The organism is Niastella yeongjuensis (assembly GCF_900110245.1).
Lineage (GTDB): Bacteria > Bacteroidota > Bacteroidia > Chitinophagales > Chitinophagaceae > Niastella > Niastella yeongjuensis.
Genome location: NZ_FOCZ01000003.1, coordinates 403700 through 519042 on the forward strand (window position 1 = coordinate 403700; position 115343 = coordinate 519042).

A 115343-nucleotide genomic window follows, 5' to 3' on the forward strand; every position below is an offset into this window, starting at 1 on the left:
GTGAGCATTTTGATATTACCAAACTGCGGTTCGATGACCAGTATGTTAATGGGGCTTATAGGATGGCAAATGCCACCCGGCAGCAATTCAGTAATACCGGTTTTACTTATTGGGATACTTCGGCAGGTATTAGTGAAAAAAGCGGAACTCACGTTGTTTGCTCAATTAGGGGCAGCGAATACAAACACTGGAACGATGGGGTGGACGTGGAGATAAAGTGACCACTCACAAGAAAAATCCTCTCGACTGATCGGGAGGATTTTTTATAATTTAACCGGTATATTAAGGAGGCCTACAGTAATTTGGTAGAGAATTTCCAAAGTTCTTCGGTATATCCGCTGATCAGCACCAGTTGGGTAGGGCTGATACTTTTAATATTCCAGATCCGTTGTTGGTTTTCGATGGTTACAATAATTGACTTATTGTCGGGACCAAACGCCCATTTACCGCTTTCTGTAACTTTTAAACTTTGTGCTTCATATACGCCGTTGCTTTTAAAATAAGCATAGGCACCTCTTATGAGGGTACTCGCCATTTTTAACTGGGCTTCTGAGCGGCCCGGTACTTCACGACGCGTTAAAAACCATTTTTTGCTGATCTGGCTTTTGGTAACGGAAACAGTCTTGATATCGGGTAGAGGTTGTTCAACATTATCGGATTCGGTTACATTTGTTCTGGCCATGATAAAAGAGCCCTCACCCAGGGTAAGGATCAATTTGTCTGCACTCAGGCCTATGATCTGAGATTCGTTTGAATTTCCTTTGTATGATGTTATTCTAACTTTGCTTGTAGCTTCGTTCAGGCTCCAGACACCTTCGTCGATGTTATTCATCACAAAAGCCTTGTAGTGATTGTTGGCTTTGAAGTAAAAAGTCATGTTTCCGAAATACTCATTAGCGATTCTCAGTGTGGCAGTATCGTATCTGTGTTTATTGTAAACGTCAACATATTTCCATTTACCAACCAGGGAGTCAGTTTTTTGGGCTTGAACGGATAGTGATAAACCAATAGGAATTAGGAATAGGAATCTAAGTCTAGTCATGTTTGTGGTTTGTACGGTAGTTCCTGGCGCTTTGCCCATTACTGGGCTAATACCATAACGCAAATCAGGGCCGGGTAATTGCACCTTTAGGGTAAATTTTGCGGGGGAAGGTAATAACTTTATGGCATCAGTGCAAAGGAATTAGTAAACAGCCGCTGTTCTCCCTGCAGGATCAGCCATGGTATTGGGTTTCTATAAGAGGGAATTGCGTGAATAATTTTTTTCCGGTGTTTACACAATAAAATTAATGCTGTTCCTTTGTGTGTGATTATCTGATCAATACAGTGGTGCCGCGTTTAAAAACCTTTTCACCGGTATCTATCAAAGTATACCTCAGCAACCATACAAACACCCCGGTTGGTTGCTGCTGTCCATTGAAACGGCCATCCCATTTATTCGTCCAGTTGTTGGTGCGGAAAACAATTTGTCCATACCGGTTATAGATGATAAACTCCAGGTTGGAGGCTTTCCAGGCATTGAGGGGATACAAAAAGTCGTTATGGCCATCGCCATTTGGGGTAAACCCATTAGGAACGGTAATATAGCAGCTGTATACTACTTTCATTTGCTTTACGGTCGTATCAAAGCAATGCAGATCATTTTCAACAATAAGCCTTACCGGGTAGATCCTTTCCCTGCCGCCGGTTACCTGGGGATAGGTTTCCGGCAGGGGATTTTGTAATAAGCTGGTATTTCCATTCCCGAAATTCCAGTTCCATCCTATGATCTTGCCGATGCTGCTGTCGGTGAATACCGCTTTGTCTTCCGGGCATAATACTGCCGGTAAACCAAAGTGTGCTTCCAGGGTATTATCGAGTAGTATTGTAGCCGTTGAAGTATCGGCGCACACATCATTCGAGACGATCAGTTGCACCTGTTTGGGACCAAATACGCTCCAGGTGAAACTTGGGTTTTGATCGTTGCTTTTGCCATCGCCATCAAAGTTCCATTTCCATCTGTTTACATCGTTGTCGCCATCATGCGAGAACTTAACAGAATCAATCTTACAAGCCAGGTATAATTTGTAGGTAAAGTCGGCGTTCACGGTGTCAGCGGTTGAAAAAGTTTCGTAAGCGCCGGGAAGTGTCTGCTGACCGCAATCATCTATGATGGTATTGCCATCAGTACCTGTTTTCAGGGTTATGCGATAATTACCTGCAGATTGGATGGGGGCTGATAATTGTACAAAAATGGAAGTGGCAACACCTCCTACGCATTTACCGGCAGCACCGGTTACTTTAACGGGAGTAGAGCCTGATATAGTAAAATCACTGCCATCGGCGGCAATAGAGTTACAATTTATGGGCCGGCGAAAAACAAGTTCTACTTTGTTAGGTGCACAGCCAACGGGTCTAATACTGTCTAATGGTGTTGGCTGTACAGGGTCAACAACAAAGTTGATGTGGTTACCGGCCGTCATCATTTGGTCACAGTTGTCCAACAGGGTATTGCCATCCGTGCCAGTTTGAACAGTGATCCGATAAGTGTTAGGGGGCAATGCGTTGCTCATGGTAAGTACCACGGTATCCATATCGAAGCTGTTGCTGCAGCCAACAGCGGTGGCAGAGACGATTCTTGCCCGTGCCGGTGATAATCTGAATTCGCTGCCATCGGCCGACAGGCTGCTGCATTTTATTTTTTTGTTCATGATCAGCGTTACCGTAACTCCGCCACAGCTGGCCCAGCTCCCCGCAAGGTCTGGTTCCAGGGGATCTGTGATAGAACCGGTTCCACCGCCAAAGGATAATTTGTACCCGCTTTGTGAATCGGTAAAATGACTGATCAGTAACAGGTAGGTATGCCCTTCCTGTATGGCAGGCATGGTACTGAATGAGTTTTTATTATTAGCGGGATCTGAAGAGCATTGAATATAAGGCACGCCTGAATTGGAAGCACCCGTTACCCCAAAGGTTCCGGCCCAGTTACCGGTAACAATCAGTGAGGTGTTGGTAAAGACTTCATCCGCTTCGCGACCGGTTATATCGAATAACATCCAATCGTAATCGTCGCCCAGGTCGTTTGGTGTAATGAGGAAACCTAAAGTACCCGTTTTATAGCAGGTGAAACGATACCAGAATGGGTTTTTATCGCCGTAAGCGGCGCCATCATCACAACCAGGAACGTAAAGATTGTGATAGCCGCAAATGGGTACAGTTTGTTGTGAAAAAGTATCAGCACCGCATACCGGAAAGGCCGTTGAAGGGGTTTGGCCAAGGGTAGTACAGTCCTGTGCACACAGGGTATTACATATTAGCAAAACCACAACCAACCCAATTAATCTCATATGCATATTTCGATAGACCTAAAAAATTGTGCTAACGTTGCAACATACGGAAATAATGAATACTGCCTTGTTAATAGATGACGATTGTCAATAGTTTGCCGGTTATTTTACCACAATGGCGGAGCCTTGAAAAAATCATGTGGGGTTTGTCCTGTAAATGCTCTGAAGTCTTTTATAAAGTGTGCCTGATCGTAATATCCTGCCGAATAGGCAGCTTCGGTAAAACTTATAGCATCGGTATAGTTTTCGATCAGGCTTTTCAATCGAACAATAGCAGCAAAATGTTTAGGCGACGTACCGGTGATCTTCCTGAATCTCTTTTCAAAGGGATCACGACTAATGGGCAGCCCCGCCACCAGTTCCTTTATTTTAATATCGCCTTTTAAGCGTTTGATCTTTTGTATGGCTTCGCTCACCAGCGCATCTGATTGCGTTATTTTCAGTTCAGATAATAAGAACCGTTCTACAATGAGTATACGCTGGTTGTTGTTATCGGCTGCGGCCAGTTCTTCTTCAATAGCACATACCTTCGATCGTTGAATGAGGTGATCTAGCGATACACTGATGCTGCCCAGTTCATACAGGGGGGCTGAAAAAAATGCTGCAGCTCCGCCTTCCTTAAAGATCACTAACAGGTTGGTGGTCTCTTTTGCATAATCTACAAGCCGGCTCGAATCCCGGATACCCGAAATAACCGTCTGGGGAAAGCTATGTGTAGCGCCGCCATTATCTGACCAGGAAACCTGTCCGCGAAGCCGGAATGCAATTACTATGGAAGTATCGGGTAAAATACGGTTCACCATTCCCTGTTCACAGTCAATGATCAGGAAATTTTTAATATAGGGCTGCAAAGCAGGTGAGGGAAGGAATTGTGCCATATGCTATTCGCCTTGAGAAACAAATCTACAAACTGGGGTTACGCTGACACAACCTTCCAACAAATAAAAAGGTTCAAAAATAGTTTTGAGTAACCGGATGGTTACGTATATATTTGCAACCGGGTGGTTACATAACCGGTGTGTGGCCATCGGCCCGTACGTACTGGCAAAAAATTGAAGTTTACCAAAAAAATACATTATGAAAAATGAACCATTGATCGTGGAGCGCACCTACAATGCGCCAGCCGACAGGGTATGGCATGCAATTACTGATTTAGATCAGATGCGCCAATGGTATTTTAAACTGGTTGCATTCAAGGCTGAAGTTGGTTTCGAATTTCAGTTTGAAGGCGGTCCCAAAGGCGGACCAATGTACTTACATAAATGCCGGATTACGGAAGTAGTACCGGGTGAAAAATTACAGTATAGCTGGCGGTACGATGGGTATGAAGGCAATTCTTTTGTGACGTTTGAACTGTTTGCAGAAGGTGATAAAACCAGGGTGAAATTGACCCATGTAGGTTTGGAAACCCTGGCAGCAGCCAACCCGGAATTTGCAAGGACCAATTTCGAGCAGGGCTGGACATCTATCATTGGTACCAACCTGAAAAACTTTGTAGAACAGGTAAGCGTTTAAATAGCGCCGCCATTTTTGATATCGCCCTTCAGGATAAACCCGCAGGGTTTCATGCCGGCTTTTATTAAAGTGGCCTTGGATGCATTGTTGCTGATATTACAGCGGGCAGCAGGAACCCGCCCCTGGCGATAAATTTCTTTTTTTAGTTCCTGTACGAGTAAACTGCCGAGCCCACGCTGCCGGCAGTTTTCTTTTACGTCCATATAAATATCGGCATAAGGGAAATTGTAATTGAGCATGAATCCGCCATTGGCCACTACTTCGCTATGTTGTACAAGATAGTAACCGCCTGCATCAGCCCCTGTGTTTTCTTCTTTATGGTTTCTGCCAAAATGCACGCCGGTCATGTGGAAATCTGTTTGAACATAGTCTTCAAAAAGAATAGCTTCGGCATAGATATTCTTGGCAAATTCGTAGAGCATGCCTGTTAACAACAAGTCGTTACTCTGGCATTCGATCTTTTTTGTGCCGGAAGTGGAAATAAAATCATGGAAAATGGAACTGACGTATTTTCTATAAGGAGGCAGCAGGTAGAATTCGAAGATGGTATCGCGGTCTTCTCTTTTATCTGACCCCCACACGGCCCCATAGCCAATGCATGCTTCATTAGAGATGATCACATACACATCGGCCCAGCCGTAATAATGGCATTTATCATAGATGAACTGAAAATTATTTTCCTGCAGGAATATCTGACGAAAATCTTTTATGTCTGCCGACTGTGTTTTTTCGATCTTTAACCGCATGGGCATAAGTTAACTATTTTACCCAATAAAAAAAACGAGCCCCAGATGGCAGCTCGTTTTTTAATACTTCGCCCGCCGAAGCTTTAGCGTAGGAGGGTGAGCAATTTGGTTAACACTTGGGAATCGTCACTTTTAACCGGCAGCCGCACCCTGGCGATGATTGCAGGTCAACTGCTCCGTTATACAGGTTGGTTCTGTCGTAAATATTCCGCAAACCGATGCCCTTGGTTTTTTTCAATGGACAAAATCCAACCCCATCATCCTGAATGATAAGTTCAACTGCGTTGTTGTTACTTACCAATTGTACAATTACATGGCTGGCCTTACTGTACTGGATGGTATTCTTCAATTGTTCCTGAACAATTCGGTACAGGGCAATCTTTTTTCCTTCAGAAATATCATCGGTCCATTGCTTATGGCACTGGAATTTGATCTTGAACGGACAGGTTTTTTTAACGTCTTTAACCAGTTCATTGATACTGTCGGCCAGGGTCTTTTCTTTTAATTTGGGCAATACCATTTCTCTTGAAATGGTTTGTATATCGGCAATGGCCATATCAAGCGACTCTACTACTTTACCGGCTATTTCCCTGTTGGCTGCCTCAGCTGGTTTTAAAAGCCCCATATACAGCTTGGCTACCAGCAGCAGCTGGTTGATGTTGTCGTGCAATTCCTGTCCGATGCGGGTGCGCTCTTTCTCCTGTGTATCGATGATGCTTTTGGCAATTTCCTTCTGGTGTTTGAGCTTTTCCTGCAACAACAGGTTTTCCAGTTCTTTTATCTCAGTAAGGTCGAGCAGGGAACCGATGAGCTTCACCGGTTTTTCATGTTCAAACACTACAATACCGCGGTCACGCACCGTTCTGTAAGCGCCATTGAGTTGTTTGAGCCGGTATTCCCACTGCCAGCTGGAAACTTTACTATGCAACAGGTTGGCTACATTTAATTCAACCCGCTCTTTGTCATCGGGGTGAATGCGGTTGTACCACCAGTTATTGGCAATTATTTCTTTATCGGGCGAGCCCAGCAATTCAATCAGGGGTTTGCTTCGAAAAACCTGGTTCGATTTCAGGTCCCACTCCCAGATAGCATCAGTGGTAACCTGGGTTAAACGGATCAGCCGTTCATTGGCCCGGGCAATTTCTTCATGCACATTGTACCCGAAAGTAATGTCCATGGCTTCGCCACCCAGCATTCGTTTTGTTTTATGAGGAACCGGGAAAATGTTTACCAGGAAATAGCTGGTTGTTCCATCGGCCAGGGGATGCTTATAGATCTTTTTATGTGCAGTACCCGTTGCCAGCACATTGCGGTGTGCTTTTTCAAAAATAGCTGTAAAGAATGGCGGTATTACATCAATCGCATTTTGATTGAGAACGTTTTCATTCAGACTTAAAAATCGAAGAAAGGACGGGTTGGCAAAAACAAGCCGCTCCTTGTCATCGATCAGCCAGGTCATGGCTGAAGTAAGATTTAAAAATTCCTTCCGGAATAATTCTTTTTCGCAGGCATACGGTTCTTTATGCCAGGGCAGTTCATTAATAAGCGCAACAAATGAAAAGGGTGCGGTGGCATTGTCATCAAAAAGTGGATAGAAAGAAAATTGTAACCATTTACTGTCTGGGCTGTCAGCACGCATTTCAATTACCTGCTCGTAAGGCTTGCCCGCCAGTAACGTTTTCATCAACGGAGAGCTTTCAAAAGAGATGGGATCAGTAAATATTTTAAAGGAACTACAAAAGCCGGCCAGCTGCGGATTATTCAGCAGGCTTTCAGGTTTGGTGTTTAAAAAATCGGCGGCTTTCTCATTGGCATCCAATACATGGCCATTACTATCCAGGATCAGGATACCAGGGGTGGGTGTATGAGTTGGTTTTTCGATATTTGTTTTATACCCCAGGCATATAAAAAGTTCCGGCTTGTTTTCAATTGACTTTAACCGGGCAACTCGCCAGTTAGCTTTGTGAACCATACTATTTAAAAGATTCATTTTTAAATAGGAGGGGTTCGCTGCAAAACCTGCTTTTTGCAAAGCGTCTTTTAATAGTTCAACGCCAACAGGTGAAAGAAAATTATAAAAGAGGTTTTTTGAAGGAGTGCTTTTTTCAATATACAGGCATTGCACCAATTGTTCATTGGCATATTGAATAACACCATCTTCGTTAATGATGGCAAAATAATAGTCTTCACAGGTATCGGCAATCGTTACTTTATCTTCTTCAGTCATACAGGCTACGGGTTTGGTTCTCACGTGATATTAATGGTTGATTATTCTGCTATTTCTGTTTTTTGAATGTCATTTCCAATGGTTGTCAGTCTATACTCGACCTCTTCAAAATCGAGTGATTTGTCGAAAAAGTGATCAGCGCCGCTTGCGATACAGATCTTTTTATAATGATCATCGGCATGGTTACTGATGATCCAGACTTTGATAGCCGGATACCTGTTTTTGATCAGTTTCAACAGTTGAATGCCGCTTTTACCCGGCATGCTGATATCGAGCAACACCAGATCGATGGTTGCATTTTGTAACCAGCTGATTGCTTCCTCATAATTACGAGCCTGTAAAACAGGGTGAAGGTGCTGCTCGTTGAGCAGGCGAATGATCCTTTGCCTGAAAAGAGCCGCATCATCAACAACCAGCACAGTTAGGTTTCTATCAGGCATGGTGAAAGCTTTGTATCAAAATTAACATATCATACAAGTTATAATAAATAGTCGTTTTTATGTTTGTTTTGTAGTATAAAGTCTACAATTACGCAAACGATTGACTAATTAAATCAATTTATTTTCGAGTGCATACCGGATAAGGTCAGCGTTTGTTTTAAAGTTCATTTTCACCAATATGCGCGCCCGGTAAGTACTGATGGTGGTAGTACTTAATGAAAGATTATCGGCAATTTCAGAAACCGATTTGCCGGCTGACAGCAGTTTGAATACATCAAATTCCCTGTCGGAAAGCCGTTTATAGGGTTCCGGTTGTTTTTCTTCTTCCAGTTGGGTGGCCAGGCTTTCAGCCAGTGTAGGGGTAATGTATTTTTTCCCTGTCAATACCCGCCTTACAGCGTTTACCAGTTCTTCGTGAGCAAGGTCTTTGCTGCAGTAACCCGAGGCGCCGGCTTTTAATGCACGAATGGCGTATTGTTCTTCAGGGTGCATGCTTAAAATAAGCACCGGCAGGCGGGGGTGAGATAAACGGATCTGGTGCAACGCTTCCAGGCCACTTCGCCCCGGCATTGAAATATCACTTATAATCACATCCCACTTGCCATTATTAGCTTTTTGTAATAATTCTTCGGCATTGGCACATTCTTCAATTTCGCCAAACGGGTATTCATCCAATAAGATCTGTTTTAGTCCTTTGCGCACAATTGCATGATCATCGGCCACCAGTACTTTCATGGTCAGGTTATTTATCAATCAGTTTGTCTGTTCAGCCCGCATAACGAGGCTGTTTAATTATTTAAAGTATCTAATAATATGGTACATCATAAACGGATTAATGGTTGCTTTATTGATCCGCTTTTGAGGTAGCCATTTCGTCGTGCAGGGGAGTGATCACTATAATCGTAGTGCCTTCGCCTGGTTTGCTGTTTATTTCAAAACGTCCGCCCAGCATGAGCGTGCGTTCTTTCATGCCCAGTAATCCCAATGTTTTTTTAATGGCAAGTGTTTGCATATCAAAGCCTGCCCCATCATCTATGATGGTTAATATCACCTGTTCGTTCTGTACCAGTAGTTTGCTAAAGACAGTTTTAGCATTAGCATGACGCGCGATATTGGTCAGCGCTTCCTGGTAGATCCTGAACAGGGAAGTGGCGATATTATTGTTAACCGGTAAATGGGCCAGTCCAGGTTCAAAGATGATTTTGATGCCTGATCTTTTCTCAAATTCCTTGCTTTGCCATTCCATGGCTTCTATAAGCCCCAGATCGTCTAACATACTGGGGCGTAACTCGGTAGCAATGCGGCGAACCGATCGGATGGTTTCATTCAACACTTTCAATGCATCGCCCGTTTTTTGTAAAAGACTGGGATCCTCACATTTGTGCAACTTTTGATTGAGCCACGAGAGGTCCATTTTCAGAATTGTAAGCTGCTGCCCCAGTTCATCATGAATTTCGCGGGCGATATTGGTGCGTTCGGTTTCCCTGATATTTATAAGATAATCGCTCAGTTCACGGAGTTGGGTGAATGGTCCCGTGGAAGGATGTTCTGCTTCGAGTGGCTTGTAAATGAACAGATAACCCCCATTGGGTAAGCCAGGTGAAATGGCATGCCGTGTCGTTTGCAGTGTTAATATTTGGCCCGTACCGGTTGTATACGCAATAATGCCCCCGGTAAATGTAGTATTTGAAGCGGCGACCAACAGAAAAGAGAGGGATTGCCCGAGCATATCCTTTTGATTGTAAAGGAACAACGCCAAAGCTGCCGGGTTGCAGGCAGTAATGACAAAATCGGGACCAGTAAATAGGGCAGCTTCACTGATATGCTGTATCAGCAGCTGTTGGGTTGTTGGGTTTGGGGTATCGTTTTCCATTTGCTTATGGGGTGCATAAACACTCAGTTCACACAATTACTTTTTCATAGAAAACGATTCAGCGCAAGATTAGCTCATAATTTTTAATTGACAACATGTGGCAGCCGGGTTGTGGGTAACTGGCCCTGGTTTCTGAATAACTTACAAGTGTAGGCATGACATTAATGGCGCTGGGTAAATGAAAACATTTATTTTGACGGAGTGATTGTATTGGTTTGGCCGTTTATGCGTGCTGTATATTTTTGCCGGCCTGTAAAGGGGTTTACATTTGCTCTGCAAAACAATCCTACCATTAATCCGATTAAGGGACTTCCTTCCTCAATACCTTGATAAACCCTTTTAAACCTGGCGCCTGTATGTAGCATTCGTACGCTAGTAAGACGACAACCATTCTAATTTATGTAATTATGAACAGTTTAGGAACTAAGGTAGCATTGGTAGACGATTCCCCGGTTTTCAGAAACGGGATAAAGGAAATCCTTTCTTTGTGGGGGTATGAAGTGGTACTCACCGCCATTCATGGCAAAGACCTGTTGCGACAACTAACTACAGCCAACAGCCCCGATATTTGTATTACCGACCTTAACATGCCTGTTATGAATGGTTACGAAACCATTGCCGCTCTAAGAGAAAAATGGCCTGGAATAAAAGTTATTGCATTTTCCATTACCAATAGTAGTTGCGAAGAACTGCGGGCCCTGCAGACAGGCGCTCATGCTTTCGTTTCAAAAACTGGCTCCATCATTGAATTGCAAAAGGTTTTGCACGATATGCAACAACCTGCAGGCATCTGATTAAAATAAAATGTGGGAAAATATCTTCTAAGGAGCGTGTTGTCTTTTTAAACTTTCACAAAAAGAAGCCTTCTATTACGTTTATCCCTGTTTGAATCTGTGTAAGGTTCGGCGCTTGTATGCTTTTGTTAGAAGTAGCGGCGTCCGGGGGGCTGCAATCTGGTATTGTAGTTACCTATCACCATGGTAAAAATCGCAGCTCCCCGTGCGCAAATTTGCTACTTTCTTTACTTGCTGAAAGATAAATGTTGCATTCTAATTGTATCTAACTAATAGATGAAAGGAAGGAATCTATCGGGGAAGCGCCTGTTTTTTTCTTTCAATGAAGTTGAATTTCTAAAAATATTCTTAATTCAGATTGGCGTGCAAATAAATCATAGTACAGCGCGTTTCGTAAAAAAGGCATAGTATTTGAAATTATTACGGGTTCGCCTCACTTTCTATTCTAATATCCTGTGCCGGTTTAGGCTGTACATCGTCCCAATATATTTATTCTTTTATACTATATATACCAATATATGTTACAAGCGCTTCCATATCATTTGAAGGTTCGGGATCATTTTGCTCAACAAACGAAGACCTGGAATTTTTTTGCTTCTGTTAATACAAAAGAAGAGCAACTGGCCCAGTATAAAACTGAATTGTTAAAGAATACTTACAAATTTGATGTGAATGCCGATGCGGCCATTTACGAAAAGGTAGAAAAGGCCAAAGAAAAATTGGGACTGGAACAACTACCCGTTACAGTTTACCAGGCGCAATACACCGATGAAATGAATGCGAGTATTGTTTTCCTTAACAACGAAGCACATATTGTTTTCAGCGGCCGTATTACACAGTTATTAGATGACAATGAACTGCTGGCTATACTGGCACATGAATTGACCCATGTAAAATTATACAGTACACTACAGGGTGAGTTGGAAATTGCAGAGCGCATTATAATGGCCATTGCCGGTAATTATCACAGTGAGCCTGCTTATTATGAAACAGCCCGTTTATACAGGCTATACACTGAAATTTATTGCGACCGGGGTGCCTATACTGTAGTAGGCGATACCAGTCCCGTGATCACTTCGCTGGTGAAAATAGCAACTGGGTTGGATAAGGTAAGTGCCGGGAGTTATGCAAAACAGGCAGAAGAAATATTCTCCACTGCCAGTGGAGTAAAAGCAGCCACTATTTCACACCCCGAAAATTTCATCAGGGCAAGGGCCATTCAGCTTTGGCATGAGAAAAAAGAAGATGCCGAAGCGGAGATTATAAAAATGATAGAGGGCAGTACCGACCTGGACCAGCTGGATGTATTTAAACAAAATGAGTTGTTGCTGTTCACGCGTACCTTCATGCAACTGTTATTAAAACCTAACTGGTTCCGCAGTGCCCTGGTTGGCAGTTTGGCCAAACAGTATTTTGCCGATTTCTCCTATGATGAAGAAATAACACCCGATGAACAATTTGTAGAAATAATAAACGGGTCGCATACCAGCATAAAAGATTACCTGGGGTATATTATGCTTGATTTTGCCCTGGTTGATGGCGCCCTGGAACAGATCCCCTTTGGCTGGGCATTTCAATTTGCCGAAACCATTCAGTTAAAAGATGTTTTTGAAGCCATCGTTAAAAAAGAATTACAACTAAGCGATAAAAAGCTGCAGCAGCATAAGCAAAAAACTATGGCCGCCTGGTATAAGTTAAAAGAAGGCGGGAAGGAACAGGTGGTGCTGGAAGGCGACGCCTCCGCTTAATCAAATCCCATTAATACCATTTAGATCTCAATTTATTGATTATGTCAATACAGGTTCAATCATTCAGACAATTCCTGAAATCAGCATTCGATAATGGCGATTATGCAACAGACGATGTAATTGCCTTTGTGCTGCCCTTATGTAAGGAGGTGATCGGTTTTCATGAAGCCGGACTGGTAGCACCATTTGAAAATGAAAATGCCTTGTTTATTACCGATAACCGCATGGACATCGATGAACGGGCTGCCCATAAACCTATGAACGCAATAGGGAAAGTAATAGCCCTGTTTGAAAAGCATAAATCCCGCCATTTTGATCCGGGTGGTGCCACAAAACCAGACATTGACTTCGACGACAGTGCCGTGTCAGTGGAAAATGTACAGGTGCACCTGAATGGCAATGAAACGTTGTCATTCCCGGCCTATATACCCGGTTACCGCTGCTTTGAAATGAATCTCGGACACCACGATGAGCTCACCGATATCTTTTGTTTGGGCTGTGTACTGGGCAGTATGGCATTGGGGTTGAACCTGTATGAAGAAAAAGACCTGGCGTTGTTTGCAAAATACCGCAGCAATCCCATTCTGTACAACCACCGCATACACCCAACCATCAGCGCGCTGATTGCTGAAATGACGGAACTAAGCCGCCAAAAACGCGTGCAGGACCTGTATGATATCGTAAACAGGTTACAACATTACCGGGATTACGATCCGGAAAAAGAAACCGACCTGAGCAATATAGCAGGCTGGATCAATAAATCATTGACTAACCGCAACCAGCTTATCTTAAACAAGCTGCGTAATCGGTTATTCGATACCAGCAGGAGGAACCGCTTATTGTATTACAAACCTAATATGCGGTTTGTAAACCTTACCGTAAGCAGCGTGCCTATGGTGCTGCATTACCAAAGCATTCGCCCGGAATTGTTGTTTACCTGGAACAAAGACATTGCTGACCGCGTAACCGGCATGAAAGAAATCGTGCTGAATAAATACCTGCGGTTTGAAGACCACTTGTATTTACCTTCTTCACTCGATAAAATACGCATAGAAGCGCAACGCGATATTCAGGAATATGGTTTCAGCCAGTTGAAGCTGGTAATTGTGTATTTGAACTGGCACAACCTGAAAGAAGACGCAGAAGAACGGATACAAAGCCCTTTATTATTGGTGCCGGCAGAGCTGAAGAAGAACAAGAAATTAAAGGAGGATCATTATGTATTAAAGATCACCGATAATGTGGCAGAGGTAAATCCGGTGCTGGCCAGTTACCTGAAAGAGTTGTATGGCATTCAACTACCCGATTATGTAGACCTGGATGAAATGACGCCGGAGCAGTTCTATCAATTACTAAAAGGACAAATAGACGCCGCCAACCAGGGGATCGTTTTGAATTATATCCAAAAGCCACGCATCAGGCTGGTGCATAATGTGGCCAAGCAAACAGTGACCAATTTCAAAAAACGGTTACAACGTTCAGGCAAACAGTTAAGCAATTATAAAGATGTTGGGTACAGCTACCAGCAGGGACAATACAAGCCACTGGGGCTGGAAATATTCCGGCAAAGAGTGGAGCCCAAACAAGGCTTCCTGGAATCGCTGGGGCATGAAGAAGCCCGCATTGTACCCTCGCAATTAACCGAAAGCATAGCCGACAAGCGTCGCCCTTCCTTTGAATTGTCAGAAAGCGAAGGCAATCCCTACAGCTGGGATTTTGATATGTGTAACATTGTGCTGGGGAATTTCAACTATAAAAAAATGAGCCTGGTACGCGATTACAATTTTGTGATCGATAACCAGGTACCCAATGAAGTATTTGAACAATTGTTCAGCAGCAAACCCAAACCTACCAGTGATACCACACAAAACTGGAACAGTACGGACGACTGGTACCATGTAATTACGGCCGATCCTACCCAAACGAGGGCCATCCTGAAGAGCAGGGAAAAAGAAAGCTACATAATTCAGGGCCCGCCCGGAACGGGTAAAAGCCAAACGATCACCAATCTGATCGCTGATTTTGCTGCCCGTGGCCATAGTATTTTGTTTGTGTGTGAAAAACGCGCTGCATTGGATGTGGTGTACCATCGCCTGAAACAACAGGGCCTCGATGAATTGTGCTGTTACATCCACGACAGCCTGGGTGATAAAAAGGAATTTATCAGGAATCTGAAAGAAACGTACGAGGACTTCACCAAAAATAAAATGGACCTGGAAAGGATCCAGTCGAGCCGGGATGCCTTACTAAAACAAACCAATGAACAGCTGGAACTGTTGAAACAGTTTCATGCTACCCATACTGCGGTGCCTGAACAGGCCGGTATTGAATTTAGGAAACTGCTCGAAAGGGTAGTGGAATTGAAAGAGCACCTGATCGCCCGGCCGGCAAAAGAAGCAGATGCATTACCGCATTATAAAGAATGGCTGGAATTTGGCAGTGTTATTCAGCAATTGAGTAATGCGCTGGAAGAAACGGGTGCAGAACCCACGTTTGCAGAGCACCCGTTCAGTAAGATCAATGAAAATATCTTCAGCAATGAGAACCCGCAAACCGTGCTGGAAAACCTGTTGCAGCATTCCCGCAATTTGCTCACAGATATTACCACAGTAGTAAAGGATAACCATATTCCACCTGAACATACCAACCGCCTGGAACAGATCAGGAATTTGGTGCAGGTAGCCATTGTATTAAATCCCCTGGCAGAAACGGATAGTCTTGCACTGGTTGATGAAGGCAATGAACAGGCACGGAAGTTTGATAAGGGTGTTCATTTGTATAAACAGCAGCAACAACAATATGAACAGATAAAGGCCCGGAACAAGAACTGGAAAGAAAAACTAAGCGAACAGGATATGCTGGCAGCAATACCATTAGCCGCCAAATTCGAAGAGTCGTTTTTGAAATTCCTGAACAGCAAATGGAACCGGCTGAAGAACAAGATCGATGAATGTTATGATTTCAGCCAGCATGCAGTGCACCCGGGTTATGGTGCCGTATTGCAACAATTGAAAGAAGAATACGATGCTGCCAATATGGTGGCCATGGAACGGCATTTTCTGCAACAGCAATATAAGGTTGATAATGTTGACCTCACCCATTTAAGCATAGACCGCATCAGGGCCAGAAAGGGTGATAAAGAAATAGATTATTTATTGCACCATGCCGAGGCCAATCAACTGGTAACGAAATTGAGCAAGCTCAATAACAGCATGCAAAAGCTGCAAACCCAGTTACAGCAATGTTTGAATGAGTATGATACCAAGCCGGTAAGCGATATTTACGACGAGCTGGAAAGCATCAGCATGAATGCTGAAAGCCTGCAGGACCTGTTACCCGCGTTGCGTGAATACGCTGAATTGCCCGATTCAGTAAAAGAAGTGCTCAGGAAGGTCCCCGTTACCCCCTTACAGGCAGAAGCGGGGATGGCCAATAAAACACTGTCGCATATTTATCACCAGAATAAAGTATTTGCCAATACCGATATGCATGCCATTGAAAAGGCAGTACGGCAAATACAACATTGCTACAAGCAATTACTTAAAGTAAATGCCGATTACATCAGGGCCACTGTACGCCAGCGCTTTTTGCACAATGTTGAATTGAGCAATATCGCCAGCAGTCAGCTGACGCCTGAACAACGGGAGTTTAAAAAGAATTATACCGAAGGACGTAAAATACTGGAAAACGAATTCAACAAAAGCATCCGCTTCAAGAGTATCAGGGAATTGTCTGGCAAGGAAAGCGGCCTGGTGTTGAAAGACCTTAAATCGGTATGGCTGATGAGCCCGTTAAGTGTGAGCGACAGCTTACCGGTCGATATCGATTTCTTTGATGTGGTGATCTTTGATGAAGCCAGTCAGATCACGCTGGAAGAAGGCATCCCGGCTTTGTATCGCGCCAAACAAACCATTATTGTCGGCGATGACAAACAAATGCCGCCTACCAACTTCTTTGCGGTGCGTACTGAAGATCCGGACGATTTGGAAGTGTTTACCGATGATGACGATGAGGAATTGTTAAGCAATGATGCGGACAGTCTGTTGGTACAGGGCGCCAGAAAACTGGGTAATGTAATGTTGGGCTGGCACTACCGAAGCCGGTTTGAGACGTTGATCAGTTTCAGTAACCACGCTTTTTATGAAGCAAACCTGCTTACCATACCCGATAAGACCATTCATCATACGGAAAAGAAGTCCATCGAAATAAACAAACCGCAGGAAGCTACCCAACATGTGGATGCATTATTTGACCGCAGCATCAGTTTTCATTTTCTGCCAAATAGTGTTTATGAAAAACGCATTAATACCGATGAGGCAGATTATATAGCCTATATGGTGAAAACCCTGTTACAAAAGAAAGTACGGGAAAGCATCGGGATAGTTGCCTTTAGCCAGGAGCAACAGGAGGCCATCGAAAATGCCCTGACGAACCTGGCATCGAAAGACAAAGCTTTTGAACAGGCGCTGGAAGATGCCTGGAGCCGTACTGAAGAAGACCAGTTCACCGGTTTGTTTGTAAAAAACCTGGAGAATGTGCAGGGCGACGAACGCGACATCATCATCATGAGTGTCTGTTATGGTTTTGATTCCCGCAAAAAGATGATCATGAACTTCGGGCCTATTAATAAGAAAGGCGGTGAAAAGCGATTGAATGTGATCTTCAGCCGGGCAAAGAAACATATGGCAGTGGTGAGCAGTATCCGTCACCATCACATTACCAACGAGTATAATGAAGGGGCCAATTACTTTAAACGCTTTTTGCAGTATTCAGAGTTAGTGAGCTGTGGTGACATGCGGTCGGCCCGTACTATTCTTGACAGCCTGGTGCTGCATAAAAAAGACAGATCGAAGATCAAGGCAGATAATATCATTCTGAACCAGATCAGGGAACAGCTGGAAAAGAGAGGATATGAAGTGGCAGAACAGGTGGGGCAGTCTGATTTCAAATGTTCACTGGCGGTAAAAGCCAAACCTACCGACACCACCTATAGCCTGAGTATATTGCTGGATGATGACCGGCATTATAAAAACGAAAACCTGCTGGAACAATATTATCAGCGGCCGGCGATTCTGCAAACATTCAACTGGCGTACCATTAATGTGTTTGCGAAAGACTGGTTAAGTCAGCCCGATAAAGTACTGGAGCTGATCATCAAACGGCTGCACCAGGAAGCGGGACAGGAAGAGGAAAAAGCAGTCGATGCGCATGAAGAGCTGGGTGGAGACATCATCAAAGAGTCAGCAGAGGAGGTAACAACATTGGCAACTGTTTCAACTGAACCAGCAGCACCGGCAACACCGTATGATCATTTAACCTTTCACCGGCTTATTAATTCAGAAGGGGAGAACAGCCGTTTCTGGGAAGCAGCGCTGGATGGTTGTAAACTGATCGTTCGTTACGGAAGAGTGGGCACCAAAGGGCAGGTGCAGGTAAAGACCTTTGCCAAAGAAAGCACCGCGCAGCTGGAAAAGGATAAACTGATCAAAGAAAAAGCAAATAAAGGTTATAAGGCCACCTGGCTGTGATGCCTTTATTTTAACGGAATGGCTACGTCTACCCTGCATCCTTTACCAGGAGCAGCGGTAATCGTAGCTTTTCCATTATATGTCTCAACCCTGTTTAAAATATTGGTGATACCAACGCCATTGCGGCATTGACTGGTGTTGAAACCAATGCCGTCATCTTCAATGCAAAGGAATACTCTGGCAGTTGTGTTGTGTATTTTTATTATTGCCTTTTGGGCCCTCGAGTGCCGGATGATGTTCGTTAACTGTTCCTGTATGATCCGGTAAATGGTTTCCTTGATATCATCGGGTATCAGTGCTTCGTTTAAACCATGCAGATCGAGGTATACGGGTTGTTGCTGTAGTATATTGTCAATTGTTTTTTGTAATTCTGCCTGCAAGGTTGTTTCGGCAAAACGCGGCAATACCAGGCGGTGCGATAAATTTCGAATTTCCCGGATAACAGTATCTATATTGTTTTTACATTTTTCGATAGTGCCTTTTTCTTCGTCGTAATTCTCAAGGCTGTACTCCAGTTGCAGTTTTACCGCAGCCAGTATCTGGTTAATATTATCGTGTAATTCCCTGCCCAGTTCATTTCGTTCGTTTTCCTGGGTTTTTATCATTAACTGGTTAATGGCCTTTTGCTGCGCTATGTTGGTAAAGATTACTGCATTGCTGATTTGATCGGGCAAGGCATTTTTTGGAATGTGTTTGGTACGGCTATTGGTTGGTGATTTAACAGGGCGTAATTGAACGGCCGGAGCCGGTTTTTCTGTACAGTAGTAGTGTACGTGTAAGCGATTAGTTTGGTGCATAGGGATTTTGAGATTTTAAGTGAGCATATTGCAGGATGAGGTAAGCGTGAACATGTATGTAAACCTAACGCAGGAATGCACGTTATTAATATGATTTTAATGAGGTATCGTACTTCTTTTATCAGAAGTTGTTTTAGATCAATTAACACGTAATGATGGCTGTTATTTTTATTGTAATACAGGTAAATATAAACGTAGTGTTGGTTGTAAGGTAATTTGAAAAAAGGATAAGGGTTTGCCTGTACGCTTTGCTGTATCAAGATTAGTAACCAATAGCTGCAAAAGCCAAAGCTGACCCTGTTTCGTATTCCTGATACCCGCCACAGGTTCGTAGCCCATTTCAATATGATTGAGGTAAGGTATGGACATTATAACTACACCAATAATGTAAGCCCGAACATTGTTTCAATGAATTGGCGATTTAAATAGTTAAACACTAATGCGTTTACATTTGATTAACAAATCATAAGGGGCGTGGCATGGAATTTTTGAATGTACTCCTAAAGTATAATTTATGAAAAAGTACATATTGATGTTGTGCGTAGCTTCTGCGCTTACGTTGACTACAACTACAACTTTTGCGCAGGATAAAAAGAAAACAGAAACAGCTGATTCAAAAACAAAAGTAAAACCGAATACAACAGCAGGGGATAAGGTGCATAACGCCATACACCCTAAGGATAAAAGATCACATGGAACAAAGGCAAAACATAAAAACGATGCAGGTAAAACAAAAACAGAAACACAACCTGCCCAATAAAAATCATTGAATCTTATAAAAAACAAAAGCTCCATATGGAGCTTTTGTTTTTTTGTATGTCGACGTTAAGGCTGGTTCAATTGTGTAATTATCTCTTTGTAGTAACATACCCATTGAATGAAATGGGCTGGCGGTTATTACTGTTAACAACCATCGAGGCAGAACCGTTTTCAAAGATGGTCATTAGCAGTTCCCGCGGATCTGTGCGGTCCTTGGGTGCAATACTAACATTCCAGCCGCCCTTTTTGTTTGTATTTACGGTGTATTGAAAATCGGTTGAAGTAAACTGCAAGGGGCCTTCGCTGGGGTTTAACGGAGCGGTGTAAGCCCGGCCAAAATAGGGGAGGTCGCTTACGATCGTATCTTTCGATACCCGAAAGTCATAATCCGATGTCAATTGCCGGGTGGCGCCTGCAGTAGGTAAAGCTGTCTGGGCTTTAAAAACATAATTCTGCGCTTCTACAATTCTTTTTATTTCGGCTTTCCTGTCTTTTTTCTGTGCCCAACCCAAAGCTGGCAGGCATATAAAGGCAATGATCGCCAACCAAACATGATTTTTCATACAACACACTGTTTAGTTCTATATAATGAACGACAGTGGGCTATAAATTGTTTGTTAAAAGATACAACAGGCTGTAGATCAAATAAAACTTTTAACGATCAGGCCAACCAGTATACTTAACGAGAAACTCATCAGCGTGCCGATTAAAATATATTCAGCTTCTTTACGGGCTTCGGCGCCTTTAATATCGTTAAAGCGCAGGATTGATTTGGCGGTAATTAAAAAGCCAACCCCTTCAAAATGACCGGTTATAACAAAAGTAAAGACCAGTAAACGTTCAAAAATGCCGATCCATTTACCGGCTTCGTTCAGGCTAACCGAGGAACGGATGTTTTGTTCTTCGGCTTCCCGGCGCCAGCGTTGGGTAGCGCTGGCCAGTAGTAATGATAAGGGAAAGGTAACTATCAGGTAACCGGTAGCGATGGCCCAGGCAGACTGGCTATGCAATACCCATGTCCAGTTCTTAGGTAACCAGCCACCAGGAGCAACAAACAGGCACCATAAAATAAACAGGGTAAGTATATGAAGGAACTGATCTATAATAAAATAAACGATCCCCTCTTTTTGGTTCAGTTTCCAAAGATCAATAATGTAGTGGGTGAACATAACCAGCACCGGCAGTTGCCACAGGCCCCAGCCGGGAGCAAACAGGTAAACTAAAATGCCATGGATGGCACAATGCAGGTAAAGCATCCAGGAGCGGGCTTTTAACCGTTGTTTGTGGCGTACCATGGTACGCGATTGCAGGATAAAGTCGCCTAAGAGGTGAGCGAATATCCATTGAAATAAGGTTACCATGCTTTCGAAGATAACTTAAACAGTTGGTATAACCGATTCAAACCGGTTAAGAATTTTTTGCACAACGGGCCAGCCTGCTGCCTGCAGACGCTGGTGTACCGAGGGTTGTTTAATTTTTAATTTCTTAGCAATGGAAGACTGGGTATGGTCCTGTAATTGCAGGTAAACCGCTTCGGCCTGTTGTTGGGTTAACCGTTCCAGAATGAAATTGAGGGAAGTGCTGTGCACCTGCCATTCGCTGGTGAATTCTTCATCGAAGCCGGCGATGCTGATAATATCCCCGCTTTTGGTCAATGCATCGAGATAGGGGCCCGATGCCTGAAAGGCAGATCCGTCGGAGGTGACTACCTGACCGCTTTTAAAGCTTATATCGCCAACTCCAATGGCCAGGCGGATTTTATAATTGTCCTTTATAAGACAGGTTTGTAATAACAGGGCTATTCGTAATGCGGCCAGGCGGTTGCTGGTGAGTGTTATTTGAATGCTATCGCCGCGATATTGCTGCGCCTGCATATCGGACCACTCTGCTGTGGTGTTTTTTAAGAAGTCATCCAGTAGTTGTTGTAACTTTTTTCTTGAGGCTTGTTTCAGTTGCGATGAGCCAATGATATCGCCGCTGATAACCGATGCCTTTGATATATTAGCCATAACCATCCCCGGCTTTTCACAAATATACCTCTTTTTCCCCGTTTTACATTATAGTGCTATAATACTATAATTTTAAAATATAGTACTGTAAGGCTATAATGATAAGATATAGTATATCAGTACTATACGATTACTACAAAAAAATAACCCTCCCGACATGTCGAGAGGGTTATCATATATAACTTCCTGCTGTTTTTAGTAGCGGTAGTGTTCAGGTTTGAAAGGCCCTTCTTTGGGTAAACCCAGGTAAGAAGCCTGCTCGTTGGTCAGTTCATCCAGTTCAACACCGATCTTTTTCAGGTGCAAACGGGCAACTTTTTCATCGAGGTGTTTAGGCAGAACGTACACTTTGTTTTCGTAGTTCTTGTTGTTTGTCCACAGCTCTAATTGGGCCAGCGTTTGGTTGGTAAATGAATTACTCATTACAAAGCTGGGGTGGCCGGTGGCGCAACCAAGGTTTACTAAGCGGCCTTCAGCCAGCAAAATAACATCCTTTCCATCGATGCTGTATAGGTCTACCTGAGGTTTAATGGTGTCTTTGGTATTTCCGAAGTTATTATTCAACCAGGCTACGTCAATTTCAATATCAAAGTGGCCAATGTTACAAACGATGGCTTTATCCTTCATAGCACGGAAGTGCTTTTCTGTGATCAGGTCGCGGCAGCCTGAAGCGGTAACAATGATATCAGCTTCTTTAACAGCATCGATCATCTTTTTAACTTCAAAACCATCCATAGCAGCCTGTAAAGCGCAAATAGGATCAATTTCGGTAACAATTACGCGGCAACCTGAACCAGCCAGGGAAGCAGCAGAACCTTTACCTACGTCGCCATAACCACCTACAACAGCTACTTTACCAGCCAGCATAACATCGGTAGCGCGGCGGATAGCATCTACCAGGCTTTCTTTACAACCGTATTTGTTGTCGAATTTAGACTTGGTAACAGAGTCGTTTACGTTGATGGCAGGAATTGGTAATGTGCCTTTTGCCATTCTTTCGTACAGGCGGTGAACACCGGTAGTGGTTTCTTCACTCAAGCCTTTGATGTGCTGAACCAGCTCAGGGTATTTATCGAACACGATGTTGGTAAGGTCACCACCATCATCGAGGATCATATTCAATGGACGATCGGCGCCACCAAAGAACAATGTTTGCTCAATACACCAGTCAGCTTCTTCCAGCGTTTGGCCTTTCCAGGCATATACGCCAATACCGGCAGCAGCAATAGCAGCAGCGGCATGGTCCTGGGTAGAGAAGATATTACAAGAGCTCCATTTCACCTCTGCGCCTAAGGCGATCAGGGTTTCAATAAGCACCGCCGTTTGAATGGTCATGTGTAAGCAACCTGCAATGCGGGCACCTTTCAATGGTTGTGAGGCACCATATTCAGCACGTAACGCCATCAAACCCGGCATTTCTGCTTCTGCAAGGCGAATTTCTTTACGACCCCATTCTGCAAGGCTGATATCTTTTACCTTATAGGGAAGAGAAAAATCAATGTTTTTGGTGATAGTAGACATATCTGATTGAATGTTTATTTCGGCCGCAAAACTACAATTAAAGTATGAAACTCAATACAAATCCCCAATATTAAGGAAAGGTTGCGGGTTTGGGCCGTCTGTTATAACTAAGTATTTTAAACCATCTTTTTGGTGAGATCGGCTACGGTTTTCTTTTCCAGAATGCGCAAATTGGCATCCCGTACCAGCACCATCATGTCGTGCAATCCGCACTGCTTTTCATCGCAGTTTTTACATCGTTCATAGAAGTAAAGACTTACGCAGGGCAGCATGGCTATGGGCCCGTCTATTAGTCGAACAATTTTAGCCAGGGGAATATCCTTGGGCGATACTTTGAAGAAATATCCGCCGCCTTTTCCCTTCTTGCTTTCGAGAACACCGGCTTTTTTCAGTTCCAACAATATGTTTTCCAGAAACTTGAGGGGGATCCGCTTCTTCTTTGATATTTCGGCGATAAGAATGGGTTCGTTATCTTTTTTATCAGCCATATACATCAAGGCCTTAAAGGCATACTGGGCTTTCTTGGATAGCATGTATTTTCTTATTTAACACGTAAAGTCGCCTGGTGTTTAAACCAGGTTTATAAGGCCGTAAGATAAAATAATTTATTTATCCTCCACTATCTTAAATGGGGCGGTGTATAAGTCCCTGTTAATCCCGCAGGACAGGCCCAAAACCGGCCCCGGGTGCCCTTATCTTATTATCACCAGTTTGTGGTTGTAAGCATACTTTATAAGCCCTATTACGCTGTTTGTTTTGGTTTTACGGAAGATGTTCTTGCGATGGGTTTCCACTGTTCGTTCGCTTATGAACAGCCTTTCGGCTATCTGCTTATTGCTGTATTCCTGTTCTATCAGGCGAATGACTTCCAGCTCCCGGCCGGTAAGGTGGGAAGGCTCGGGGGCAATTTTTCTGAGGCGGACAGTAGGATTAGGCATTTCTTTCAGCGTTTTATCGGTTGAGTAAATTTTCTCTATCATGCTTTCCAATGCTTTGGTTATGCTGTGTTTATCATTGCTTTTTAATATAAATCCCGCTATGGATCCTTCTTCTATCATTGTGCTCACTATGTTATTCTGCCCTTTTTCAAACAAGGCCACCATTTTTATCCTGGGAAACAACTCTTTCACTTTATGGGTCAGCTCGTACCCCGTGCGGTATAACATGGTTATATCGGCAAACAGAATGTCAACAGGCGTACAGGCCATTTGTCGAAGCAACTCACTGGGATTGGTGGTAATGATAACAGCTTTAAAATATTCATGTTTATGTAACAGGGATAACAATCCGTCGATAACCGTCTGGTGATCTTCTGCAATAGCCATGCGAATTTTTTTTCGTTTCATGTCTGGCAGGTTAAACATTCAGATACTCGCACGCAGGCATCCCTACCTCAGGCCCTGATAGACAGTTGTATCAAATCTTCTGCCACTGCCTGTAAAAAAAGCGACCTGGCTGCAAAAGAGGCTAAAAACAAAATGGGTGAAGGTGGACCGGATGTATTTCCAGATCCGGAGTGTGGGAAGGCAGGACAGGTATAACAAGGATCAATCGGTTTGAGACAGTTCATGAAGCAGTAGTTTTGTAAATCTTACCATAATTTACTTAATTACCCTACAGAAATGTTCAATCTCAATAAATATTGAGCAATATCAAATTTTGTATTGGACAGATAGTGATAAAGATGGGTTGTAATGAAATGTTATCCTGGTTGTTTTTTATGATCATTCCGGTCTTAACAAACTTTCATAAGGAACAATGGCAGTAAAAAGATGGCTTTATCGGTATAAAAGCAAATAACCCCATAGGAGTGGGGTTATTTATGTATATGATATATTTCAATTATTTGTGTGTTCTTACAATCCTAACACATCGCTCATGGTATAAATGCCTTTTTTATTTTGAAGGAATTCTGCAGCCAGTACGGCGCCGGAAGCAAAGCCCTTGCGGTTATGAGCGGTATGTTTTATTTCAATATCGTCAATGTCGGATTTATAAACGATTGTATGTGTGCCGGGGGCCGGATCTTGCCGTTCGCTGATGATCTCCAGTTCAGCCTGGTTATTGGTAGTCTCATTCACCCATTTTTTCTTTTGTTTGAATGAACTCATAATGCCTTCGGCCAGTGTAATAGCGGTACCGCTGGGCGCATCTTTCTTTTGGGTGTGGTGAAGCTCGGTAATAGAAACCTGGTATTCAGGATGAGGAGCTACCAGCTCTGCCAGCTTTTTATTGATGGCGAAGAAAATGTTTACGCCTACACTGAAGTTGCTGGAATATAACAGGGCTCCATTATTTTGGGTGCAATGTGTTTTAGCTTCATTAAATCGTTGTAACCAGCCTGTAGAACCACTTACAACCGGTACACCTGCATCCAGGCATTTGATCACATTGTCAAAAGCTACTTCCGGACCGGTAAATTCAATAGCAACATCAGCCTTCTTTATATTTTCGATGGTATTATCCCCGATGTTTTCAAAGCCTACTTTTAGAACTATTTCATGGCCACGTTGCACAGCGATTTCCTCAATGGCATGGCCCATTTTACCGTATCCGATTAAAGCTATTTTCATCTCTTTGAAGTTAGTTGAATGCGAAACATTTACAGGGGTGCAAAGTTATCGCTTTTCGGCGATTATCTATCGGCAAACTTGAAAACCAGCGCTATACCAATGCTTTGGGGCGATGTAATGGCCGGTTTTATTTGCATGGTGAGGTTGTCGTTTACATTGAATCCTTTCAGGTGGGCGTCAACCGTGGCATCCACAACATTCAACCCCCATAACAGCAGGGTGAATAAAATGGAATAATCCATGTCTTTCCGGTATTCGTTCCGATAGTTGGTAAGTGAGTTTATTGACTGGTGGTCGACAAGGTATTGCAATTTGGGATCAACCTGGTCATACGCTGCCTGGTAACCGGGGTCATTTTTATCAAGCTCGGCAACTGTTATCGCATATTGGATATCGCGATAAATGCCTCTGTTATAGAAGTAGGAATAAATTGGAATACCTACAGCAGCCCACGCCAGCGGAATTTTCCAGTATTTTTTGTTGTAAGCCTGGCCAAGACCGGGAACAACGGCCGACAAAATAGCCGCCTTACGTGGTTCGTAAACGCGCTTACCAGTTGAATCGTATTTATACACCCAGTTGCTCTTCTTCACCTTTGTACTGGTTACCACGTTTCCCGCGGTATCTTTTACAATAAGGGTGTCTTTATGCTGAGACAATGCCAGCATGGGTATACATAGGATAAGCGCAATAACGAAGAAAATAGGTTTCATGCAGGCGAACTTAAGCCGAGACACCGATTTGATCTAATATCTTATTCAGTTCCTGGATAGAATAGTATTCGATCGAAATAGCTCCGTGTCCGTTTTTATTATGATTTAATCTAACCTTGGTACTGAAATGCGTTGCTAAGTTATCCTCTATTTTTTTATAAGCTGGAGGGAGTGAGCTTTTTACCGATTCTTTAACGCCGGCAGCAGTACCACTCTTGTACATTTTTCTAACCAGGTCTTCTGTTTGTCTTACAGACAAACTACGGCTTCTGATCTCGTTGTAAATGAATAATTGTTTATCTACTGTGTCTACATTGATCAATGCGCGGGCATGGCCCATGCTGATCTCGTTTTTGCGCACAGCTACCTGAATATCCGGGGGTAATTTAAGGAGGCGAATGTAGTTGGCAACGGTACTTCTTTCCTTACCCATACGTTCTGCTACCTGTTCCTGGGTATGGTTCAGTTCTTCCATCATGCGTTTGTAGCTCAAAGCTATTTCAACGGCATTCAGGTCTTCACGTTGCAGGTTTTCGAGCAGGGCCAGTTCCAGCAGCTCCTGGTCATTAGCCTGACGAATATAGGCCGGTACATCAACCAACCCGGCAATTTTAGAAGCGCGCCACCGGCGTTCACCCGAAATAAGGCGGTATTTGCCGCTGGCCATTTGGGAAACGGTGATGGGTTGCACAATGTCGTGCAGCTTTATTGAAGAAGCCAGTTCCTGCAAAGCCTGTTCGTCAAAGTCATGACGGGGCTGCCGTGGGTTTGGCTCAATTTGATCGATGGGGATGCGGGATATGGCAACAACATTTTCAGCAACGTCTTTTTTCAAATTGCCAGCCGCATTTTTCAGATCAGAATCGATATTCTGCAACAGGGAACGAATTCCCTTACCCAGCGCGTCTTTATTTTGTTTGGGGTTGGTCATTGATTGTATATGGTTTTTTGTTTTGGATCATGTCAATCCCACCACCTGGCGGGACCTATGCCACCTCATTATTCTAATATCCGCTCTTCCTGCTTGATCTTCGTCATGTCGTTCTTTTGCAGGATCTCCTTGGCCAGGTTCAGATAGTTGACAGCCCCTTTACTTTGACCATCATACAAAATAACCGGTTTTCCAACGCTGGGCGCCTCGCTGATGCGGGCATTGCGGTGGATGATTGTATCAAACACCATCTCATCAAAGTGCTTGCGCACCTCATTTACCACCTGTGTGCACAGGCGTAAACGGCCGTCGTACATGGTCATCAGGATCCCTTCAATGGCCAGATCAGGATTTAAACGGCTTTGAACAATCTTAATTGTGTTTAATAATTTGCCAAGACCTTCCAATGCAAAAAATTCTGCCTGTACCGGAACCATTACCGAATCTGCTGCGGTCAATGCGTTCACAGTTATCAAACCCAGTGAAGGGGAACAGTCGATGATAATAAAATCGTACTGATCTTTCACCGGCTCCAATATGTTTTTTAATACACCTTCCCGGTTGGGATAATTGATCATCTCAATTTCAGCACCTACCAGGTCAATGTGCGACGGAATGATATCCAGGTTCGGTATTTCTGACTTCAGAATTACGTCCTTACCCGGGGTACTGTTTACCATGCAGTCGTACAAGCTCGTTTGAATATTGTGCAGATCAAAACCTACACCGCTGGTACTATTGGCCTGCGGATCGGCATCTACCAATAATGTTTTGAACTCCAGAACGGCCAGGCTGGCCGCCAGGTTGATGGCGGAAGTAGTTTTCCCAACTCCCCCTTTTTGATTGGCTACTCCAATTACTCGGGCCATAGTGATTAATTACATTCCTACCTGCCTGGGCAGGTCATTGGATTTTTTAAATTGGTTTCACTTAATTAGGCGCTGCACCTCGTAAAAACACGAAAAATCAGCACGGCCCTTTCGTCTTTTCCGGTATTTAAACCGTAGAAAGGGCAAAATTCGGTGACAATATACTTATTTACCGCATTCAATACAGTCTGCAAACCCGATAGTGAATAAAATTGTATTAAACTCCCCAATAAAAAGCATCCCCCAAAAAATGGAGGATGCCCAAATTGGAACGCAAAATTATTACATTAGGCTTATTATCAGCATTTAATGTTTTAATATTTTACAAGCCGTTGTTTTTCCGTGTTTTGGGTGAGAAAAATACCGGAAAATTACTTTGCCTTACCGGGTAAAACCCTTCTGGTTTTTCATATCCACGGTCTCTCCAATCTTTGGTAAATGCAACACACAGCTGGTATCGGCAAAAGCCTTTTTGGCGGCAGCCTGGTCAATTTTAATATAGCCAAACGTGTCGTAATGTACACCAATGATCTGCTGGCATTTGATCATGGCGGCGCAACGAACGGCATCTTCCACGTCCATGGTAAAGTTGGAACCGATGGGCAGCACCGCAAAATTCAACTCAGCCCAGGTAGGCACCAGTTGCATATCGAGTGTAAGCGCTGTATCGCCGCTGTAATAGAAATTGCCGGCTTCGGAAGTAACAATAAAGCCAACGGGATTACCGCCGTAAGAGCCGTCTGGTAAGCCTGAGGAGTGCTGGGCCACTACCATTTTCACGGCAAAGTCGCCAAAGTTCCATTTACCACCGGTATTCATGGGGTGCACATTGGTTACCCCCTGTTTGCCCAGCCATTCGTAAATTTCGTAATTGCACACCACTTTGGCACCGGTGCGTTTGGCAATGCTCACCAGGTCGGCAGTATGATCGGCATGGCCATGCGAAACCAGTATGTAATCGGCTTCCACGGTATCGGCATTTACCACTTTATTGGCTAATTCATTGGGTGTAATAAATGGATCGAATAACAGTTTTGTACCTTTGATCTCAACTGAAAAGCAGGAGTGTCCGTAAAAAGTAAAATTCATGTAGTAATTTTTTGTTCTGTGTTTTAAGTTCTTTGTTCTGAGTTTGCAAACATACAAACTATGAACCCAGAACGGAGAACTAAGAACTTTATCCCAACGTTATTAATACAATGAGTGACATCTATACCATCGTTTCCGGAACCAACAGACCCGGAAGTAATACCGAAAAAGTTGCCCGCCATTATCAACAGGTCTTAAAATCAAAGAACATTACCCCAAATTTCCTAAGCCTGGAAGGCTGGAAGTATATTGATAAAACCCCTGAGTTCATACAGCTGGAAAACGACATTTTAGTTCCCACCAATAAATTCATTTTCATTGTTCCTGAATACAACGGCAGCATCCCCGGCGTGCTAAAGCTCATGTTCGATATTTCAGACTACAAAAAAACATGGTGGGGCAAAAAGGCCCTGCTCACCGGCGTGGCCACCGGCCGGGGCGGCAATTTGCGCGGGCTGGAGCATTTAACAAGTATTTTACATTATCTGCGGGTTGTGGTTCATCCCAATAAACTGCCTATTTCACTGGTACATAATCTTATGGATGGCAGCACCGGCGATTTTCATGATGCCGGCACTTTGAAGGCTATCGATATGCAGGTGGAAGAATTTTTACAATTTTAGTTAAGGTGGTTCGTCAACCTATTTAAGACAATGAAGTAAGAGGTAAGAAGTAAGAAATACAGTCGTGAGCTACGAAACTCAGGTTCTTCTTACATCGTATTTCCTACTTCATATTCCTGTTAACCAAAAATTCGGGGTTAAACGGCACTTCATTAAGAAACATTAGTAACTATTTATCGACAATCATGCGTAATTCAGGTTTTTTCTTTTTTCTGCTGGGTATAATGGCCCTGCTGGATATATATGTTTTCCAGGTGTTGCAGGTAGTATTGCCTACTTCTTCAAAGGCCCGACTGGCCATCACAATAGGCTACTGGATCATTTCCATTTCAGCATTGTTATACGTATTTACCTATCCCTATGTAAATCACGACAACTGGCCCCGCTGGGCAGTTACTTATTCGCGGGCCCTCGTATTTGGGCTCATCATTTCTAAATTATTAGCGTCCCTGTTTTTTGCGGTGGATGATATTCGCCGGGCAGGCACCTGGTTAATTGGGAAGATCGGACAAAAACCAATTGACGCTGCCCAAAATGGGGCGGGAATTACCCGTTCCGTTTTTCTGAGTTGGCTGGGCCTGGCTGTGGGTGGAACCGTTTTCAGCACCCTGGTGTATGGCTTTGGCAATAAATACCGCTACCAGGTAAATCGCCTGCGTATGAGCTTTAAAAACCTGCCGGCTGCGTTTAAAGGCATGTGCATAGTGCATATCTCCGACATTCACAGCGGCAGCTTTACCGATAAGGAAGCCGTTGAAAAAGGCATTAAAAAGATCCTGAAAGAAAAACCCGATCTGATCCTGTTTACCGGCGACCTGGTAAATGACCGCGCTTCCGAAATGAAGGATTATATGGACGTGTTCAACAAGCTGAACGCGCCGCTGGGTGTGTATTCAACGCTGGGTAACCACGACTATGGCGATTATGTTCAGTGGGAAAGCCTGGAGGCCAAAAAGGAGAACCTGGAACAGTTGAAACAGGTTCATAAAAACATGGGCTGGCGCCTGCTGATGAATGAACATGTGGTGCTGGAAAAAGGCGGCGATCGCATTGCGCTGTTAGGCATCGAGAACTGGGGCGCCAAAGGCAATTTCAGCAAGTATGGTAAAATGGAAGACGCCTATCCCGGTTCTGAACAATACCCCTTTAAAATACTCATGAGCCATGATCCCAGCCATTGGGATGCAGAAGTGCGCACCAAATACGGCGATATCGATCTTACCCTGGCCGGTCACACCCACGGGATGCAATTCGGGCTGGAAGTGCCCGGTTTTAAATGGAGCCCGGTTCAGTATATGTACAAACAATGGGCTGGTTTATATGAAGCCGGTGACCAGAAATTATATGTGAACCGCGGTTTTGGCTTTCTCGGTTATCCTGGCCGGGTAGGTATTCTGCCTGAAATTACTTTGATTGAGTTGGGATAAAGTTGACAGTTCCCCATTCACGATGCGCGTCGAATGGCATCAGACTTCAGGTGTATTACCTGAGTATTACCTGAGTATTGCCTGAGTATTGCCTGAGTATTGCCTTTCGCACCAGGCGGTTTCTGTAGGGGCCCCAGGCAATTCAGATACTATACCCAGGCCATTTCCCTACCATAACATTACTCTAACACTACCATTAGGTGGCAATCAAGGCCACTCACCATAAAGAAATGACTGCCGGTTTTACCCGGCAGTCATTTTTTGTAAGCCCTTTTTTTTAAGGGCTTCAGAAGAAGCTGCATGTCGCGCCATGCGAATTACTGTAAAAGGTAACCCGTGCTTTGGGCCGGGTACGGATTTCAATACAGGTTACGGATCTGAATGATCTTTGAAACTAAGTTTGGTTGTTGCTACAAGGCAGGGTAAAAATAAGAGACCAGCTAAAATGCTATTTGCTACTTTACGGTTTGGGTTGTTATAGATGAAAAGCTTTTACGAGCGGCGGGCCAGCGTAAATCCATCTTAGCCAGTCTCCTTTCAGAAAACTAAATCAGACCTTGACCATGAACTCATTAGGATTGTATGATTTTTAAATCATAACAGGGTAAAAGGACAAGGAAATTCTACGATGTTAGGGATTAGGGGAAAAACTATTGTGAAACAAGTTGAACGCTAATTATTTCAAGGGTTGTTCGTAGGGCTTTTTGTGTTGACGATATAAATTTACGTTGCCAACGCCTTCTTTATGGGGCAGATTCGATGAACAAGGCAAACATATAGCCGAATGACCGGAAATTTACGGTGAGCGGGTACCGGGGTTTGGTTGCTGTTTTTACGGTGAATTTTTAGAAAACTTTGGCGTTCAATAGTTGATTTACTTCCTGTAACAACAGGTGTTTGTAGTCGTGCAGTTTGTCGAACTCGGTGGAAAGGGTGGCAGCTGCAATATGCCGGGTGGCCAGTTTTTCCAGCTTTTCCAGTTGTTGAAAGAAAGGCGTGTTTTTACCCAGAATGGAAACGGTTGATTGAATATGATGGGCGAGCGAAGCCACCTGTTGGATGTTTTTTTGATCTATGGCATTTTTAAGGGATTCCATTTCACCGGGGAATTGCTTCAGGAACTGTTTTACGATGGTTTTTAAGAACTCACCATTGCCCATCACCAAATCTTCTAAAAAGTTCAGATCGATGTAATGCAGTTCGTTTTTAAGCGATTCAAGGTTGGAGTCGCGGTTGTCATCGAGGTACTTTTTCAGCAGGGAATACAGTTCCTTTTCGTGAATGGGTTTTGAAATATAATCGTTCATGCCATAGCTTAAACATTTTTCCCGTTCACCGGCCAGTGCATGCGCCGTCATGGCAATAATGGGAAGATCGCTTTTCAGGTCTTTTCGAATAGCCTGTGCGGTGGCATAACCATCCATCAGCGGCATTTGAATATCCAGCAACACCAGGTTGAAGGAGGCGTCTTGTAACCATTCAATGGCTTTGGCGCCATTATCGGCCAACTGGTAATTCACCTTCCAGCTTTCGAACGTGAATTTTATCAACAGCTGGTTCATGGAATTGTCTTCCACTACCAGAATATGGGCATGGGGGAAAGCACCGGCGGTGATAGCTGTTTTGTCGCTTAGGGCTGCAGGCAGGGTTTCGCCAATGGGTACCAGTGAATAGGCAATGTCGAATATAAACTCAGTGCCTTTGCCCTGTTCGCTTTCCACAGTGATGTTTCCGGCCTGAAGCTGTACCAGGCTCCTTACAATGGAAAGGCCCAAACCGGTTCCGCCATATTTACGTGTGGTATCGGTTTCTCCCTGTTGAAATCGTTCAAAAATGGGTTCCAGTTTGTTGGCAGGAATGCCAATGCCGCTGTCTTTAACCGAAAACCGTAAACGCACCACTTCCTGGTTTTGTGTAAGGGAAGTGATGTTGATGGCGATGCCGCCTTTTTGTGTAAACTTGATGGCATTGCTGATGAGGTTCACCAGTATTTGTGTAAGCCGCACTGCATCGCCGGTAAGTGTATCGGGAATATTGTCCTGAATGTGAAGCGAAAAAGAAAGGTTCTTCTCCCGGGCCTTGTGATAGAACATAGTCTCAATAGAATTGCAAAGGCCGTGGATACTGAATGGATTGCTTTCAATGCGCAACATACCGGCTTCTATTTTGGAAATATCCAGGATGTCGTTGATGATAGTAAGCAGGTTCTCACTGGCCGATTGTATCAGGTTAACAAACTGTTGTTGTTCCTCTGTCATCGTTGTTTTTTGTATCAGGTTGGTAAAGCCGATGACCGAGTTGATAGGCGTTCTGATCTCATGGCTCATATTGGCGAGAAACTGTTCTTTTACATTGGCCGATTCAATGGTTTGTCGCCGTGCTTCTTTTAAAGCCTGTATCAGTTTATGTTGTTGTAGAATGTGGCGAATAACCAGTAAGGATAAGATCACAATGCCCGAAAGGCCAAGTATGGTTAATAAGCGGCTGATGATTAAGACATAGAAGGTGCGTTTTCTGTTCTGCGCAATACCGGCCTGCAACTGATCGTACAGGTCTTTTTCCAGTTGCATGGAAAGATCGGTAATACTGTCACGGAGAATGGTGCCGGCCTTGCTGGAAATTCTTTTTTCGGCCTGCACTTTACCAAAGCGGGCATATACATCGATGATCTCATTGTTGGTTAAGATCCTTTTTTCAATAAGCGAAGCCAGGCGGGTGAAGGAAGACTGATTATACTGGTTCATGGAAGCTTTTTGCAAGCCTTCCAGTTCCTGTTGTAATAAATTAAGTGTATCCTGAACGCCAACAATGAAATTACTATCACCGGTAATAACAAAGCCACGTACCCGGCTTTCGGTAAGTATAACATTCTTGACGATGTTCTGCAACTTGTTGTGCAAATGAAAAGACTCGACGGCTTCACGGCTGGCAGAGCGGGATTTACTGATGATCCGCTCGGTGTTGAATTGAAGAATAATGCCAGCAGCAATAAAGGCCACCGAAAACGCTATGCTGTAGAGTATAAGCCTGTTAGGTTTTATGTTTCTTTTCATGGTAACTGATGCTACCTCAGTAAGCTGCCTTAACCATGGGAACGGATGCGTTGCTAACTTAATCAATGTAGTGGACCGTTAGTTATCCACATTGTTACTGCAATTTAATTATAATAACTTTATTTTCTGTATCAATTTAGCGCGATAACTTTCGGCAACGGGTATAGGGGTGTTGATAATATTTACAGCGCCATCTTCAATAGAATCTATCTTGTCGAGGGAGATGATATAACTACGATGAACACGCATCAACCGGGCTGAGTTGATCTTTTCTTCCACTGCTTTAAGCGTAGTATGTACAATATGCCATTGGGCTTCGGTTCTGATCTTTACATAATCACCCATGGCCTCGATCCATAATATTTCTTCGAGCCGTAATTTTTTCAGCAGGTTATTGTCCCTGATAAAAATATATTCATCGGGAGCGGCTGTTATTTCCTCTTCATTGCGGGATAATATATCCTGCACTTTATCTATGGCCTGCAGTAGGCGGGGCAAATTCACCGGTTTTATGAGGTAATCAACCACATTCAGGTCAAATGCTTCCACCGCATAATCCTTTTTTGAAGTGGTGAGAATGGCCAGGGTTTGTTTGGGTAATATTTTCAACAGGTCGATACCGGTCATTCCCGGCATTTCTATATCTAAAAAAACCAAATCAGGCGGATTGGCCGTAATATTGCGATGGGCTTCAATGGCATCTTTACATTCGCCGGTAATCCGCAGCCTTCCGGTTTGTAGCGCCTGTTGGTGTAAAGTAAGCCTCGACAAGTCGTTATCGTCCACTATCAAACAGGTTATCATAGTGTAATGGTGATATAAGTTAAGGTACTATAAGTTAGCAAAAAATTAGTAATGATTAAACCGGCGGCAGTTTTTTTAATCTCATCTTCGTTGTTCTGCACATTATCCGTGTGTGCCGCCCGTAGACTATTTAGCAAACGTATGAAGAAATTGCTCGTTCTGATTGTTTTAGTGGTTGCCATACAACCGGCTTTTTCCCAGAATGGGGGAAAGCTGGATTCATTATTTTCAAAGGGCGATACCACGGCCATCCTGGATTCTTTATTAAAAGACTTTGATTCCTATTTAGATAGTTTAGCAGGCAGCAAAAGTTTCTTTACCGTTAATACAAGCATCGGTACGGGCTATTTTAGTTTTAATGAAAAGAATTCCGTTACGGTAAATACGCAAAAGAAACTGATCTTTTCGCCGGCCGTAGGGTATTTTCATAAATCGGGTCTGGGCATTTCTGCTTCAGCATTTGCCCTGCTAAACAACGGGATGAATTTTTACCAGTATGCAGTGAGCCCTTCCTTTGACCGCATAAAAAAGAGCTATTCCACCGGCATTGCCTATACCCGGTACTTTACAAAAGATTCACTGAATTTTTATACCACGCCCATACAGAATGAATTGTTTGCTTATTTCTCTTATAAAAAATGGTGGGTGCGGCCAACGATAAGCCTGAGTTATGGCTGGGGTAGTAAAGATGAATTTCAGAAAAGAGAAGCCAGCCGCCTGGCCCGGTTACTGGAAGCAAGGCGCCGCTATTACGTGATCGTAAAGAACACTACCTCGGTAAGCGATTTCTCGGCCACCATTTCACTTCGTAAAGACTTTGACTGGTACAGTGTTTTGTTTAAACGGGATAACATAACGTTAACTCCTATTGCCATGTTGAATGCCGGTACACAAACCTATGGTTTTAACACCTCTTATTCATATAATTTTTCACCCGTGCGTGCCAACTCGCTACCCAGTAACAACGACATTTCCGACAATACGCAATTAGCGTTTCAGTCGGCCTGTATGGCGCTTAGGGGTAGTTATTTAAAAGGAAGGTTCCTGCTGCAGTCGCAGGTATTGTTCGATTATTTTCTTCAGGACCTGCAGGACCCCGGATCAAAATTGAATACCGTTTATTCCATAACAGCCGGATTAAGTTTTTAGTGATTGATTTTTAGGTATTTCTTCACGTAGCTGTTAAGGTAAATTAACAGGCATGGTTGAACCCTGGCATGTAAGTTGAAATTCTATTGTTGAACCAAATAATAACACAGAATATGAAACTTAAATCCCTGGCATTATTAACAATTGCTTCTACGCTGACTTCTATCTCATTTGCACAAGGATTTCATATTGGTGCGAAAGCCGGTGCAAATATCTTCAAGGTAGATGGCACCGCTATGAAAGATGAGTTTAATTTTGGATATAACTTAGGTGCTTTTGCAGAATTGAATTTCAGCGAAACAGTAGGTATACAACCTGAAGTAATGTGGAACCAAACCAATTACCGTACAGGTGATCATTTCGGTTCTATCTATCCACATGGCGTGGATGATGTAAAAGGAAAGCTGAATTACCTGAGCATTCCGGTGCTGTTAAACATAAGCCCCGCTAAATTCCTTACGCTGCAGGCTGGGCCACAATTTGGCATTTTGCTTAACCACGACAAAACCCTGGTAGATAACGGTCAGGATGCCTTTAAGAAAGGCGACTTCTCTATGCTGGGTGGTGTGCAACTGAATATCGGTAGCCTGAAGTTAGGTGGCCGGTATGTGGTAGGCCTTGCTAATATCAATGATATTGATAACAAGGACAAGTGGAAGAACCAGGGATTTCAGGTGTATTTAGGAACAAGGATATTATAGATACTCTTTCTATATAATAAAAAAAGCCCTCCCGGTCGGGAGGGCTTTTTTTATTATACGTTATCTCATACATCTGATTTCAACTTCTTCCAGGCATTGATGAGGCCATTGGTAGAGGAGTCGTGATTGCTCACCGGTTTATCGTCCTGCAGTTCGGGCAGGATTTTATTGGCGAGTTGTTTCCCCAATTCTACACCCCATTGATCAAAGCTGAAGATATTCCAGATAACACCCTGTACAAAGATCTTGTGCTCGTATAAGGCTATCAGCTGGCCCAACGTATAGGGCGTGATCTTTTTAACCAGGATTGAGTTGGTTGGCCGGTTACCGGTGAATACTTTAAACGGCACCAGGGCCTTTATTTCTTCTGAAGATTTACCTGCCTTTATTAACTCGGCTTCCGCTTCCACTTCGGTTTTACCATTCATCAGCGCTTCTGTTTGCGCAAAGAAGTTGGATAACAGTTTTTGATGGTGATCACCTATTGGGTTATGGCTGATGGCCGGTGCAATAAAATCGCAGGGGATCAGCAATGTTCCCTGGTGGATCAACTGGTAAAAAGCGTGCTGGCCATTGGTGCCTGGTTCGCCCCAGATAACCGGCCCCGTGTTGTAACGAACCTGTTTGCCTTTGCGGTCAACACTTTTACCATTGCTTTCCATATTGCCCTGTTGAAAATAAGCGGCAAACCGGTGCATGTACTGGTCGTATGGTAAAATGGCTTCCGTTTGGGTATCGAAGAAGTTGGTGTACCAAAGGCCTACAAGGGCCATTACGACCGGAATATTTTTATCGAAAGATGTAGTGCGGAAATGGTTGTCGGTTGAATGAGCGCCTTTTAACAGCTGTTCAAAATGCTCGTAGCCGATGGTCAGTGCAATGGATAAACCAATGGCGCTCCATAAGGAGTAGCGGCCGCCTACCCAGTCCCAGAATTCGAACATATTGGCTTTGTCGATACCAAATTTCACCACTTCTTTTTCATTGGTGCTAAGTGCCACAAAGTGTTTAGCAATATAACTTTCATCGCCGGCTGCCTCGAGGAACCATTGTCGTGCCGTATGTGCATTGGTCATGGTTTCCTGGGTGGTGAATGTTTTGGAGGCGATCAGGAACAGGGTTTCCTGTGGGGTTACTTTCCGCAGCGTTTCAACAATATGGGTGGCATCAACATTGGATACGTAGAAAACCTGGATGTCTTTTTTCCAGTAGGGCTTCAGCGCTTCGGTAACCATATAAGGGCCCAGGTCGCTGCCGCCAATACCAATATTAACGATGTATTTTATCTTACTACCGGTGTAGCCCGTCCATTCGCCGCTGTGAATGCGTTCACAGAAGTGTTTCATTTGCTGCTGAACCTGGTGTACCTGGGGCATTACATTTTTGCCTTCGGAATATACCGGCTCATTGCTCATATTGCGCAGGGCGGTATGCAATACCGACCGGCCTTCCGTTTCGTTGATAACATCGCCGGTGAACATGGCTTCAATGGCATCGCTCAGTTTGCATTCCTCTGCCAGATCGAGCAGCAATGACATGGTTTTGGCGTTGATGCGGTTCTTGGAGTAATCGAACAATATATCTTCAAACGAAATCGAAAAGTTATTGAACCTGTCCGGGTCATCTGCAAACAACTCGCGCAAATGCGTTTCGGAAATCTTCTTGTAATGGCGTTCCAGTTTATCCCATGCATCGGTCTGATGAGGCTTGATCTTTGGTAACATACTCGGTTGAATTAGCTGTCAAAAATAAATCTTTCCTGGTTATTTAATTGTTAGCTCTAAGTTACTAGCTCATTTGTAAATTAAGAACAGTGTTTACCACATATTGTACCATGGCGGGTGTAATGCCCAAATGCAGCACCATCCTGATGTGGGTGGGTGAAATGGGGATCACCAGGATGTTCTTTTCTTTTAATGCCGCTGCTACCTGGGCCGCCTGAAAGGGTGGTTGTATTTCAAAGATGATGATGTTGGTTTCTACAGGTAATAACCCGGCCGTAAAGGTGGTTTTAATAAGGTTCGAGGCAATTTCCCGGGCGTTATCATGGTCCTGCTGTAATCGGATGATGTTGTTTTTAAGGGCGTACACGCCACAGGCGGCCATGTAACCGGCCTGGCGCATACCGCCGCCAAATACCTTGCGTACCCGCCTTGCCTTTTTAATGAAGGCCTGGCTGCCTATAAGAATGCTTCCGATGGGGCAGCCCAATCCTTTGTTTAAACAAACCGAAATGCTGTGGAACAACTCCCCATATTGTTTGGGCGATTCATTGCGGGCCACAATGGCATTAAACAAACGGGCGCCATCCAGGTGCAGGGACAGGTTATTATTATCGCAAACGGTACGGATCTGTTGTATGTCGGTCAGATCGTAACAACTACCGCCTCCGCGGTTCGAAGTATTTTCCAGGCAAACCAGGGAGGTGTGTGCTTTGTGAACATCATCGGGATTAATAGCCGCGGCCACCTGATCGGCGGTGATGCGTCCCCGGTTGCCGGGTATAAGCCTTGATTGCACGCCTGAATTAAACGCCATACCACCGCCCTCATACTGATATACATGCGCGGTTTGATCGCAGATCACTTCATCGCCCGGCTGGGTATGCACTTTAATGGCAATCTGGTTGCTCATGGTTCCGGTAGGACAATATAACGCGGCTTCCATGCCAAACAATTCGGCAGCCATGGTTTCCAGCATATTTACGGTAGCATCTTCACCAAAAACATCATCACCTACATGCGCTCTTAACATGGCGTCCATCATTTCCGACGTTGGTTGGGTAACTGTATCCGATCTAAGGTCAACTATCATAGATAAATGTTGAATATTGAATGATAAATGTAGAATGTTGAAGCCGAAATTCAATGACCAATTTGGGAAGAGTTCCCAACCACTTGCTGGTTTTTTTTAACATGATATTAAACTTACACTCTCAACGGCCTTCCTAATAGCGCACTTTACCAATACAATTTTTACACTTTAAAAGAACACTCATGAAATGTAGAATTTCAGCTGCTATTGCTATGCTCTTACTGATGGCTTTATCGATTGGCTCCTGTAAAAAAGACGACGGCGCGCAAACTCCTGTAAGCGATACGGAAGCGCAGACTATTAGCCAGGAAGACGCTGCCGCAGAAGGTGAATATGATGATATTACCGAAATGGGACTGGCAGCAGGCGCCGATCTGCAAACCGGCGCCGTTGATAATGGCCGGATAGCAACCGATGGCAACACCGCTCGTATTCGCATTGACCTGTTTGTTAACCTGGCTTTGAAACTGGGGCCCTGCGTTACTATTACTGCTGAACCTAACGACACCACTTTCCCCAAAACAGTTACGGTAAATTATGGCGATGGTTGTATTTGCCGCGATGGCAAATTGAGAAAAGGTAAAGTGATCCTGAACTTTGCTGCGCCTATCCGCAAATCGGGCGCCGTGCTTACCATTACTTTACAGGATTATTATGTTAACCGGGCGCATATTGAAGGGGTGAAAACCATTACCAACCTCAGTGCAAACGGGGCTGTAAAGTACTCGGTTAAAATTTCAGGTGGTAAAGTAGCGTGGCCAAACGGCAGAGGCTTTACCTATGAAGGCACAAAAACAGTTACACAAATTGAAGGCGCCGCCACTGCCACCTGTGCCGATGATGTGTATTCAACAGAAGTGAATACAACCATCAAATATGCCAATGGTATAAATGTAACCAAGAACAGTGAAACACCGTTAATAAAAGCAGTAGCCTGTCATTGGATAGCAAAAGGCAAACTGAAAATAACCATCAACAACCGCGTTTTGTATGTTGACTTTGGTACAACCGCCGATTGTGATGACAGCGCATTATTGATATGGGCCAATGGCCAGGTAGGAATTACCCTGCCATAGAAAGGGCTCCTTGTTCCGTATCGCGAAAATAAAAAAGGGCTCCCAGATACATTGGGGGCCCTTTACTATTGTTACTGGGGTAGTGGTCGGCTATAATTTTTGTTGTGGCGCGTCAAAATCAAAATCGGGCTGTTGGGCAGCTTCGAATGCCGCAGGGTCACCATAGGGTCCAATGTATTGCGCATCGCCAAATGCCAGCAGGGGATAGAAAACGATACCCAGAAAGATCAGGCCAACTGTATAGCCTTCGTCCTTGCCAAAGCTTTTCGACAGCATATTTACTGCCATAATGATGAACACGATGTTTACACCAGGAATGCACATGAGCAGTATCCACCACCATGGCTTTCCTATAATTTTCATCATTATGAAATACTTGTATATGGGGATCAGTGCTTCCCAGCCCGGGCGGCCGGCTTTTTCAAAGATGCGCCAGTATACTACATAAAAAAAGACAACAATGGCTAATAAGAATAGTCCAAGACCAAGAAATGCGCCTACCATAATTTAGTCGGTTTTAGTTAGGAATGTGTACAGATAAAAATGTAAATAATTTTTAGTATTTGCAAGCTTTGCCGGCAATACGCGGTAGGATGGTGATTAGCAACTTATTGTATATAAACACGTTGTGTAATGAACGAAAAAGGGGCTCCCCAAATGTCGGGAGCCCCTTTTAAAATTAGATTATGTCCTGGCTTAGATGGCATCAAATACCACCAACAGGGCAAAGATTACACCTGGGATCCAGAAGAGCAAAGTAAGGATGATGCTGATCCAGAACTTTGAGTTCACTTCTTCTTCTTTCAGGTAAACAGCCAGTGGGGGTAACAGGATAGCCAGAATAGCCAATAATACTTGATCGGTTTCAGAAGCACGACCAGCCCGTTTGTCTGCCTTGTACTCTTTCATTAATTTCTTGGCTTCATTAACGCGTGTTTTGCGCTCAGCTCTTGACAGGCTCTTGAACTCATCAACGGCAGAGTTTACTGTCGCCGGAGCTGGTTCGGTTTTCGCAGTGTTGTCAACTGAAGGCAAAGAAGCGGCCAGTACGGGAGACGTGCAAACAGATACCATTACCAGTAAGGTCAGAATTCGGGTAGTGATCTTTTTCATATTATCTATTTTGGTATAACAAATATAGTGAGGAATTTTTCAGATTTGTGCATCACATGCAATTAAAAGACCAGATTATAATATTGCATCGCTGGTATCATGTTTTTTACCCACATCCGCGTAACGTCGTTGTAGATCACAGTTAGGATAAAGCTGCATACGCCGTACAAAATGATTATTATTGTGTAGAAAATTTTTACCATGGCTGGCATTAGCAAATATTACAGAAAGGAAGGGGAGGTGGAGCAGGCAATAGCGGCATTCTGGCAATGGTTCATCAGCAATGAGCACCGTTTCCGCGGGCTTGAAAAGAATGATTCTGATCAGGCTTTGTCTTTTTTGGAAGAGCTTATTCAACGCATGGCTCCTTATAACCCATATTTGAAAGCCCTGGCCGGCCCGGATAGTAATGGCAACTATGAACTCATCATTACGTCCGATGGCGATATCGCTTTGTTTTGTAAAGTGGAAGACCTGGTAAAAGCCGCGCCACCAGTGAATAACTGGATATTTACAGCGCATAAGCCCGCCCTGGGTTTTGAAGGCATCAGCATAGATCTGTATGGCCTTCAGTTCACTACCGACACTACCAGCTTTTATCCCATAGTACAGGAAAATTATCCCGATGAAGTTAGTATTGTAATCACACACTCGGGATATAACAGTGAAATAGACGAGCATTTTCAGGCAGGCGGTATGATCTATCTTGAAAATGGATTGGGTGAAGTGAACACAGCCACCAAAATAGATAATTATGAAACCGGTCCCCTGCCCGGTGCCGACCAGGGCATTGAAGTAATACCTATTTCAAAACTGCATGAATATTTAAGCTGGCGGGAAAAGGAGTTTGTGGAGAAGTATGAATCGGTTCCCGATGAACGGCCCGATACGTTCCATTTGCTGGAAGCTGAAGACCGGGATGGCCGAAAGATGTTACTAACCGTTAACATGGAATGCCGGTATTGGGACAAAAAGCCGGCTTATTCCTGGTTATTACAGATCAATATGACCTTTACGGGTGATGAAACCGGATTCCCCAGTGAGGAGCAACTGATAGCGCTGCAAACCCTGGAGGAGGAGATCTTTACCCTGCTGCCGGGCGACAAAGCCATCCTGGCCGGAAATAAAACCTACGACAATTGTAAGAATATTTACTTTTATGTGAGCGAATATAAAACCACGGCGGTTTTACTGAACCAGTATATCGAAAATAAGGAAACGCCCTATGAGATCATGTTCTTTATAAGAAGGGATAAATACTGGCGAACTATGGAGCAGTACTTCAACCTGCCAATTGAAGATTGAATAGTAACCTATTCCGGTTATGTAATAAAAACGGTTTGGGTTGTGTAAACCGTTATATTTGAGCCCTGCACGCCATGGAAGTAAGGGTAAGTGGATATGTAATGTTTTTGTTATGAGTGTATTTGCAAAGAAGTGACTGATCAAAAACAATTAGCATATGATCAGACTAAATAGTGTGCTTTTTCGTTTCAATAGTATTCAATTTCCTTAGAAACAACACGTTAGTAGCAGTATGCACGCCTTACGCCTGGATTTAATGCGTTATTGGGTATCCATAAAATCCATTGGGGTAACCCCCGAGATGGAAGAGTATGACAAAAGGAAAATGAGCATTTTTAACCAGCTTAATTTCCTTGGGATCATAACAGGCATCATTGTTCCGCTCATTGGCATCCTTTTCAACGATCACCTTCCCCCACTGGCCTGGTTTATTGCAGCATCTCCACTGGCCATCAGTGTTATTGTACTTTGGTTGAACCATGAACAGTATTACGAACATGCAAGACTTGTATATTTCAGTTTATATCCCATCGCTACCTGTTTGGTTTATCTGGGAAAAGTAGATGTTGGCGTAGAACTGTTCTTCGTATTGTATGGGGTTTTATCGGTGTTCTTTTTGCAGGAGGTTATTCATATCATCTTTGCTTTCACTTTATCCATTACCTGTTATTTCATTGCCTGTATAGTACCGCATGATTATTATTTCAAGCTGGCCAAGTCAAATTATTACTTCTTTGTTTTTAATCACATCACTGCCATCTCCTTTATTTTTTACGCGATCTATTTTATTAAACAGGAGAACAACGGCTATCACTATAGTTTAATCAATAAGTCGAAAGAAAGCGAACTGCAGAAACAGGAGATAGCGCAAAAAGCCAGCCTGCTCGAAGAGCAAACAGCCAAACTAACGGAGCTGAACCAGCTAAAAAATAAACTGTTCTCTGTAATTGCACATGATCTTAAAACGCCTATGTATGCGTTGCGGAACCTGTTCAATAATATGCACATCAATGAAATGCCGGTAAAAGAAATAAAGGCATTACTGCCCGGCATTGTGAGCGAAATGAACTATACCACCAACCTCATGGAAAACCTGTTGCAATGGGCTAAGTCGCAAATGGAAAACTCCAGCCTGCAACCCGAGGTGCTGGATATAGAAACCATGCTCAGCCGGGTATTGCAGTTATTACACTGGCAGGCCAGTAACAAACGCATTCATTTGGAGTCGCAGATTGAAGAACCGTTGTTTTGTTATGCCGATAAAGAAATGGTGAACCTGGTATTGCGCAACCTGTTGTCGAATGCCATCAAGTTCACTCCCGAAAACGGACACGTTAGGGTAGGGGCCAGGGAACAGGCTTCCGGCGTTGAAATATATGTACAGGATGATGGTGTTGGCATCAGTGCCGAACGCCAGCTGCAATTGTTTGGAGACATGTTCTACAGCACCCGGGGTACCAATTCCGAAACGGGTACCGGTTTAGGTCTTAAACTCTGTAAAGATTTTCTGGAAAAGAATGGTGGCCGTATTGCGGTACAAAGCACGGTTGGCAAAGGCAGTACGTTTACAGTTATACTGCCCAGGTTTGGCGGGGAAACAGGTCCGCGGGGAACTATGGGCAATAAGCAATAAGCAATATGCAAACCTAATTTATAGTCAGTTACAAGTTTCAGGTTACAAGTTACAGGTTACAAGTTTCAGGGCTTCTATTGTAAGCGTATTGCCTGCATAAAGCCATGTAACCTGAAACCTGCAACCTGCAACCTGAAACGGCATCTCTCTGTCACATTAGCCAATCACTATTTAAAGATAGTATCGAAGAACGTCTTCATATCATTCCAGGAAGCCGTATCTGCAGCGCCATTGTAGGCAATAGGCAGGTTCCACTTCTTACCTAACTCGGTTGCCTGCGGGTTGGTGAACGCATGCAGGGCGTTAGGATATGACTTAAAGGTGTAGTCGGCTTTTATGGAGTCCATTTGTTTTTTAAACGCAGCTACTTCCGCCGGCTTTACAAAAGGATCAGCTTCCCCATGACATACCAGTATTTTGGCTTTCAACAGGTCTTTGTTGGCAGGAGCGCCTACCAGGTTACCATGAAAGCTCACCACGCCTTTAAAGGGTTCACCCAGGCGCGCTGCGTTCAATACCATGGCGCCGCCAAAGCAATAACCTATGGCTGCTAATTTGCCGGTATCTGCCTGCTGAAAGCTTTTTAACGCTACCAGGGCCGCATCTATACGGGCTTTGGCGCTTAAAGGTTTGGTGTAGAATTGTCCGGCCCATTTACCTGCTACAGCTGGTGAATCGGTATTCATGCCATTGCCGTACATGTCCATGGCCATGGCTATGTAACCCAGTTTGGCCAGTTCGCGCGCGCGCATTTTGGCATAATCATTCAACCCCCACCATTCAGGGATGATAAGGACAGCCGGGCGTTTGGTATCGAGGCTGGTATCATAGGCAACAAAGCCTTTCATTGCAATGTTATCGCCTGCATAGTCGACGTCCAGTTCTTTTAAGCCTGGTTGTTTGGCTGCGGCCGGTTGTTCAGTGGCTGATTGTTCATTTGCTGGTTTTGATGATTGGTCGTTACAGGAAACGATGGCTGTAATAACCAATGAAAGGAAAGCAAAACCCAATTTTTGTTTCATGATAGTATGGTTTATTTATTAGTTAACCTGTCTGCTTGTTATTTATGTTTTTTGTATAGGTACCGCTTTCCAGAACGACTCTTTTTCCTATAAGGTTGCTGCGCAAGTTATTTAATTTCTGCAGTGCTGTATCACCCATTAACAAATGCAATCCTGATGCCGGTAGTCCTTTTTGGGCAATGCGGTTAAAAAGCTTATTAAAAAAGCCGATCCCTTTCTCCGTTTCATCTGTTACCTGTATGCGTTGAAAGCCGGTTTCCCCGAGCAGGGTATGCAACTGTTGCGAGGTGATCAGATGGCTCAGGGAAGCATCTGCGGCCCAGGGAACCGGATAGTGTATGAGTTCCCCATTGTCGAGGATATCGTAATAAATAAACCGTCCGCCAGTGGTTAATACCCGGTGTATTTCCCCATAAAAGGTTTTTTTATCGGCAATATTCATTTGTACGTGTTGTGTAAACACAGCATTAAAGCTGTTGTCTGCAAAAGGGAGCGCCAGCACGCTGCCCTGTACAAAGCGCGTGCTGTGTTGCAGACCGGTCAATACCGATAGTTTTTCAGCCGTTCGAATATAGTCGCCGGTTATATCAATACCGGTAACAATACAGTCAAAATCCGCCGCCAGTAAACGGCAGGTTCCGCCCAGGCCACAACCGGCATCCAAAACGCGCATGCCATGTTGCAGTCCTGCGGCATTGGCCAGCTCGCGCGATACTTCCTGGCCCCGCACATGAAACTCATCAATGGGCGCCAGGTCTTCCCTGGTGACCAGGGCTGGCTCTTTTCCGATTGCCTGCAGAATAACCTCGTACAGGTTTTCATGCGAATAATGGGCTGCTATTTGCGATTCGTTAGTCATGGTTATACAAAGTTAACCAGTTAACGAGATGACGAGGTCGTTAATAGTCAGAAAGCTAAGAAGTCAGGGTAACCTTATCAACCTGTCAACTTGTTAACTTGTTAACTTTTCAACTTATCTTTGGGTCATGACACAAGAAAAAATAAACGATATGAGGTCCCGCCTTGGTGGACTGAGGAGGTTTCTTTGACGTCGATAACCGTCAGTACAAAGTAAACGAAGAAAAACAACTTTCCCTTTCGCCCGGTTTTTGGGACGATAACAAACGGGCCACTGAAATACTCAAAAGCATTAAGCTAAACGAATTCTGGATCAAACTCTTCGATCAGTCAAAGGCTGACGTGGAGGATTTTGTTGTGTTGTTTGATTTCTGGAAAGCCGGCGAAGCCAGCGAAGACGAAACCAAACTGGCTTATGAAAAGGCATTACAGCAATTAGATGAGGCCGAATTCAAAAGCACCCTGAACCAGCCGGAAGATGAATTGCCGGGCGTACTGCAGATAAACAGCGGCGCCGGTGGTACTGAAAGCCAGGACTGGGCCGAAATGCTGGCGCGTATGTACCGCATGTATGGTGAAAAACAAGGCTGGCAGGTAACCGAGCTCGACTGGCAGGAAGGTGATGGCGCTGGTATCAAAAGCGCTACGCTGCAGTTTGACGGACCGTTCGCCTATGGCTTTTTAAAGGCCGAGAGCGGCGTTCACCGCCTGGTACGTATTTCACCCTTCGACAGCAATGCCCGGCGTCACACGTCGTTTGCATCGATATTCGTGTATCCGCTGGTTGATGACAGTATTGCGGTAGAAGTAAACCCCGCCGACCTGGAATGGGAGTTTTACCGAAGCGGTGGTAAGGGCGGACAGAACGTAAACAAGGTGGAAACGGCTGTGCGTTTAAAACACCATCCCAGCGGTATTGTGGTGGAATGCCAGAAAGCCCGTACTCAGGGAGAGAACCGCGAAATGGCGCTGCAGATGCTGAAGAGCCGCCTGTACGAAGAAGAGTTGCGCCGCAGAGAAGCATTGAAGAATGCTACCAATGCCTCTAAAAAGAAGATAGAGTGGGGCAGCCAGATCCGCAGCTATGTGTTCCATCCGTATAAAATGATCAAGGACCACCGTACCGATTATGAAGTAGGGAATGTGCAGCCGGTGATGGATGGCGAGCTGGATGGGTTTATTAAAGCGTATTTGATGAAGGAAGCGGAGGAAGGTTGAGGAGTTGACCAGTTAACGAGTTGATCAGTTGACGAGTTGACGAGTTGATAATGTAATACAGGAAATCTGAGGCCGAAGGCCGAAGTAAAAAATAGAAAGCCGAAAGGGCCAAAGTTGTTAAGACAGCTTTGGCCCTTTTTATTTTTGTATTCCTTTTTTAAACCTATAAACGCTGTTAACCCTATCAGTCTTCCTGCGTCCAAAGCAAAAATCTATTTGCTTTGGACCTTGTTAACTGGTCAACTGATCAACGTTGCCTCCAAAAAAATAAAAACGCCACACTGTTAAGCGTGGCGTTTTTACATGAGTGTATCTCAGCGGACTGAGAACCCAGAAACTCATTCACTGAGAACTCAGAACAAAAATTCTGCCTGCAGGTTCATAGATCACTCTAAGGCTGCAGGCAAAATATGAATACACCAATTAATATTGCCAGAGTAAATTAAACCAATCCGGCATTACTCGTGTGTTTATACTTTCATCAACGATTAGTTCATTGCTGTATCGTTGCTGAGGCCTTGTGCATATAAAGAACCGGGTAATACGTTCCAGATTAAGGACACCATACGGCGACGTTTGTCATCAGCCTTATAGTCTTTCACTCTGTCAGGGTAAGGTAACTCTTCCCCTTTACCCATCCACTTGATGTCGTAGTTGATGAGCTTAGGATTGGGGATCAGAGCTTCATTTATTTTGATAAGGTCAACCAGAAGGTTGGCAATAGATTTTGCTCTAAGTTCAGATAATTTAACGTTCAACTCCTGGCGGGTTGGGTTGTTCGTTTTCATCTTGGCGAGCAGCGGCGAATACAAAGGAGATTCCTTCGCGATCGGCGTTTCGTCAGAGAAACCATAACAAACAATTACCGCCACGAACCTTTGCCTTGGGTGGTCACCAAAGAACTTGATGATCCTTTGTACAATCGGTTCGATTGATTTTTTGGCTTCATCCTGTTTTTCAGGAGGAATACCATAGCCACCGGCAGGGAAGAAAGTGGCTGTTTCAAATGAAGAGAAAGTTGAAATGTCATAAAGGTCGTTCAACGATTTCAGATCGGTCAACGCACTTTGGATGATCACGTTTGTGCGTTCTGCGAACTGAAGGATCTCTTCTTTGGTACCGGTTTTCTCTAACTGAACCGCAACAGCGAGCTGAGTGTCGATTTTTCTTTCAGCTTCTTTGAGGTTCTTGATGATCTCCTTACCAATGTCAGGATCCACTTCATAATTTTTCACTTTTTCTACGGTCAGGGCGATGGCGCGCTGAGCTTCTTTCTTGACTAACTCAAGAGTTTCTTGTGTGGTTTTCGTCAGGCTTTGGACTGTTTTACTAGGGCCGCATGATACTGCCATGCCCAGTGCCAGTCCTGTTACTACCATGATTAATAGGCTACGAAGCATAAGAGTAAAGGTTTTTTTAATAAGCAGGACCAAAAGTGACCTGCTCCTTTGGTTTACTAATTGGCTTTTTCGGATTGGTTCTTAAATGGATACTTGAAGTATCTATCTGACTTTTAACGGCAGATGTGCGAATATATTCTCTTTCTTTAACATTTTTTTCCTTTTTTATTGCTTCTGCCGGTTCAGAATAAGCGTAAGAACTGTACGAATTGTAAGATTTACTATTCTCTTTTTTGGGCGCTGTTTCCGTAGCACTTTCAGTAACCGTTGGAGTTTCAGGTTGTTGTATTTTGGTTGTTGATCGGTTCTTTGCAGCCTTCGTAATTTCCGGGTCCGTTTCGGTCACCGGCGTCCATGAAACAGACGTAATATTCGCGGATGACGGTAATTTTACTTTTAGTAGTTTTTCTATAGACTCATTTATCTCATTAATGTTGTCATCTTTGATGAATGCGTATGATTTTATTCCCATTTCGGTAAACCACTTGCTCCAGATCGTAGTGAGTAAATTGTACTCACCCGTCCAGTCATCTTTTGGATTTAATTCCAGCACAATAATTTTTAAGTTGGGGAAACGTTTATTAACCGGCAGCAAACCATAGTCGCCTTCTTTAAAACGGCTGTTCCAGTCGGGCGCTTTTTTCAGGTTGTTGATGATCTGGGTGCAGGATGTGTATCGGTTGTTGCGGGAAGCGCGGCCTTGCAGGCTTTCAAAATCCATGTAGCCATCGGTGATGATGAATAGTGTATTTTGTGCATCTTTCTCCAGGTCGTCCTGCAGGTCTTCATTAAAATACTTCCAGATGTCGGCGCCTGCATAAGAAGTACTGTTATTGCTGATCACTGCTTTTTTATAGATCTGGGGCAACAGGGTGTTGAAGTTCTTTTCTGTTTCTTCCAGCATTTTAGCCTTTTGTTCGGGCTGGGCCGAAGCCAGCGTTAAACGGAGGTTGCCGGCCATGTCGTACACTTCGTTTGAAGTAGTACGTTGTGGCGCTACCATCAACTTCAGTTTATCGTTCACCGTAAAGTATAACCTGGTGGGATCTTTTGCATTCAGTTTTGACTTGAAAGCGGAGTAGATGGACTGGATAACCTGTATATCTTTTGGAACCTGTTGCTGGTTGTTATACAGTATCCGGTCGCTTAGATCAAGCAAAACCATATAATTGTCTTTGGGCGGTGCGGATCCGTCTTTTTTTGCATCCTTCACAGCCTCTTCGATTTCATTGCAGCCGGCTATAGCCCAGGCGCACATGATTGTGATTAGGAGGTAACGTGCCATAACTCAAGGATAAAGAAACCTATTAAGTAATTATTTGAAATAAGATTCCTGAAACTCTTTTAGTTCTTTTATATAGGCGTCTGTTCGCTCGTTGATGAGCTTTATCTGCTCTTCTCCTTTTTCGCGCCCGTATAAAGTTGCCAGGTAACCATTCCAGCCGTCTCTGAAGTAGTTGATGTTCTTTTCAATGGCATCAACGGGCAGAACGAGTCTGTCTTTCTCCTTGCTCAGGTCATCCGCTCTTTGGGTTATTTGCTGTAACTCCGTTTCGTATAACATCCGTTTTTCTTCCAGCTGCAGGATCTCATCCTGTAAACGGTGAATGCGTTTGTACCGAAGTTTCAGCTGATTGCGTTTGCCCCATTCCATCTGCATTAAATAATACACAGAGCTCCAGATGGCAAACACCCCAAAACCCAAAAAAAGTACCAGGTAAAATCGCGAATCCGCGAATACCGGTACAATCAACGATTTAAATTCATCCCGATTCAATTTGATCAAGATCTCATTCACGGCGGTATGAACCTGAAGAGCAAGCAAAATGTCACCAATAAAAACCAGGCTTAGCAATCCCCAAACAACTTTCCTGTATGACATGCCTCTTTCCGAGAACAGGTGAATGGATGTTCCCAGTGCAAAGAAAATAGTGGGGAATACGATCAGGGGGGGGTAGTTAATAATAAGATAAACCAGTCTTCGAAGGCTGGGTAACAATTGTATGTTTAGCCTTCCTTCCTGGAAAAGGGTCATTGGATCGACACCGTTCAGCGCAAAATCCGCTACACTCATGTAAAAGTATAATAAGTAAAACGATAATGCAACTAAAAGGAACAATAAAAATAAAAAAGTGCCCCAGCTGAAACTGTTATACATCGCCTGATGACGGGGCGAATGGGCTGTGTTTATCTCATCTAATTGATTCTTAAGTAAATTAATCTCAGTCTGTTTGATGGGTACCAGCCCCTTCGTAATATCACGACTGTTATGGATTTCTTCCACCTTACCCTTGACCTCGTAGAATTTTTCCAGTAAGGCTTCAATTTGCTTTTGGATCCGGATACGGGTATCCTCGGTTTTGGGTAACAATCGTAGGGAATCCTGCTCTGAAAGGATGGAACCGCTGCGTACTTTATTCAACAGGCCTTTATATGCTTCAATACCTCCTTTATAGGTACCGGCCTGTTCAACGCCGTATTCGCGCATATCTTTGACAACGATGTTCGACAGATCAGGCATATGATACCTGTTACTATCAGTTAGTCTTGATTTGCCAGAAATGATCACTGATTAATGGGTGTTTTGGGTTATTGCTTCCAAATTTAATTTATTGTGCCCTTCAAAAATTAGTATGTGCACACCCTGTGGATAAAAGCAGGGGCCGGTTTTAAGCCTATTTTATAATATTTTGTTTGTCAGCCCTTTGCCTCAATACTACTGTTTTGTTAATTATAAACCAGCTAAGTAACTTCGCAACCTCAAAAAACACATGATTATGGAATTCGGCTATTTTCATTATCCACTGCCGGCAAACGAACCTGTTTTATCGTATGCCCCGGGGTCGCCTGAAAAAAAGCGGCTAAAAGAAGTGCTCGCGCTTTTGAAACAGGAGCCTGTAGACGTGCCAATGTATATTGGCGGACTGGAAGTGCGCACTAATAAGAAAGAAACCATGAATCCCCCGCATGAAATAAAACATGTACTGGGGCATTATCATATTGGTGAAGAAAAACATGTAAAGCAGGCTATTGAAGCTGCCCTTGCTGCCCGTGAAAGCTGGGCTGCCATGAGCTGGGAAAACCGCGCACATATTTTTCTGAAAGCTGCTGACCTCATTGCAACCAAGTACCGGCCATATATGAACGGTACTACCATGCTGGGTCAAAGCAAGAACGCCTACCAGGCCGAGATCGACAGCGCCTGTGAACTCATCGACTTCTTACGTTTCAATGTACATTTCCTGAGTGAGATCTATCGTCAGCAACCTATCAGTGCAGCTGGCATCCACAACCGGATGGAGTATCGCCCGCTCGAAGGGTTTGTGCTCGCGGTTACGCCTTTCAACTTTACTGCCATCGGCGGCAACCTGCCTACTTCAGCAGCCATGTGTGGTAACGTAGTGGTATGGAAACCCGCTCATACCCAGGTGTACTCCGCGCAGATGTTCATGCGTATTTTAAAAGAAGCTGGTTTGCCCGATGGTGTTATCAACCTTATTTACGTTGATGGGCCAGTGTTAGGTAAAGTTTGTTTCAGCCATCCTGATTTTGCCGGTGTGCATTTTACCGGTTCAACCGGGGTGTTCAACAATATGTGGGAAACCATTGGTAAGAATATGTCTTCTTACAAATCATATCCCCGCATCGTTGGTGAAACCGGTGGAAAAGATTTTGTACTGGCGCACAAGAGTGCTGATGTAGATATCCTGGTGACTGCTTTATTGCGCGGCGCCTTCGAATACCAGGGGCAGAAATGTTCTGCGGCTTCACGGGCATACATTCCCAGCAACCTGGCCGAAGATGTAAAAAAGAAACTGACTGCCGGTATTGAAAGCTTTACCATGGGCACCGTAGAAAACTTCAGCAATTTTATCAATGCCGTGATCGATGAAAAGAGCTTTAATAAAATTGAGAACTATATCGAGAACGCCAAGAACGATCCCAAAGCAGTGATCTGGGCAGGTGGTAAATGCGATAAAACACAAGGTTATTTTGTTCAGCCCACTGTTATTGAAGCCAAAGACCCACAGTATGTAACTATGTGCGAAGAGATCTTTGGACCCGTGCTGACCGTATATGTATACAATGCCGATAAGTTCGAAGATACCCTGGAGCTGGTGAACAAAACATCACCGTATGCATTAACAGGTTCTATCATTGCCCAGGACAGGGCAGCGGTTGAACAGGCTACCGTGAAGTTGCGTCATGCAGCGGGTAATTTCTACATCAACGACAAACCAACCGGTGCAGTAGTTGGTCAGCAGCCTTTTGGCGGAGCCCGTGCCAGTGGTACCAACGATAAAGCCGGTTCTATTTTGAACCTGTATCGTTGGCTTAGTGCAAGAACCATTAAGGAAACATTCAACGCACCCGTTGATTATCGTTATCCTTTCATGGCAGAAGAATAGTTTTTAAGTTCGTTAGTTATTGAGTTAACTTATAAACTTGGTACCTATAAAAGAAGAGGCTGCTTTCTAATTGAAAAGCAGCCTCTTTTATTTGTGTGGGGACGTTTATTATTTTTTAGCAGCACCACCGCCCAGGTGGATCTGGAAGCCTACATTCAAACCGAAATGGTTTTGTCTGTCGTCAGCCACTTCAAAAGCATCACCGCCATAAGACTTATAATACAAAGCAAATTCAAGAGCGGTATTGGGTGTAAGGAAAACAGCAGGGCCAGCTTTGATCTGATAATAATTACCACTTACTGATTCACCACCTTTTTCTTTTGAGCTACCAAAGCCATAAGATGCATCGGCAAAAATATTCAACATTTGGCCTGAAGGCATGAAATAATAGCGTACAAAAGGAGCTAATCCAAAGCTGGTGCTTGATCCTGTGTTTGTACTTGTACCCGATTTGGTTTTGGTTTTAGTATAGCCAAACTCAGGGCGCAACCCAGCGGCTAACTGGTTAATAAAGAAGTAGCCTGCATCGGGAGCGATGGTAATGTCAGTTTGTTTGTTATCGCCTTGTGAAGAGTGATCAAAACCAACACTACCGCCAACCAGCCATTGGCCTTTGTTAACCTGAGCGAAAATTGCATTAGAACATACAAGCAGGGAAGCAGCAATCAAAACTTTTTTCATTGTCTTAGTTTTAGTTTTTACCAAGTGTTATTGATTTTTAACGGCCCAAAGTAATGGCTTAATATTATTTGTTTGATGTATCTATATTTTTATTGATCAAAAACAAGTAATGTATTATGGTAAATCGTTTTACTTGTGTTTGTCATACATAACATGTCCTTCACTGTTATATGTAAAGAACCCGGATGCTTACATGAAAAAGATATATCAAGACAAGCTTGGCGATGTACTAAATACATGCCGCATTATTATATCGAATAGGATTATCGACACTTCATACAACGAGATCAACGGTTCATACCTGTGGTAATTTTTCCCATAAGCTCCCACGTTAATTTTGTTCTGTAAGAAGATTGCATAGCATCTATGCACCCATTTTTCTTTAACCAATCACCCCTTTTAGTCATGAAAAAAGTATTTCTTGTTATGTCCCTGGTTGCAGCCTTATCTATTGCCAAAGCGCAGGATGGTGGTTCAAACGCCATTAAGATCAACCCGCTGTCGTTGTTTCTTGCAACAGGTAACGTGGCTTATGAAAAAGCCACTGCAGCAAACCAGTCTTTTCAATTAGGTGTATTTTATTCAGGAGTTAAGCTATCAAGTTTGAAGTATACCGGTTTTGGTATTACGCCTGAATACCGATTTTACCTGGCCGGCCATAAGGAAGTAATGGATGGCGTATACCTGGCTCCTTTTCTTCGTTATCAGAATTTCAAGATCAAAGACACCGACACAAAGGAAAAAGTTACCTTCAGTTCTTTTGGCGGTGGTGCACTGCTGGGTTGGGAAAAAAGCTGGAGTAGCGGTTTTGTTCTCGATCTGTTCATTGGGCCCGCGTACAACTCTGGTACAGTTAAAGCGGAAAGCGGCTCCAACGAGGAGCATTTCGATATTTCGGGTGGGATCGATGGATTTGGGCTGCGCACCGGTCTTTCTTTAGGTTTCAGATTTTAGTTTATTTACATAGTAATTTAACTGGTCAGTCTGTTCTTAACTGAATAGACTGATTTTTTTTGTCCCCTTTAGCCTTAATTTTCTAATTTGCCGCTTTGCGTTTATTTTTATCAAAATATTTTCCTTGAAGACGATTTTAAATGAGCAGCAACTGGCAATAATTATCCGGCGGCTTAGTCACCAGGTATTGGAGAATAATATCAATCTCGATAATACGGTTTTTATTGGCATTCAGCCAAGGGGGATTTTTGTGAGCGATCAAATGATCCAGGTGATCAGGCAACTGGTTTCGCCTGAAAAAGTGCAGTATGGCAAGCTGGATATCACTTTTTACCGCGATGACGTTCGCAACCAGATCCACGTGCCCAATCAAACCGATATTCCCTTTAGCATAGAAGGGAAGAATGTGGTGCTGATCGACGACGTATTATATACCGGCCGTACCATCAGGGCAGCGCTGGATGCATTACTGGATTTTGGCCGTCCGGCCAAAGTAGAGCTGTGTGTACTCATCGATCGCCGTTTTAGCCGGGAATTACCCATTCAACCCGATTATACCGGCCGTTCTATCGATTCCATCATTTCCCAGAAGGTGAAAGTTTTCTGGAAAGAACGCGATGGAAAAGAGGAGGTTGTATTATTATAATGGACTGATTTTGACGCGTAAAGCAAGTAATTCATTTTTCCCTTAATTTTGCGGCTTGAAATGCAACTTTCAGTTAAACATCTGCTCGGTATACGGGATCTCACCCGTCAGGACATTCAGATTATTTTAGATACTGCCACCCAATTCAAGGAGGTTTTACAACGGCCTATCAAGAAAGTTCCTTCTTTGCGGGATGTGACTATCGTAAACTTGTTTTTCGAGAATTCCACCCGTACCAGGATCTCTTTTGAACTGGCTGAAAAACGCCTGAGTGCAGACTCCATTAATTTTACGGCCAGCGCTTCTTCCGTTTCAAAAGGGGAGACCCTGCTGGACACCGTGAATAATATTTTGTCAATGAAAGTAGACATGGTGGTAATGCGGCATAGTGCCAGCGGCGCCCCACACTTTCTGGCGAAACATATTCCGGCGGCTATCGTAAACGCGGGGGATGGCATAAACGAACATCCCACCCAGGGATTGCTCGATGCTTTTTCCATGCGCGAAAAACTGGGTCGCCTCGAAGGATTGAAAGTCGCCATCATTGGTGACATCATGCACTCGCGGGTAGCTATGAGTAATATTTACCTGCTGAAGAAAATGGGCGCTGAAGTTATGGTAGCTGGTCCGCCAACACTTATTCCAAAATACATTCAGGAAGCATTTGACATCCGGGTTGAATACAACCTGAAAAAAGCCCTGCAATGGTGCGATGTTGCAAACGTGTTGCGTATTCAACTGGAACGCCAGAACCAGGTGCTGTTCTCTTCGCTGCGCGAATACAGTTTGGCGTATGGGATCAACAAACGCTTACTCGATAGTCTTGATAAAAAGATCGTGATCATGCACCCCGGTCCCATCAACAGGGGTGTTGAATTGGATAGTGATGCTGCCGATAGCGCGCAAAGTATCATCCTGAACCAGGTGGAAAATGGGGTAGCGGTGCGGATGGCTGCATTGTACCTGTTATCAGGTGGCCGGGAAATGACAAATTAGTTCCAGGTTTCAGTTTCCAGGAAAAAGATTCCATGAAAATGTAATCGGCAACCTGTACCTTAGGTTTTATTCTGGTACCTTAATATATAATTATGCAACGCATAGCCCTGTTTCCCGGAACCTTTGATCCTATAACAATAGGTCATCTGGATATTATCCATCGTGCACTTCCCCTGTTCGATAAACTGGTGATAGGAATTGGCCGCAATGCCAATAAATCGGCCATGTTCTCTGAAGAACAACGGTTGACGTGGATCAAGGAAATATTCAGGGATAACCCGAAAGTTACAGTGGCTGTGTACGAAGGATTGACCGTAGAATGTTGCCGTAAGGTAGGCGCCAATTTTATAGTACGCGGAATCCGGTACGTAAACGACTTTGAATACGAAAAGGCAATTGCCGACATGAACCGGAGCCTGGATAAGGATATTGAAACTGTATTCTTAACCTGTTTGCCTCAATACACTTCGGTTGCCTCCACCCTGGTACGGGATGTGATCCGCAACGGCGGTGACGCCCGCCAGTTCTTACCCCAGGCCGTAGCTAAAGATATCTAAAAGGCAAAGGGCAGAAGGCAGAGGGCAAAGATTTTGCCGATCGCCGGCTGCCGATTTACGATATATGATTTGGTTCAAAAAAGATCTCCAACTGGAAGAATTCATTCACCTGGGAAATAATACCATGGGTGAACACATCGGCATTGTATTTACCGAACTGGGAACTGATTTTATAAAGGCGAGTATGCCGGTAGATGCCCGCACCAAACAACCATACGGTTTGTTGCATGGCGGGGCCTCTTGTGTATTGGCCGAAACACTCGGCAGCGTTGCTTCGGCAATGGTCATTGATCCGGAAAAATTTATATGTGTTGGCCTGGAGATCAATGCCAACCATGTTCGGGGTGTACGCGAAGGCCGGGTAACCGGAATAGCTACCCCCTTACACCTCGGCGCCACCACCCATGTTTGGGATATCAAGATCCACGACGAACGGGAAAAACTGATTTGCGTTAGCAGACTTACTGTCGCTATTCTTAAAAAATAATCTCTTCATTGCAATCACCGCGAACAAAGAATTCAAAACTCAGAACAAGAATTCCGAACTCAGATCTCTGGATCCGGAACTTTGAACTTGAAACTGAACTTAAAACTTTGAACTAATACCCCGCCGCTTTCATCACATCGTGTATAGCTCCAAAAGTGTTGGACGTATATTTTCCAAAATCAGCCGGTTTTGCCCATTCAATTTTTGTGATCTGCTCAACAGTTTGTGGTACTAATGACTGGTTACCGGGAGCGGATAATAAATACCACCAGGTTTCCTTTAATATATGGTGACCACTTTCATCGTAGGTATGCCAGGTAGTAACCAGGTGTTTTTTCAATTCCACTTCCTGCAAACCCGTTTCTTCCTGAATTTCCCGCACGGCACATTCTTCTAAAGTTTCTCCATCATCCAGTTTGCCTTTGGGCAGGTCCCATTTTCCACGGCGGAAAATGAACAAGCCTTCACCCGCTTCATTCAGTACCAGGCCGCCGGCCGCTTTTACCAAAATGAATTTTTTCCAGAATGCTTTTTTCAGCTCTTCTATATTATTATGTATATAGATCCCGGCATGCACTTTTTCCAATCGCATTTCGTGGATCATGGAATTGATGCCGCCATGCGAAAATTCATCAATCAAAACCGCATCGTCGTGATGGGCATAGGGCTCAATTTCCGGAGTAATCGAATCTGTAAGGAACAGGGGTTTGTCGTTAAAGTATATCTTTGTGTGCATAACTAATTTTCAGTTTTCAGGAAGCAAAGACCAATTTCGCCGCAAATAACTTATATAAAATATGTCTTCGAACGAAAAGGCTGTCGCCGAAAAGTTATTACAAAGTAATGCTATAAAATTAAATCCTGCGCAACCCTTTACCTGGGCTTCGGGGTGGAAGAGTCCAATTTATTGCGATAACCGTCGGGTGTTGTCGTTTCCATTTATTCGTGATTTCGTAAAATCTGAAATGTGCAATGTGATATTTCAGCAATTTCCCGATGCCGAATTATTGGCCGGGGTAGCTACCGCCGGAATTCCCTGGGGCGCCATGGCGGCAGACCAGTTGAAGTTACCTTATATATATGTACGCCCGAAACCAAAAGAACATGGGTTGGGCAATCAGATCGAAGGTTATTTTGAACCCGGACAAAAAGTGGTGGTGATCGAAGATCTGATCTCAACCGGAAAAAGCAGTTTGCAGGTGGTGGATGTAATAAAAGCTGCCGGCATGGAAGTGATGGGAATGGTGTCGATTTTTACTTACGGATTTCCGTTGGCCACCGAGAATTTTGAAAAGGCCGGGGTACCCTATGTGTCGCTGACCAACTATAGTACCCTCATAGAACTGGCGGTTGAAAAAGGAATTGTGTCGCCCGATCAGCAGGAAATTTTAATGGCCTGGCGAAAAGATCCCTCGACCTGGACGGGAAAATAAATTCCGAAATCGATATAAAAAAAGGCCTCCCGATTTTTTCGGGAGGCCTTTTTTATTTTTTGGGTGAATCAGTTATTGCATACCGCCGCCACCGTCTTCAGTTTTTTTACAGCACTTGGGCAGTTTTTTGTAAGCTTCTTCATCAGCTTTTACATCGTCGGCATCGTACCCGGCGTTGGCAATTGCCGCCTTTACATTTTCAATATTTGTACGTTCTGCAACGAAGGTAACTTTGGTAACATGTTTCTTGAAATCCACGTTTGCTTTTTGAACGCCGTCTTCGCGTTTCAAATAATCCTCGATGCGTTTTTTGCAACTTTCGCATTGAACGGTTGGCGTTTGAATGGTCACGGTTTGTATTCCTTTCTTAGCCTGAGCGGATGCGAAAGTGGTAATTCCCAGAACGGCAATCACCAGAAAAAGTAATTTCTTCATACCTCTGTTTTTTTCAAATTTAAATCTTTCGGGGCTTCCTGGTCGTTAATTTTTTACCGGTGGCCGAACCAAAAATCGGGCGCCGAAAAGGTCGAAAAATACGATCTCCGACACGAGAAATTTACTTCGGTTGACTCCGCGTTTGATGGGAAAAAATCGAAAGGGAAGCCGAAATTTCGCAATAGAGCAAAATAGCCACGGCGGACAAACTGACAGAAAATGAAGAGAATTTTGAAATGGCGGTTGGGGTACCTGTTGGCCCGTTGCCAAAATATGGACGGTAAAATTGACGAGAGTTGCAGGTTACCGGTTACCAGTTTCCGGGAACCAATCATGGATTTTCGACAATTGGGTGTAGCCCCAAAATTGCGCGAGCCAAATTTCACGGTTCTCATTTCACTTTTCATGACCTGGATCTGGCGATTCAAATTGTACATTTTTTGATCCGGCAACTCAAAATTGACCACTCACTCTTGACCACCCATCATTGCACTTTTCCAAAATTCTGTCAACCCATACGGTGGGAATGGGATTGATTTTTTGAAGTCACCCCAACAGTTTTTGAAATCTGGCCGGGCGTCAATTTCGACCTGGCTGGTTAGAATTTTTGCGAAGGCCTCAAAAAAAGTTTCAGCAATAGCTAAAATTTTTTGAGGCCTTTTTTAGGATTTGACACATCTTCCAAACTCCGGAAATAAGACGTACAAATTTTTAGGATTGACCAAAATTCCAAAAAGTGGAAATTCAATTTTTTCCAATTTTCCGTCTTTTCGTGCTGCCTAAAATTTGATTTTCTGCATGCCTTCGTACCGGATCGGGTAATTTATAAATATGCCGCTTCGGCCAATTTTTGCATTTCCATCCAATTTTATTTTCACGCTGTCGCTGCCGGTTGCCAGGGTCTGGATCAACTGCATGGCTGTACTGGTCATGTCAACTTTTAAAACCACCGGCAATAAAAAGGTGTCTTTTTTCGGAACCTGAACGGTAGAGTCAAGGGAGGTTTTTCCGAAAAAATTATTGTTCACATATACGTCAACCGACCCTCCTTTCATGGTCACCGGAAATTTATTCGGATTATAAAATTCAGCGTCTGCCCCCACCGTCGATTCCTTCAACCCAAACTTCATCACTTTAAAATTTTTAACCCCCAGGTAATTGAACCCGGTCGGCTTGGCACAGGATACTGCCAGGAGGGGTAGGAGTACCCACAAACTCAGTTTTCGCATGTCGATGATTTTTAAGACACAATGTAGCGGATAAATTTTTCCGGCCAAAAAAGGATCGTATTTTTAGAATTTTCTTTGCTAATTAGTTTAGATTTAGACACATCTAAAACGTCAAAAAATCGTAAAAAATGACTACCAGTATTTTTAGTAACTGTTATTTAAATTAAAATGTTAATTATAAGCGGAATTATGCGTTTTAAGTATAATTAAAGTTGCAAATTTTTAGTACTAAAAAGGATTGCTTTTCGCCGAAAAAGACCCAATCTTAAACAGAATTTTGAAAAAGTAGTATTTTATGAAGTTATTAGTTGAAAGTCAATATTTTCCATCGATTACCTTATTCAGAATGTCAATTCAGTTTTCAGATGTTAAATTTGACATATATGAACCCTGGCGAAAAATGAGTTTCAGAAATCGTTGTGTGGTAGTTGGTTCCAACGGTCCCATTAACCTGAGCATTCCGGTGGTGGAAGGACGGGAGCAAAAAAAGCCGATGAAGGAGGTGATGATCGATAATCGCAAACCCTGGCAGTTGCAACATTGGAGAACCATCGTCTCTTGCTATAACCGGTCGCCCTGGTTTAGCTTTTTTGAGCCGGAATTGGACGACCTGTTCCGCCAGCCGGTTGAGTTGCTGAGCGATTGGAATCGGATCTGTTTTGAGTGGGTAACTAAGAAATTAGGCATGGATATTTATACGGATTATTCCGTATATGTTCCGGGTGAAAATGGAGATGGGGAAGTGGTAGACTGGCGGAATAAACTGACCCCGAAAACGCTCCAAAATGAGTTCCCCGAACCCGTGAAGTATCACCAGGTTTTTGAAGATCGCATAGGATTTATTCCTAATCTGTCGATTTTGGACCTGTTGTTTTGTGAAGGGAAAAATGCCCGGCAGATCCTGGTGGCCCGTGCACAAGATGGTGGCTTTTAGGTCGATATTCCCAATTGTGGAAATGGGAATAATCCCGATTTTAAACCACGTTGGCTTTTAATTATTTAAAGGGATTAACTATTGAAAAACACTTTTTCACAATTTGTTTCATTCTTTTAGAATTTTGTTGCAGCAACTTCAGATGTTTCGATGTCTAGCAAATTATCACGTAGTCACACGATTGAGAATATGAAGTGATGTGGCAGGAAGAAAAAGCGGGTAGTTGTACTTCGATCTTAAATTATACAGAGCTGCAGCATGGACAATCAGGTGATTTTTTACAGTGATGGAATGAGTGGACCAACTATATAACCTTCCCGAAACTGATCGATGGGAAGTTCGAATAAAATCTTAGAGGCCTCAATTGCCTCGACCTTTTTTGGTAATGTCTGCGTAACCAATACCAACTGCGAACAACAAATCCCGCCAAAGGCGGGATTTTGTTTTTAGGTGTTGGCTGCCCAAAAACATCATCCCAGGGCGTTATAATCGCTTTTAAGCCACAAATTTCTTTCTGCCATATAGTCACGGAGTTTCGGCCCTCAACCGCTTGATTTCGAAATTAAGCCGTTTGGTTACATGCTAATTAATTGCCATGTCTCAGCGTTAAGTTTTCTATAGTATGGATAAGTATTCGCCGCTCCGGCTTGGATAGTAGTTTTCCGTTCGTAGCTTTAGCGCGTGATTTTGTTGTCTTTAATCCGGCCCGATTGGAAACTGGAAGGTGATTTTCCAGCCAGTTACCTGCCAACCAACTTTATCCAATGCACATGATCTTTCTCGTATATCCTGCCTTATAAAGGCCGGTTTATTGAATCGGCCTTGCAGGATGTCATCTCCCTGGTTCCTGTTTTTTGCAAAAATCAATCAAAATAATTTGCATTATTTGCAAATCTGCTTCTCTTTTAGTAGTGGATAAAATTTTAATATGATGCTGAGGGGATGAGAGGGGAAGGTGTCTTTGGGGCAAAAAAAATCCCCCGGTGTGTCGGGGGAGGTATCTTAGATCTGAACGATTCGTTTTCTTTTGGCGGTCTGTTTGGGGCATTCCTTTTTCTTCCCGGCCTCCATTTCCTTTTTGTCCTGTTCCAGTTTTCGTAAAGCCTCGCGTTGTTGCAACCGGTCCATAAGAATTTTCTGTTGGGCCAGTTTCAATCTTTCCGCTCTTTCAGTTTGTGCCCGTTGAAAATTACCCAACTGAACCGTATAGGTCTGTTGCATATTTTCAATTTCCTGTTTGGCTTCATCCGCGGCATTTTCGGTTTGCGCATTCAACTTCTTCCAGTCAACCTGCCGAATCGCTTTTTGAATTTCCAGTTGGATCTGGTCGATGTTCACTTTCATACCCTGTGCCTTTAGAGACCCTTCGAGTTTTTTCCAGTCAACCTGCTGCAAAGCCTGCATCGATTTTTCCAGGGATTCTTTGGCTTTGACATCGGCTTCGGTCATCACATATTTTTTAGGCAGGGTAGTGTCCTCTGTTATCTGAAAATAAAAACTGCTTCCGGGCACGTAAGGAAAAACCTGTTGAGCCAGGGGTAGGGGTACCGGTTGAGGAACCGGGGTTCCCTCGGTGAGGGTATAGTCAGCTGCATCCACTGCGCTTACAAAACCTGCCGTCTGTTCGGGGAGGGCATCCAGTTGTTTGTCGAGGGCAGCCAGTTTTGCATCGGTGGTCAATTCAATGATCTGCTCCAGTTTTTCGTATGGGTCTTTTTGCTCGGGGCAGTCTGTTTCTTTTTTGGATTGCTTCGCCGGTTCGTCGGTTGCCACTCTTTCCACTGCTTCCTTAACCAGGTCATCCGCCGCCGGGGTAGCAAAGGTTTGTACGGTCTCAACCACCGGTAATGCTTCCCGAACGGCAACCAGTTTTTTTACGATCAGGTTGCCCGGATTATAAAAACCGATAAAGGCAATGAGTAGGGCAGACACCAGGTAGGCAACCAGTTTTTGGTTGAACGGATTGTTGGCGGGTTCATTTCCCAAAATGCGCTTCACCCGGTTCAGCAAAAAGTATTTATCCTTTCCGGTAGCTGCCAGGGCCAGCTCATTTGTATTGACCCGGTTTTGTTCCAATTTCAATAAAGCGGTGGCATAGCCGTGGGGTTCATAGCAAAACTGCAACACCAGATCATCGCAACAATTTTCCCGCTCTTTTCGAATGATGCTGGTCAGCAACCGGGCAAACGGATTGAAGAACAGGATCACATCCACACAGGAAATAAGCAGGTTCACCAGGTAATCGTTGCGGCGAATATGGTTCAGCTCGTGCAGAATGATGGCTTCGGCCTGTTTCAGAGTGAGGTGATTAACCGCGGCCACCGGTAATAAAATTACTGGTTTGAGTATGCCAAAGGTCACCGGCGTATCAACCAGCGACGACAACCAGATCTGTACTTTCTTTTTTATGCCCAGATGCTGGGCAGCATCCTGTAAAAAAAGCCGCCATTCCACGTGCGCTTTCTGTAAACCGGTGGTAAACAATCGCTGGGTATGACGGTACTGAAAATAAAATCGAACAAAAAGGAACGCGGCGGCCGCCAGGTATGCCAACGACAAAAAAGGCAGGGCCGGTTCAAACCAATGTGAAATTAAACCCGGCAGGGTATTGTTGAAAGCGGGTTCGTTTTCCGTGACATACAACGTGATCACCTGCGGACCGCTGGCAGCTTTGTACAAATTAAAGACCAGGGTAACAAGGAACCAAAGCGAACCGCCGGCTAATGAAAGCAGGGCAATCGCATGTCTTTGACGGGATAGCAATTTTTTTCCGTTCATGGTCAGTCCCACATACACCAGCCACAACAACGCCATTTGCCATAAGCTGTTCAGCAATGCCCATCCCAACGCTTTAAGGAAAGCCGATTGGTACAACAGGTTCATGAATTACTTATTGTTTTTCAGATTGTCTAAAATTTTTTGGATCTCCTCCAGTTCTTCCGCCGACGCTTTGTGATTACCCAGGGCCTGCATCACCAGTTCACCAGGTGAGCCGCCGAACAGGCTGTCGATCATCTTGTTTAAAAGATGCTTTTGGGTTTTTTCTTTACTTACTGCTGCCTGGTAAATATGGGTTTTACTGGAGTCATCCCGTTTAACCAGACCTTTTTCGTGCATGATCTGCATGAGTTTAAGGGTAGTTGTATAGCCAGCTTCTTTAGTTGCCAACAATTCTTCGTGTACTTCGCGTACGCTGGCGTTCCCTTTTTTCCATAAGATCTGCAGAATCTCTAACTCACTCTCGGTGGGTTTTATAGTTTTAGTAGTAGCCATATTGGAATAACATTTGGCTTAAAAATACGATATATTTCGTAAGTTTTTGTTAATGGAAGTTAAATTAAACGAAGGGTTTCGTGGAGCGATTCTAGATAAATGGAGATATGGGGTGGTGAGTGGCTTTAGTTGATAAGTTGACTGGTTGACAGGTTAACACGTTGACAGGTTAACACGTTGAGAGGTTAACACGTTGACGGGTTGATAGGATTGACGATGTTGACGGAGTTGAAAAAGGGAGGATTGGGGTGCTTTTAGAACAGGGCACATATTATATATAGGCACTAATCGGTTGCGTAAAATTGTTCCCTAGGAAAATAGTATAAAATCCTAGGAAATCACCCTATTTTCCTGGGATAATCATATAAAATTCTAGGATAGCACCTTGTTTTCCTAGTATAATCATATAAAATCCTAGGAAATCACCTTGTTTTCCTGGGAAAATCATATAAGATCCTAGGATGCGGACCATTTTTCCGGGGAAATCATCCAAAATCCTGGGATAGATTCCGCCTGGGCTCCACTTAAAACCCAGAACCCAATAACCTAAACCCAAGATCCTGAATCTATAAAACCATTAACGTGTTAACTTGTCAACTTGTCAACCCCATCAACTTTATCAACTTCCTCCCGCCTCATTTCAACAACCGTCTTACTACTTCCATCATGGCTCCATCCCGGTGGACGCCAGCAGTAATTGAACCAGTTGCGAACGGAGCCTGATCGCCAGGCACTTCTAAACATGGTGCCCCATTCCCTGAAAGCAATCCGTACCGGATTGTAGGTGTCGATGTTTTTTGTGAGTCCATAGGTGGGGCGTTCTTTTTCTGGTTGAAAGGTGCCGAACAGCCGGTCCCAGATAATTAAAATACCACCGTGATTTTTATCGAGGTATTGGAGGTCACTGCCATGATGTACGCGGTGGTGTGAGGGGGTATTGAATATAAACTCGATGGGCCGGGGCAACAGGTGTATGGCTTCGGTATGGATCCAGAACTGGTAGATCAAACTGATCTGTTGCATCAGCATAACAACTATTGGATGGAACCCGAGCAACGGCATCCACATCCAGAAAATAAAACCACCGGTAAGGTTACCCGTCCAGGTTTGGCGAAGGGCAGTTGATAAATTATACCGTTGCGAGGAATGATGTACTACATGCGATGCCCAGAACCAACGGATATTATGAGAAGTATAGTGGAACCAGTAATAGGAGAGGTCATCGGCAAAAAAGGCAAGCATCCACATCCACCAGGTGAAGGGAAGGGTGAAAAGCCGGAATTTATATACGAGGACAAAAGCACCGAATACTATTATTTTTGATAAAAAGCCTGATATTACATTGCCGATTCCCATCGCCAGGCTGCTGAATGTATCCCGGACTTCATAAAGATCCTTAGGTTCCTTCCAGGAATACCATGCTTCCAGCAGTAGCAATACCACAAAACCGGGTATGGCAAAGTATAGGATCTCAGGCGCCATATGCAAGCTGTTTATTGAATCGTTTTAACAAAAAAGTAGATTTTTTTCTACATCGCTTTTGACCAACCGGTCTATATTACAATACGTACAATGGTATAATTGATGTATTTAAACAGTAGGCAGATATAAACCGTTAATTGTCATCGCCCTGCCCTAAGTAACCAACGTGAAATATGCCCCAGTCGCTTCGTTACATATTGTGTTCCTGTATCTTCACCATGCTATTCATAGGCGTCTATGGACAAAAGGATAGTACAAAGAAAAAAACGACCGTCAAAACCCTGGCGCATGATGTATATAAAAGTTTTGTAAAGGTAGAAGGTAAAAGGGAGGACTCAACCTTTCTTCAAAAGAGTGAAGCAAGCTTTAAACCTTATGAAGGCAAGGGGATAAGGCATATATATATCGTGAACTTATCATTCAGTGAAAATGTGCTGGACACTTCCAGAAACATCATCAGTACGTTGACCCGGGTGGCCGACGGGTTGCAATCGAATACCAAAGACTGGGTCATCAGGGAAATGCTGTTTGTGAAAAAAGGACAGGCCCTGGACCCATACCGGTTGGCGGATAATGAACGTTTTTTGCGTGACCAGAATTTTATAAAAGATGCACGTATTGTGGTTCGTCCTGTAGAAGAGTATCCAGATTCTGTAGACCTGTATGTTCGTTTGCGCGATGTGTTTAGCTGGGGCGCTGAAATAAACACCTCGGGTATTAATAATGTAAAGACCTCTATTTATGATGCCAATTTTCTGGGCATGGCACAACGCTTACAGTATACCTTATTATATGATAAAAACCGCAACCCGATAACAGGGTCGGAGATCAGGTACCGCAAAACCAGTGTGGTCGGTTCATTTATAAATCTGGAAGCGGCATACACAACCATCAACCAGGGCGGGTTGGCAACCGAAAATGAAACGGCGTATTTCCTGTCACTCGACCGGCCTCTGTATACGCCCAATGCGCGTTTTGCAGGAGGTTTGCAGTTAAGCAAGAACAGAAGCACCAATGTGTTTGAAAAACCGGTTCCGCTGTTTCGCGATTATAAATACCAGTTAGGTGATGTATGGCTGGGTTATAACATAGGGGTGAACAAACAAAAGAGAAAAGGGAGTGACGACCGCAGCCGCCGGTTTGTATCTGTGCGTTATTTCAATCAGCATTTCGATCAGCTGCCCAAACTGGATACCTTCGATCTGCGCTATACCAATAAGAGATATGTGTTGGGACAATTCACCTGGTATAAGATCGACTTCTATAAAACCAATTACATTTACGGCTTTGGACGAACAGAGGATTTGCCCGTGGGTATGACGCGCAAGGTTACCATTGGTCCGGTACAGGTAGACAGCCTGCGACGGATGTATGCAGGATTTGAGTTTGATCACTGGCTGGTAGACAAAAATGAAAACTATTGGGAATATACCCTGGCGTTGGGTACCAATTATTATAAAAAGGAATGGCAGGATAACAGTACGTTGTTGAATATTGGCTGGTACAGCCGGTTAATGGAGTTCCCGAGGGTAAAGATCAGGCAGTATTCTAATTTTAGTTATGCCGGCATATACAATCAACATGTATATGATCCACTGCATATCAACAACGAGTTTGGGTTAGATGAATTTGGTTCCGATAGTATAAGGGCGAGGCAAAGGTTATCGATGGGTACTGAAACAGATTTATATACAAGATGGAACATCCTGGGGTTCAAGATCGGCTTTCTGGCATTTGCCAAGGCAACACTTATGACGCCGCAGCAATTGGGTTACTGGCGGGGCGGTCTGTTTCCTGCGTTGGGTGGGGGAATAAGAACCCGAAACGAAAACCTGATCTTCGGTACCATTGAAGCCCGCCTCACCTGGTTTCCGCATACTTTATTTGGCGTAAATAATTTCACCATAAATATCCGCAGTAACCTCCGTGTAAAATTTACAGGTTCGTTTGTGCAAGCGCCGTGGTTTGCTTTAGTTAAGTAGTGGGAAAATGAAATCCAGCTTAAGGGTTAGTCTGTATGATTTTGCTTTTAAGAAGTGCTGTTATGGTAGCAGCTCATGTAAGTAAGACAATTTATAAGGGTTATCTTGTACGTCCCTTTAGGGGTAGGGGTTAAAAAAAAGGGTCCCCGATGTAGAAACATGGGGACGTTGGTATTTGGTATGATATAGTGCCTTAAGTTGTTACTCCAAAGATAATGTCGTTGTTTGAATATTTTAAGATTTTTTTTTAAATTCTTATTTGATCTTTTTTTCTACTGTATAAGTATTTGTCAGATCACGGTTATGTTCAGGTATTACAGTTTTCTTTTCTGTATGTACAGTCTGCGGATTACCGTTACTATGTATCTGAGCCAGGGTAGGTGCTATTACCAGCGATACAATCGACATCAATTTGATTAAGATGTTCATTGATGGGCCCGATGTATCTTTAAACGGATCACCTACAGTATCACCGGTTACAGAAGCTTTATGGGGTTCACTCTTCTTATAATAGATCTGGCCATTGATCTCCACGCCTTTTTCAAAAGACTTCTTGGCATTATCCCAGGCGCCACCGGCGTTGTTCTGGAACATACCCATCAATACACCACTAACGGTAGCGCCAGCCAGAAAACCACCTAATGCTTCGGGTCCCATCAGGAAACCGATGATCAATGGGGCAACAATGGCTATGGCTCCCGGTAACATCATTTTTTTAATAGAGGCATCTGTAGAGATGGCAACGCACTTGTCGTACTCAGGTTTGCCTTTACCTTCCATGATTCCTGGAATGGTACGGAACTGACGACGTACTTCTTCCACCATGGCCATGGCGGCTTCACCTACTGCGCGTATAGCGAGTGAAGAGAAGATGAAGGGGATCATACCACCTACAAACAGCGCGGCCAGTACATCGGCTTTATAAATATTGATACCTGGAATTTTTGCAACACCTACAAATGCTGCAAACAGCGCAAGCGCAGTGAGGGCAGCAGAGGCGATCGCAAAACCTTTACCGGTTGCAGCGGTAGTGTTACCAACCGCATCCAGTACGTCGGTTTTTTCGCGCACCTCTTTAGGCAATTCGCTCATTTCAGCAATACCACCGGCATTATCGGCAATAGGGCCAAAGGCGTCGATGGCTAACTGCATGGCAGTAGTGGCCATCATACCGGCTGCGGCAATACCTACACCGTACAAACCTGCGCATTGGTAGGAACCCCAGATGCCGGCTGCCAGTACCAGTACAGGCAACAGGGTACTTTCCATACCTACAGCCAAACCGCCAATTACGTTGGTTGCGTGGCCGGTACCTGATTGACGAACGATGCTTAACACCGGACGCTTACCCATGGCGGTATAATATTCAGTGATGATGCTCATTAATGTACCAACCACCAGACCTACTACGATGGCGCCGAGGATGCCTTCGCGGGTGAAGGTTTTTGCGCCTTCGATCAGGGTGCCGTTGAGGGTATCGCGCACCAGGTGAAAATCACCTTCGGGCAATATCCAGAACACCAGACCAACAGAGGCAATGGCAGTAAGGATGATAGAACCCCAGTTACCCATGTTCAGCGCTTTTTGTACCGTGTTGGTGTTTACACCGGCCGATTCGCTGATGCGTACAAAGAAGGTCCCTATGATAGAAAATAAGATCCCTACACCTGCGATCATCATGGGCAGCAGGATCAATGACATGCCACCGAATGAGTCGTTAACAACTGCTTCGCGGCCAAGTACCATGGTAGCTAACACGGTGGCAACATAAGAGCCGAACAGATCGGCGCCCATACCAGCCACATCACCTACGTTATCACCTACGTTATCGGCAATGGTAGCCGGGTTGCGTGGATCATCCTCAGGGATGCCCGCTTCCACTTTACCTACCAGGTCGGCGCCTACGTCGGCAGCCTTCGTATAAATACCACCACCCACCCGGGCAAACAGGGCAATGGATTCAGCACCCAGGGAGAAGCCGGTAAGCACCTCGATGGTCCGCATCATTTCTGCCGAGTTCACGCCCGCATCGGGTGCAAACAACATTTTAAGGATGATAAACAAACTGCTTAAGCCTAAAACAGCCAAACCAGCCACGCCCAAACCCATTACTGAACCGCCGGTAAAGGATACGGCCAGGGCTTTGCTTAAACTGGTACGGGCCGCATTGGCGGTACGCACGTTGGCTTTGGTGGCCACCCGCATACCAATGTAACCGGCTGTTGCACTGAAGATGGCGCCAATAACGAACGCCAGGGCTATTGACCAGTGTGAGTCGGGATTGGCGCTGGCCATGATACCCAGTAATATGGCAACGATAACAACGAAATAGCCGAGAATTTTCCATTCGGCACGTAAAAAGGCCATTGCACCTTGTGCTATGTATGTGCTGATCTCTTTCATGCGGTCGGTGCCCGCGTCTTGTTTAGAAACCCACTTGAATTTTACGAGCGTATACAGCAAGCCCAGAATGCCCATAGCGGGCGCTAAGTAGAACAGTTTGTCCATAGTTTTGATTCTTAATCGCTAGATTTTTATAAGGTGAACAAATATAAGGGAAACCGGAGTGAATATAAAACGGTTCCCGCTTTACGGGTTTTACGAAAAGCCGCTTTTGGCGGGCATTTGGTGGTATTGGGGATAAGCTGTTATAAAAAAGAAAAGGATAACCTGTAAGGTCCGCCATCGAATTTTGCATAATCAGATGGTTAGGAGGTCCTGACAGGTTATCCTTTGCGTTTCATTATGACCTGTCAGGTGCAATCAAGCCTAATACATATGCAAATTAACTTGATGCACCTTACAGGTCATATACTAGTCTTTTTTCTTTATCAGCCCCTTCAGCAGGCCTTTTACCGACTCCTCGGCTTTTTGTTTGGTGGTTTTGGTTGCACTGTCCTTGGTGGCAGTACTATCTTTTTGTCCCAACAGCGTTTTGGTCAGATAGTCTTTACCTGCCTGTACCGCCTGGTTCTTTACCGACTGCAATGTGTCTTTTGCTGCAGCCTTTTTAGCTTCTACCAGTTCTTTTGCCTGGTCTTTCATATCATCGGCCAGGGTATTGCCCGAACCTGCCAGATCAGTTTTTACCGTAGGGTTGGTGATGCTGCCACCCAGGTTTACCTTGAGGTTCACCACATCGCTCACCTTAACGGGAATGCCTTTGCTATTGGCCTGTGATACCAGGTTATTCATCAGGGCATTGGCTTTGTTGCCCAGCTTTTCGCGTGGCACTTTCATGTTGATGGCATAATCGATCGATTGATCAAGCCCATGTTTACCACCGATCTCCATATCCACATCCTGTACTTTTACATTGAAAGGTTTTACAAACACTTTTCCATCGGCGATGTCAAAATAGCTTTTTACATCTTTCAGGGTGATTTCTTTCAGGCCTGAGATGTCGAGTGCAGTGGCCAGTTTATCTAACGGTGCGAATTTATTAAGTACCCCTTGTAACAGCAGCATGGAACCACTGCCGGTCAATGAGCTCAGATCGGGCATCATGGTTTCGCCCAGCTTGCCATTAAGGGTAAGCTTCGAGGTTAATTTACCGTCAATGAACTGACCAATAGGCATCAGTTTCTGCACGGTATTGTAAGCCATGAACGTTTTCTGAATATCGAGGTTCTGAATGTCATAGTTAAGCGCAATATCGGGTTTCTTCTTGCTTACTTTGGTAGAGTAGGAGCCACCCAGTGCAATGGTACCATCGAGCGCTTCCATTTTTACATCTTTCATACTAACGGTTTCATCCTTCACCGCCAGGGTACCGGCAATATTTTTATAATCTACCTTGTCGTATTTAACATCGCCTGCTTTGGCATTGAGGGTAAGGTTCAGGTTTTTAGGAACCGCAAATGGTTCGCTGGCAGCAGGCGTTGCAGTAGTAGTTGCCGTGTCTTTTGCTGCTGGTGCAGGCGTAGTGGCAGTAGCGCTGGTGGTACCCATCAATTTGTTGAGGTCCACTTTATCGGCCGATACATTCAGTACACCAGCCAGTGTTTCATCTTTCAATGCATAACCGATCAGGTTATCGAAGTAACCATTGGCATTGAAATTGGTACCCTGGAAATTTCCGGTTACATCGTTCACCGTAACGTTTTTAGGGTTAAAGGTGAGCTGGGTATTTTTCAGGTTTACACCATCGGGGTAATCTTTCGATTTATAGCTTACGTTAGTAACCTGTATGGTACCAGCAGTTTGGATGGCATCGTACTGGCTTTTATCGATAGCTGATTTATTACCTTTTACCGATACATTGGCATTCAGGTTACCGGCCAGTGAAGTACCTGGTTCAAATTTATAGAACTGGGCTACATTGGCAAGGTTGAAGCTGCCTTTGGCAGTTCCATCAAAATAAGGATTGGAAGCCAGTGTTTTCAACAACAGGTTCAGGTCAACCACATCCTTACCAATTTCGATATGCGCTGCGGGGATGTTTATCACAGCATGGTCTGCCAGCGCATCCGGACTTTCAAAATTTATTCTGGCACTGGTATTCTGTATGGGTGCGGGAAAATCTGTCGATGAATAATACAGTTTGCTGATGTCGATATATCCTTTGGCCGTGAAATCGCCGGGTTGTTGTTTTTGTACAACAGCAAGACTGCCTTTTGCCTGTACATCGGCATCGAGGTTACCTGCGAGTTTGGTGCCGGGCAGTTTTACAAACTGGGTAATGGTGGCCAGGTCCAGCTTGCCTTTGGCGCCGGCATCGATGTACTGGGTGGTCATGGGTTTTTGAAACAGCACGTGAAAGTCGAAAGGATCGGTGCCGAATTCAATATGCCCTTTGGGAATATCAACCACTGCATTGTCGGTTACCCCATCGGGATTGTTCACTTTAAGCACCAGGTTGATATGCTGAACTGGCTTAGGCAGATCGGGATATTGGAAGAACCCGTCCTGAACTTCCAGATTGATGTTGTACGCAGGTATTTGCGTGCTGCTGTAGGTACCTTTTATAAAACCGTTGAACAGCGCTTTACCGCTTGTTTTAATTTTCTCGAAGTCCTGGGCATATACGGCCGGGATTAACGAAAGAATGCTTTTAAAGTCCGTTGAAGGCGCTTTAAAGTTGATATCCATATTGTAGGTGCTATCATTCACCAGTTGAAATGAGCCGTCTGTTGCGAGTTTTAAATCGTTCAGGGCTATTTCATCCGTCTTCCAGGCGTATTTGCTGTTTTTGGTATCTACCTCAATATCCAGGTCAATGCCGGTTTTAGTATTGTTGAGGTAAGGGATGCCGCCATATACAAAAGTGATGGCATCGGCATTGGTGTTGGTTTTTAGCGTGAACAGGTCTGAGGTGAAATCGCCGCTGCCTTCATGCGTAAAATTCACCAGTTCGGCGCTCATGCCCGATTGCGCATCGTCGTATTTTACGTACGCGTTTTTGATGGCATAATGCTGCAGGTTCATTTGAAAGGGCGATGAAGCGGTATCTGCAGGCGTGGCAGGGGCGGCAGTAGCCGTATCGGGTTTGGTTATGTCCCAGTTGGCCTTGCCTTCTTTGGTAACAAGGGCATGAATACGCGGTTGATCGATATTAACCGAATAAATTTTCATATTCTTGCCGCCGATTACGCTGAAAAGGTTTACCGCAACATCAATTTCTTTAGCGCTGATGAGGGTATCTTTGGCAAATACATCGGTACCTAATACCTGTAGTTCTTCAAGTGCTACAGAAACTCTGGGAAAATGACGAAAAAAGGAGAGGCTGAGGTCTTTAAAATCAACCTGGGCATTGATGTTCTTGTTGATCTGTTCTTTGGCAATGGAAATGATCTTGCCTTTGAAAATAAAAGGGGCCACAAACAGGATCACCAATAGAACGCCAAGCGATATTCCGGTGATCTTCAGGATTTTTTTGAGCATAGGTAATTGGTTTACATTCAATCAAGTAGTGTGAAGATAATGGAAAAGAAGCAAGAAACAAGGCTACTGTAAAAAGCCAGACCCAGAATTCAGGTTGCCAACTTGTTATCCGATACCCCGGAAACTGGAAACCGGTAACTGGCAATGGTTTTTTAAAACCCTGAACCCCTGAAACTTGAAACGTGTAACAAAATAAAAAATATGACCCCCGAAAGACGTGCCCGCCTGCTGGCAGTATTGAATAAGCGGCAAAGTGATTTAACGGTAGTGCTGGAGAATGTATTTGATCCGCATAATATTGCAGCAGTAATGCGTACCTGTGATGCGGTTGGGGTACAGGAAGTGTATGTGTTGAATACCAAAATTCCGCGCCATAAAAAATTTGGTGCCAGAAGCAGCAGCAGTGCTGCCAAATGGCTGAGTGTTTATCAGTTCACCGAAGCAGAGGCCTGTTTTTCGGCACTGCGCCAGAAATACGATAAGATCTTAACCACCCATCTTAGCAGTGATGCCGTTAATTTATACGATATAGATTTTACCGGTCGTATAGCCCTGGTATTTGGGAACGAGCATGCAGGGGTAAGCGATGAGATCAGGGCTATGGCCGATGGTAATTTCATTATTCCGCAGGTTGGTATAATTAAATCGCTGAACATTTCTGTTGCCTGTGCGGTTACTTTGTATGAAGCGCAACGGCAAAAGAAACTGGCGGGGCATTATGATACCTGTCGCATACCGGAACCGCAGTTGAATGAGTTGTTGGAGAAGTGGGGGTTTGAGGAAGAAGCAAGTTCTTAGTTCACAATAAAACACCTATTCCAATGAAAGTTTTATTTCTTACTTCTTACTTTGTATTGCTTACCTCGCTGGTTTTTTGTCAAACTATAAAGAAGGTAAAAGTCACTGAAGTAGAAGAGTACATAAAGAACAGCGATCATCCTATTGTGTTGAATTGCTGGGCCACCTGGTGCGCGCCCTGTGTAGCGGAGATCCCGGATTTTATGGCAACAATAAAAAAGTACAGTGATCAAAAAGTGGAACTGGTGTTAATGAGTCTGGACTTTGCGTCTTCTTATCCAAATAAAATCCTCGATCTGATTAAGAAGAGAAATTTCGAAGCTACTTTTCTGTGGCTGAACGAAACCAATGCTGATTATTTTTGTCCGAAGATAGACCCCAAGTGGGATGGCACCCTGCCTTCCACTTTGTTTGTAGATCCCAAAACGGGGTACCGTCAATTTTTTGGAAGGCCCATGACCGATAGACAAATAGAATTGGAAGTTGGCAGGTTGGTGGGTCTGAAGAAGTAGTTAACCAGTTAACAAGTTGACCTGTTGACCAGTTGATCAGTTGGCCAGGTAACTGGTTAACTGATCAACTGGTCAACAGATCAACTTAATCCTTATTTCAGACTTTTTTCGATAGCTTTCGCTGAATCGAGGTGCATTCTAAGTGTTGGCAGTTTTTGCGATGCGAATGTTTTTACATCAGGATCGGTTCCATCCTTTGCTGTTTTTTCAAAAGCATCTACCACATCTTTATGGTCGCTGACCATCATTTTCATATAGGCTTTATCAAAATCGGCCCCTTTCTTTTTGCTGAGATCTGTTACATGATCTGCATTTTTACCACCCAGTTCAGCAGGTAGGTTTACATTCTTTCCGCGGGCAATGGTTTTCAACTCATCATTGGCTGCGCTGTGATCGCGTACCATCATTTCTGCAAAACCTTTTACCCTTGGATTCATGGCTCTCTCACTGGCAAGTTTGCTTACTTCTACTTCAGTCATGCCACCAACGGCAGCATCATTCATAAAAGTGTGTGTTTTATCATCAACGGTGGTTGTACCCATTTTTGATGAATCGGGCATGTTGTTCACGTCACGATTGGCATCTGAATTATTAGGTGGTGCTTCATTAATACCTGTACCTGTTGAATCAGCATTATCACCATTTTTTGATGCCGGACCCTGACAGGAAAAAACGGAAAACATAGCGCATACTGCAAATGAATAAAAGATTGTTTTTTTCATTCTTAACAATTTTTAGTGTTTTTATAAGTAGCGGCATGGAATCATAGAGCTGTTATATGATCAGCATTTTTTGTGCCTTGCCTGTACCAGCTTGTATAATGACCATAAAATGAATGGCATATGAATGTTGTGGGGAGTTATGTCAACACTCACTAAAGACAAAATCCCCCTCCGACCAGGTCGAAGAGGGATTGTACAGATTTTAAAAACGGGACTTATTGGTGTTAAGAAATTCTCTTAATGCTACAACCAACCGATCTCGATTGTTTAACCGATACTTCTTTCCCGGACACCATCTCATTCATCGCCTCTTTTAAATGATGGCGATTAACACTTGCAGCATCGGATGATGGACTGTCATCAATGGCGCCATGATATACCAGTTTTCCATTTTTATCGAACAGAAAACATTCTGGTGTACGGGAGGCTCCAAATGCATCGGCCAGCTCATTGTTTTTATCTTCGGCATAATACCAACTATAATACTGGCCCTTCGCATAGGCCTGCATGGCGGTCAATGATTCAGAATTGTTTCGGTCAGCTTCATTAGAATTCAATAAAACCACACCAATGCTTTTGCTTGTCGCATACTGACAGATTTCCTTGGTACGGGCCTGATTATTAATAACCACAGGGCAGGTGTTGCAACTAAACATTACCAGCAAGCCGTTCTCCTTCACAGCGTTTTTTAATGTCACCTCTTTGCCGGAAATATCTTTTAACTTATTGTCTGCTTTCGGAATAGCTGACCCCAATGGCAATGGGTCTTTCATAGTAAATGCAAACAAAACCATTGCAGCCAACAGCAATAAGCCGGGTAGAGCTTTTTTCATTTGACATTTATTTATGTGTTATTTAACAGGGCGGGGGAATAAGATCTTCATGGTACTGTATCCTTTCATGAAAATTTTATAACGAAGCTTTCATAGTAGCAGATACTATGACAAATAGCTATGCAAAGTTTACTAAAAAATGCTGGCTTTACCTAGCATTTTCTGTTAAGCGACTTTAAAATTTCATTAAAAAATAGAGGATAATTGCAATGTGAGCCTTTTAACAAAAGTTATACGCGGTCATGAAAAATGAGGTCTTCATTGATATTATGTTGCTGTTTCTGCCGCTCATCGGCCATGGCTTTAATGGAATGGATACTTACATTCAGTTCATACCCAATAAGCAATACAAGCGAATTAATGTATATGATGATCATCAGCACTATGATGGTGCCTATCGATCCGTACAACGCATTGTATTTACCAAAGTTGTTTACAAAGATCGAAAAGCTCAGCGTGGTGAGAATGCTCAGGAAGGTGGCCAGTATGGCACCGGGTGAAAACAACCTGAAACGCTTTTTTATAGCCGGGGCATATTTATAAATAAATCCAATAGCATAAAAGATCAGGGCAACTATAAACAACCAACGTGCTATACCAATGATTTGCAATACCAGGGTATTTTGAATACCCAGCCATTTCAGTACCGCGTTTTGTGCAATCAGCAATATTAAACAGGCCAGTATTAAGCCCATAATGATGACAGTAAGCTTGATGGCTACCATGCGGGTATTTAACCCGGTGCGTTTTTCGAACCCAATGTAGTTCTTGTTGAAAGAACGCATCAGGCCCATCATTCCATTCGAAGCAAAAAAGATCAACAACACGAAACCGAATGATAACAGGGCTATATGATCTTCTTTGAAGAAGCTGTCTACAAAGGTCATGATCCCCTTGTTATAAGTATCAGCCGGAATAATGTCGCGGATTATAGAATGCAGCTGCCGTTTTATTTGTCCCTTGCGAATAAATGGCAATTGGGGGATCAATGTAAACAGGAACAGGCAAGAGGGCGGAATGGACATGATAAAGTTATACGAAACTGCCGATGCCCTTTCTGTTAAACCCACCCGGCGGATCTGTTCTTTAAAAAACTTTATTACATCGAACAGAGGTACTCCGTCGAAGCCTGGTAAAACTATCTTTTTACTTTTTTCAGCAAAAAAGCGGATAGGGGGCGAGTTTAATATAACGCGTTCTACATTCATTTATGTCTTTCTAAACTGTCTTTTATAGCTCTTTTCTGTTGTTCTATCGATAATGCCGTGCGAAACTCGTTGGCCACTTTTACGTGTTGATCAAATGTGGTTGTAAATACATGGCGTCCCGAGAAATCACTTTTGGCTACAAAATAAAGATAATTAGTTTGTGGCGAATGTAAAACTGCATCCAGTGTAATCACTGAAGGGGTACAAATGGGCCCGGGTGGTAAACCCGCGTTCATATACGTATTGTAAGGCGATTCTACGCTGAGGTATTTGGTATGAATACGACGCAGGGTAAAATCTTTCATCGCAAATTTAATGGTGGGGTCGGCCTGTAAACGCATGCCTTTTTTAAACCGGTTCAGGTAAATACTGGCAATGGTGTCCTTATCTGTTCTTATGGTTGATTCTTCTTCTACAATAGAGGCCAGCGTATATGCCTGAATGGGGGTAAGCCCCTGGTTGCGGGCCTGCTGCCGGCGTTCATCGGTCCATACCCTTTTGTATTCTTCATGAAATTTATCGAAGATGTTTTGCATGGACGCATTCCAGAAATAGGTATAGGTATTGGGGTAGATCATGGCCATTACCGTATTGCTGTCGAAGCCTAATGACTTCAGCGAATCATTTAAATAAGTAAGTACGTCCAATGAGTCTACTTCCATTTTACGGCCCAGGAAACCGGCCAGGTTTTCTTTGGTGCGCAGTTTGGTAATAATGAGTTTTACCGGGGCCTGGGTGCCATTACGGAGCAGGCGGGTAATATCCATCAGGCTCATGCCATTCTTTATTTCGTACCGGCCGGCTTTCAGCTTTTCCGGAACATCGAGTTTGGTAGCCAGCAGATCAAACATCCCCGGGCTTTTTACCAGGTTGCTGTCTTTTACTGATTTCAGCACCTCCGGCCAGGTGGCATGACCGGTGTATATATAAAGATATTTCGATTTTTGGGGGAATGCGGTATTGGCTGCGAAAAACTGCCAGCCGGCAAAAGCGCCTGCCAGCACTACAATCATCAGAACGCTTATTACCAGTTTTCTGAACATGGGATATAGATTATTTTTTTATCATCTATTGCTTCTTTTCCAAGCGGTGAAGTGCAAGAACTATGCTAACTAAAGGCAAAGGGCAGCGGGCAGAAGGCAAAGAGAAACGCTCGAAACGCAAATATATTTTTGCCATTTGCTTTCTGCCCTTTGACCCATAAAAAAACCCTGCCCGAAAAAGACAGGGTTGAACTATTTTTTACAATATATTATTTGCTTTGTGCGGGACCTTGTAAAGGTGATCCACTGTTGGGAGCGGGGGCTCCTGCAGCAGGACGGGCATTTATTGACTCGCCTCTGGTTGCTTTACCTTCAGGGATAAAAACAGTTGAAAACAAACACAACAGGGCAATTGCAATTGCCATAACCCAGGTACCTTTTTCCAGTACATCGGTTGTTTGTTTTACGCCCATGAACTGGGTATTGAAACCGGCAATGCTACCAGCCAGTCCACCGCCTTTAGGGTTTTGGATCAGGATAAACAAACCCATGGCCACGCTAGCTATAATTATGAGAACCAAGAACAAGATGATCATGTCACTGTGCTTTTAATTGTTCAATACGACCCGCAAAATAAGGTCTTTTGGCGGGATTAAGCAAACTTAATTTCTCATATACACGTATTGCCTTATCGGGATTTCCCTGTTTGACCCAAACTTCGGCCATGGCCTCAGTCAGCACCTCTTTTTCCTCAATAGAATGTTCTGCAATACGTTGTATGCTTTGGTTGGTCACATCATCTAACGAAGTATTGGTTTCAATGGGGCCAATCCGTTTCATGCTTCGCAACCAGTCGGTAAAGCTTTTCAGCTGTTTACCCAGCTTGTCTTTCAGTTCTTCCTGCAACAGTTTTATGCCTTGGGAAGCAAAATAATCGATGGTGTGGTACGATTCAAAGATCGGTTCACCCAGGTCAACCGCCGATTTACCTTCCTGGGTAGCTGCCGTAAAACCGGCTACCTGTTGGGTAGGGGCTTCCGCCGCAACGGCTATGGGTTCAGCTGCAGGAATTATTTCATTGATCTCTTCAACTAATTGTTCTTCAATAGCTATTTCCGCCGGCGCCAGGGGCTCGGTGGCCACTTCAGTGGCAGTAACAGGCGCTATGGCGGCCAATTCTTCAGGGGCTATTTCAATCGCGGGTACCACGTCATCGGCCACGGCAGTAACTTCCATTTCTATTTTCGTAACGTCAACAGCCGGTACAATGTCATCTTCCGGGGCCGTGGTTTCCAACTCGGCATTGATCACTTCTACCGCAGGCACAATTTCATCGGCGTCTTTATCAGGTTCTACCGAAACGGCAGGTGGTATCAATGCTTCTTCGGTAATGCTAACTGCATTGGCGGCGGCTTCTGTCGTTTTGCTTTCTTCAGCCAGTTGACTGATCTCTGCAATGGCTACGGCTGAGGCGGTTTCTGCAATCGCTTCTTCTTTTTCAACCAGTGAACCGTTTTCGTTCACCTGCAGGCTTTTCTCCTCCTCTTCTGTTGAAATTGATCCTTCCATAGCCGGGGCTGTAGTTTGCTCCGCTACCAGTTGTATAGGTTGTTCTGATGTTGCCGGTTCTTCCGCTAACGGTTCATGTTCTGATGGCCCGTTTTTAGCCAGCTGCACTATCCTGAACCCTGGCTGTTGGTCTGGTTCTTCTGCTTTTACCGGAATCACAGGCGCTTCTTCCTTTTGGTCGAGCTGCCAGCGTAACCATAACGCATTATGAAAGTAAAGGGATGCCTGCTCCCCCTGCTCATAATGATTATAGGAGCCAACGTCCTTGAGCTTTTTAGCATAAAGGAATTGTCCCACCGCGGCATACGGATAATCGTCTGTGAACTGTTTCAGTTCCTGTTCAGTCACCTGTTCAAAGGAGTCTTTATCGAAAAGGTGTTTGACCAGTGTTTGAATGTGATATTGCATGTAACCAGCTTACCAGTTTGAAAAAATACGATTGAATATTTCGTCCACCATGTTTTTTATGATGGTTTCGTTTAATTGGGCTTCAGCCGTGGGTAACGGAACATCCGCGCCGTAGTCGAAGTTACGGGAAACATCGGCTTCAAAGTTCTTCGTAGCATCCAGGTTGTTCCTAAAATTTATGTGTACTACTACAGTAAGCCGCTGAATAGAGGCCTGCTGGGTCGGATTACCCGTACCGCCGGTACCACCCGAGATACCTGATGTAGTAACATTATAACCAGTTACCTGACCACTGATGTCGTAATGCGCATCATCGTTCTGCACGCCGGTTAACCGGGTTTGGTTCATGATCTTCTGGCGTAACTTATCGGTTAACTGCGGACTTAGCTGTGGATTTACATACCGTGCCCGGTTCTCGATATAATTCACCCTAAAAGTTTTTACTTCAGGTGGAATAGAACCAATGTCTTTGAAGCTATAGCAACCGCTAAGTAGGGCAAAGGGCAAAAGGCAAAGGGCAAAGAGGAAATTCAATCTCTGCCTGCGGCCTTCTGCTTTCTGTCCCTGAACTTTATCATTCTTTAATATCATATTCTTTCAATTTACGGTAAAGCGTCCTTTCACTGATACCCAGGTCAAGGGCGGCATCTTTCCGTTTGCCTTTATGTTTTTTAAGTGCTTTCTCTATCAGCTCTTTTTCTTTGTCCATAATGTTCAGCGACTCATCTACTTCTTCATGGTGATGAATATCGTCGTTGTCATGATGGATCATAACCGGCTGGGAAGGTCCCTGCACAACCGGCTGCATATAAGCCGCAGGCAGCAGTTCTTTTGACTTCAACTCGTTTAATAACGATTGATTTTGCACGCTGGTACCCGGGTTCTGCAGAATATCTACAAACATCTTCTTCAGCTCGGTCACATCTTTCTTCATATCGAAAAAGAGCTTGTACAAAATTTCACGTTCGTTGGCAAATTCATGCCCATTGGCTACGGGATTGCCGCTTGCATTGGCCAGCACGGGCAGCCGGTTCATGTCCCGGTTGGGGAGGAACCGTTTTAACTCATTGGATGATACCAATTTATCGGAAGCCAGCACGGAAATTTGTTCTGCAATATTCTTCAATTCACGCACATTACCGGGCCAGGGGTAGTTAATTAACACATCTTTCGCCTCATCATCTAACTGCACCGGTGTGGTTTTATAGCGTTCTGCAAAGTCAACACTGAACCGTCTGAACAGGAGGGGAATGTCTTCGGGCCGGTCGCGCAGGGATGGCACCCTGATAGGTACCGTGCTTAACCTATAATAAAGATCTTCCCTGAACTTACCATTTTGGGTAAAGGTGAGCAGGTCTTTATTGGAGGCTGCAATTACCCGCACGTCGGTTTTTTGCACTTTGGAAGAACCAACACGAATGAACTCACCTGTTTCCAGTACCCGCAGCAGGCGGGCTTGTGTACCCAGTGGCATTTCACCAATTTCATCGAGGAAGATGGTGCCGCCGTTCACGGTTTCAAAATAACCTTTACGGGCGTCAACGGCGCCGGTGAAGGAGCCTTTTTCATGGCCGAACAATTCCGAATCGATAGTGCCTTCAGGAATGGCGCCACAGTTAACTGCAATAAACGGGTTGTGTTTGCGGGCCGATAAGGCATGAATAATCACTGAAAATGCTTCTTTACCCACACCGCTTTCCCCGGCTATCAGCACGGTCAGGTCGGTATTGCTTACCTGTGCAGCTACCTGCAAGGCAAAGTTCAATGCCGGCGAGTTGCCGATTATGCCGAACCTGTTTTTGATACTTTGAATATCCACTTTCTACTAATTTATTTCAGATACCCTCAGCGGTTATCAGTGATAATTTTGCATGAAGGTGATCCGGATTATTTTTAATCAGGGCCACGCCCTGTATGTGTTATGTTATAACAATGCCCTTGTGAAGGGAAGGGCTGGTCTGGCACTTTTGCCAAACTGATAGTTTCAATTCGTTACAATCAGGCGATGGTTGCAGATAGCCAGTTACCAACTCTCCCGCCTTGCAGGAAACCAGGTAACTGGTTTCTTTTATTTAGGGTTCAATTTTTCCAATTAAAGTAGCCACCGTACAATCAGTTACTTTAACCATTACATAGTGGCCTTTGTTCAGTTCATATTGTTCTTTTGGAAACACTATTACTTTGTTCTGGCTGGTACGACCCATCCAGTCTTTGTCACTGCGTTTACTGTTTCCTTCAATGAGTACTTTAAAAGTTTTACCTAAGTCTTTCAGGTTACTTTTATGGCTCAGCGCATTTTGCAGTTTTACGACCTCATCTAACCGACGTTTCTTTACATCTTCAGGTATATCGTCTTTATAACGGCGGGCAGCCAGGGTTCCCGGGCGCTCGCTGTAAAAGAACATATAGCTCATGTCGTACTTGCTGTGCTCCATTATGCTCATCGTGTCCTGGTGGTCTTCTTCCGTTTCGGTACAAAAACCGGTAATGATATCGGAGCTAAGGCCACAATCGGGCATTATTTCCATAATGCGATCAACCTTGGCCATATACCATTCGCGGGTATAGGTGCGGTTCATCAATTGCAATACACGGGTAGAACCACTTTGCACCGGCAGGTGAATGTATTTACAGATGTTCTCATGCTTCGCCATGGTGAACAACACGTCGTCGGTGATGTCTTTGGGATGCGAAGTAGAAAAACGAACCCGTAACAAAGGATTTACCAGCGCCACCATTTCAAGCAGGTTGGCGAAAGTCACCGCGGCCTCCCCCCGGCCCCCTCCGGTAGAGGGGGAGTTATGTTCAGGCACCCAATAATAGCTATCAACGTTTTGTCCAAGAAGTGTTACTTCTCTATATCCGTTATTGAACAGATCGGCACATTCTTTTACAATGGAATGGGGATCGCGGCTGCGTTCACGGCCCCGGGTAAAGGGTACTACACAGAACGAGCACATATTATTACAACCCCGCATAATGCTTACAAAGCCCGACACGCCATTGCTGTCGAGCCGGATGGGGGAGATGTCGGCATAGGTTTCATCCCGGCTCAGCAACACATTCACGGCTTTTTGTCCGGTTTCAGCTTCTGAGATCAAAGCCGGCAGACTGCGGTACGCATCGGGCCCCACCACCATATCAACCAGCTTTTCTTCTTCCAGAAATTGTGCTTTCAGCCGTTCGGCCATACAACCCAGTACGCCAATAAGGGCGCCGGAATTATATTTCTTAACCTTGCGCAATTCGGTAAGGCGTTTGCGTACTGTTTGTTCAGCTTTCTCGCGAATAGAACAGGTATTGATCAGCACCAGGTCGGCTTCTTCAAAATTGCGGGTAGCACCAAACCCGTTTTCATTTAAAATAGAGGCTACGATCTCACTGTCGGCAAAATTCATTGCACAACCATAGCTTTCGATATAGAATTTTTTATTATATGCAGTAGGATCATTTACAAAGGGAGCATAGGCTTCTCCCTGCTTGCTTTCCTCGTGCATCGTATGGTTCATCCGCTCTAGCATCAACAATTCAGTTTTTTGGGATGGCAAAGATAGCCAAAAAAGAGTTTCAATGACAGGTTGACAGGGGAGAAGATGTTCAAAACAAGGGGATTGAGTTCTTAAGGTAGACCAGTTCTGCGTTCCAGGTTCAAAGTTTTAAGTTCGAAGTTCAAAGTCCCGGATCAGGTTCAGGATCCAGCTATAATTTTCCCTATTTTATCATATGTCTAACTCCTTCTTTTTCAAGGCGAACTAAATAGATATCCCGGATATATCCCGGATATATTCCAGTGATGAGCCAGATTTATCCCGCCTCTTTAAAGAGCTGGGATATCCCGATAAAACCGGGTGGTTAGTGCGTTATTGGTATGATTACACGGAGGTTTTCCTATGTCGCTTATTTGCCGTAAAGCACGTACCCATAGCTTTTGTTGCCTATTTCACGGGCTTTTTTGGGAAAGAGACTGATAATGATATTATAAGGAAATTTTAATGTGGGCATTTTACGGCCAATCCGGTCGCCTTCATCGAGCAGGTAGATATTATCGTGTACTTTCCACCCGTGGCTGGTGAAAAACGAAATGGGATCATCCACATCAAATTGCAGGGGCGATTTGGAAAGCATTTTATTCAGCACCCCGGTTCGGCGGTGACGGCGCAAACCACCACTATAGTCCATGATCCAGTACTGGAAGTCGGGCACCGCAAAAATATCTTTTGATAACCGGGCTGCCTGCTCATTGGTCAAATAACCCACCACGCCTTCGGTAATAACAAGCGCGCGTTTGATTTCAGCGCCAAGGCCGGCAAACAGTGCCTTGCGCTCGGCATCGTTGCTGAGATCGGCGGGAATGCGCAGCAGGTGGCAGGCAGGTATATCATTTGCCAGCAGCTGGCTTTTATATTCAATCATGTGAGGGAAATCAACTTCTACCCATCGGATGTTTACCGGCAGCGGCATGCGGTAAGGCCGGGTGTCGAGACCGGCACCTAAGTTAATAATGGTGTCAACGCCCCGTTCAATGGCTTCATTGATCAACCGGTCAATGCCGGTGGTGCGGGTGGTCATGGCAAAGGCCATGTGTTTTTTAATAGGCGTGGCCTCCACCATTTGGAAACCTTTTTCTCCGGCGAGTTTGCGGGCGAAGGTATCTTTGAACGCAGCATCGGGGCGTTCCGATTCCAGGGCCCTGAATGCAGCGATCCAAAGCGCGGTGTCTGAGACGTTATTGATGAGTTGATCTTGCATAACTATCTTCACTTTTACTTTACTAAACGTTTGTACTTTACTGTAACCAGGGCCTGTATAAATTTAATCAATTTTTGGGAGAGTAGGGGAAACAGGCAACCCGGTATTTTTTGCAAGATAAGGCCGGAAAATCACCGTTGATATTATTAATAAAATGTATCTTCATAACCTCCTACCTTATTTAATCTTCCTGTATACTACCACTTTGAAGACTCCACATTCTTAACTTCAAAATCAACACTCATGAGTGAATCAACAACTGTACAAGCAACAGTGAACCCAAACAAGGCTTTATGGGAAAAGGGCGACTTTACGCAAATAGCAGATACCATGCGTGAAAGCGGCACGGCGCTCGTTTCCAAATTGGGTATAAAGCCTGGAATGGATGTATTGGACCTTGGTTGTGGCGACGGTACTACAGCCCTGCCTGAGGCCCGCCTGGGCGCCAGGGTAGTAGGGGTAGATATTGCCGCTAACCTGGTGGCTGCAGCCAATAAACGTATTAAAGAAGAAGGACTGACCAATATCACCGTTAAGGAAGGCGATGCCACTAATTTGCAGGAAATACCCAATGAAAGCTTTGACCTGGTAGTAAGTATTTTCGGTGCCATGTTTGCACCAAAGCCTTTTGATGTAGCAAAAGAAATGGTTAGAGTGGTGCGCAAAGGCGGAAGAATTGTAATGGGTAACTGGATCCCTAACGATCCCACCCTGGTAGCTCAGATCCTGAAGATCAGTTCTGCTTATACACCACCACCGCCGGAAGGATTTGTAAGCCCGATGTTATGGGGAGTAGAAGACCAGGTGAAAGAACGGTTTGCACAGGCTGGTATTCCTCCTGAAAATATAACCTTTGAACGGGATACCTGGATATTCTATGGACTGTATTCACCCACTACATTTTTTGAAAAGTTCAGACAGTTTTATGGTCCTACCATGAATGCATTCGAAGCAGCAGAAAAGAATGGTAAGTCCGCCGATTTGCAACGGGAACTGGAAGAACTGTTCAATAAGGAAAATAGAAGCGGTAATGCAAACACCACCTCTATTCCTGCTACATTTTTACGGGTGATGGTGAAGAAATAATCACCACTAATATTCTATAATGAAAAAGACAATCTGAGCAGGTTGTCTTTTTCATTTATCATTACACCATGAAAACCTACTGAACCTGCTGACGCTTCAGGTGGTTATAAAATGCTTCCTGTGAGCAATATTGTTGTACGCCTTCTTTCCATTCCTGTGTTTCCAGGCTGGATGACAGCAATTGGGTTTTAGTGGCTGGGGTGAATTGTATGGCTATAAAATCAAGCACCTGCTTTTTTATTGCTTCATCGTATACCGGGAATACCACTTCAACCCGGCTTCGCAGATTGCGTTTCATCCAGTCGGCAGAGCCAAGGTAAATAGCCTGCTGCCCTTTATTATGAAAAATGAACACGCGGCTGTGTTCCAGGTACCTGCCAACAACCCTGATCAATGTTATATTTTCGCCTAATCCCGGTACACCTGGTTTTATGCGGCAAATGCTGCGTACACACAATTGTATAGGAACACCGGCCTGCGATGCTTCATACAACTTATTTATCACTTCTTCTTCTTCCAGGTTGTTCACCTTGATAATAATTCCGGATGGTAATCCTTGTCTGGCTGCTGCAATTTCGTTGTCTATCAACTCAACAAATTTTTCAAGGCTTCCAAACTGGCTTACCAGCAAATGTTTGAATGGTTCCGGTTGCTGACGTTTGTATAAATATTGAAACATCGATTCCAGCTCATTGCAGAGATCGGGATTGGAGGTGAATAGGCCCATATCGGAATACAGGGCCGCTGTCTTTTCATTGAAGTTACCAGTGCCGAAGAAGGCGTATTTCTTTTCTTTCCCGTTTTCGCGGCGTTTGATCAGTGCTGCTTTTGCATGCACTTTTATCCCGGGAATGCTATAGGTGATCTCTACACCGGCCTTTGCCATTTGATTGGCCCAATGCAGGTTATTGGCTTCATCGAACCGGGCTTTTAATTCTACAAAAGCCTTTACCTTTTTGCCATTTTTAGCTGCGCTGATCAATGCATTAACAATGTGTGAATCCTGGGCAACGCGATAAAAGGTAGCCATTATTTCCGTTACATCCTGGTCTAATACAGCCAGGTTGAAAAACACCAGTACATAGTCATACGACTGGTAAGGGAAATTAAGCAGGTAATCCTGACTGCCAATAGCATTGAAATAATTTCCGTATAATAATAAGGATGGATGTTTTAAGGGTGTCCAGGCCGATTGTACTAAACTGCTGCCGTTGGGATTGGGAAATCTGAAAAAATCACTGCTGCTTAGATAATGACCTACGGGCAACATTTCTCCTTCTTCCAACTGAAACTGCTGATGGCAGAATTGTATTAAATTTTCCGGCATGGTGGCATCGTATTGAAAGCGGGAAGGTGCGCCGGTTTTTCGTAAATCGAGCCCACGTTGCAACACTTCAACAAAATCTTCTTCATCATCTGTATCGTCATCTACATGCAGGTCAGCATTCCGGTTTATCTTAATGGCATAAATGCCCTTGAACTCATAATTTTTGAACAACGATTGTATTCCCAGCCTGATGATATCATCCAGGAACACGATGTAATTTTTATCCTCAACCTTGCTTAACGTGAAAAACCTGGGCAGGCTATTGGCCGGAATGTTCAATACAATTTTCAGGTCATTCAGCCGTCTGCCTGCATCAACATGAAGCAGGAAGTAAAGCATTCTGTCTTCCAAAAAAACATTGGTATGCGAAGTGATAATTACCGGTTGCAGGTACGATAACACTTTCGACATAAAGATATGCAGGATCTCCTCGTAGTGTTTATCGAGGTAAACGGAATCACCGTAATAAAGATTAATATTGTGATTGCGTAATTCGGGTAACACTACCTGTTCCAGTATTTTTCTGGAGGCAAGGCTTTGATTATATACTTCCCGGCGGGCATCGTACAATGCTTTTAAATTCGTTTGCCTGTCTTCCGGCGATGATTCCCCCACCATGCTTTCCAACGCGGCCAGTCGTACCCGGGCAAATTCGTCGAGGTTGCTGCTATGGATAGCCAGGAATTTTATTTTATCGTATATTTTAAGGTCGTCCAGTAAGGTTTCGTCCAGCACCCGTTTGTTGAAAGAGAGCCAGCTCAGGTCGCGGTCGTTAAAAATGTTTATCTCCATATTAGATTATTAAGGTCTACAAGGCTGCTGCCAACAGTAATGAAATGTTGAACGTAACATAACCAAGCAGCAATACATAAAAAGAAAGCCTGTCGAAACGATGGGAAAGCATTTTTTTGTCTTTCCGGTCGTACAAATGCAATGAAATAGTTGATTCAATCAACGTTAAAAGGATAGTTATAGTACCAATGATGCTGATAATATCTGCTAGCGACATTACACCGGTATTGGGCAGCATAGACGAATTGATATAAGAGTTGGCCACCGCTGCAAACAAGGCGCCCACACCCAGGCCAAACCGGGGATCGGTATCTGTTGGCTTTATAAAAAAGGCCAGGATGGCTACTGCCACTGCTACGTATAAAGGCAGGAACATTTTCAGGAAAAAGCCCCAGCCATCACGTCGGATCCAAACGCCTAACCGGTATTGGGAAAATGTGGCTTTAATGCCGTTTAACCGTGGGTCGCCCCGGGAAGTTTTATAGGAGTGCGGTTTTTCTACGGTGCCTTGTCTATAAATGCGATACCCGGGGATCTTTACTCTTGAACTTACAGAGGAGTTGACGCTGTCTGCGATAAAAACCAGTTTTTGACGCACATAGGAGGGGGCTTCTATGCACACCGTTAACAGGTGGTCATCACAGGGGAAACGCATTTCATCAAATACCGAAGTAATTTTGGCTACAATCCTGTATAAAACGTAGTGGGTTGCACCCTGAATATATTCATCTTTTTTTTCTTTCGATACGATCGAGCCGTCGATCACCTGAAAATTATCAGCTGATTTCAGCAGGGTATCGCTCCAGTTGAACCAGATATAGAAATCCACCGTCCAGCTCAATTCCCGCATGGAGAGTTCTTCAATTCTATCTACATAAATACCCGTAGACACTTTAATGGGCTGAACATCTTTTATAGCGGTGGTGTCTGCCGGTGTTAAACCCGGTTCTGTTTGCAAGGGGTCCATGCGTTCGCGGTAATGAAGCTGGGTTTCCTTCTTGCTTTTATATTCCATTCCCACCAGCGTGGTTCCTACGGCCATTAAAATAACAGTAAAAATAGCCAGCAGCAGCACCACCATCCACCATTGCATACGTTTGGGCGCCTTGTTGTTAGGGATCTTATAAACCTGTTCAGACATCATAATGGTTTGAGGATAAACTCGGTCGTACTAATTTATAGGAAGGCAGCCTTTTTGAAACGCCCGCAACATGATGTTTCAGTTAATATTTACTGTCCAATACGTACAGGCACATGAAAGACTTATTAAATAACGATAGCATTCCAAAACTCTGACTTACGTTTGCGGAAAAAATAGTAGATGAGCTTTAGTAAAAGCAGGGAAAAGTTAGTGATTCCCATTATGGCGGTATCGGCGGGTTCTATTGTGGCCAATTTGTATTATAGTCAGCCAATATTGAATAAAATTGCGCAAACATTTGGCCGGCCTGAAAGCCAGGTGGGCAAAATAAGCATGTTGTCACAACTGGGGTATGGCCTCGGTATGTTCTTTCTGTTGCCACTGGGCGATAAAGTAAATCGTAAAAATCTCATTCTGGGGGTATGTGTGTTGTTGATAGGGGCGTTGCTGGTGATGGCGCGGGTTGAGAATCTTTCCCTATTATTATTTACCAGTTTTTTATTGGGACTTTTTGCCACGCCTACCCAAATTCTGCTGCCCATGGCGGCCATTCTTGGCAAAGAAAACCGGGGCAAAACAGTAGGAAAAGTATTTAGTGGCATTTTGACCGGTATTCTGGGTTCCAGGATCATCAGCGGCTGGCTGGCAGATCTTTGGGGGTGGAAGAGTGTGTTTGTTTTTTCAGCGGTGCTGGTATTAATCAGCTGTTTGTTGTTGTATTATTTTCTTCCTGAAATTCCTATCAAGTTTAAGGGAAACTATGCCAGTCTGTTGAAGTCCACGCTTCAGTTGGTAAAGCAATACAAAACGCTTAGACAGGCGGCATTGCTGGGTGCTTTTACCTTTGGCATCTTTTGTTCGTTCTGGACCACCCTTACTTTCCATTTGAGTGGTGCTCCGTTTCATTATTCAGCTGCCGAGATCGGGATGTTTGGGATCATTGCCATTGGCGGCGCCCTGGTGGCGCCCTACTTCGGGAAAATGGCCGATAAGGGCAATGCGGTCAACAACCTGTTCCTGACAGTAGGCATGATCATTGTGAGTCTTATTGGTTTACAATTGTTTCCTGTTTCAGTGGTGGTATTGTGTCTGGTTATTTTCTTTCTTGATATTGGTGTTCAGGCCACGCAGATCACCAACTTTACGCGGATCTATAGTTTAAATGAAGAAGCACACAGCAGGCTTAATACTGTTTATATGACCACCTATTTTATTGGTGGGGCCATGGGGACTTTCTTTGGGTTATTAAGTTGGAAGGTAGGAGGCTGGTCTGTTGCACTTTGGCAAATGTTGTTGTGGAGCATAATAGCGTTGGTGATCGTTGTGTTGTCGAAGAAGGAGAAGTTGTAATATCGGTATTATAAAATGAAAAAAGACAATCCGAAAAGATTGTCTTTTTTATGAGCGGAAGACGAGATTCGAACTCGCGACCTGAGGCTTGGGAAGCATCCACTCTACCAACTGAGCTACTTCCGCATACGACTAAGTTAATTAAAAATTACATGCGACGGTAAAATTACCACAAAGGTTTTGCCTGATAGTAATCAAGGATCTTTGTACGCAATACATAATCGTAACGGGCTATAATGAGGTTCACATTGGCACGGTCGTAGTTGTTTTTGGCAATGAGGTAGTCAACTGAGGTAGCAGCGCCATTATTGAACCGTACTTCGGCAGCCCGGAACGATTCGGCATAGGCAGCCACCTGTTCAACCAGTGCCTGGTATTTGTTCTTTGCCGCCGTCATATTAAAATAATCCTGCTCTATATTTTGCTTTAGCTGTATTTGTTTTGTTTTAGCTGTAAACTCTGCGCTTTTAAGATCGATCTTAGCCAGTGTTATCTGGTTGCGGAACCGTAAATTATTAAAGATGGGGATGCTGATACTGATCCCTTCATAAGTACGGTAGTAATTGCTGAGCTGGTCGTAATAATCAATTTTATTTTGTGAGGCATCACGGGCCGTGCTGGAGTAGGGGGTATAAAAACCGGCACCGAGTCCAATAGTTGGCAATAAATTACCTCTTGCCGCCCGTACTGCTTTTTCAGCGCTTTTGGTGCGAAGATCGGCTGCTTTTATGATAGCCAGTTGTTGCAACGCAATGGTGAAAATGCTGTCAGGTGTACTGGCATAATTCAATTCTACCTGGTCGGCCCGCAATCTCTCCACCTGTAAGTCTTTATTGAAAGCCTCATTCATCAATTGGGCCAGTGATAACCGGGCTCCATCGAGCGCATTTTGATTGGTGATGATGCTTACCTTATTATCGGCCAACAATCCTTTCAGGTCTGTAAGGTCCGATGGTTTTATGGCACCTTCCTGGTTCATGAGCTCCAGACGTTCAACCTGTTTCTGGGCTACTTCTGCTGTTTTTTGCGATTGCTGTAACAGATCGGTGCTGGTAAGTATTTGTAAATAAGCCAGTATCACGTTCAGCATTAACTGGTCTTTACTTGTTTGCCATTCCATTTTGCTGGCTTCATAGGCATATTGGTTGCTTTTCAACGTATTCATTAACCGCAAACCATTAAACAGGGTTACATTGGCCGATACCTGGTAACTGCCGGAAGTGTAGTTCTGGGTTACATAGTCATTGGTATTGAGATCAATACTACGCCCCTGGTTAAGCTGATGATCTATATCGGCACCCACATTCGGTAACAGGTTGGCTTTTGACTGCCGCAAGGTTACTCCTGCCCGTTCCATGTTGAAGTCGCTTTGCTTTACATCCAGGTTGTTCGACCAGGCTGTTTGCACGCACTCCTGCAATGATAATGGACGACCGGTGATCGTTTGAGACCGGCCATCCATATACATCATCATGGCTATAATTAACACTAAAAAAATCTTTCTTAGTAACATTTGTTTTTTGTTCTGTTTTTAGTTTCCCTGCTCTATTCTTCCGTCCAATAAGTTTATAATATGCGAACCGTAGCCGGCATTCTTTTCAGAGTGGGTAACCTGTATAATGGTTACGCCTTCTTTATTCAGTTGTTTGAACAGGTCCATGATCTCCTCACCCTGTTTTGAGTTCAGGTTACCCGTAGGTTCGTCGGCCAGTAATAATTTAGGTTTAGCGATCAGCGCGCGGGCTATACCTACCAGTTGTTGCTGCCCACCTGAAAGCTGGGTAGGGAAGAGATCTTTTTTACCCACGATATTAAAACGATCGATCATATCAGCTACCATGGCCTTGCGCTCATTGGTTTTTACGTTTTGATAAATCAACGGCGTTTCAATATTCTCGTATACCGTTAACTCATCAATAAGGTGATAGGCCTGAAATACAAAACCTACATGTTGCTTATATATTTGTGAGCGTTGCTTTTCTTTCAGGGAATGCACCGGCTGGTCCATAAAATGGTATTCGCCTTCATTGGCATCATCGAGCATACCCAATATGTGCAGCAGGGTTGATTTACCTGAACCGGATGGTCCCATGATGGAAACAAATTCGCCTTCCTTAATCGTTAGATTAATATCTTTTAATATAAATGTTGGTTTACCGCCTACCTGGTACCATTTTGAAATGTGCTTCAGTTCGATCATAAGTTTTATGCTTGGTTCTTTAATATGGCCCAATACATGCCAGAATGTAATTGGATGATTTGCAAGATATTATAAGGAAATTAAGGTTGTATGCGTTTGTTTTCGATACAGAAACTGTCCGGTTTCGATACAATGGAGCCTCACTCATTGCGTAAACTCTTTACCGGGTTCATCAGCGCGGCCCTGATCGTTTGAAAACTTACAGTAAACACAGCTATCAATGCGGCTGCTACCCCTGCCATTATAAATACCCACCAGCTGATGGTGGTGCGATAGGCAAAGTCCTGCAGCCAGCTGTGCATAAACCACCAGGCCAGCGGAAAGGCAATCACTGCCGACACAATCACCAGTTTTAAAAAGTCTTTTGAGAGCATGGTGGTAATATTACTCACGGTGGCGCCCAGTACTTTTCTGATCCCGATCTCTTTGGTGCGTTGTTCGGCGGCATAAGCGGCCAGTCCAAACAATCCTAAACACGCAATCAAAATAGCCAGTGCAGAAAATGAAATGGCTATAATGCCCATTCGTTGTTCGGTACGGTACAAATTATTGAAGTCTTCATCCATGAACGTATAATTGAATGGCTCACCGGGCGCCATTTTATTATAAAGGTTTTCAATTTGTGCTACCAGGTGTGGTATGTTTGTGCTGTTGATGCGGATCGCTGTGTTGCCGGCGTTCTCACCCAATAATAATGCGAGGGGCCTAACCTGTTGCCTAAAGCTGGTGAAATTAAAATCCTTTACAATGCCAATTACGTGTAACACCGAAACGTTTTTATTGCCAATGTCCCGCAAATAATACAGGTTTTTGCCTATCGGGTCTGTAAAGCCATACATTTTTGCTGCAGCTTCATTGATGATGATGGCGCTTGAATCGGTCAAAAATTCCCTGGAGAAATTTCTACCCGTTGTCAGCTCCATACCAAGCGTAGCTAAATATTGATCGTCTACATCCCAGGTTTGCATTGACACAGCTTTTTTTTGATCAAGGGTCGGGTCTGCAAAAACCGGATTATCATTTCGCCAGCCATTGGTGGGTAAATAGCCGGTCATGGTGGCGTTTTCAACACCGGAAATTTTTACCACTTCCTCCCTGAAGGTTTTTGCTTTACTGCCCAGTGGTAAAGTGCTGTGTAACACCAATACCTGTTCGCGGTTGAACCCGGTTTTATGCGACTGTATAAAGTTGAGTTGTTTATAAATAACAATAGTGGCAATAATGAGTATAATGGAAATGGAAAACTGGAACACCACCAGTCCGCTGCGCAGCCAGCTTGTTTTAAAACCTGCAGCCAGCTTGCCTTTAATAACCTGTATGGGTTTGAAGGATGATAAATAAAATGCAGGATAGCTACCGGCCAGTAAACCGGTTACTAAAACCATCGCCAACAAAATGGGTAACAACCAGGGAGTAGCCAGCAGGTTCAATTTAATCTCTTTTGCCGCCAAATGATTGAAAGTAGGCAGCATGATAAAGGTTAGCGCCAGGGCCAGCACCAACGCTATACAACTGATCAGAATGCTTTCGGTAAGGAACTGTTTTACCAGGTTGGCTTTTAATGAACCTAATACTTTTCGAACGCCTACTTCCCGGGCGCGGTTAGCCGAACGGGCGGTTGACAGGTTCATGAAGTTTACACAGGCAATCAATAAAATGAAAAAGGCAATGGCTGAAAAAATATAGACATATTGAATACTGCTGTTGGGAGCCAGTTCACCGGTTTTATCGGAATAGAGGTGAATGCTGGTCAACGGCGTCAAGTATTGCTTTTCATAATTGCCGCTTTTTTTGAACTCGGCCATATCAATCGACATGATCTGTTTTACTGCAGGGCCTACATATTTGTCGATCAATGCATCAAATTGTACTTCCAGTTTTTTGGGGTCACTGCCTTCTTTTAATACAACATAGGTATTGAAGTTGTTGCTTACCCAGTTGTTTCGCCGGCTCTCTTCGAGTGTGGACATAGATACAAAGAAATCGTAAGTGAAATGTGATTGTGCCGGAATGTCTTTGATCACGCCGGTGATCTTATAATTATCCCGGTTGTTAACGAGCAGGGTGCGGCCAACTGCCTGGGTGGTGTTAAAGTATTTACGGGCCGTGGTGGCAGTGATCACGAGGCTGTTAGGCGTTTGTAAAGCTGTTTGCGGATCGCCATCGAGCAGGGGCAGCGTAAATACATCGAACAAGGTAGAATCGGCGTATATGACCTTATCTTCCTGTACATTCTCATTCCCCTTTTTTAACAGCAGGCCACCATTGTCTCTAAAACGTACATATTGTTCTACCTGGGGATAATCTTTTTTCAGGGTAGAGCCCATGGGGTCTGGTGCCACGGCCAGAATAAAATGATTACCGCCGAATTTTATATCCCCGTCCACGCGGTAAATGCGATCGGCTTTTTTATTATAACGATCGTAACTCAGCTCATCTATTACAAAGAGCATTATGAGTAAACAGGTGGCCAGTCCAATAGCCAGCCCGATTATATTGATGGCCGAAAAGCCCTTGCTTTTCCAAAGGTTGCGTAAGGCTATCTTTATATAGTTTCTTAGCATAACTCAAGGTTATTAATATTGTAATTGAGTATTCCGTTTTCATAAGGCGCTGTTGCAGGTTACATGTTACATGTTTCAGGTTTTATTGGTTTCAAACCCTGTAACCTGTAACTCGCTACTCGCTTCTCAATGCTTTCACAGGATTGGCTAATGCGGCTCTTATAGCTTTGTAGCCCACCGTTATCCAGGCAATTACTACTGAGCCGGCAATGGCGGTTATGAAGAACCAGATGCTTAAAGGAATGCGGTAGGCAAAATTATTCAGCCAGCTGTGCATCATATACCAGGCAACCGGTACCGCAATAAAGAAGGATACAATGATGAGAACGGTGAACTCTTTTGAGAACAATTGCAACAAACTGGTAACGGAAGCGCCCAATACTTTTCTGATGCCCACTTCTTTTGTTTTTTGAACCGCCATAAATGAAACCAGTCCGTATAAACCTAAACAGGAAATAAAAATAGCCAGGCCTGCAAAGATCTTATACAGCAGCGATAACTGTTCTTCCTGCTGATAGAACCGGGCAATGTTTTCATCAAAGAATTGCGGGGAATAGGCATACTCCGGATAAAACTGTTCCCAGGTTTTTTGAATGGCCGCCTGTGTGCCGGCTAATTGTTGGGTTCGTATTTTTATGCCAGTACAGTAATAGAATTTTTTTCGGGTGGTAATAACAACGGGTTTGATGTCTTCCCGCAGGGAACTGGTTTTAAAATCTTTTACTACACCTACTATCGGATACCATTGGTCGCGGCCAATACGAATGGTTTTTCCAATAACTTCATTTGGGTCTTTTATCCCAAGGTCTTTAACCAGTGTTTCATTGATCATGAGTTCGCGCATGGTATCGCTTTCGACCGGAATGCGGCCGCCTATGAGTTGCAGACCAAAAGTTTTGACATAATCTGCATCGGTAAATTTCAATGAGATCTGAAACTTTTCATCGGGCTGATGGTTATAGCCAAAATTAGTTGACCATAAATTATCTGAAGAGGGCGCATCGTTGTTGAAGCTTACTGACTGCACACCTGGTATTTGCAATAACTGTTGTTTAAAAGCGGTTTGTTTTGACAGGGAAATACTATCAGATTTACCGTTTAAGATCAGAACGCCTTCTTTATTAAAACCCAGCTCGGCCTTACTGATGAAGTTCATCTGGCTGATGGCAACGGCTGTAGCAATGATCAATACCTGTGAAATGGTGAATTGCATAATTACCAGACCCCGGCGCAACGATACACCACGTACACCGGCTGAAGCCATTTTATTTTTCAGCGCTGTGATGGGATTGTATTTCGAAAGCACAAAAGAAGGATATAAGCCCGCCAACAGGGTTACTATTATGCCTATGCTTACCACCATAACTACGGTTTGAAGTGTAAACAAACTCAATTGTTCCTGTATAGAGGCGATGTGTTTTATATAGGGCAGCATCATCCAGGCTATACCCAGGGATACAAGAATGGATAGGCATACGATCACGGCGGTTTCGGTCATGACCTGGCCAAATAACTGACTGCGGTTACCGCCCAATACTTTTCTAATACCCACTTCCTTTGACCGGTTAACCGACAGAGCGGTGGCCAGATTGATAAAATTCACACAGGCCATCAGGATAATGAATATGCCGATGAGCGATAAGGTAAGCAGGGTTGATTTACTGGTAACATGATCGCCAAATGAAGCAAAGCGGCGATCGAAATGGAAGCTGCTCAACGGTTGCAGGAAATTCGTTTTTATCGAATTTGACTGCAACGGTTTATATTGATCCCTGCTGAATTGCAACAGGGCACGATTGATATCGTCCATTTTCACGTTAGCGGGCAGCAGTGCCATTATGTTGAAGTTGCTGGAGGTGGTGTTCCAGGTTTCAAAATGGTTATATGCGCCGCCGTTTTGTTTCAACGTTTCATAGGAAACCAATACCGATAAAGGCAGATCGGAGTTCGCAGGCACATTTTTCAGAATACCATTTACTTTTAATGGAACCGTATTGTCGAGCAACACGGTTTTACCCATTGCCTCCTGCCAGGAGCCAAAATATTTTGTGGCAGTTTTTTCATCCAGCACTACATTGTTAGGATCTTTTAACGAGGCCGGACTACCAGTGAGCCATTGATATGAAAACACCTCGAATAGTTGGGGCTCTATAAAAAATAGCCCGGTTTCCACGATAAACTTGTTACCGGTTTCATTTTTGCCGGAAGGAACCGTAATCTGGCTGCCATATGCAGATTCCAGTGCGCCAAATTGTATATGCGGAAATTCAGCGCGCAGTGCCTTCAGGGCAGGCACCGGAATGCCGGCGTTATAGGTAATGTCTTTATCAAATTTATCCTGCGTTACTACCCGGTAAATTCGATTGTAATTGGGCTGAAATTTGTCATAGCTCAATTCATATTGCACCACAATAAACACGAGCAGGCTGGCAGCCATGCCAATAGATAAACCGGTTATATTGATCAATGAGAATGCTTTGTTACGCACAATGCTTCTCCATGCGGTTTTGAGATAGTTCTTGAACATGACCACAGATTATTTATTCTATAATTGAGTACTACGTTTTCATAAGAGACTGTTGCAGGTTGCATGTTGCAGGGTTCAGGTTTTTAGGATTTGAATTCCTTTCAACCTGAAACTTGTAACCTGTAACTCCTTTACTCGGTCCTCAAAGATTTTACCGGGTTTGCTATCGCTGCTTTAAAGGCCTGTAAGCTGATGGTTAAAAGCGCGATCAGCACGGCCAGGGTACCAGCTGCAGCAAATATCCACCAGCTGATACTGGTTCGATACGCAAAATCGAGGAGCCATTTATTCATAAAGTACCAGGCAACCGGTGCAGCGATAAAGAAGGAGATGATCACCAGTTTCAAAAATTCCTTTGATAACAGGTTGATGATATTTGACACTGAAGCGCCCATCACTTTACGGATGCCGATCTCGCGGGTGCGTTGCATGGTGCTGTAAGAAGCGAGTCCCAATAAACCCAAACAGGATATAAAGATGGCCAATGCAGCAAAATTCAGGAACAGTCTACCAAAGCGCTCTTCACTGCGGTATTGGCGGTCAAAGAATTCATCCATGAAATAATAGCTGAAAGGCCGGTTGGGGATAGTTGTTCTAAATAGTTTTTCAATGGCGGTAATGGTGGTTTGCACATTTGTTGGATTCACCTTTACTGATAATAACCTGAATCGATCCCATTCCATGCGCATGGTCAATGGTTTTATGGGCGACTGCAGGGAATGGTAGTTAAAATCTTTTATTACGCCAATGATCTGTCCTTCATGTCCCCACTGTTTAAACCGCCTGCCGATTGCCTGCGCAGGGGAGCTATATCCCAGGATCTTCACCGCCGCTTCATTCAGGATCATGGCGTTGTTAGAATCTGTTTTATAGGTGCGGTCAAATGGCCTGCCTGCTGCCATTTTTATATCATAGAGTGGAATGTAATCGAAGTCTACAAAATACAGATCGAGGTTGGCGATCTGCAGATCGCCTTTTGCATTTTCTACCTGAGAGTAAGCACCCTGGTGGCCGCCACCGGGAACGCTTCCTGACAAGGTAGTGGATTTTACATTGGGTAAGTTGGCCACCAGCTTTTGTAAGGTTTCCCGTTTGTTGTCGCCATTGGTTTCTACAACCAGCACCTGGTCTTTGTTAAAGCCAAGATCCCGGCTGCGCATAAATTTCATTTGGGAATACACGATGATGGTGCCTATGATCAATGCCGTAGAAATAGCGAATTGTGTTATAACAAGGCTTTTGCGCAAAATGCTTCCTTTAGCGCCTGTTGCAAAGCGGCCTTTTAAAACCATGATGGGTTTGAACGCTGATAAAATAAATGCGGGGTAAATGCCCGCCAGCAATCCAATGATAAGGGCTATGCCTAATAAGAGGAACAGCAGGCTAATATTTGAGAAGATGCCTGTGCTGATGATTTTACCTGCCAGTTGGTTAAAGGAAGAGAGCAGCAGGGATGAAAACCCCAACGTTAACAGAAAAGCGATCAGACAGATTATTACCGATTCTCCAATGAACTGCCGGGCCAGTTGGCTGCGCACCGCGCCGGCTACTTTGCGGATGCCCACTTCTTTTGCCCGTTCCGATGCCCGTGCTGTGGTGAGATTAATAAAATTTATACAGGCTATAACCAGGATAAACAAGGCAATGATAGAAAATACATACACATTCATCATATTGCCTTTTGAATCATCACGGGTCGACTTCAGGTATACATCTTTCAGCGGCTCCAGCAACAGGGTAGGGAACATTTGTGAGCTTCTCATTTCCTTTCCGTTCCACTTTTCGAGGAAAGCAGGTAATTTCTTTTGCAATGTCTGGGCATAGGTACCGGGTTTAAGCAGCACATATGTCAGGGCGCCATAGCTGCCCCATTCGTCATCTAAGCCTTTCCAAAATTTCTGTGTGATGGTGGTTATCGACATCACCACATCGCTTTTGATCAGCGTGTTTTCGGGCATGTCTTTCATTACGCCGGTTACAAGGGCAGGTTTTCCTTCGCCGGTGACCAGCAACGTTTGCCCCATGGGATCTTGCTTACCAAAGTATTTTTTGGCAGCCGTTTCAGACAGTACAATACTAAAGGGTTGTACCAATGCGGTGCGTACATCACCCTTCAGCAATGGGAAATTAAAGATGGAGAAGAAAGCCGAGTCGGCCCAGATAGTGCCAGTTTCATTGAACTTGATATCGCCTTTCCGTACAAGCAGGTTATCATAATTCACCCGGGTGAAGGCTTCTACTTCAGGCAGGTCAAACTGTAAGTGTGGGCCCACCGCCCAGGCTGGACCGCTGGGGTGAATGGTCTCTGAAGGTGTTTTCAGATCAGTAACCATCCGGTATATGCGATCTGCCTTGGGATGAAAGGTGTCGTAACTCAGTTCAAACCGTACATACAGGAATATGAGCAGACAGGCCGTCATACCTACGGTTAACCCCATAATATTTATGAAAGAGAAAACCCGGTGACGCCACAGGTTCCTGAATGCGATCTTAAAATAGTTCTTTAACATATGTTGGGTCTTAATCGTTATTACTCATTTCGTAACGCCTTCACCGGATTGGCCATGGCTGCTTTTATTGCCTGCACGCTTACCGTAGTAACGGACACCAGTATGGCAAAAGCGCCAGTTAATGCAAATACCCACCAGGTAATGTTTATCCGCCAGGCATAGCCCTGTAGCCAGTTGTGCATTACATACCAGGAAAGGGGAGTGGCCAGTACCAGCGCTACCGTTATCAGCTTTACAAAATCTTTCGACAACAGGCCCACTACCTGTGATACCGTTGCACCCAATACTTTGCGGATGCCGATCTCTTTGGTACGGTTCAGGGCCGCCAGGGTTGCCAGTCCGAACAAACCCAAACAGGCTAAAAAAATGGAAATGCCACCTGCCCAGCCGGCAATGGAACTCCAGCGGTTTTCGTTTTTATAAAAATTGTCGAATTTCTCATCTACAAAGCTGTATTCAAACGGAGCATCGGGCGCCAGTTGTTTCCAGGTATTGTTTAACAGGGTTAGCTTACTACCGGGGTCGCCTGCCTGCAGCCGTACAAAAATGCGCGATGGCTGAAATTTTGCGGGCCGGTAAAACATTTGTGGCCGTACCATATGGGTCAGGTCTTCAAAGTTGAAATTGCGGGTAACGCCAATGATGGTTTTGGTGCCGCGGTTTCCTTTTGCATTCAGGATTTGAATCCCAATTGCTTTTTCAGGAGTGGTGCCCAGGATATTTTGTACCAGGGCTTCGTTCACAATCACCGCGCCGGTGGTATCTGATGCCAGAGCCGGATTGAAGTGCCTCCCTGCAATGAGGTGCATATCCATGGTGTGTAAATAATTGTAATCGCCCGGGTACTCAATAACTCCTTGTAGTTCGCCTTTGTAATCGCGATAGCCGGTGCCCATTTGTCCTTCTCCGGCGCCCAGTCCCATTTCTGAAGCGGTTACACCGAGGATACCGGCATTATGTTGAATGGCTTGTTTATATAAAGGATATATTTTTTTGTTGTCGATGCGCTCGGTATTGATCATTACCAGGTTCTCTTTATTGAACCCGATATTTTTCGTGCGCATATAGGCAATCTGTTGCAGTATGATGATGGTTGAAATGATCAACCCGATGGATAAAACAAACTGCAGGGTTACCAACGAGCGGGTGAACAGGTTAGAACCGCCTATGCGGATCTTTTTTTTCAATACTTCGATTGGTTTGAACGATGACAATACCAGCGCCGGGTAACTGCCGGCGAGTAATGCTACCAGTAAGGTAAGGCCCAGTAAGAGCCATGCCAATTCCGGAAAACGACTGATCGAAAAAGTCAATTGCCGGTCGGCCAGTTGATTGAACAAGGGTAACAGTCCCTCAGCCAGCAACAGGCCGATAAGGGTGGAGAGCACACTGAGCAGGAGGGATTCTGTCAGAAACTGGCTAATGAGTTGATTACGCCGGATCCCCATTACCTTTTGTACGCCTATTTCTTTGGCACGGTTGGCAGAGCGGCCTATGGCCAGGGTGGTAAAGTTGATACAGGCGATCAGTAAAACGGCTCCGGCAATGGTGATCAGGATCCAGATATTTTTAGGATCATTCCCGCCTTCAATCGTCGGGTTCATATGAATATCGCGAAGCGGTTGTAACCTGAAGCTTGTCTGGATCAGATCTTCTTTGGTAGGATTTTTTTTGGGTTTATAATCATCGGGATAATACTTTCTTCTGAACAGATTGAGCCGGTTTTGTTCACTGGCCAACCGGCTTCCTGGTTTTAATTGCACAAATGCCTGCATACCGATGGTCATATACCAGTTCAAATTGCTTTGCTGCACCATGGGATCGTTGGCGATGTGCTCAAAACTACCCAGCAGGTTGAACTTTACCGAAGAATTGGCGGGGATGTTTTCTGCAACGGCACTGATGGTAAAGGGGATAAAAGTGGTATCGGTTTTCAGTTCCAGTGTTTTACCCACTACGTTGGCTGTACCAAAATATAGCAGGGCTTTTTCCCTGGTTATTACAACCTGGTTGGGTTGCTGTAAAGCCGTTTGGGTATTGCCATATACAAGTGGGAATGTAAATACCTGGAAGAAAGCCGTATCGGCAAAGGTGATAGACGTATGGAAAACTTTATTATCTGCTTTTACCAGGCAATCACTTCCCTTTAGCCGTACTGCATATTCCACATCGGGAAAATCGCGTTTCATGGCTGGTGCTACCGGGGTGTAAGCCCAGGCATACCCGCCCGGTTCCCGCTTTTCTCCCTGCCACCATTCTACAATACGGTAGATACGATTGGTGTTTTTGTGAAACCGGTCGTAGCTGAATTCACTCACCGCGTATAACAGGAATAAACTGAAGCAGGCAATGCCAACCGACAAGCCAACAATATTGATGCCTGAAAGCACCTTCTGCTGGGCCAGGTTACGAAAAGCGATCTTGATATAGTGTTTGATCATGGCTACATGTGTTATACCATTATGTTTTCCAACACGGTTTGTCCGTCGAGCATGCGAATGATGCGATGGCTGTACCGGGCATCGTGTTCACTGTGCGTAACCATGATGATGGTAGTACCCTGTTCGTTCAGGTCGGTTAACAGGGTCATTACCTCATTACCATTGCTGGAGTCGAGGTTACCTGTAGGCTCATCCGCCAATATCAGTTTGGGGTTGTTCACTACGGCGCGCGCTACGGCCACACGTTGTTGCTGACCACCGCTCAATTGTTGGGGATAGTGATTGCGGCGATGCATGATCTGCATTTTGTCAAGCACTTCTTCCACCCGTTTCTTACGATCGCCCGATTTAACGCCGGTATAGATCAATGGTAATTCCACATTTTCGAACACGGTCAGCTCATCGATCAGGTTAAAGCTCTGAAAAACGAACCCGATATTGTGTTTACGCAGATCGGCGCGTTTGCGCTCATTGAAATTCGCCACTTCAATATTGTTGAACAAAAAGCTGCCGTTATCTGGATCGTCTAACAAACCCAATATATTCAGCAGGGTTGATTTGCCACAACCCGATGGACCCATTATAGCTACAAATTCGCCTTCCTTGACATCTATGGAAATTTTGTTCAGGGCTACGGTTTCAACCTCTTCTGTGCGATAGATTTTTTCGAGATCGCGGATCTTTATCATGTGTTGTATGGTTTGAAGTTATGAGTTGTTTAAAAAGTATTGAGAAAATGGTGGGTGGGCAGCAGCTCCATATCATCAATCATCATGGCCACCTTTTTTACAGGTGTTACTGTTGCCTGTTTTACCAGCTTGCCGGGATTACGTACACCGCCGCAATAATTGTTCGACGAAGCCATCCCCGCGCCTATGAGCAATACAGTTAGCAAACAGATGATCTTTATTTTCATGTTGTTGGTTTATTGGTTGACTGATCATTCTTTCTTCAGCACTAACTCCTGCATTTTATCGTAATTTTCATAGCTGCTGGTAACCACTTTGTCGCCGGGTTGTAAACCTTCCAGTACTTCATAATAATCGGGGTTCTGGCGACCAAGCTGGATGTTGATCCGGGAAGCTATCTTGCCATCGTCACTTACTTTAAAGATCCAGTTGCCACCAGTACTTTGGAAGAAACCGCCCTTTGAAACCAGCACGGCCTGTGTTTCGTCGCTCAGCGCCAGTAAGATCTGTAAGGTTTGCCCCCGACGGATATTTTGCGGCACTTCTCCTACAAACTCCATATCAACCTGAAAATGGCCGCTAACTACCTGGGTGTATACTTTTTTGATCTTGAGTTTGTATTCTTTATTCACCAGGGTAAATTTAGCGGTTAAACCGGTAAATACATTGGTGATGTAATGTTCGTCTATATCGGCTCTGATCTTGAAACCGGAGGTGGCATCTATTTGGCCAAGCCGTACACCGGATGCGATGTTCTGGCCGATTTCTGCATCAAAGGAAGTCAGTTGTCCGGTGATAGGGGATTTTACTACCAGGTCGCCCACTTTCTTCTTCATCAGGTCGAGGGCCTTTTTCATGTTCAGGTACGACTGCTCGTTTTGTTGCAATTGTATTTTGTTGGTAGAGGAGTCCTGCCGCATAATGTCTTCCGTTAATTTTTTGCGGCGTACCTGATACTGATAAGTGTTTTCGGCCGATTGGAATTCCTGCGACCCGATCACTTTTTGCGCATACAGTTTTCTATTCAGGTTATATACCCGTTCAGCTTCCTTCAGGGCATTGTCAACTTCTGCCATCTGGTTCAGTCGGGCTACGGTATTTTGCTGGGCATTGTTACGTGCGATCTGCATTTGTGTCAATACATTGAACACACTGGTTTCCTGGTTGGCCAGGTTCAGTTCCAGATCGGGATTGCTTAACCGCAGAATAGGCTGGCCTTCCTGCATCATGGCGCCGTCCTCAACATATTTTTGTTCAACCCGGCCGCCTTCCTGTGCATCGAGGTAGATAGATGTTTGTGGAAGCACGATACCGTTGATAGCGATGGTTACCTGGAAGGGGCCTTTTTTTACTTCACTGATGGTAAGGCGTTCCGTATCTACATTCAGGCGGCTTTTACCTGAAGTGAAGTAATAACTGGCCAGTATCAGCAGGGCGATTGCGGTAATACCTGCAATGGTTACAATCCGTTTAGAGGTCCATTTCTTTTTTGCAATAACTCTATCCACTGTATTTATTTTTAATGTAATCCGAAGCGATATTGGCATACCTCGCAACAATATGCCAGAATATAAGCAAGGTGATTTACAGGCTATTATACCGTAAAATTGTGTCCGGCTGTTCGCAACCAGTACAATAAGTGTACGCTTTTGATACAGTGATACAAAACATCCGTTCTTTCATAAAAAATTGTTTGCCACGGCTTTGTAATTATGGTATAATTGTAGTGACGAATGTTGCATAGAACCCGAAATTTTTAAATTAATTTATGCTACTGAAGAATGCTACCATACTGGTAATTGATGACGACGTGGATGTACTGACTGCTGTGCGATTGCTGCTGAAAACAGAGGCAAAAGAAGTAGTAACAGAAAAGAACCCCGAAAATTTGCGCTGGTTGTTATCGAAGCAGCAATTTGATGTGATCCTGCTCGATATGAATTTCAACAGTTCCATTAATACCGGCAACGAAGGATTATTCTGGTTGAAAAAGGTGAAAGAGTTTAAATCGGAAGCAGCTGTAATTATGATCACAGCTTATGGCGATATTGACCTCGCCGTAAGATCGCTGAAAGAAGGGGCCGCGGATTTTGTTGTAAAACCCTGGCACAATGAAAAGCTGATCGTAACTATAAAGGATGCATTAAGAAAGAAAGAAGGCAAAACTTCCACACCCCAGCAACGCAGCAGTGATTCTATTATCGGCACCGAACTGCTCGGCGAATCAGAGATCATGGCCGATATCTTTTATAAAATAGAAAAGATCGCGCCTACCGATGCCAATATCCTGATCTTAGGGGAGAATGGAACCGGGAAAGACCTGATCGCAAAAGCCATTCATCAGCAGTCGCTGCGGACAAAGAAAGCTTATATCAAAGTAGATGTGGGCGCCCTCACTGAAACACTGTTTGAAAGTGAATTATTTGGCCATAAGAAGGGCGCTTTTACCGATGCCCGGGAAGACCGGGTGGGGCGGTTTGAGGCAGCCAATGGCGGCACGCTTTTCCTGGATGAGATCGGTAATATCTCCCTACATCAACAGGCTAAATTATTAAGCGTATTACAAAACCGGCAGGTGATCAAACTGGGGACCAATGATCCGGTACCTGTTGATATCCGGCTTATTTGTGCTACCAATGTGCCCTTAACGGAACTGGCCAATGAAAACCGTTTCCGCAAAGACCTTATCTATCGCATTAATACGGTTGAGATCATGGTGCCACCCTTACGTAAACGTGGCAACGATATTATTCTGCTGGCGAGGCATTTCAGTCAGATGTACAGTAATAAATACCTGAAACCGGTAATGGAGTTTGATGATAAAGCCATAGAAAAACTGCTGGCCTATCATTTTCCCGGTAACATCAGGGAATTGCAATATACCATCGAGCGGGCAGTGATCATGAGCGACGGACATGTATTGCAGGCTACTGATCTAATCTTCTCGCCCATAGAATCGAACCTGGCGCACGAAAAAGAACCCGATGAGCTCAACCTGAGTGCAGTAGAAAAGAATACCATTCTGCACGTAATTGAAAAACACAATGGGAATATTACCCGTGCTGCAAAGGAACTGGGGCTTACACGAACGGCGTTGTACAGAAGGTTGAGTAAGTACGATATATGAGGGGAGTAGTGACCACTGACAACTCACAATTGCTGTTAAAACCACTAATACTAATTTTTAATTTATCAGCTTGTTTTATAAACGTTTCGAATGGCGGATCATCTTTCAGGTGATATACTTATTTATCACCCTGACTGCAACTTCATTTTTACTGGTAAAAGGCCGGTATGAGTTAATGGTGATTATGGTACCGCTGATTGTTTACGGTCTTATTGCCATATTTCGCTTTTTGCGAAAAGCCCATACCGAGTTGAATCAGTTTGTTGAATCGGTACATTATCGCGATTTCTCCCGCTATTTTGATGTAAAACATGCACCTGTTGAGCTGCAGCCCTTGCGTAAAGGCTTCAACGAGATCAATTCCACATTTAAAGTGATCAGTAAGGAGAAGGAGACGCAGTTTCAATACCTGCAAAAAATACTGGAACTGGTTGATACCGGTATTTTATCGTACCGCGAGCACAATGGGGAAGTGGTGTGGATGAACGAATCGTTGAAACGCATGCTGCAATTGCCTTACCTGAAAACCATTCATTCGCTGGCTCGTCGCGATGCGGAACTGTACCGGCAGGTTACTTTATTAAAACCCGGTGAAACAAAGATTGCAACGGCGCATAGCGAGAAAACATCGTTCAAATTATTGATGTCTGCCACAGCTTTTCAAACCGATGGCAATAAATTTAAGCTCATCGCTTTTCAGAACGTAAGTGAAGCGCTGGATGAAACCGAATCAAAGGCCTGGCAGAAGTTATTGAGTGTAATGACGCATGAGATCATGAATTCCATTGCACCAATTTCATCATTAGCCGAAACGTTGAAATACCGGTTACAACAATTTGCTGTACGACCCGAACTGGAATCCGGTTCCATGGACGACCTGGAACTGGGCATAGATACCATTAAAAGAAGGAGTGAAGGGTTGTTGAAATTTGCGGAGACCTATCGCAATCTGAATAAGATCACCACGCTGAATCTCAAGAAGATTTATGTGCGCGATCTGTTCGAAAACCTGCATCACCTGATGCAGCCTACGCTTGACCAAAAGAATATTGAGATGGAGATCATTTTAAAAGATCCCGATCTGCAATTGGATGCCGATACCAACCTGCTGGAACAGGTGTTGATCAACCTGGTGGTGAATGCGATGGAAGCCGTAAAAGAGCGGGAAGAACCACGTATTATATTATCGGCCTATTTTGCCAATAACCATCGTACCGTAATTAAAGTCGCAGATAACGGTATCGGTATGCCGGAAGAAGTACTGGATAAAATATTCATTCCTTTCTTTAGTACTAAAAAGAGTGGCAGTGGAATAGGCTTAAGCTTATGCAAGCAGATTATGATGCTGCACAAGGGTAATATTCAGGTACAATCCATAGAAGGGCAGGGGACAGCATTTATGATGCAATTCTGAGGTTAGCAAATCTGCTTGCTTAGATTGCTCCTAACGGTAAGTAAATAGTATTTATCCCCAATTCCTTAGATATATTTACTAAAAAATTTATATATAGGAAATAAATGCTATACTTGTGGTATGGTTATACGGCCTATGTTCATAGGCAATTGTAAGGTTCTGTTTAGTATACTTCGCATGGAAAGTATTTTAAAAAAAATCCGTAATACTAAACAAGTAATGCTATGGAAATTACACAAATTCAGTTATTTGATTTATTCAGGAGCAAATTCGGTGACAAAGAAGCAGAAGCATTTGTTCACGTTATTGAAGAAAAGATGGATACAAAAATTAATCAACGTATGCAATTGGTAGCAACGAAGGACGATATCGCAGATCTTCGAATTGCAACAAGGGATGACATTTCAGTTCTACGTTTAGAAATGGCAGCTCTTCGTGAATCACTGAAAGGCGACATCTTAAAGCTGGAAGTGTCAACTCATGATGACATAGGAAAAATGAAGAATGATTTATCGCGTACCATTTATCTCACTTCCCTGGGGCAATTATTTGCCATCGTTGCAGCAGTTGTGTCTTTAACCTTGTTACTGTTAAAAAAATAATTCTCTCTTCCGGACAACAACTACCCCTCCCCTTTCCTACAAACTCAACGAAACTCTCTTTGCAAGCCAGCTATCTTTTACCGGGATCAACCAGTTATTTACCAGTTCTTCTTTTGTTTGAACCAGGTTGTTGAAATACAACGTGTCGGGTGTGATGAAATTATTGTCGATTGCGTATTGCAATTGGTTAAGCGGCAGCATCTGCACTTTATCTTTTACCTGAAAAGTGAGCATTTGCCGATCGAACATATTTACATTGAAAAGCTGTTCAATTTGTTTTATCAGCCGTACTGAGCTGTCGGTGCTGCAACCGCTTACGCCGGTAGCACGCTCATCGGCCATCAGCACAATAAACTGACCAAAGAGCAGGTTGCCATACCCCTTTACCGGACTGCCATGCGAATTCCAGTTGGCGGTGAAGTTATTCAACAGGTCCTCAATATGCAAGGCTTCGCTCATCATAAACAACCGGCTGCTTTGGTACACCCATACTCTTGAATCGGAAGCAAAATCGGCTGGTATCAGTTCTTTGTAGTCTATCATAATGCAAAATTAGTACAAAACATTCAGATCGCCTTCATGGCAATTCGCCATTAGGGCATTGTGAATCAATGTACATACAACGTATTTTGCCCGAAAAAGTTTGGCACCTGCTTAGAAAAAGAAGGGAAAGATGGAAGGGGCTTAGTGTTTTAACAAAAAGGCGGCATACAGGCCCATCATCATTGTAACGAGGGTTAAAATAATAGCCAGCATCCATTTTTTAAGGGCAATGGAGTTATCATGCATTTCATTGCGAAAGCCATGAATTTCTGCTTTAACTTCATTGTGCAAACCATGAATTTCTGCTTTAACTTCACTGCGCAAACCATGAATTTCTGCTTTAACTTCATTGCGCAAACCATGAATTTCTCCTTTCATTTCATTGCGCAAACCGTGAATTTCTTCTTTCATTTCATTGCGTAAACCGTGAATTTCTTCTTTCATTTCAATACGCAAGGCCTGAATTTCTCCTTTTAATTCACTACGAAAAGCATGAATATCTTCTTTTAGGGCGAGACATTCATCTTTGACAAATGCCCTGGTAGCTAATATTTCAGTTTTGTTGTTCAATTCATCTTTTACTTTTATTTCAACATATTGTGTAAGGGCTTCAGCTTCATTTCTGCCCACCTTTTGTGACAACACTTCATACAGCTTCGTTAGCGTTACCTTTTCCATTATGGGTATTGATTAGTATATCAAATATAACAAAAAAATGTAAACCAATAAGTGAGGTTGATAAATTTTTTAGCAAAATTACTAACGTATTAAGTGCAACAAAAAAGGTCTCCCGATAATGGGAGACCTTTACTATGAATATTCGTTTAAATCTATACGTTAAACCTGAAGTGCATCACATCGCCATCTTTTACAATATACTCCTTACCTTCTATGCGCAGCTTACCGGCGTCGCGGCAGGCCGCTTCTGAACCGTAGGTTATGTAGTCGTTATACGCAATTACTTCCGCTTTGATAAAGCCTTTTTCAAAATCGGTGTGAATAACGCTGGCAGCCTGGGGCGCTTTCCAGCCTTCATGGATCGTCCAGGCACGAACTTCCTGTACACCGGCAGTGAAATAGGTTTGCAGGTTCAGCAATTTATATGCTGAGTGGATCAACCGGTCCAGGGCAGGTTCTTTCATTTTATATTCATCCATGAACATCTGCTTATCGGCCGGGTCTTCCATTTCACTGATCTGGGCTTCAATGCTGTTGTTCATGATAATCACCTGAGCGTTTTCGCCTTTAACGGCTTCCTGCAGGGCGGTAGAGAATTTGTTACCGGTATGCATACTGGCTTCGTCTACATTCGCTACATACAACACCGGTTTTTCGGTGAGCAGGAACAGGTCGGCAATGGCCGGACGCTCTTCCTTGGTTAATCCCAGTCCACGGATGCTTTGCCCTTTTTCCAGGTGTTCTTTACAACGTACCAGTACGTCGTATTCCACTTTCATTTTGGGGTCGATGCGTGCCTGTTTTTCCACCCGGCTTATTTTCTTCTCCACACTTTCCAGGTCTTTCAGCTGTAATTCTATATCAATGATCTCTTTATCACCTACGGGGTTAATGGCGCCTTCGTCGCGTAAAATGTTCTCGTCTTCAAAACAACGAATTACGTGTATAATGGCATCCACTTCGCGAATGTTCCCCAGGAACTTGTTTCCCAGTCCTTCTCCCTTGCTGGCACCACGTACCAGACCGGCAATGTCCACAATTTCAATCTGGGTAGGAACAATTTTATCGGGATGCACCAGTTCTGCCAGTTTTTGCAAACGGGCATCGGGCACATCAACCAGTCCAACATTCGGATCGATAGTACAGAAACGATAGTTGCTGGCTTGTGCTTTGGCACTGTTACTCACTGCATTAAATAAGGTTGATTTCCCAACGTTCGGTAATCCGACAATTCCTGCTTGTAAAGCCATTTTGTTCTTAATTTTTAGTTCTTAGTTCTGAGTTCTAAGTTTTTGGTTTTTAGCCTTTAATTCTGAGTCCCTGATTTTAAGGAACATAGAACTTAAAACATAGAACTTAGAACTGTTTTCGGCGGCGCAAAGATAGGGTATTACCGGGTACCAAAATATGGCCGGATTCCTTTATCTTCAACGCTTAATCTTATTTCCCTTATGGCATTGAGTCGCATCTGGAGCGCCTTTATTCTGATATCCATTTTAGTTGCTGTATTTAAGTTTTCCGCCTGTGGTGAAAAGCAAATTTTCAGCTCCATGGTAGTGGGCAAAAAAGGCGATTCGGTGCAGGTACAGATCAGTCCGGTTGCCCTGGCCGACCCGGCCAAAGTAGGTGCGCTGGACAGCAATGGCGTGGTAGGGGCAGGTACGGCAAAGACCAGGATTCAGGTGGCCAACGGGATTGTAGATACCTGTAAAGACGCAGTAACCCTGTGTCTGGAGCTGATCGGGATGCTGGCCCTGTTCATGGGTTTTATGAGTATTGCCGAAAGGGCGGGGGGCATCAACCTGCTGTCGCGGATCATTGGTCCTTTCTTCTCAAAACTGTTCCCCGAAGTGCCCAAAGGCCATCCGGCCATGGGCCATATGATCATGAATTTTTCCGCCAATTTACTGGGACTCGATAACGCAGCCACCCCTTTCGGGTTAAAAGCCATGCAAAGCCTGCAGGAGCTGAATCCCCAAAAAGAAGTGGCTTCCAATGCCCAGATCATGTTCCTGTGTTTGCATGCGGCGGGTTTTAATATTATTCCGGTTAGTGTTATTGCCATCAGGGCGGCACAACATGCCAGCGATCCTACGGATGTGTTCCTGCCCTGCATGATCGTGACGTTTGTAGGTACCATGACCGCCATGTTCATCGTATCGTTCAGGCAGCAGATCAAATTGTTGCAGCCTGTGATCATTGGATGGGTACTAGGCATTTCTTCAATAGTGGCCCTGATCGTATGGTATATTACCACGCTTGATGCCAATGGCGTACAGTTCTTTTCCAGTGTGCTGAGCAATGGATTGATCCTGCTGGTGTTCCTGCTGATTGTGCTGGGGGGGATTTATAAAAAGATAGACATATTCGATGCATTTATCGATGGCGCTAAAAATGGTTTTGAAACGGCGGTTCGCATCATTCCTTACCTGGTAGGTATTCTGGTTGCCGTAAGTATGCTGCGTACCAGCGGCACCTTCGATGCAGTGATCGACGGCATTAAAAGCTTTTTTGCCTACCTGGGGGCCGATACCCGGTTTGTAGATGGCCTTCCTACGGCGCTAATTCGCCCGTTAAGCGGGGGCGCTGCCCGGGGTATGATGGTGAGTACCATGATCGCAAACGGTCCTGATTCGTTCGCCAGCCGTCTCTCCGGCATTTTCCAGGGCGCGTCTGACACCACTTTCTATGTGGTGGCCGTGTATTTTGGCGCCGTTTCTATCAAGAATACCCGTTATGCCATTGGCTCCATGTTACTGGCCGACCTGGCAGGGGTGATCACTTCCATTATCCTGGCCTATATTTTCTTTGGAAATCTTAGTTAGCATCACCATTTATTGCGGCAAACAGGGCTACGATGTCTTTATCGAGTTCCGCAATCTTATTGTGTAACTGAATGTGTTGATCGAGAAAGGCAGCCCGGGCCTCATATATTTTATCGGTGAATTCGATCAGGTCACAAAAAACACCCCTGAAATCTTCAAAATCCTCATCCAGGGAGCAGGTATCGATCTCCATATTGTTATAATCCCTGATTATTGGGGAGAAGTAGTTGTCATTAAACGCGTCGAATAACTGTTCCAATTGTTCCTGTTGTTTTTCTACAGTGACAAATTCCTGTTCTGCCGCCCGCAACCCATCGATATATGCATCGTAGGTATGGTTGAAGGTATGCAACTGGGTTAATAATGGCTGTGTATCATAGCAAACGCGTTCACTTTCATCAATTGATTCTATTTCATTTTCAGTAAGCGGACCGCCTTCTTCCAGGTAATGCAGCATGGGGGTTAGTAACAGGTATTCATTCTGCAGATCATTGAAGATGCCCTGGCATTGATTTAATGTTGTACCGGTACCTGAATAGTAAGTGTGTAACAGGGTCAATTTGTCTTTATAGGCTTGTGATCCGTTGTGCAGCTCTACATATTTATCAATAGCCTCCAGTTCAAGTGTGCTTAGCGGCGCTTCACTACAATATTCCAGTTTAATAACATGGAAAGGATGGTTAATGATCGTTGGCTTCATAAGCATCTTT

The 115343-nt window shown here is 44.1% G+C and carries 96 protein-coding genes and 1 tRNA gene (1 of these 97 cut by a window edge); 31 read left to right on the forward strand and 66 right to left on the reverse strand.

From position 1 onward, the window contains the following. Positions 1-221, forward strand: partial view of a type IX secretion system membrane protein PorP/SprF gene (locus BMX95_RS10115; RefSeq protein ID WP_244898089.1) — the final stretch only. Its footprint begins 301 nt before the window's first position; only the last 221 of its 522 coding nucleotides appear in the window; the start codon falls outside the window, past its left edge; it ends in the stop codon at positions 219-221. A 71-nt stretch (positions 222-292) separates the two neighbouring features. Here BMX95_RS10115 and BMX95_RS10120 read toward each other — a convergent pair whose 3' ends face one another. The 3 genes from BMX95_RS10120 to BMX95_RS10130 form a co-directional block, all read right to left on the reverse strand. Next, the gene (locus tag BMX95_RS10120) at positions 293-1042 is read right to left on the reverse strand and encodes a lipocalin family protein (protein WP_133054078.1); all 750 of its coding nucleotides are present in this window, start codon (positions 1040-1042) and stop codon (positions 293-295) included. Positions 1043-1310: 268 nt separating this feature from the next. Continuing rightward, positions 1311-3305 (reverse strand): T9SS type B sorting domain-containing protein, encoded by a 1995-nt coding sequence (locus tag BMX95_RS10125; RefSeq protein WP_242673257.1) that lies wholly within the window; start codon positions 3303-3305, stop codon positions 1311-1313. Positions 3306-3433: 128 nt separating this feature from the next. Further along, positions 3434-4204, reverse strand: coding sequence for a helix-turn-helix domain-containing protein (locus tag BMX95_RS10130; protein ID WP_081204337.1), 771 nt, complete (start codon positions 4202-4204; stop codon positions 3434-3436). A 199-nt stretch (positions 4205-4403) separates the two neighbouring features. On the opposite strand from BMX95_RS10130, the gene BMX95_RS10135 reads away from it, so the two are divergent. Then, complete coding sequence (locus BMX95_RS10135; protein WP_081204339.1) at positions 4404-4841, forward strand: SRPBCC family protein; 438 nt, start codon at positions 4404-4406, stop codon at positions 4839-4841. Here BMX95_RS10135 and BMX95_RS10140 read toward each other — a convergent pair. The 5 genes from BMX95_RS10140 to BMX95_RS10160 form a co-directional block, all read right to left on the reverse strand. Further along, positions 4838-5587, reverse strand: coding sequence for a GNAT family N-acetyltransferase (locus BMX95_RS10140; RefSeq protein WP_081204597.1), 750 nt, complete (start codon positions 5585-5587; stop codon positions 4838-4840). The genes BMX95_RS10135 and BMX95_RS10140 overlap by 4 nt on opposite strands. Positions 5588-5696: 109 nt before the next feature. Beyond that, a complete protein-coding gene (locus BMX95_RS10145; RefSeq protein ID WP_081204340.1) occupies positions 5697-7814 on the reverse strand; it encodes a sensor histidine kinase in 2118 nt (705 codons plus the stop codon). A 41-nt stretch (positions 7815-7855) separates the two neighbouring features. Beyond that, positions 7856-8254, reverse strand: coding sequence for a response regulator (locus BMX95_RS10150; RefSeq protein ID WP_081204341.1), 399 nt, complete (start codon positions 8252-8254; stop codon positions 7856-7858). 108 nt (positions 8255-8362) lie between these two features. Next, positions 8363-8989: a response regulator gene (locus BMX95_RS10155; RefSeq protein WP_081204342.1), complete on the reverse strand. Its 627-nt coding sequence runs from the start codon at positions 8987-8989 to the stop codon at positions 8363-8365. 109 nt (positions 8990-9098) lie between these two features. Beyond that, positions 9099-10127, reverse strand: a complete 1029-nt coding sequence (locus BMX95_RS10160; RefSeq protein ID WP_081204343.1) for a sensor histidine kinase — start codon at positions 10125-10127, stop codon at positions 9099-9101. A 407-nt stretch (positions 10128-10534) separates the two neighbouring features. Here BMX95_RS10160 and BMX95_RS10165 point away from each other — a divergent pair, with 407 nt between their 5' ends. The 3 genes from BMX95_RS10165 to BMX95_RS10175 all read left to right on the forward strand — a co-directional run bounded on the left by BMX95_RS10165 (position 10535) and on the right by BMX95_RS10175 (position 18197). Continuing rightward, positions 10535-10921: a response regulator gene (locus BMX95_RS10165; RefSeq protein WP_081204344.1), complete on the forward strand. Its 387-nt coding sequence runs from the start codon at positions 10535-10537 to the stop codon at positions 10919-10921. A gap of 518 nt (positions 10922-11439) precedes the next feature. Further along, positions 11440-12669: a M48 family metalloprotease gene (locus BMX95_RS10170; RefSeq protein ID WP_081204345.1), complete on the forward strand. Its 1230-nt coding sequence runs from the start codon at positions 11440-11442 to the stop codon at positions 12667-12669. 41 nt (positions 12670-12710) lie between these two features. Then, positions 12711-18197: an AAA domain-containing protein gene (locus tag BMX95_RS10175; protein WP_081204346.1), complete on the forward strand. Its 5487-nt coding sequence runs from the start codon at positions 12711-12713 to the stop codon at positions 18195-18197. Between the two features lie 5 nt (positions 18198-18202). Here the strand turns inward: BMX95_RS10175 and BMX95_RS10180 are convergent, their stop codons facing one another. Further along, a complete protein-coding gene (locus BMX95_RS10180; protein ID WP_081204347.1) occupies positions 18203-18994 on the reverse strand; it encodes a sensor histidine kinase in 792 nt (263 codons plus the stop codon). A gap of 514 nt (positions 18995-19508) precedes the next feature. Here BMX95_RS10180 and BMX95_RS10185 point away from each other — a divergent pair. After that, positions 19509-19754, forward strand: a complete 246-nt coding sequence (locus BMX95_RS10185) for a hypothetical protein (RefSeq protein WP_081204348.1) — start codon at positions 19509-19511, stop codon at positions 19752-19754. A gap of 88 nt (positions 19755-19842) precedes the next feature. Here BMX95_RS10185 and BMX95_RS10190 read toward each other — a convergent pair whose 3' ends face one another. The 11 genes from BMX95_RS10190 to BMX95_RS10240 form a co-directional block, all read right to left on the reverse strand. Next, a complete protein-coding gene (locus BMX95_RS10190) occupies positions 19843-20316 on the reverse strand; it encodes a DUF4251 domain-containing protein (protein ID WP_081204349.1) in 474 nt (157 codons plus the stop codon). 78 nt (positions 20317-20394) lie between these two features. Beyond that, on the reverse strand, positions 20395-21114 hold the full coding sequence (locus BMX95_RS10195; RefSeq protein WP_081204350.1) for a DUF3307 domain-containing protein: 720 nt from the start codon (positions 21112-21114) through the stop codon (positions 20395-20397). Positions 21115-21129: 15 nt separating this feature from the next. Continuing rightward, the gene (locus BMX95_RS10200) at positions 21130-21762 is read right to left on the reverse strand and encodes a sigma-70 region 4 domain-containing protein (protein WP_133054079.1); all 633 of its coding nucleotides are present in this window, start codon (positions 21760-21762) and stop codon (positions 21130-21132) included. A 195-nt stretch (positions 21763-21957) separates the two neighbouring features. Next, positions 21958-23283, reverse strand: coding sequence for an adenosylhomocysteinase (gene ahcY / locus BMX95_RS10205; RefSeq protein ID WP_081204352.1), 1326 nt, complete (start codon positions 23281-23283; stop codon positions 21958-21960). 116 nt (positions 23284-23399) lie between these two features. Then, complete coding sequence (locus BMX95_RS10210) at positions 23400-23816, reverse strand: RrF2 family transcriptional regulator (RefSeq protein ID WP_081204353.1); 417 nt, start codon at positions 23814-23816, stop codon at positions 23400-23402. A gap of 159 nt (positions 23817-23975) precedes the next feature. Further along, on the reverse strand, positions 23976-24629 hold the full coding sequence (locus BMX95_RS10215; protein WP_165759106.1) for a response regulator transcription factor: 654 nt from the start codon (positions 24627-24629) through the stop codon (positions 23976-23978). 510 nt (positions 24630-25139) lie between these two features. Then, a complete protein-coding gene (dapB, locus tag BMX95_RS10220; protein WP_081204355.1) occupies positions 25140-25856 on the reverse strand; it encodes a 4-hydroxy-tetrahydrodipicolinate reductase in 717 nt (238 codons plus the stop codon). A gap of 62 nt (positions 25857-25918) precedes the next feature. Then, positions 25919-26569, reverse strand: a complete 651-nt coding sequence (locus BMX95_RS10225; protein WP_133054080.1) for a DUF5683 domain-containing protein — start codon at positions 26567-26569, stop codon at positions 25919-25921. Between the two features lie 10 nt (positions 26570-26579). Further along, positions 26580-27500: a ParB/RepB/Spo0J family partition protein gene (locus BMX95_RS10230; RefSeq protein ID WP_081204357.1), complete on the reverse strand. Its 921-nt coding sequence runs from the start codon at positions 27498-27500 to the stop codon at positions 26580-26582. Between the two features lie 68 nt (positions 27501-27568). Beyond that, positions 27569-28369, reverse strand: coding sequence for a ParA family protein (locus BMX95_RS10235; protein WP_081204358.1), 801 nt, complete (start codon positions 28367-28369; stop codon positions 27569-27571). Positions 28370-28750: 381 nt separating this feature from the next. Next, positions 28751-29458, reverse strand: a complete 708-nt coding sequence (locus tag BMX95_RS10240; RefSeq protein ID WP_081204359.1) for a metal-dependent hydrolase — start codon at positions 29456-29458, stop codon at positions 28751-28753. Between the two features lie 110 nt (positions 29459-29568). Between BMX95_RS10240 and BMX95_RS10245 the strand changes: the two genes are divergently transcribed. Continuing rightward, the gene (locus tag BMX95_RS10245; protein ID WP_081204360.1) at positions 29569-30081 is read left to right on the forward strand and encodes an NADPH-dependent FMN reductase; all 513 of its coding nucleotides are present in this window, start codon (positions 29569-29571) and stop codon (positions 30079-30081) included. A 185-nt stretch (positions 30082-30266) separates the two neighbouring features. Continuing rightward, positions 30267-31508 (forward strand): metallophosphoesterase, encoded by a 1242-nt coding sequence (locus tag BMX95_RS10250; protein WP_081204361.1) that lies wholly within the window; start codon positions 30267-30269, stop codon positions 31506-31508. Positions 31509-32353: 845 nt separating this feature from the next. Here the strand turns inward: BMX95_RS10250 and BMX95_RS10255 are convergent. Both BMX95_RS10255 and BMX95_RS10260 read right to left on the reverse strand, forming a co-directional pair. Then, entirely contained in the window at positions 32354-34561 is a 2208-nt protein-coding gene (locus BMX95_RS10255) for an ATP-binding protein (protein WP_081204362.1), read from the reverse strand. Between the two features lie 108 nt (positions 34562-34669). Beyond that, a complete protein-coding gene (locus tag BMX95_RS10260) occupies positions 34670-35365 on the reverse strand; it encodes a LytR/AlgR family response regulator transcription factor (protein ID WP_242673258.1) in 696 nt (231 codons plus the stop codon). A gap of 141 nt (positions 35366-35506) precedes the next feature. On the opposite strand from BMX95_RS10260, the gene BMX95_RS10265 reads away from it, so the two are divergent. Continuing rightward, complete coding sequence (locus BMX95_RS10265) at positions 35507-36514, forward strand: hypothetical protein (RefSeq protein WP_081204363.1); 1008 nt, start codon at positions 35507-35509, stop codon at positions 36512-36514. A gap of 113 nt (positions 36515-36627) precedes the next feature. Beyond that, positions 36628-37215, forward strand: coding sequence for a porin family protein (locus BMX95_RS10270; RefSeq protein ID WP_081204364.1), 588 nt, complete (start codon positions 36628-36630; stop codon positions 37213-37215). Between the two features lie 65 nt (positions 37216-37280). Here BMX95_RS10270 and pgi read toward each other — a convergent pair whose 3' ends face one another. Together pgi and ltaE are read right to left on the reverse strand one after the other, a co-directional pair. After that, on the reverse strand, positions 37281-38939 hold the full coding sequence (gene pgi, locus BMX95_RS10275) for a glucose-6-phosphate isomerase (protein WP_081204365.1): 1659 nt from the start codon (positions 38937-38939) through the stop codon (positions 37281-37283). Between the two features lie 64 nt (positions 38940-39003). After that, positions 39004-40029: a low-specificity L-threonine aldolase gene (gene ltaE / locus BMX95_RS10280; RefSeq protein ID WP_081204366.1), complete on the reverse strand. Its 1026-nt coding sequence runs from the start codon at positions 40027-40029 to the stop codon at positions 39004-39006. Positions 40030-40211: 182 nt separating this feature from the next. Between ltaE and BMX95_RS10285 the strand changes: the two genes are divergently transcribed. Next, complete coding sequence (locus tag BMX95_RS10285) at positions 40212-41105, forward strand: hypothetical protein (protein ID WP_081204367.1); 894 nt, start codon at positions 40212-40214, stop codon at positions 41103-41105. A 90-nt stretch (positions 41106-41195) separates the two neighbouring features. Here BMX95_RS10285 and BMX95_RS10290 read toward each other — a convergent pair whose 3' ends face one another. Next, complete coding sequence (locus BMX95_RS10290) at positions 41196-41609, reverse strand: DUF5684 domain-containing protein (RefSeq protein WP_081204368.1); 414 nt, start codon at positions 41607-41609, stop codon at positions 41196-41198. A gap of 192 nt (positions 41610-41801) precedes the next feature. After that, positions 41802-42218: a YqaE/Pmp3 family membrane protein gene (locus BMX95_RS35290; RefSeq protein ID WP_207631724.1), complete on the reverse strand. Its 417-nt coding sequence runs from the start codon at positions 42216-42218 to the stop codon at positions 41802-41804. A 201-nt stretch (positions 42219-42419) separates the two neighbouring features. Between BMX95_RS35290 and BMX95_RS10300 the strand changes: the two genes are divergently transcribed. Further along, positions 42420-43523, forward strand: coding sequence for a DUF695 domain-containing protein (locus tag BMX95_RS10300; protein WP_081204369.1), 1104 nt, complete (start codon positions 42420-42422; stop codon positions 43521-43523). A gap of 232 nt (positions 43524-43755) precedes the next feature. After that, on the forward strand, positions 43756-45156 hold the full coding sequence (locus BMX95_RS10305) for an ATP-binding protein (RefSeq protein ID WP_081204370.1): 1401 nt from the start codon (positions 43756-43758) through the stop codon (positions 45154-45156). A 167-nt stretch (positions 45157-45323) separates the two neighbouring features. Here BMX95_RS10305 and BMX95_RS10310 read toward each other — a convergent pair whose 3' ends face one another. Both BMX95_RS10310 and BMX95_RS10315 read right to left on the reverse strand, forming a co-directional pair. Next, positions 45324-46178: a dienelactone hydrolase family protein gene (locus tag BMX95_RS10310; RefSeq protein ID WP_081204371.1), complete on the reverse strand. Its 855-nt coding sequence runs from the start codon at positions 46176-46178 to the stop codon at positions 45324-45326. Between the two features lie 22 nt (positions 46179-46200). Beyond that, positions 46201-47037, reverse strand: coding sequence for a class I SAM-dependent methyltransferase (locus tag BMX95_RS10315; protein WP_081204372.1), 837 nt, complete (start codon positions 47035-47037; stop codon positions 46201-46203). A gap of 127 nt (positions 47038-47164) precedes the next feature. Between BMX95_RS10315 and prfB the strand changes: the two genes are divergently transcribed. Next, a protein-coding gene (prfB, locus tag BMX95_RS10320; RefSeq protein ID WP_177193688.1) for a peptide chain release factor 2 occupies positions 47165-48254 on the forward strand; the annotation gives its coding sequence in 2 pieces (ribosomal slippage) (positions 47165-47224 and positions 47226-48254; 1089 coding nt in all). Positions 48255-48742: 488 nt separating this feature from the next. On the opposite strand, the gene BMX95_RS10325 is transcribed toward prfB, so the two are convergent. From BMX95_RS10325 to BMX95_RS10335, 3 genes are read right to left on the reverse strand one after another with little or no spacing between them, the layout of a single operon-like run. Further along, positions 48743-49654, reverse strand: a complete 912-nt coding sequence (locus BMX95_RS10325) for an OmpA family protein (protein WP_081204373.1) — start codon at positions 49652-49654, stop codon at positions 48743-48745. 16 nt (positions 49655-49670) lie between these two features. Further along, positions 49671-50939: a hypothetical protein gene (locus tag BMX95_RS10330; protein ID WP_133054081.1), complete on the reverse strand. Its 1269-nt coding sequence runs from the start codon at positions 50937-50939 to the stop codon at positions 49671-49673. Positions 50940-50969: 30 nt separating this feature from the next. Further along, the gene (locus tag BMX95_RS10335; RefSeq protein WP_081204375.1) at positions 50970-52175 is read right to left on the reverse strand and encodes a hypothetical protein; all 1206 of its coding nucleotides are present in this window, start codon (positions 52173-52175) and stop codon (positions 50970-50972) included. 256 nt (positions 52176-52431) lie between these two features. On the opposite strand from BMX95_RS10335, the gene pruA reads away from it, so the two are divergent. Then, on the forward strand, positions 52432-54063 hold the full coding sequence (gene pruA, locus BMX95_RS10340) for an L-glutamate gamma-semialdehyde dehydrogenase (protein WP_081204376.1): 1632 nt from the start codon (positions 52432-52434) through the stop codon (positions 54061-54063). 108 nt (positions 54064-54171) lie between these two features. Here pruA and BMX95_RS10345 read toward each other — a convergent pair whose 3' ends face one another. Then, positions 54172-54744, reverse strand: coding sequence for an outer membrane beta-barrel protein (locus BMX95_RS10345; RefSeq protein ID WP_081204377.1), 573 nt, complete (start codon positions 54742-54744; stop codon positions 54172-54174). A gap of 405 nt (positions 54745-55149) precedes the next feature. Between BMX95_RS10345 and BMX95_RS10350 the strand changes: the two genes are divergently transcribed. The 5 genes from BMX95_RS10350 to BMX95_RS10370 all read left to right on the forward strand — a co-directional run bounded on the left by BMX95_RS10350 (position 55150) and on the right by BMX95_RS10370 (position 58384). Next, positions 55150-55698 (forward strand): DUF3575 domain-containing protein, encoded by a 549-nt coding sequence (locus tag BMX95_RS10350; RefSeq protein ID WP_081204378.1) that lies wholly within the window; start codon positions 55150-55152, stop codon positions 55696-55698. 124 nt (positions 55699-55822) lie between these two features. After that, positions 55823-56344 carry a bifunctional pyr operon transcriptional regulator/uracil phosphoribosyltransferase PyrR gene (gene pyrR / locus BMX95_RS10355; protein WP_081204379.1) on the forward strand — a complete coding sequence of 174 codons (522 nt, stop codon included), beginning with the start codon at positions 55823-55825 and terminating at the stop codon, positions 56342-56344. A gap of 60 nt (positions 56345-56404) precedes the next feature. Continuing rightward, on the forward strand, positions 56405-57340 hold the full coding sequence (locus tag BMX95_RS10360) for an aspartate carbamoyltransferase catalytic subunit (RefSeq protein ID WP_081204600.1): 936 nt from the start codon (positions 56405-56407) through the stop codon (positions 57338-57340). 92 nt (positions 57341-57432) lie between these two features. Further along, a complete protein-coding gene (gene coaD / locus BMX95_RS10365; RefSeq protein ID WP_081204380.1) occupies positions 57433-57897 on the forward strand; it encodes a pantetheine-phosphate adenylyltransferase in 465 nt (154 codons plus the stop codon). 64 nt (positions 57898-57961) lie between these two features. Beyond that, positions 57962-58384, forward strand: a complete 423-nt coding sequence (locus tag BMX95_RS10370) for a hotdog fold thioesterase (protein WP_081204381.1) — start codon at positions 57962-57964, stop codon at positions 58382-58384. A 112-nt stretch (positions 58385-58496) separates the two neighbouring features. Here BMX95_RS10370 and BMX95_RS10375 read toward each other — a convergent pair whose 3' ends face one another. Beyond that, entirely contained in the window at positions 58497-59120 is a 624-nt protein-coding gene (locus BMX95_RS10375; protein WP_081204382.1) for an NUDIX hydrolase, read from the reverse strand. Positions 59121-59181: 61 nt separating this feature from the next. On the opposite strand from BMX95_RS10375, the gene pyrE reads away from it, so the two are divergent. Continuing rightward, the gene (pyrE, locus tag BMX95_RS10380; protein ID WP_081204383.1) at positions 59182-59817 is read left to right on the forward strand and encodes an orotate phosphoribosyltransferase; all 636 of its coding nucleotides are present in this window, start codon (positions 59182-59184) and stop codon (positions 59815-59817) included. A 72-nt stretch (positions 59818-59889) separates the two neighbouring features. On the opposite strand, the gene BMX95_RS10385 is transcribed toward pyrE, so the two are convergent. Together BMX95_RS10385 and BMX95_RS10390 are read right to left on the reverse strand one after the other, a co-directional pair. Next, a complete protein-coding gene (locus BMX95_RS10385; protein WP_081204384.1) occupies positions 59890-60252 on the reverse strand; it encodes a heavy-metal-associated domain-containing protein in 363 nt (120 codons plus the stop codon). Positions 60253-61031: 779 nt separating this feature from the next. Next, positions 61032-61481 carry an LEA/WHy family protein gene (locus tag BMX95_RS10390; protein ID WP_081204386.1) on the reverse strand — a complete coding sequence of 150 codons (450 nt, stop codon included), beginning with the start codon at positions 61479-61481 and terminating at the stop codon, positions 61032-61034. 295 nt (positions 61482-61776) lie between these two features. On the opposite strand from BMX95_RS10390, the gene BMX95_RS10395 reads away from it, so the two are divergent. Continuing rightward, a complete protein-coding gene (locus tag BMX95_RS10395; RefSeq protein WP_081204387.1) occupies positions 61777-62415 on the forward strand; it encodes a WbqC family protein in 639 nt (212 codons plus the stop codon). Positions 62416-63417: 1002 nt separating this feature from the next. On the opposite strand, the gene BMX95_RS10400 is transcribed toward BMX95_RS10395, so the two are convergent. The 3 genes from BMX95_RS10400 to BMX95_RS10415 form a co-directional block, all read right to left on the reverse strand. Continuing rightward, a complete protein-coding gene (locus tag BMX95_RS10400; protein ID WP_081204388.1) occupies positions 63418-65298 on the reverse strand; it encodes a M56 family metallopeptidase in 1881 nt (626 codons plus the stop codon). Positions 65299-65301: 3 nt separating this feature from the next. After that, complete coding sequence (locus BMX95_RS10405) at positions 65302-65688, reverse strand: BlaI/MecI/CopY family transcriptional regulator (protein ID WP_081204389.1); 387 nt, start codon at positions 65686-65688, stop codon at positions 65302-65304. A 585-nt stretch (positions 65689-66273) separates the two neighbouring features. Further along, positions 66274-67170, reverse strand: a complete 897-nt coding sequence (locus BMX95_RS10415) for a sterol desaturase family protein (protein WP_081204391.1) — start codon at positions 67168-67170, stop codon at positions 66274-66276. A 173-nt stretch (positions 67171-67343) separates the two neighbouring features. Here BMX95_RS10415 and BMX95_RS10420 point away from each other — a divergent pair, with 173 nt between their 5' ends. Then, the gene (locus tag BMX95_RS10420; protein WP_133054082.1) at positions 67344-69152 is read left to right on the forward strand and encodes a hypothetical protein; all 1809 of its coding nucleotides are present in this window, start codon (positions 67344-67346) and stop codon (positions 69150-69152) included. A 255-nt stretch (positions 69153-69407) separates the two neighbouring features. Here BMX95_RS10420 and BMX95_RS10425 read toward each other — a convergent pair whose 3' ends face one another. Further along, the gene (locus BMX95_RS10425; protein WP_081204393.1) at positions 69408-71660 is read right to left on the reverse strand and encodes a sodium-translocating pyrophosphatase; all 2253 of its coding nucleotides are present in this window, start codon (positions 71658-71660) and stop codon (positions 69408-69410) included. Between the two features lie 306 nt (positions 71661-71966). Next, a complete protein-coding gene (locus BMX95_RS10430) occupies positions 71967-75035 on the reverse strand; it encodes an AsmA-like C-terminal region-containing protein (protein WP_081204394.1) in 3069 nt (1022 codons plus the stop codon). Between the two features lie 201 nt (positions 75036-75236). Here BMX95_RS10430 and BMX95_RS10435 point away from each other — a divergent pair, with 201 nt between their 5' ends. Both BMX95_RS10435 and BMX95_RS10440 read left to right on the forward strand, forming a co-directional pair. Then, positions 75237-75833 (forward strand): TrmH family RNA methyltransferase, encoded by a 597-nt coding sequence (locus tag BMX95_RS10435; protein WP_081204395.1) that lies wholly within the window; start codon positions 75237-75239, stop codon positions 75831-75833. A gap of 23 nt (positions 75834-75856) precedes the next feature. After that, the gene (locus tag BMX95_RS10440; protein WP_081204396.1) at positions 75857-76345 is read left to right on the forward strand and encodes a TlpA disulfide reductase family protein; all 489 of its coding nucleotides are present in this window, start codon (positions 75857-75859) and stop codon (positions 76343-76345) included. 92 nt (positions 76346-76437) lie between these two features. Here the strand turns inward: BMX95_RS10440 and BMX95_RS10445 are convergent, their stop codons facing one another. From BMX95_RS10445 to BMX95_RS10490, 10 genes are all read right to left on the reverse strand, one after another. Then, positions 76438-77067, reverse strand: a complete 630-nt coding sequence (locus BMX95_RS10445; protein WP_081204397.1) for a DUF4142 domain-containing protein — start codon at positions 77065-77067, stop codon at positions 76438-76440. 224 nt (positions 77068-77291) lie between these two features. Next, complete coding sequence (locus BMX95_RS10450) at positions 77292-77900, reverse strand: thioredoxin family protein (RefSeq protein ID WP_081204398.1); 609 nt, start codon at positions 77898-77900, stop codon at positions 77292-77294. A 230-nt stretch (positions 77901-78130) separates the two neighbouring features. After that, positions 78131-79108, reverse strand: a complete 978-nt coding sequence (locus tag BMX95_RS10455; RefSeq protein ID WP_081204399.1) for a YihY/virulence factor BrkB family protein — start codon at positions 79106-79108, stop codon at positions 78131-78133. Beyond that, positions 79105-80151: an endolytic transglycosylase MltG gene (gene mltG / locus BMX95_RS10460; RefSeq protein ID WP_081204400.1), complete on the reverse strand. Its 1047-nt coding sequence runs from the start codon at positions 80149-80151 to the stop codon at positions 79105-79107. The genes BMX95_RS10455 and mltG overlap by 4 nt, the downstream gene beginning before the upstream one ends. A gap of 209 nt (positions 80152-80360) precedes the next feature. Further along, positions 80361-80687, reverse strand: coding sequence for a preprotein translocase subunit SecG (gene secG, locus BMX95_RS10465; protein WP_081204401.1), 327 nt, complete (start codon positions 80685-80687; stop codon positions 80361-80363). Between the two features lies 1 nt (position 80688). Beyond that, complete coding sequence (locus BMX95_RS10470; protein WP_081204402.1) at positions 80689-82068, reverse strand: hypothetical protein; 1380 nt, start codon at positions 82066-82068, stop codon at positions 80689-80691. A 9-nt stretch (positions 82069-82077) separates the two neighbouring features. Continuing rightward, a complete protein-coding gene (gene lptE / locus BMX95_RS10475) occupies positions 82078-82659 on the reverse strand; it encodes an LPS assembly lipoprotein LptE (protein WP_081204403.1) in 582 nt (193 codons plus the stop codon). Beyond that, on the reverse strand, positions 82643-83887 hold the full coding sequence (locus tag BMX95_RS10480; protein WP_081204404.1) for a sigma-54 interaction domain-containing protein: 1245 nt from the start codon (positions 83885-83887) through the stop codon (positions 82643-82645). Before BMX95_RS10480 ends, lptE begins: the two co-directional genes overlap by 17 nt. A gap of 253 nt (positions 83888-84140) precedes the next feature. Then, on the reverse strand, positions 84141-85589 hold the full coding sequence (miaB, locus tag BMX95_RS10485; RefSeq protein ID WP_081204405.1) for a tRNA (N6-isopentenyl adenosine(37)-C2)-methylthiotransferase MiaB: 1449 nt from the start codon (positions 85587-85589) through the stop codon (positions 84141-84143). Between the two features lie 376 nt (positions 85590-85965). Further along, complete coding sequence (locus tag BMX95_RS10490; protein ID WP_081204406.1) at positions 85966-86817, reverse strand: class I SAM-dependent methyltransferase; 852 nt, start codon at positions 86815-86817, stop codon at positions 85966-85968. A gap of 243 nt (positions 86818-87060) precedes the next feature. Between BMX95_RS10490 and BMX95_RS10495 the strand changes: the two genes are divergently transcribed. Then, positions 87061-87903 carry a class I SAM-dependent methyltransferase gene (locus BMX95_RS10495; protein WP_081204407.1) on the forward strand — a complete coding sequence of 281 codons (843 nt, stop codon included), beginning with the start codon at positions 87061-87063 and terminating at the stop codon, positions 87901-87903. 76 nt (positions 87904-87979) lie between these two features. Here the strand turns inward: BMX95_RS10495 and ppk1 are convergent, their stop codons facing one another. Further along, positions 87980-90022 (reverse strand): polyphosphate kinase 1, encoded by a 2043-nt coding sequence (gene ppk1 / locus BMX95_RS10500; RefSeq protein ID WP_081204408.1) that lies wholly within the window; start codon positions 90020-90022, stop codon positions 87980-87982. Between the two features lie 16 nt (positions 90023-90038). After that, the gene (locus BMX95_RS10505) at positions 90039-91166 is read right to left on the reverse strand and encodes a ligand-gated ion channel (RefSeq protein WP_133054083.1); all 1128 of its coding nucleotides are present in this window, start codon (positions 91164-91166) and stop codon (positions 90039-90041) included. A 177-nt stretch (positions 91167-91343) separates the two neighbouring features. On the opposite strand from BMX95_RS10505, the gene BMX95_RS10510 reads away from it, so the two are divergent. Then, positions 91344-92513 (forward strand): MFS transporter, encoded by a 1170-nt coding sequence (locus BMX95_RS10510; RefSeq protein ID WP_081204410.1) that lies wholly within the window; start codon positions 91344-91346, stop codon positions 92511-92513. Positions 92514-92566: 53 nt separating this feature from the next. Here the strand turns inward: BMX95_RS10510 and BMX95_RS10515 are convergent. The 10 genes from BMX95_RS10515 to BMX95_RS10560 all read right to left on the reverse strand — a co-directional run bounded on the left by BMX95_RS10515 (position 92567) and on the right by BMX95_RS10560 (position 106952). Further along, positions 92567-92639 (reverse strand) — tRNA-Gly (locus BMX95_RS10515). 40 nt (positions 92640-92679) lie between these two features. Then, positions 92680-93987: a TolC family protein gene (locus tag BMX95_RS10520; RefSeq protein ID WP_242673259.1), complete on the reverse strand. Its 1308-nt coding sequence runs from the start codon at positions 93985-93987 to the stop codon at positions 92680-92682. Positions 93988-94044: 57 nt separating this feature from the next. Further along, positions 94045-94713 carry an ABC transporter ATP-binding protein gene (locus BMX95_RS10525; protein ID WP_081204412.1) on the reverse strand — a complete coding sequence of 223 codons (669 nt, stop codon included), beginning with the start codon at positions 94711-94713 and terminating at the stop codon, positions 94045-94047. 140 nt (positions 94714-94853) lie between these two features. Next, positions 94854-97277 (reverse strand): ABC transporter permease, encoded by a 2424-nt coding sequence (locus BMX95_RS10530; RefSeq protein WP_081204413.1) that lies wholly within the window; start codon positions 97275-97277, stop codon positions 94854-94856. 115 nt (positions 97278-97392) lie between these two features. Further along, positions 97393-99804: an ABC transporter permease gene (locus BMX95_RS10535; RefSeq protein ID WP_081204414.1), complete on the reverse strand. Its 2412-nt coding sequence runs from the start codon at positions 99802-99804 to the stop codon at positions 97393-97395. Positions 99805-99935: 131 nt separating this feature from the next. Beyond that, complete coding sequence (locus tag BMX95_RS10540; protein ID WP_081204415.1) at positions 99936-102314, reverse strand: ABC transporter permease; 2379 nt, start codon at positions 102312-102314, stop codon at positions 99936-99938. 20 nt (positions 102315-102334) lie between these two features. Next, positions 102335-104755, reverse strand: coding sequence for an ABC transporter permease (locus BMX95_RS10545; protein WP_081204416.1), 2421 nt, complete (start codon positions 104753-104755; stop codon positions 102335-102337). Between the two features lie 11 nt (positions 104756-104766). Further along, positions 104767-105444 (reverse strand): ABC transporter ATP-binding protein, encoded by a 678-nt coding sequence (locus BMX95_RS10550; RefSeq protein WP_014217494.1) that lies wholly within the window; start codon positions 105442-105444, stop codon positions 104767-104769. Positions 105445-105473: 29 nt separating this feature from the next. Then, positions 105474-105671 carry a hypothetical protein gene (locus BMX95_RS10555; protein ID WP_081204417.1) on the reverse strand — a complete coding sequence of 66 codons (198 nt, stop codon included), beginning with the start codon at positions 105669-105671 and terminating at the stop codon, positions 105474-105476. Positions 105672-105695: 24 nt separating this feature from the next. Then, positions 105696-106952 carry an efflux RND transporter periplasmic adaptor subunit gene (locus tag BMX95_RS10560; protein WP_081204418.1) on the reverse strand — a complete coding sequence of 419 codons (1257 nt, stop codon included), beginning with the start codon at positions 106950-106952 and terminating at the stop codon, positions 105696-105698. A gap of 260 nt (positions 106953-107212) precedes the next feature. On the opposite strand from BMX95_RS10560, the gene BMX95_RS10565 reads away from it, so the two are divergent. From BMX95_RS10565 to BMX95_RS10575, 3 genes are all read left to right on the forward strand, one after another. Beyond that, positions 107213-108571 carry a sigma-54-dependent transcriptional regulator gene (locus tag BMX95_RS10565; RefSeq protein ID WP_081204419.1) on the forward strand — a complete coding sequence of 453 codons (1359 nt, stop codon included), beginning with the start codon at positions 107213-107215 and terminating at the stop codon, positions 108569-108571. Between the two features lie 70 nt (positions 108572-108641). After that, positions 108642-109985 carry a sensor histidine kinase gene (locus BMX95_RS10570; protein ID WP_081204420.1) on the forward strand — a complete coding sequence of 448 codons (1344 nt, stop codon included), beginning with the start codon at positions 108642-108644 and terminating at the stop codon, positions 109983-109985. Positions 109986-110209: 224 nt separating this feature from the next. Then, positions 110210-110587, forward strand: a complete 378-nt coding sequence (locus BMX95_RS10575) for a hypothetical protein (RefSeq protein ID WP_081204421.1) — start codon at positions 110210-110212, stop codon at positions 110585-110587. A 36-nt stretch (positions 110588-110623) separates the two neighbouring features. Here the strand turns inward: BMX95_RS10575 and BMX95_RS10580 are convergent, their stop codons facing one another. The 3 genes from BMX95_RS10580 to ychF all read right to left on the reverse strand — a co-directional run bounded on the left by BMX95_RS10580 (position 110624) and on the right by ychF (position 113058). Beyond that, positions 110624-111130, reverse strand: coding sequence for a hypothetical protein (locus BMX95_RS10580; protein WP_081204422.1), 507 nt, complete (start codon positions 111128-111130; stop codon positions 110624-110626). 141 nt (positions 111131-111271) lie between these two features. Beyond that, complete coding sequence (locus BMX95_RS10585) at positions 111272-111808, reverse strand: coiled-coil domain-containing protein (RefSeq protein ID WP_081204423.1); 537 nt, start codon at positions 111806-111808, stop codon at positions 111272-111274. A gap of 152 nt (positions 111809-111960) precedes the next feature. Continuing rightward, positions 111961-113058, reverse strand: a complete 1098-nt coding sequence (gene ychF / locus BMX95_RS10590) for a redox-regulated ATPase YchF (protein ID WP_081204424.1) — start codon at positions 113056-113058, stop codon at positions 111961-111963. A gap of 201 nt (positions 113059-113259) precedes the next feature. Between ychF and BMX95_RS10595 the strand changes: the two genes are divergently transcribed. Further along, positions 113260-114633: a nucleoside recognition domain-containing protein gene (locus BMX95_RS10595; RefSeq protein WP_081204425.1), complete on the forward strand. Its 1374-nt coding sequence runs from the start codon at positions 113260-113262 to the stop codon at positions 114631-114633. Here the strand turns inward: BMX95_RS10595 and BMX95_RS10600 are convergent. Then, positions 114626-115333 carry a hypothetical protein gene (locus tag BMX95_RS10600; protein WP_081204426.1) on the reverse strand — a complete coding sequence of 236 codons (708 nt, stop codon included), beginning with the start codon at positions 115331-115333 and terminating at the stop codon, positions 114626-114628. The genes BMX95_RS10595 and BMX95_RS10600 overlap by 8 nt on opposite strands. Positions 115334-115343: the final 10 nt, after the last annotated feature.

Coding starts and splice junctions, on each gene's coding strand:
- BMX95_RS10120 (WP_133054078.1), bottom strand. CDS start 1,042: ATGACTAGACTTAGATTCCTATTCCTAATTCCTATTGGTTTATCACTA.
- BMX95_RS10130 (WP_081204337.1), bottom strand. CDS start 4,204: ATGGCACAATTCCTTCCCTCACCTGCTTTGCAGCCCTATATTAAAAAT.
- BMX95_RS10135 (WP_081204339.1), top strand. CDS start 4,404: ATGAAAAATGAACCATTGATCGTGGAGCGCACCTACAATGCGCCAGCC.
- BMX95_RS10140 (WP_081204597.1), bottom strand. CDS start 5,587: ATGCGGTTAAAGATCGAAAAAACACAGTCGGCAGACATAAAAGATTTT.
- BMX95_RS10145 (WP_081204340.1), bottom strand. CDS start 7,814: ATGACTGAAGAAGATAAAGTAACGATTGCCGATACCTGTGAAGACTAT.
- BMX95_RS10150 (WP_081204341.1), bottom strand. CDS start 8,254: ATGCCTGATAGAAACCTAACTGTGCTGGTTGTTGATGATGCGGCTCTT.
- BMX95_RS10155 (WP_081204342.1), bottom strand. CDS start 8,989: ATGAAAGTACTGGTGGCCGATGATCATGCAATTGTGCGCAAAGGACTA.
- BMX95_RS10160 (WP_081204343.1), bottom strand. CDS start 10,127: ATGGAAAACGATACCCCAAACCCAACAACCCAACAGCTGCTGATACAG.
- BMX95_RS10165 (WP_081204344.1), top strand. CDS start 10,535: ATGAACAGTTTAGGAACTAAGGTAGCATTGGTAGACGATTCCCCGGTT.
- BMX95_RS10170 (WP_081204345.1), top strand. CDS start 11,440: ATGTTACAAGCGCTTCCATATCATTTGAAGGTTCGGGATCATTTTGCT.
- BMX95_RS10175 (WP_081204346.1), top strand. CDS start 12,711: ATGTCAATACAGGTTCAATCATTCAGACAATTCCTGAAATCAGCATTC.
- BMX95_RS10180 (WP_081204347.1), bottom strand. CDS start 18,994: ATGCACCAAACTAATCGCTTACACGTACACTACTACTGTACAGAAAAA.
- BMX95_RS10185 (WP_081204348.1), top strand. CDS start 19,509: ATGAAAAAGTACATATTGATGTTGTGCGTAGCTTCTGCGCTTACGTTG.
- BMX95_RS10190 (WP_081204349.1), bottom strand. CDS start 20,316: ATGAAAAATCATGTTTGGTTGGCGATCATTGCCTTTATATGCCTGCCA.
- BMX95_RS10195 (WP_081204350.1), bottom strand. CDS start 21,114: ATGGTAACCTTATTTCAATGGATATTCGCTCACCTCTTAGGCGACTTT.
- BMX95_RS10200 (WP_133054079.1), bottom strand. CDS start 21,762: ATGGCTAATATATCAAAGGCATCGGTTATCAGCGGCGATATCATTGGC.
- ahcY (WP_081204352.1), bottom strand. CDS start 23,283: ATGTCTACTATCACCAAAAACATTGATTTTTCTCTTCCCTATAAGGTA.
- BMX95_RS10210 (WP_081204353.1), bottom strand. CDS start 23,816: ATGCTATCCAAGAAAGCCCAGTATGCCTTTAAGGCCTTGATGTATATG.
- BMX95_RS10215 (WP_165759106.1), bottom strand. CDS start 24,629: ATGAAACGAAAAAAAATTCGCATGGCTATTGCAGAAGATCACCAGACG.
- dapB (WP_081204355.1), bottom strand. CDS start 25,856: ATGAAAATAGCTTTAATCGGATACGGTAAAATGGGCCATGCCATTGAG.
- BMX95_RS10225 (WP_133054080.1), bottom strand. CDS start 26,569: ATGAAACCTATTTTCTTCGTTATTGCGCTTATCCTATGTATACCCATG.
- BMX95_RS10230 (WP_081204357.1), bottom strand. CDS start 27,500: ATGACCAACCCCAAACAAAATAAAGACGCGCTGGGTAAGGGAATTCGT.
- BMX95_RS10235 (WP_081204358.1), bottom strand. CDS start 28,369: ATGGCCCGAGTAATTGGAGTAGCCAATCAAAAAGGGGGAGTTGGGAAA.
- BMX95_RS10240 (WP_081204359.1), bottom strand. CDS start 29,458: ATGAATTTTACTTTTTACGGACACTCCTGCTTTTCAGTTGAGATCAAA.
- BMX95_RS10245 (WP_081204360.1), top strand. CDS start 29,569: ATGAGTGACATCTATACCATCGTTTCCGGAACCAACAGACCCGGAAGT.
- BMX95_RS10250 (WP_081204361.1), top strand. CDS start 30,267: ATGCGTAATTCAGGTTTTTTCTTTTTTCTGCTGGGTATAATGGCCCTG.
- BMX95_RS10255 (WP_081204362.1), bottom strand. CDS start 34,561: ATGAAAAGAAACATAAAACCTAACAGGCTTATACTCTACAGCATAGCG.
- BMX95_RS10260 (WP_242673258.1), bottom strand. CDS start 35,365: ATGATAACCTGTTTGATAGTGGACGATAACGACTTGTCGAGGCTTACT.
- BMX95_RS10265 (WP_081204363.1), top strand. CDS start 35,507: ATGAAGAAATTGCTCGTTCTGATTGTTTTAGTGGTTGCCATACAACCG.
- BMX95_RS10270 (WP_081204364.1), top strand. CDS start 36,628: ATGAAACTTAAATCCCTGGCATTATTAACAATTGCTTCTACGCTGACT.
- pgi (WP_081204365.1), bottom strand. CDS start 38,939: ATGTTACCAAAGATCAAGCCTCATCAGACCGATGCATGGGATAAACTG.
- ltaE (WP_081204366.1), bottom strand. CDS start 40,029: ATGATAGTTGACCTTAGATCGGATACAGTTACCCAACCAACGTCGGAA.
- BMX95_RS10285 (WP_081204367.1), top strand. CDS start 40,212: ATGAAATGTAGAATTTCAGCTGCTATTGCTATGCTCTTACTGATGGCT.
- BMX95_RS10290 (WP_081204368.1), bottom strand. CDS start 41,609: ATGGTAGGCGCATTTCTTGGTCTTGGACTATTCTTATTAGCCATTGTT.
- BMX95_RS35290 (WP_207631724.1), bottom strand. CDS start 42,218: ATGAAAAAGATCACTACCCGAATTCTGACCTTACTGGTAATGGTATCT.
- BMX95_RS10300 (WP_081204369.1), top strand. CDS start 42,420: ATGGCTGGCATTAGCAAATATTACAGAAAGGAAGGGGAGGTGGAGCAG.
- BMX95_RS10305 (WP_081204370.1), top strand. CDS start 43,756: ATGCACGCCTTACGCCTGGATTTAATGCGTTATTGGGTATCCATAAAA.
- BMX95_RS10310 (WP_081204371.1), bottom strand. CDS start 46,178: ATGAAACAAAAATTGGGTTTTGCTTTCCTTTCATTGGTTATTACAGCC.
- BMX95_RS10315 (WP_081204372.1), bottom strand. CDS start 47,037: ATGACTAACGAATCGCAAATAGCAGCCCATTATTCGCATGAAAACCTG.
- BMX95_RS10325 (WP_081204373.1), bottom strand. CDS start 49,654: ATGCTTCGTAGCCTATTAATCATGGTAGTAACAGGACTGGCACTGGGC.
- BMX95_RS10330 (WP_133054081.1), bottom strand. CDS start 50,939: ATGGCACGTTACCTCCTAATCACAATCATGTGCGCCTGGGCTATAGCC.
- BMX95_RS10335 (WP_081204375.1), bottom strand. CDS start 52,175: ATGCCTGATCTGTCGAACATCGTTGTCAAAGATATGCGCGAATACGGC.
- pruA (WP_081204376.1), top strand. CDS start 52,432: ATGGAATTCGGCTATTTTCATTATCCACTGCCGGCAAACGAACCTGTT.
- BMX95_RS10345 (WP_081204377.1), bottom strand. CDS start 54,744: ATGAAAAAAGTTTTGATTGCTGCTTCCCTGCTTGTATGTTCTAATGCA.
- BMX95_RS10350 (WP_081204378.1), top strand. CDS start 55,150: ATGAAAAAAGTATTTCTTGTTATGTCCCTGGTTGCAGCCTTATCTATT.
- BMX95_RS10360 (WP_081204600.1), top strand. CDS start 56,405: ATGCAACTTTCAGTTAAACATCTGCTCGGTATACGGGATCTCACCCGT.
- coaD (WP_081204380.1), top strand. CDS start 57,433: ATGCAACGCATAGCCCTGTTTCCCGGAACCTTTGATCCTATAACAATA.
- BMX95_RS10370 (WP_081204381.1), top strand. CDS start 57,962: ATGATTTGGTTCAAAAAAGATCTCCAACTGGAAGAATTCATTCACCTG.
- BMX95_RS10375 (WP_081204382.1), bottom strand. CDS start 59,120: ATGCACACAAAGATATACTTTAACGACAAACCCCTGTTCCTTACAGAT.
- pyrE (WP_081204383.1), top strand. CDS start 59,182: ATGTCTTCGAACGAAAAGGCTGTCGCCGAAAAGTTATTACAAAGTAAT.
- BMX95_RS10385 (WP_081204384.1), bottom strand. CDS start 60,252: ATGAAGAAATTACTTTTTCTGGTGATTGCCGTTCTGGGAATTACCACT.
- BMX95_RS10390 (WP_081204386.1), bottom strand. CDS start 61,481: ATGCGAAAACTGAGTTTGTGGGTACTCCTACCCCTCCTGGCAGTATCC.
- BMX95_RS10395 (WP_081204387.1), top strand. CDS start 61,777: ATGAAGTTATTAGTTGAAAGTCAATATTTTCCATCGATTACCTTATTC.
- BMX95_RS10400 (WP_081204388.1), bottom strand. CDS start 65,298: ATGAACCTGTTGTACCAATCGGCTTTCCTTAAAGCGTTGGGATGGGCA.
- BMX95_RS10405 (WP_081204389.1), bottom strand. CDS start 65,688: ATGGCTACTACTAAAACTATAAAACCCACCGAGAGTGAGTTAGAGATT.
- BMX95_RS10415 (WP_081204391.1), bottom strand. CDS start 67,170: ATGGCGCCTGAGATCCTATACTTTGCCATACCCGGTTTTGTGGTATTG.
- BMX95_RS10420 (WP_133054082.1), top strand. CDS start 67,344: ATGCCCCAGTCGCTTCGTTACATATTGTGTTCCTGTATCTTCACCATG.
- BMX95_RS10425 (WP_081204393.1), bottom strand. CDS start 71,660: ATGGACAAACTGTTCTACTTAGCGCCCGCTATGGGCATTCTGGGCTTG.
- BMX95_RS10430 (WP_081204394.1), bottom strand. CDS start 75,035: ATGCTCAAAAAAATCCTGAAGATCACCGGAATATCGCTTGGCGTTCTA.
- BMX95_RS10435 (WP_081204395.1), top strand. CDS start 75,237: ATGACCCCCGAAAGACGTGCCCGCCTGCTGGCAGTATTGAATAAGCGG.
- BMX95_RS10440 (WP_081204396.1), top strand. CDS start 75,857: ATGAAAGTTTTATTTCTTACTTCTTACTTTGTATTGCTTACCTCGCTG.
- BMX95_RS10445 (WP_081204397.1), bottom strand. CDS start 77,067: ATGAAAAAAACAATCTTTTATTCATTTGCAGTATGCGCTATGTTTTCC.
- BMX95_RS10450 (WP_081204398.1), bottom strand. CDS start 77,900: ATGAAAAAAGCTCTACCCGGCTTATTGCTGTTGGCTGCAATGGTTTTG.
- BMX95_RS10455 (WP_081204399.1), bottom strand. CDS start 79,108: ATGAATGTAGAACGCGTTATATTAAACTCGCCCCCTATCCGCTTTTTT.
- mltG (WP_081204400.1), bottom strand. CDS start 80,151: ATGTTCAGAAAACTGGTAATAAGCGTTCTGATGATTGTAGTGCTGGCA.
- secG (WP_081204401.1), bottom strand. CDS start 80,687: ATGATCATCTTGTTCTTGGTTCTCATAATTATAGCTAGCGTGGCCATG.
- BMX95_RS10470 (WP_081204402.1), bottom strand. CDS start 82,068: ATGCAATATCACATTCAAACACTGGTCAAACACCTTTTCGATAAAGAC.
- lptE (WP_081204403.1), bottom strand. CDS start 82,659: ATGATATTAAAGAATGATAAAGTTCAGGGACAGAAAGCAGAAGGCCGC.
- miaB (WP_081204405.1), bottom strand. CDS start 85,589: ATGCTAGAGCGGATGAACCATACGATGCACGAGGAAAGCAAGCAGGGA.
- BMX95_RS10490 (WP_081204406.1), bottom strand. CDS start 86,817: ATGCAAGATCAACTCATCAATAACGTCTCAGACACCGCGCTTTGGATC.
- BMX95_RS10495 (WP_081204407.1), top strand. CDS start 87,061: ATGAGTGAATCAACAACTGTACAAGCAACAGTGAACCCAAACAAGGCT.
- ppk1 (WP_081204408.1), bottom strand. CDS start 90,022: ATGGAGATAAACATTTTTAACGACCGCGACCTGAGCTGGCTCTCTTTC.
- BMX95_RS10505 (WP_133054083.1), bottom strand. CDS start 91,166: ATGATGTCTGAACAGGTTTATAAGATCCCTAACAACAAGGCGCCCAAA.
- BMX95_RS10510 (WP_081204410.1), top strand. CDS start 91,344: ATGAGCTTTAGTAAAAGCAGGGAAAAGTTAGTGATTCCCATTATGGCG.
- BMX95_RS10520 (WP_242673259.1), bottom strand. CDS start 93,987: ATGATGATGTATATGGATGGCCGGTCTCAAACGATCACCGGTCGTCCA.
- BMX95_RS10525 (WP_081204412.1), bottom strand. CDS start 94,713: ATGATCGAACTGAAGCACATTTCAAAATGGTACCAGGTAGGCGGTAAA.
- BMX95_RS10530 (WP_081204413.1), bottom strand. CDS start 97,277: ATGCTAAGAAACTATATAAAGATAGCCTTACGCAACCTTTGGAAAAGC.
- BMX95_RS10535 (WP_081204414.1), bottom strand. CDS start 99,804: ATGTTCAAGAACTATCTCAAAACCGCATGGAGAAGCATTGTGCGTAAC.
- BMX95_RS10540 (WP_081204415.1), bottom strand. CDS start 102,314: ATGTTAAAGAACTATTTTAAGATCGCATTCAGGAACCTGTGGCGTCAC.
- BMX95_RS10545 (WP_081204416.1), bottom strand. CDS start 104,755: ATGATCAAACACTATATCAAGATCGCTTTTCGTAACCTGGCCCAGCAG.
- BMX95_RS10550 (WP_014217494.1), bottom strand. CDS start 105,444: ATGATAAAGATCCGCGATCTCGAAAAAATCTATCGCACAGAAGAGGTT.
- BMX95_RS10555 (WP_081204417.1), bottom strand. CDS start 105,671: ATGAAAATAAAGATCATCTGTTTGCTAACTGTATTGCTCATAGGCGCG.
- BMX95_RS10565 (WP_081204419.1), top strand. CDS start 107,213: ATGCTACTGAAGAATGCTACCATACTGGTAATTGATGACGACGTGGAT.
- BMX95_RS10575 (WP_081204421.1), top strand. CDS start 110,210: ATGGAAATTACACAAATTCAGTTATTTGATTTATTCAGGAGCAAATTC.
- BMX95_RS10580 (WP_081204422.1), bottom strand. CDS start 111,130: ATGATAGACTACAAAGAACTGATACCAGCCGATTTTGCTTCCGATTCA.
- BMX95_RS10585 (WP_081204423.1), bottom strand. CDS start 111,808: ATGGAAAAGGTAACGCTAACGAAGCTGTATGAAGTGTTGTCACAAAAG.
- ychF (WP_081204424.1), bottom strand. CDS start 113,058: ATGGCTTTACAAGCAGGAATTGTCGGATTACCGAACGTTGGGAAATCA.
- BMX95_RS10595 (WP_081204425.1), top strand. CDS start 113,260: ATGGCATTGAGTCGCATCTGGAGCGCCTTTATTCTGATATCCATTTTA.
- BMX95_RS10600 (WP_081204426.1), bottom strand. CDS start 115,333: ATGAAGCCAACGATCATTAACCATCCTTTCCATGTTATTAAACTGGAA.